This window comes from Brachymonas moutaii (nom. illeg.) (assembly GCF_049977365.1).
Taxonomy (GTDB): Bacteria; Pseudomonadota; Gammaproteobacteria; order Burkholderiales; family Burkholderiaceae_C; genus Brachymonas.
This window is the reverse complement of the sequence record NZ_JBNGEN010000008.1, coordinates 1-105,999: the sequence shown is the minus strand read 5'-3', so window position 1 is coordinate 105,999 and position 105,999 is coordinate 1. Positions and strand designations below refer to the sequence as shown.

Sequence of the window (105,999 nt, the reverse complement as noted above, 5' to 3'; positions counted from 1 at the left end):
GATTGGAGACCGCCATCCTATTATTGGAGTTTGGTACATGGATTGCAGAATTCTTATGGACGAGCTGTGGTCACGGATAGCGGATGTGCAGTCAGGAAAGGCGACAGACAAGGGTCATACGGCAACGGATAACCTTCTGGTTCTGGTAGCATCAAAAAATAAGATAGAAAATTTCCATATATAGAAGTTTCCACCAATCTGCTCTGGACTTGGTTCCAATAAGAATCATGGATTCCATGAACTTTCCCTATATCGCATCGACCTCTTCTGCCGCCTCGTCAGTTGCCGCCAGTCCCGGTGCTTTCTGTCAGCCTGACATGCTTGATGACAATACCCTGAGCCAATGGCTCGAATGCTGCCTTACCGATGAGCGCACCGTTGTGCTTGTGCATGCAAGCCATCGCTGCAAAGTGTTCGATGGGACGATTGCTGATGCTCCGCTGCTGCCTGCCGACCCCGAAGCGGAATCGGCCAAGGTTCTGAAAAAATTAGCTCGTGCGAATTTGCTCAATCGGGTCGAACTCCCTCTGAATGAACTTGTGCAGGCAACCATTGCTGACACGGCTTGGTTGAAGCTGGATGCCACCCCGACCGATGTAGGGGAATGGCTGAAACGCAGGGCTGCTTTGTTCGGACAGGGGCGCGGCCAAGCCATATCCGAAAAAACCTCGAGGCTGGTCTGGCACGAGGCCGGTGGCCGCTGTATGTACCGCGGATGCAGCGAGGATTTGGGGCGGACCACACTGACCACAAAAGCGGCCAGGATTGGCTATCTAGCCCATATCATCGCATCTGACCCGGATGGACCCCGCGGGGATTCCGCTACTTCGCATGCTTTGTCCAACGATCCGGAAAACATCATGCTTATGTGCGATGCGCACCACCGGCTGATTGACCGGATCGATGAGGATGGTCACTCAGCAGAATTCTTGCGTGAAATGCGTCGGGAACGATCTCGCATGGTCCGCAATGCGCTCGATGGATTGGCCTATCCACGCGCCCAGGCCCTCGCATTGTTTGGAAATGTTGCAAATATTCCGACGGTCGCATCGGAGCGTTCTATGCGGGAGGCCATGCACGGACGGCGCCTTGCGCCGCTGCCGGACATTGCCCATGTTCTCTGTCGGACGCAGCGCGATGATCGATTGTCGCCGGATTTCTGGGACCAAGTGCTGCACGAGCACGAGCCTGATTTTAGGGAATTAGTGCGCCGTGTCGGCGGCCAGCTGGCCGGAAACGGTGGGATAACTCATGACACGCTTGCCGTGTTCCCGTTCCATACGGTACCCCTCCTAGTTCTATGCGGCCGGATTGTCGGCGAGGCCTGCCCCATCGAAGTTTTTCAATATCACCGCCACCGAAAAACCTGGCAGTGGGATCCATGCGCTACTCCCCTGCCGCCACTCGCCTTTCAAGTCAGCGACCATCCACCGACGCCAGCCGACGAAGTGCTGCTGTCGCTTGAATTGACAGCACTTATCGATGAACAAGCCATTCCGGACACTATTGTCGGCCGGGTTCGAAACGGTGAAATACCATGGGTGCGCATCACGGTGTCACAGCCGGATGACGGGTGTATTTCACACCCAGACGATCTCCAACAGTTCACCACGGTCGCACGCACCGCCCTTCGACTGATCCAGGATGGAATGCGCCCATCTCGGGTGCATTTGTTCGGCGTGTCGCCAGTCAGCACCCTGTTCAGGTTCGGCCAGTTGCTGCAGGCGGGGCATCATCCAGTCTATATCGTCTATGACCGCCCTGACCGCGGCCAGCCCTTTAAACCAGCGCTCTCCATCGGAGGACAGCAGGTTACGGCAGTGTTATCGTCCTGTAACGAAAACTCTAAAACTATCCCTCTACGCTAAAGGACAGCCCTATGGCTATGACCAAATACGGAGCGCTCGTTGAGTCCGCTCGCAAGAAGCGGCGAAAGGTGCTTGGAATGGCACTTGAACATAATTCTTTTGATCAACTGCGTGGTAGACGCTCTCTGGAGGCGTGGGCGCGAGAGCTCGACTTCGTCAATCAGCACATCACAATCCCCCAGGGACAGGTCGAAGAAGCGGCCAGTGCCTATGAAGAGATTGCGCAGCATCTGGTCGACAAACTGAATTGGCCGCGCAATGCGATCCGGATTCTGCCCCAAGGCTCGGCAAGGACCCAGACCCTCATCAGGCCGCCAGATGCGACAAAATTCGATATCGATGCGGTGTGTTCAGTCGATATTTCTCGCATTGCCGCCTACGACCCAATGGGTTTTTTTAAGGATGTAGGGATTGCTCTTGCCGATTGGGATCCCAGCGCCAAGAAGCGCTGCTGGCGCGTCGAGTTTTCAAATTGCCGCTTCTATCTTGAATTCACACCATCGGTTCCCTTGAGTACTGTGCCAGCTGCCACTCTGAACTCGGTACGTTTCAGAGCGTCCAGCCTGCACCAGGATACAGCGCTGGCGGTCGTTGATACACCCACCGAGCAGTGGAAGACCTCGAACCCGGAAGGCTTTGCCAACTGGGTCAAAGAACAGGCCGAAAAGTCGATTCTGCTGAACCTCGTTCTAGAGAATGCCGCCCTATCCATGGATGCCAGTATCGACCCTGTTCCGGAACAGGAAGTGCCTTTGGCAGACACGCTTCGGGTAGCCATCCGACTCTTTAAACGCCACAGGGACATGGCGGTGCGGCGAGGCAATCTGGATAGCGCGACCAAGCCCATCTCCGTCCTCATCGTGACCCTGCTGACGCAGTGCTACGAAGGACTTGTCGACACAGGATCCAGGTACACCCATCCAATCGAATTGCTGCTCGATCTTGCGGAGCTAATGCCTGGCATGGTTGAAGAGCGGGGTGGAGAATACTGGGTTGCCAATCCCACCGTTGAAGGGGAGAACTTTGCCGAGCGCTGGAATCAGGATCAGGGGGCGCGCAAAGCGGCGTTTGACATTTGGTGCGATCTATTGATCGACGACCTGCGCGGAATTTTGGATAAACACGATGAGGATGAAATAAAGCACCGTGTACGCGAGGTTTTCGGATGCACAGGGGGAACGGCATCTGGGCCGACGTCTGGCGGCGGGCTGGCACCTAGCGCCCCGACCCGGTTGTACTCTCCGCCACCAACCCGTGGCCTAGCCTAAGGCATGCTGGCTTTTTGCGCGTGAGTACCGAGGCATTTGTTCGATTTCTGGAGCAACACCCGTCGCTTCTACCCGAGGTAACGGGGCACCGCGATAAGGTGCGGTTGTTCCCGATCCGCCTGCCTGAGCTCCCGGATGGAAGGCAATTCCAGTCTGCGTGGCTGGTCCTGCCGTCCGATTTTCCTAACAATGACTCCGCCAGTATCCGGCTATCGAGCGATGCTGTGCTGCGTGTCCCCCATGTCGAATACAACGGTAACTTGTGCCTTGAAGGCGATCCGGGGCCTGGCAGCGGGAATACGGCTGAAGATCGGATCAATGCACTGCTGCGCCACTTTTATTTGAAGTTTCTCGACCCGTGGCTCATCGGCGAACTAGATGGGGACTTTGGCCAAGAGGCCCTTCATTACTGGACCATTCTGGTTAACCGGTCGGCTTCGTCAAAAAACGCCGTCACCCGAATCTACACAGTCGATAATCGCCATCCAGCGCCCCGGGTCTACCTGGCTCGCCTTTTGCTGCCCAGTCGCATCGTGGTCGCCGGCGACAATCCCGCGCTTTCCGACCGCTTTGTGGCATCTCTCGGGAATCGAGCGGCGCAAGTCTGCAACGTCTTGGTCGCTGATATCCCTATTGCCCACGCCTTGACGCCGCTCACTTGGCCGCGCACGGAATCGGCCCTCGAACGATTGGTCGCCGGTCGGCTCGGGGAATCCCTGGCTAACAAGTTTCAGCGGCAGCGTCGCCCACGGGGGAAGGCGATTCACCGAATCGTTCTGCTGCGCGCGCCGCACTGCAGCTTTGGTTTTCTGCTGACGGGGGGGCCACCGACCGTCGCGGGAAGAAGCATCATTAAGCGCGCCTACCCCACGACGCGGATGCTGCCCTTATTGGTGGACCGCATCGATCCGTTGTGGACGTGCGGTCGAGAACAACATCCCGAAATTGCGTGTCGTCAGCGACGGCATGTCCTGGTTCTGGGCGCAGGGGCTCTCGGAAGTCCCGTAATTGATCAGTTGGCTAAAGCCGGGGTCGGGTGTATTTCCGTGGTCGACCCGGATACACTATCTACAGCCAACATCGGCCGCCACCTGCTGGGGGCTGAAGCAATTGGTCATCGCAAGGCAGACTTGCTCGTCAAACGAGTCGCCTTGTCCAATCCTGCGGTATTGCTCAAGCCGTATTACGAATTCGCCCAGACCTGGATCGCGAAGCGCACGCTGGCGGAAATTGATGTGGTCATCGACCTGACGGGGGAGCCTGACGTGCGCTGGTGTCTTGAACAGGCACGACAGATGCATCCGCGTCCGCTGTTGATTGGGTGGATGGAACCCTATGTTGCTGCGGCCCATGCCTGCATTCTTCCCACAAACGAGCGCTGGATGCGCACCGCGGGCGACCCTTTGGAGTCACTACAGGCGGTGGATTGGCCTAAAGAGGTGATTCAGCGCGAGCCCGCCTGCAGCAGCGATTTCCAGAGCTATACGTCGGCGGCCGCGGCCCATGCCGTAGCCCTCATCTCCGAAGCGGCACTGGCGCTAATCGACGGCCTGATCGCCCAGCCTGTGGTGCGAAGCTGGGTACGCGGCAAGCGCTTCCTTGATGGCCATTATCCGGGCCTCGAACATCGGGCGTGGGCCAAGGATGCCGTACCCTACGACGGAATTTCCCTGGAGCGGGCATGGCATGAGTAACCGAACGTTCCTGCTACCTGACAACCGTGGCTACGTCCTGTTTTCCAACCCGGTGCTGCGACATATGTACCGACATGCCCAGACCCATATCTGGCATCGTGAGGCCGGTGGTCAGCTATTCAGCCCAGCGCCGCATGAGTCAGCCGTAGTTGTATCCGTGGCCACCGGGCCACATCCCAGGGATGTCCGAGGGCACCATCTCTTCGTACCTGACCTGCATTCGGCGACCAGTGATCGACGAATGCAATTTGACCAAGGTCGGCATGCCGTCGGCCTATGGCATACCCATCCGGAGCTAAACCCATCTCCTTCAACGCAAGACTACGAAACCACGTTGGAATATCTTGAAGCGTTTCATGGTGCGATGAATGGCTTTCTGCTGGCTATTCTTGGAAATCATGGCAATCCACTCAACATGGCCGTTTGGGTCGCCACTACGGAACCAAATGGACTATGGACTCGCTTGAAGGAGGTCTAAATGGGATGGTGCGCTATAGCGCGGTATTAAATTCCGTGCAAGCTGTTGTTTTTATTGAAAAATTCTACGATGCGCACTTTTGTAAAAATGCATACAAGTGTTTGTTGCAAAAGAAAATTTTTCAGTGTTTGTAACGCGCTCTAGGCTAAGAATAGCGTACTTTATGAATCGAGCGCTAATGCAATTCCTTCATATCCGTTCTTCTCCATAAAAACCAGACAACTTCTCCGCCGCTAGCATGTTCTCTATTCGGGGGGCAGAGGCCTGACTTGCATAGACGGCGATAACAAGTCGTAGACGTCGGGAAGTAGGGCAGAAGTCCGCTATTAAGACAAATCCTCAATGACTGGTTTGGGTGTGCTGCGGGTATTTGCGCGGTGCGTATTGACAGACCGAAGTCGGGCGATACCTCAACGGTCACTGGCATTGCTACATGCAGGTCGCAGGGGCTCACCGCCCCGCGTGCATCCGGGCCAGCAGGTACAGCAGGATGAGCGTGCAGGCGAGGCCGACGAGGGCCAGGACTTTCCAGAACTGCACGGGGTCGCGTTCCACCCAGGGGGTGCGGTGGCGGCTGCGGTAGCCGGCGTGGGGGTGCCGCAGGTCGTGCAGGAATTCGGCCACGTCGGCCTGGCGGCGGTGGGGGTCGATGTCGAGTGCCTTGCGCAGCGCGTCGTCCACCCAGCCGGGGATGGCGGCGTGGGCAGGGGCGGCACCGTCGCGGCAGAGGGAGCGGTAGCCCTGTCCGATGCGGCGCTGGTCGGCCCGGGTGCGTGCCTGTGCCAGCCGCGCGCCATAGGGCAGTGCGCCGCAGAGCATCTGGTAGGCGATGACGGCGAGCGAGAACAGGTCCGAGGCGGGCGAGGGGGGCAGTCCGGCCACGTATTCGGGGGCCATGTACTGCAGGGTGCCGGGGGGTGTATCGTCGTCCGGGCGGGGGTCGAGGCCGGCCACGCGGACGGCGCCGAAGTCCACCAGCCGCACGGTGCCGGTGGTGTCGATCATGATGTTCTCGGGCCGCAGGTCCTGGTGCAGGATTTCGAGGCGGTGCAGGGCGCGCAGGCCCTGCCCGATCTGTTCGACGATGCGGCGCACGGTGTCCAGATCGGGGTGGGGGTGGTCGGTCATCCACTGAGTCAGGGTCTGGCCCTCGACGAATTCGAGCGCGGTGTATAGCGCGGTGCGCCGGCGCTCGGGAAAGGCGGCCCCGACCACATGGGGGTCGTGGATGCGGCGGGCCACCCATTCCTCCAGCTGCAGCCGTTCCAGAAAGGCGGCGTTCTCGCGCATCTCCACCGAGGGGGCCTTGATCGCCACGCGGCAGCCGGTGGCTTCGTCCTCCGCCAGAAACAGATGGCTGCGGCTGGTCACGTGCAGCGGGCGCACCAGCCGATAGCCGTCCAGGCGCAGGCCGGATTTGAGCTCCGGAACGGGCAGGGTCAGGCGCTGCTGCTGCCGGTCGGGGGCATCGGGGGCGGGCAGGGTATCCACCCGCACGAGCTGCAGGCTCAGGTTGTCGGTGCTGCCAGCGTCCAGTGCCTGCTGCACGAGGCGCTGGGCGGCTTCCTGCAGATCACCGGCACAGGCGGCCAGCGTCTGCCGGATGTCGGCTTCGCTCAGGTGGGCATAGGCACCGTCGGTGGCCAGCAGGTAGATGTCGCCCGCCGCCAGGGGCAGGGCCAGGTAGTCGATGCGCACCTGCGAGTCGGCCCCGAGAGCGCGGCCCAGGTAGCTTTCTTCGGCCGATACGGTGACGCGATGGTCCTGCGTGAGCTGCTCCAGGCCGTCGGCGCTCAGGCGGTAGATGCGGCTGTCGCCCACATGGAAGAGGTGGGCCGTGGCCGAGCGCAGCACCAGGGCGCTGAAGGTGCAGACATGGCCCTTGTCGCGTTCGTAGCGGAATTCCCCGGCGCGGCTCTGCGCATGGAGCCATGCGTTCAGGGCCACCAGCACCCGTTCGGCCGAGGTCTGGACGCTCCAGGTGTCGGGGGTGCTGTAGTAGTCGGCCAGAAATCCCGTGACGGCGGTCTCGCTGGCCAGGTGACTCACAGGGCTGCTGCTGATGCCGTCGGCCACCGCGCAGACCACGCCCTTGCGCTCCAGCAGGGCGCCCTGCGCGATGCGGGCGCCCACGCTGTCCTGGTTGAGCGGCTTGCGGCCTGCCTCGGTGCACTGGCCCACCGAGATGCGCAGCAGCGCGGGAGAGGCGGTGGCGGCAGTCATGTGTGAGGGCCTGTGGGAGCGGCCGCGCGGCAGCGAGGGGCTGGTTCGGTGCCCTGCCGCGCGGTCGGCATCCGTGGATCAGTCAGAGTCAGTCAGGCAGACGGCGGAGGCGGTTCAGGCCACGCGCTTGGGGGCCGTGCGCACATGGGTGGAGTACAGCGTCAGCCCCACAAAGGTGATGCCGCCCACCAGATTGCCCAGCGCGGTGGGGATTTCGTTCCAGATCATGTAGTCGGCCACCGAGAACTTGCCGCCCATCATCAGGCCGGACGGGAACAGGAACATGTTCACCACCGAGTGCTCGAAGCCCATGTAGAAGAACACCATGATCGGCATCCACATGGCGATGACCTTGCCCGACACATGGGTCGAGAGCATGGCGCCCACCACGCCGGTGGAGACCATCCAGTTGCACAGCACGGCGCGCAGGAACAGCGTCAGCATGCCGGCTGCGCCGTGGGCGGCGTAGCCCAGCGTGCGGCCTTCGCCGATGCCGCCGATCTTCTGGCCCACGATGGACGGGGGCGTGGTGAAGCCGTAGGTGAAGATGATGGCCATGATCAGCGCCACGAGCAGGGCGCCCGCGAAGTTGCCCACGAACACCAGCCCCCAGTTGCGCAGCACGCCGCCGAGCGTCACGCCGGGGCGGCGGTCGAGCAGCGCGAGCGGCGCCAGGGTGAACACGCCCGTGAGCAGGTCGAAGCCGAGCAGGTACAGGATGCAGAAGCCCACCGGGAACAGCACCGCGCCCAGCAGGGGTTGGCCGGTCTGGACGTTGATGGTCACGGCAAAGCAGGCGGCCAGGGCCAGGATGGCACCGGCCATGAAGGCACGGATCAGCGTGTCGCGCGTGGACATGAAGATCTTGGATTCGCCCGCGTCCACCATCTTGGTGACGAATTCGGTGGGTGACAGATACGACATCTTGGGGTTCTCCTCTGGATCGGAATGGGGCATCGCGCCGGATTCGATGCACCGGCGGTGCCCGCATGGGGGCGAATCCGGTGCGCCATGGCGGAAAAACAGGGCGTTTTTCCGCCCTGAGCCCACCGATGGGCCCAGGGTGAGGCCATACATGCAGATTGCATGCCAGTTTCGAGGGGAAACCCGCAGAGGCGCTGCGGGGGAGCGTTCAGGGTGAGCGTGGTGGCGAACGCGGGGCAAGCGCAAGCGCAAGCGCCGTTCAGGCGCGGGAGCGCAGCAGCCGCCCCAGATAGCGGCCGGTGTGGCTCTCGGGCACTGCGGCGACCTGCTCGGGCGTGCCCTGCGCCACCACGGTGCCGCCACCTGCCCCGCCTTCGGGGCCCATGTCGATGATCCAGTCGGCGGTCTTGATGACGTCGAGGTTGTGCTCGATGATCACGATGGTGTTGCCTGCATCGCGCAGCTGGTGCAGCACCCTGAGCAGCAGCGCAATGTCGGCGAAGTGCAGGCCCGTGGTGGGCTCGTCGAGGATGTAGAGCGTGTGGCCGGTGTCGCGGCGCGAGAGCTCGAAGGCGAGCTTGACGCGCTGGGCCTCGCCGCCCGAGAGGGTGGTGGCACTCTGCCCGAGCCGGATGTAGGACAGGCCCACGTCCAGCAGCGTCTGCAGCTTGCGCGCGATGGTGGGCACCGCGCCCAGGAAGGCATAGGCCTCCTCCACCGTCATGTCCAGAATGTCGGCGATGTTGCGGCCCTTGTACTGCACCTCCAGCGTCTCGCGGTTGTAGCGCTTGCCGTGGCAGACGTCGCAGGGCACGTACACGTCGGGCAGAAAGTGCATTTCCACCTTCACCATGCCGTCGCCCTGGCAGGCCTCGCAGCGGCCCCCGGCCACGTTGAACGAGAAGCGCCCCGGCCCGTAGCCGCGCTCGCGCGCCATGGGCACCTCGGCCATGAGCTCGCGGATGGCGGTGAACAGGCCGGTGTAGGTGGCCGGGTTGCTGCGCGGGGTGCGCCCGATGGGGCTCTGGTCGACGTTGATGACCTTGTCGAACTGCTCCAGCCCCTCGATGGCCTCGTGCGGGGCGGGCTCGGTGTGCGCGCGGTGGATGGTCTGGGCCGCTGCGGCATAGAGGGTGTCGTTGACCAGGGTGGACTTGCCCGAGCCGGACACGCCGGTCACGCAGGTCATGAGGCCGACCGGAATGTCCACCGTGACCTCGTGCAGGTTGTGTCCGTGCGCGCCGACGATGGTGATTTTCTGCAGGCCGGCATGGGGGCCCGCAGCGGGGGTGTTTGCGGTCTCGGCGGCACTGTCTATGTCCCTGTCGCTGCCGCCGGCAGGCCGGGCAGAGGCAAAGCGGGGCGTCTTCCGGGCCGGCACGGGCGCGCTGGCGGCCCGCTCCGGCAGCCAGGCCACCCGGTGCGCGGGCACTTCGATGCGCAGGGTGCCCGCCAGATAGCGGCCGGTGAGCGAGTCGGGCGAGGCGAGCAGGTCGTCCACGGTGCCCTGTGCCATCACGCGGCCGCCGTGCACGCCCGCCCCGGGGCCCATGTCCACCACCCAGTCGGCGGCGCGAATCATGTCCTCGTCGTGCTCCACCACGAGCACGCTGTTGCCCAGATCGCGCAGATGCTGCAGCGTGGCGATGAGGCGGTCGTTGTCGCGCTGGTGCAGGCCGATGCTGGGCTCGTCGAGCACATACATGACGCCCGTGAGCCCCGAGCCGATCTGCGAGGCGAGCCGGATGCGCTGGGCCTCGCCGCCCGAGAGCGTCTCCGCACTGCGGTCGAGGCTCAGGTAGTTGAGCCCCACGTCGTTGAGAAAGCCGAGCCGGTTGGCGATCTCGCGCACCACCTTGGCAGCGATCTCGGCCTTGGCGCCCTGCCACTGCAGGGTGCGGAAGTAGGCGAGCGCATCGCCCAGCGTGGCCCGGCTGATTTCGTAAATCGCGCGGCGCTGTTCGCCCTCGCCCACATACACGTGGCGCGCCTCGCGGCGCAGGCGCGTGCCGTGGCAGGCGGGACAGGGCTGGATCTGCCGGTAGCGGGCCAGATCTTCGCGCACCACGGCCGAATCGGTTTCGCGGAAGCGCCGCTCCATGTTCGGGATCACCCCCTCGAAGGGATGCTCCTTCACCACCTCGCGGGCCTTGCCGCCCCGGCCCTCGGCCTGGTAGGTGAAGGCGATGGCCTCCTCGCCAGAGCCGTAGAGCACCACCTGCCGAACCCGTTCCGGCAGCGACTCGAAGGGCGCCTCCACATCGGCGCCGTAGTGCCGGCACACGCTGTCGAGCAGCGGGAAGTAATGCGGATTGCGCCGGTCCCAGCCCCGGATGGCCCCGCTGGCCAGGCTCAGGCTCGGAAAGGCCACCACGCGCTCGGGGTCGAACACCTCCACCGAGCCGATGCCGTCGCAGGCCGGACAGGCCCCCACGGGCGAGTTGAACGAGAACAGGCGCGGTTCGAGCTCCGAGAGGCTGTAGTTGCACACCGGACAGGCATAGCGCGCGTGGTAGGCGTGCTCGCGGCCGCTGTCCATTTCCATGGCGATGGCGCGGCCATCCGCCAGGCGCAGCGCAGCCTCGAAGCTCTCGGCCAGCCGCTGGCGGGCGTCGGCCCGTACCTTGAGCCGGTCCACCACCACGTCGATGTCGTGCTTCTCGGTCTTGACCAGTGCGGGAATGCGCTCGCTGTCCACGATCTCGCCGTCGACGCGAAAGCGCACATAGCCCTGCGCCTGCATCTGCTCGAACAGATCGGCGAATTCGCCCTTGCGCTCGCGCGCCACCGGCGCGAGCACCATCACGCGCATGTCCTCGGGCAGGCCGAGCACGGCATCGACCATCTGGCTCACCGTCTGCGCCTGCAGCGGCAGGTGGTGATCCGGGCAGTAGGGCGTGCCCGCACGGGCAAACAGCAGCCGCAGGTAGTCATGGATCTCGGTGACCGTGCCCACGGTCGAGCGCGGGTTGTGGCTGGTCGCCTTCTGCTCGATGGAAATTGCGGGCGACAGCCCCTCGATCAGGTCCACGTCGGGCTTGTCCATGAGCTGCAGGAACTGCCGCGCATAGGTCGACAGGCTCTCCACATAGCGCCGCTGCCCTTCGGCATAGAGCGTGTCGAAGGCCAGGCTCGACTTGCCAGAGCCCGACAGCCCTGTGATCACCACCAGGGCGTGGCGCGGAATGTCGAGGTCGATGTCGCGCAGGTTGTGCGTGCGCGCCCCCCGCACACTGATGTGCGTGAGCGCATGCGGCGCACGCAGGGCTGCGGGCCGTGCGGTCCCCGAGTCGGTGGCGGCAGGGGCGGAAACGGAAGCAGACGGGGAAGAGGTTTTCTTGGCAGGCATGCGGCGGGGCCGGCGGGCTGAGTGCCGGAAAAAACAGAAGGCAACCGGCAATCATAGTCCGCCTGTCGCGTGGACGGAAACAGACGGATATCGCTACCCTCCGGCCACCGTGGCGCGCCTACGGCTGCGCTCCCCGCGCCGCCGCCTGGAAGAAGGCAATGCGGTCGATCGTGGCCGGATGGCTCGAAAACGCGATGCCCAGCCGCGACGGGCGCGAGGCCGCCCCCTTCTCGTGCGACAGGGCCTGCATGCGCTCGAAGAACCGCACCATGGCCTGCGGCGAAATGCCCGCTGCCCGCATGAAGCGCACGGAATACACATCGGCCTGGTGCTCGGCACCGCGCGAATATCCCATGTTGAGCAGCAGCACCGGCGCCATGGTCACAAAGCTCGCATAGTCCCCGAACGCGGCCGCTGCCACCACTCCCAGTGCGGAGGTCTGCACCAGCTGGCGCATGCCATCGCGGTGCACCACATGGCCCATTTCGTGGCCGAGCACGCCCAGCACCATGTCGTCGTCGTTGCCTGCCGTGGTCACCAGTTCGTCGAGCAGCACGATGGTGCCGCCGGGCAGCGCAAAGGCATTGGGGCCCATGCGCGGTGCGCTGCGAAACAGGAGCCGGTAAGTCGGCCGGGCCCCACTCGCAGGCGCCAGCGCAGCCATGCCCGCCTGCAGCCGCTGCGTCAGCGCTGCCTGCCGTGCCGCGGGCAGACGACTCGGGGCCAGCAGCTGTCCTTCGACGCTCTGCAGGGCCGAGTCGCCCACCATGGCGTCGATGCGTGGCGGAATCAGCGTCACCACGCCGCGGGCCATCAGGGGCAGCCCCCAGCGGTAGGCAGCCAGCAGCAGCACTCCCAGCACCAGCAGCGCCAGCAGGGTGCGTCGCCCGCTTTGCTGTGCGCGCACCACCAGCGACTCGGGACGCACGGCCTGCAGGTGGGTGGCAGCCCAGGCATCCCAGGCCGCGCGGTCGAGCGATTCGGCGCTGCTGCCGTCGGCCAGCGTGACCGTGCGGGTGCCGCCCTGCGTGCGCTCGGTCCACCGGGCCTGCCGCGCCGGGCAGGCGGTCAGCACACGGCCCGTCACGGCATCGAGCACCTGCACGCTCTCTCCTTCGAGCCGCAGCCGTGCGGGGCGGCCCTGCGCATGCTGGCCGTCGAACCAGAACACCCGCACGGTGTTTTCCATCCTGCCGGGAGCTGCATCGGGGGGTAAGGGGGCTGGAGCGGGCATGACCACGGCGTGCCCTTCTTCAGAGACCGAAGTCGAAGTTCACGAACTCCATGGCGGCGTCCCCCATGGCGTCGTTGTCGCCGTCGCGGCTGGACCCGTGCAGGCGTTCGAGCGGCATGCGGGCCCGCAGCACCGTGGATTCGAGCACCAGCCGGCGCGTGGCCATCACGGCATAGGGCCAGTACAGCCCGAGCGTCAGGCCGATCAGGAGGTAGTTCTTGAACTGCAGCAGCAGGTAGCGGCCCAGCGAGAGCGTGGTCCGCAGCCGCAGATGGCGGTTGCCCGTGCGCGACCACTGCAGGTTGTAGAGCCGCACCTTGAACCAGTGCCGCCCCACCAGCAGCGCAAGGAGAAAGCCGGCAATGCTCCCGAGCAGCGACAGGGCCAGCATCATGCCGAAGCTGGCATGGCCCGAGCCAAAGACCAGCCGCTTGAGGGCCGCACCCCCCGCCACCAGCAGCAGCCCTGCCAGAAACAGGGCCACGAAAACGCCCACTCCCGACGCCAGCAGGCGGTAGTAGTCGGCAGCCGTGGCGCGGTATTCCATTTCCTCCTGCCCGTAGCGGATGTGGCCCTGCTGGTAGCGCTTGTAGCGCCAGTAGAAATAGGGCAGCGCCAGCGAGAACAGCACCCCCGAGCCCAGCATCCAGGCCTGGTAGACCACAGCATGCGTGCCGGTGCGCAGCGTGCCGCGCCGGTCGAGCTGCGAGAGGTCGATGTCCAGGCCCCAGGCCAGCAGCGGCCCGGGCAGCAGCAGCCACAGCAGCGGTACCAGCAGGGCCCGGTAGGCCTCGCCCGTGGTGCCGGTGAAATGGAAGCGCAGGCCACGCCAGCTGGTGTTGGCAAGCCGGAAGCGCTGCGAGCCCCGGAACAGCGGCGGAAACAGCGCCACCATCAGCAGGGCAATGAGCACGGCGGACGCGCCGCCCGCCACGCGGTTGCCCATGCCGTACACCGCAAGCAGCACCCCCGCGAGCAGCGAGCCGCGCAGCATCGAGCGGGGATTGCCGTGAAAGTCGAAGGCATGCCCGTCCACCCACGTGCAGTGGTAGAGATACTGCAGCTTGCGCCGGCGCGCCCACGGCCAGTAGATCCCGAAGGTCACGATCACCAGCAGCAGATTCACGATCCAGATGCGGAAGTATTCGCTCCCCGTGCCGCTGAAGTGCACCGGATAGTCATGGATCGGGATATGCCTGCTCCTGCCCGTGGGCGATCTGTGCAGGCTCGGGCGCCTTTCGGGGGCGGCGTACAGGGTCTGGATGTCTGCGGGCATGGTGGGGGCAACGCGGTAAAAAGAAGGATTCCGGCGTCCTAGTGTAGTAGGCGAAACACCTCGTTCGCCGGGAACCCTGCGGACTCTTGCAGGACACGCCCCCTACGCCGGATTCCCCCATGGCAGCGGGGCATCCTGCCCCAGGCGTGCAGGCCGCGCGGGGGCGCCGCACAATGGGCCGTCGGACAGGCAGCCTTGTCTTCCCCTGAACCAGGATTCGTACAGGAGCGATCATCATCATGCAGAACTTCGATTTCCAGAACCCCACCCGCATCGTGTTCGGCGAGGGCACCATCGCGCAGCTCTCCACCCTCGTGCCGCCCGCCGCCCAGGTGCTGGTGCTCTACGGAGGCGGCAGCGTGACGCGCAACGGCACGCTCGACCAGGTCCGTGCCGCACTGGCCGAGGGCGGCACCCGTACCGTGCACGAGTTCGCCGGCATCGAGCCCAACCCGTCCTTCGAAACCCTGATGCGTGCCGTGGCCGAGGTGCGCGAGCGGCGCATCGACTTCCTGCTCGCGGTGGGCGGCGGGTCGGTCATCGACGGCACCAAGTTCGTCGCGGCCGCTGCCCTGCTGCCCCCCGAAGAGGATGCGTGGACCATCCTGCAGACGCATGGCCGCTCCATCACCCGCGCGCTGCCGCTGGGCACCGTGCTCACGCTGCCGGCCACCGGCTCCGAGATGAACTCCGGGGGCGTCATCACGCGGCGCGCCACCCACGACAAGCTCGGCTTCATGAGCCCGCACACCTTCCCCAGGTTCTCTGTGCTCGACCCCACCCGCACCTACACGCTGCCGCTGCGGCAGGTGGCCAACGGCATCGTGGATGCCTATGTGCACATCATGGAGCAGTACCTCACCTACCCGGCCGACGCCATGGTGCAGGACCGCCTGGCCGAGGGGCTGCTGCGCACCCTGGTCGACATCGGGCCCCGGGCCCTGAGCGAGCCGCAGAACTACGCCATTCGTGCCAACTTCATGTGGACTGCCACTCTGGCGCTCAATGGCCTCATCGGGGCTGGCGTGCCGCAGGACTGGGCCACCCACATGATTGGCCACGAGCTCACCGCCCTGCACGGCATCGACCATGGCCGCACGCTGGCCGTGGTGCTGCCGGCCCTCCTGCAGGTCCGTCGCGACGCCAAGCGCCTCAAGCTGCTGCAGTACGCCGAGCGGGTGTGGGATCTGCGCGAGGGCAGCGAAGAGGAGCGCATCGACGCCGCCATTGCGCGGACCCGGGCGTTCTTCGAGTCGCTGGAGGTGCCCACGCACCTGTCGGCCTACCAGCTCGACGCCTCCGCCATCGATCCGCTCGTGGCCCAGCTCGAAAAGCACGGCATGACCCGCCTGGGCGAACGCCGCGACATCACGCCCGCCATCAGCCGGAGCATTCTCGAAGCGGCCCTCTGAGCACGGTACCGGCTGCCATGCGCCCATGAAAAACGCCAACCGAAGGGTTGGCGTGCGCAGCCCGGCTCGTGCCGGAAAAGGGAAAAAGGGGTGGTGCGGCTGGCGGGGATCGAACCCACGACCCTTGGCTTCGGAGGCCAATACTCTATCCACTGAGCTACAGCCGCACGGACGACACACAGACACCCCACCGCGAGCGGTGCAGGGCTTTGTGGCGTGCAGCCGGCAATTGTAGGTGTTTTTACGGCCGCCCGTGTCTATAATCGCGACAGACCACTTGTTTCAGATTTTTTCAATTCCAAAAACAGAGGATCACCATGGGCGACAACGCTTCTGATTCGTACCAAGTTCCCGAGATCGTCAAGAACCGCCAGCTGGCGGTCGTGTCGGGGCTGACCTTCGCCGTCCTGGTGGGAGCCCTCGGTACCGCACTGTACTTCGCCAAGTATGCGGGGTCCGGTTACAACATGAATAGCCCTGCTGCCCAAATGGCCGCCAACCGTCGCCTCCAGAAGGTGGGTGACGTGAGCCTGCAGATCACCGACGCGGGCGGCGGCGCTCCCAAGACTGGCGAAGAGGCCTACAAGGCTGTCTGCGCCGCCTGTCACGGCACCGGCGCCGCAGGTGCTCCCAAGTTCGGCGACGCCGCCGAATGGGGTCCCCGCATCGCCCAGGGTGAGAGCGTGCTGCTCAAGCATGCCCTCGAAGGCTTCAAGGGCAGCAAGGGCGTGATGCCTCCCAAGGGCGGCAGCTCGCTGAGCGACGACGAAGTGCACCGCGCCATGGTCTACATGGCCAATGCAGGCGGCGCCAAGTTCGCAGAACCCAAGGCAGGTGCCGCAGCTGGTGCAGCCAGCGGTGCCGCTTCCGCTGCAGGTGGCGCATCTGCAGCCGCTGCTCCTGCCGCTTCCGGTGCCGCAGGCACCACCACTGCCGCGGCCGGCAATGCAGGCGAGGCACTGTTCAAGCAGACCTGCCAGGCCTGCCACGGCGCCGGTGTGGCCGGTGCGCCCAAGTTTGGCGACAAGGCCGCCTGGGCTCCCCGCATCGCCCAGGGCGAGGACACGCTCTTCAAGCACGCCATCGGTGGCTTCCAGGGCAAGAGTGGCGTCATGCCGCCCAAGGGGGGCTCCACCGCCTCCGACGACGACGTGAAGGCCGCCGTGCGCTACATGGTCGCAGCAGGCAAGTAAGCCCGCTCCTGCCGGGTGCGGCAGCGCTCCCTGCCGAGCTGCTGCCCCCCATCCTCTGCCGAGCCACCTCTGTGAGGTGGCTTTTTCGTGCCCGGAGCAGGGGTCGGTGCCCTGTGTCCCGTGGCTGAGACGGGGTTCAGGTTCAGGAGGGCAGGGCTTCTGTCAGATGCTGCGGGCTGACCACATAGCCGTAGCGTGCGGGCAGGGTGGCCGCTTCGACCTCCTCCAGCGGCCAGAGTCCCTGCTCCAGCGCATCGGCCATCTGCAGGGTATCGAGGCTGTGCACGAGCCCGAGCCCGAGGTCGGTCACCAGATAGGCGCGTCCCTGTTCGTCGCACAGGGCCTGACGGGCCTGTACCGCCAGGCCGGTGTGGGTGGTGACGGTGGGGCCGGTGTCGGTGCTGCCTGCGGACAGGCGCAGAATCCAGGGCGTGGCTTCCAGCTCCACGAAGACCCGCTGCGGCCCGTTCTGAAAGTACCAGCAGCCCTGCGCGTCGGCCAGATAATTGCGGCCGATGAAGGCGACGAGGGCCTCGTGCCGCAGCACGGCTCCCCGGCTTGCCGGGCAGCTGCCCGCGCCGGCAAAGGGGCCCGCCTGCTGCGTGCGGGCATCGCGCATGAACCACTCTCCGCGCGCACCCAGGCCCAGCCAGCCGTGACAGTGGGGCACATGGGGCCATTTGGCCATGGCCTGTTTGACGATGTCGTCCATGGATCGTATTCCTTCCCGGAACCCCCGGGTACTGGCGACGATCATCGCAGAAATGCACCGAAGAGGCGCATTTCCTGTCATCATCCCAGTCTTTCTCAAGGAGACCGCATGAAACGCCTGTTTGCGATAGTCCTGACCGTGCTGGCCGTGATAGGCCTGTCGGGATGTGGCTACAACCAGTTCCAGACGCTCGACGAGCAGACCAAGTCCGCCTGGAGCGAGGTGCTCAACCAGTATCAGCGTCGGGCCGATCTCGTGCCCAACATCGTGGCCACCGTCAAGGGGCAGGCCAACTTCGAGCAGGACACCCTGACCCGCGTGGTGGAGGCGCGTGCCAAGGCCACCGCCATTCAGGCTACGCCCGAGCTGGTCAACGATCCCGTGGCGTTCAAGAAATTCCAGGCCGCCCAGGGCGAGCTGGGCAGCGCGATTTCCCGGCTGCTGGTGGTGTCCGAGCAGTATCCGCAGCTGCAGGCCAATCAGGGCTTCCGAGATCTGCGCGTGACTCTCGAAGGCACGGAAAACCGCATCACCGTGGCCCGCAACCGCTACATCCAGTCCGTGCAGGCCTACAACATTCTGGCTCGCCAGTTTCCCACCAACCTGACCGCCATGGTCTTCGGCTACAAGCCCAAGCCGAATTTCACGGTGGACAACGAGGCTCAGCTGGCCACGCCGCCCAAGGTGGACTTCGGGACCGGGACGGCTGCGAGCGGCAGCCGCAACTGATGCAGGGACTCGCTGCATGACGCACGCAGTCCGCCTGACCGGAAGACGAATGCAGCCCGGGCTCCCGTGTCTGCGGAGCACGACCCTCGTCGGTCGGCTGCTGGCGGCGTGCGTCCTGCTGCTGGCAGTGCTGCTGGTCCCGATGGGGCAGGCCGCGGCGCAGAATGTGCTGCCCGTGCCTGCGCTCACCGACCGTGTGATCGACCAGACCGGCACGCTCAGCGCGGCCGATGTGGGACGGCTCGATGCACAGCTGGCCGCCATCGAACAGTCCCGTGGGTCCCAGATCGTGGTGCTCATGGTGCCGACCACGCAGCCTGAGGACATTGCGTCCTACGCCAACCGTGTGGCCAGCACCTGGAAGATCGGGCGCCGCGACGTGGGTGACGGGCTGCTCATCGTGGTGGCCAAGAACGACCACCGCATGCGCATCGAGGTGGCCAAGGCCCTGGAGGGGACCATCCCCGATCTGGCTGCCGCGCAGATTCTCGACGACGTGATGAAACCCGCCTTCCGCCGCAACGACTACGCCGGGGGGCTGGCTGCCGCCATCGACGCGCTGGGTGCGCGCATCGCGGGGGATGCCGCGCTGCCCTCGGCGGCCAGTGCACCCCGCAATGGCGCGGCGGCACAGCAGGGCATGGATCCGTTCGAGGTACTGGTGCTCGCGGCCATGCTCACCATGGTGGGCGGCGCTTTTCTGCGCATGTGGCTTGGGGTGGGCAAGGCGTCGGTGGCGACGGGGCTGCTCGTGGGCGTGGTGGTCTTTGGTCTCACCAGCCTGCTGCTGGCATCGCTGGGCGCCGGCGTGGTGGCTGCCCTGGTGGCGCTGGGCAGCGGCAGCGGACGTGGCGGCAGCAGTGGCGGGCCCTTCATCTTTCCGGGCGGCGGCGGTGGTGGCGGCTCGTGGGGAGGGGGATCCGGCGGAGGCTTCGGCTCCGGAGGTGGGGGCGATTTCGGAGGCGGTGGTGCCTCGGGAGACTGGTGATGGCGGGATGGCAATTCTGGAAGACTCTGTTCGGGGCCGATCCCCGTGCGGCCGATGCGCGAAGAGTGCATGCCGTGGTGCCTGCCGAGGCACTGCAGCGCCTGACCACCTGCGTGACCGCCAGCGAGGCACGCCACACGGGGCAGGTGCGGCTGTGCATCGAAGCCCGTCTGCCGCCCAGCTATGTGCGTCGCGAGGCCACTGCGCGTGAGCGGGCCATCACGCTTTTCGGCAAGCTGCGCGTGTGGGATACCGAGGACAACAACGGCGTGCTCATCTACCTGCTGCTGTCGCAGCACGCCATCGAGATCGTGGCCGACCGAGGCATCGACCGCCATGTGCCGACCACGGTGTGGCAGGACATGGTGGCCGGCCTGTCAGCGGATCTGCGTGCAGGCCGCTATGAGGAAGGACTCCGCCAGGCCATCGAGGCCGTCACGGCCGAGCTGGCACGCAGCTACCCCCGTGCGCCCGGCACGCCCCGGGACAACACCCTGCCGGATACCCCCGTGGTGCTCTGACGGGGCCATGCCGCCTGCAGGGGCGGCCGGCCAGTGGAGAGCGCCCTCAGGGAGCGGTGTCGTGCGGGACATGGCCACAGCCCTTGCAGCTGCTGCAGCTGCCGCAGCCGGGTGTGGTGCTGAGCTGCTGGCGGAGCTGCTCGGCCTTGTGGGCATCCACCAGCCCGGAACGCTGCGCGCCGCCTGCGAGCCGGCTGGCCAGCTGTGTGCGCCATGCCGCGGGCATGAGGCGCCATGCCGCGTACACGGCCGCAACCAGAACAATGGCATAGACGATGAATTGCTGCAGCATGAGAGTTCTCCTTTCGGCGCGGCAGGCCGGGTCAGGCCGCGAGCGCCAGCGTCATCCGATAGGCCACGAAACTGGCCAGGTAGGCCATGCCGAAGAGGTAGGCCGCCATGATCCACACGTAGCGCCAGCTGTGCGTCTCGCGGCGCACGGTGGCCAGCGTGGAGACGCACTGGGGCGCAAACACGAACCACACGAGCAGCGAGACGGCCGTGGCCAGTGACCACTGGTGGGCGATGAGCGGAGCGAGCTGTTCGGCCACGCCGTCCCCGCTGCTCGACAGGGCATACACGGTGCCCAGCGCGCCCACCACCACTTCCCGTGCGGCCATGCCGGGCACGAGCGCAATGGCGATCTGCCAGTTGAATCCGATGGGGGCAAAGAGGTGTTCGAGCAGGCGCCCCAGCATGCCGGCAAAGCTGTACTGGATGGCGGCACCCGTGGCACCCGCAGGCGGGGCCGGATAGCTGCTCAGGAACCACAGCACCACGGTCAGCGCGAGGATGATGGTGCCCACGCGGCGCACGAAGATCCAGCCGCGCTCATACAGGCCCAGCGCCAGATTGCGCGGGTTGGGCCAGCGGTAGGAAGGCAGCTCCATGAGCAGCGGCGAGAACGAGGCATGGCGGCGCCAGTGCTTCATCACCCACGCCACCAGCATGGCCGAGACGATGCCGAACAGGTAGAGCGAGAACAGCACCACCCCCTGCAGGTTGAACAGCCCCAGCACGGGGCGCGAGGGGATGAAGGCCGCGATCAGCAGGGCATACACCGGCAGGCGGGCCGAACAGGTCATGAGCGGCGCGATCATGATCGTGAGCAGCCGGTCGCGCCAGTTGCCGATGGTGCGCGTGGCCATGATGCCCGGCACGGCACAGGCAAAGCTCGACAGCAGCGGAATGAAGGACCGCCCGGAGAGCCCCACGGTGCCCATGATGCGATCCAGCAGGAAAGCGGCCCGCGGCAGGTAGCCCGAATCCTCCAGCGCCAGGATGAACAGGAACAGGATCAGGATCTGCGGCAGGAACACCAGCACTGCCCCGGCCCCGGCGATGGCACCATCCACGATCAGGCTGCGCAGCACGCCCGGAGGCATGACATGGCTCACCCACTGGCCAGCGGCTTCGGTGCCGGCCTTGATGGCGTCCATGGGGATGGAGGCCCAGCTGAACACGGCCTGGAACATCAGGAACAGGGTCACCGCCAGGATGGCGGGGCCCCACACCGGATGCAGCACCCAGCGGTCGATGTGGTCGCTGATTTCGAGCTTGCGTGTGGTCTGGTGCACGGCAGTGTGCACGATATGACGCACCTGCGCCTGAGTGGCCAGGATGTCGGCCAGCGAAGGCTTGCGCCACTCGCGGGCCTCTGCCTTGATGAGGTGCGGGCGCTGCAGGGGCTCGTCGAGCGCGGCCAGCAGATCGCGGGCGCCGTCGGCCTCGACCCCCACGGTCTCGACCACGGGCATGCCCAGTTCGTGCGACAGGGCGGCAAGATCGATCTCGATGCCGTTGTCGCGCGCCATGTCGCTCATGTTGAGCGCGAGCAGCATGGGCAGGCCGAGCTGACGGGCTTCCAGCACCAGCTGCAGGTTGAGCCGCAGGTTGGTCGCATCCACCACGCTCACCACCAGATCGGGCAGCGCCTCGCGGGAGTGTCCGGTGATGACGTCCCGTGTCACGGCCTCGTCGGCCGAGGCGGCATGCAGGCTGTAGGTGCCCGGAAGATCGAGCACGAACACATCACGCCCGGCGGGCGTGCGGGCCACGCCTTCCTTGCGCTCCACCGTCACGCCGGCGTAGTTGGCCACCTTCTGGCGGCTGCCCGTGAGCAGGTTGAACAGGGCCGTCTTGCCACAGTTCGGGTTGCCCAGCAGGGCAATGCGCTGCGGCGGACGCGGCTGGGTGGAGGCGGGCATCTGCACCGGCTGTTCAGTGGGCTTGCGCATGGCGTCCCTCCGGCTGTACCAGAATGCGTGCGGCCTCGTGCCGGCGCATGGCAAAGGTGGTGTGGCCAATGCGCACTGCCAGCGGATCGCGTCCAGCGAATCCGCGAGCCATGATGCGCACGCTTTCACCCGGCACGAAGCCGATTTCGGTGAGGCGCAGAGTCAGGTTGTCGTTCTTGCCGTCTGCATCGGGCAACACCTGGCTGACGACGGCCTGCTGACCGGTCGGCAGGGCATGCAGGGCAATCGGGCCTGCATCGGGAGAGATGGTTTTCACGGCATGGAGATGGCCAGAGGCCATTCGAGTGGCTGAATGATGCGGGCATCATAGCGCAAAACCCTAATGAATGAGAATTGTTTTCATTGACTGGCGTTGCGTTCCGTCTGCGCCATGATCCAGATCAGACATTCATATCCAGGCCACGACTGCCCGATGGCCGGGGGCAGCGCCTGCTGCGGCGGACAGGCGTGCTGCACAAAAAAGCCCCTGCGGGGCAGGGGCTGGACAGGACAGGGCGCCCGGCAGAGGCATCACGCCTCGTGGAGCAGCTTCTCGATCAGGGCGTGCAGCTCCTGGGGATTGGGTTCGCCCACGTAGCGCTTGACGATCTCGCCCTTCTTGTTGAGCAGGAACGAGGTCGGCGTGATGGAGATGTTGCCCCAGTTCCTGGCCGCGCTGCCGGTGCTGTCGAGGGCCACATCGAAGGGGAGCTGGCGGGTCTTGACGAAGTTCACCACGTAGGCCGGGGGGTCGTACTGCATGGCCACGGCCAGCGTGCGGTAGCCCTGGCTGCCGTATTTTTCCTGGGTGGCCTTGAGCATCGGCATTTCGCCCACGCAGGTGGTGCAGCTCGTGGCCCAGAAGTTCACCAGCGTGACCTTGCCCTTCCAGTCGTCGGTGGTGCGCTGGCTGCCGTCGAGCATCACGAAGCTGCTCTGCGGAGCCCGGTCATGGCTGGCAAAGGTGAAGTAGGCGGCAGCTGCCACGCCGAGGGCGGCCAGCAGGCCCATGAGGGAGAAGATGCGTTTCATGATGACAGATGCCTTGCGCGACGGCGGGCGGCGAGCCCGTTCCGTGTCGTTTCCATCGTGGGGAGATCGGTGCGCAAAGTGTAGTGGCTTTCCCCGGGGCGTGCAGGACCGGGGGCAAGTCCCCGTTTCCCGCTCCATGCCGATGCACTGTGGCAAAAGGACCTACAGCGCCCCGCCGGACCATGCCCTTGGCATGGCATGGAGTGTCGGCGCAGGGCGACGGAGCATGGCATGGGGGCGGGAGGGGGAGAGCGCCGAAGTATCATGCACGGATAGGTGCACCGCACCCTGCCTGCAAACAGGCGGGTGCAGTGTGTCCGACCATCCTCTTTTCCATGAACCATATCTTCCTCATTGCCCACGCCCCGCTGGCCCATGCACTGCGCCAGTGTGCCCTGCACGTCTTCCCGGACAGTGGCGAGCGCGTGCTGGCACTCGACGTGCAGCCCAATGAATCTCCCGAAGTGACGCTGGAATCGGCGCGCATCCTGCTTGAGCACGTGCACGGCAGCCGGGGGGTGCTGGTGCTCACCGATGTGTTCGGCGCCACGCCGAGCAACGTGGTGCAGACCCTGGTGCAGGAGCCTGGAGAGGATGGGCTGGAGCTGCGTGCACTTGCCGGGGTGAACCTGCCCATGCTGCTGCGCGCCGTGACCTATGCCGCACTGCCGCTGCCCGACATGCTCGAACGCGCCATGTCCGGCGGCAGCCAGGGCATCATGACCGTAGGCCGCGTACCGCGGCAGGACCAGAAACGAGAGCCTCCCGATGATTCAGCAATCCATCACCATCAGCAATAAGCTGGGCCTGCATGCGCGGGCCTCGGCCAAACTCACCAAGCTCGCTGGATCGTTCCCCTGCGAGGTCTGGATCAGCCGGGGCAGCCGCCGCGTCAACGCCAAGAGCATCATGGGCGTGATGATGCTGGCTGCCGGCATCGGCACCGAGGTCACGCTGGAAACCGACGGAGAGCGCGAGGCCGAGGCCATGCAGGCCCTGGTGGCCCTGTTCGAGGACAAGTTCGGCGAAGGGGAGTGATTTTCCGGCAGGGCCTGCGCACATCTGTGGGTATGATCGGGCAGTGCTCCCCCGATGGCCGATGCGGCCGGGGGAGGGCGTCCTTTGCCAGATCCTCCGGCGGCCTGTGCCTGCGGAGGCTCTGGCAAAAGACTTCGCCCTTCCTGTGCGCAGCCCCGCCTGACCGGAGCCGGCAGGAGGCGAGCGGGGCATCCACGGAGACACACCCATGACCATTTCCATCCATGGCATCGGCGTTGGGCGCGGCGTGGCCATCGGGCGCGCCGTGGTCATCGGTTCGAGCCGCGCAGACGTAGGCCACTATTTCATCGAGCCCGACCAGGTCGAGGCCGAAATGACCCGTGTGCGCGATGCCCGCGCCTCGGCCGTCCAGGAAATCCAGCTCCTGCTGGCCACCATGCCCAAGGACGTGCCCAGCGAGCTGTATTCCCTGCTCGAAGTGCACATGCTTCTGCTGCAGGACGACGAGATCTTCAGTGGCGTGCGCTACTGGATCGCCGACCGCCTCTACAACGCAGGCTGGGCGCTGTCCACCCAGTTCGAGAAGCTCGCACGCCAGTTCGACGAGATGGACGACCCCTATCTGCGCGAGCGCAAGGCCGACCTCGAACAGGTCATCGAGCGCATCATCAAGCGCATGCAGGGCGAGCAGTCGCTGCTCGCAGCCCAGCAGCAGGCCCGGCGGCAGGCCCGGGAGGCCGAGGCCAGCTTCCTGGACATCAACGCCCAAGACGTGCCCCTTGTGCTCGTCGCTCACGATCTGTCTCCGGCAGACATGCTCCAGTTCCGGCAGAGCATCTTCAAGGGCTTTGTGACCGACGTCGGCGGCAAGACCAGCCACACGGCCATCGTCGCACGCAGCATGGGCATTCCCGCCGTGGTGGGGGCGCGCAGTGCCAGCCAGCTCGTCCAGCAGGACGACTGGGTCATCATCGACGGCGATGCCGGGGTGCTGCTCATCAACCCGCCCCCCATCACGCTCGATGAATACAGCTTCCGGCGCCGGCAGGAAGAGCTGGACCGCACCCGCCTGCGTCGCCTGCTCAACACTCCCTGCGTCACGCTCGACGGACAGAAGGTCGAGCTGCTCGCCAATATCGAACTGCCCGAGGACACCGCAGCCGCCCTGGCGGCCGGGGCCGTGGGCGTGGGGCTGTTCCGCAGCGAGTTCCTGTTCATGGGACGCAAGGGCAACCTGCCCGACGAAGAGGAACAGTACCAGGCCTACTGCCGTGCCCTCGAAGGCATGAAGGGCCTGCCCCTGACCATCCGCACCATCGACGTCGGGGCCGACAAGCCCCTCAACGATGCCGTGCCCGACAACGCCCACCTCAACCCCGCGCTGGGGCTGCGCGCCATCCGCTGGAGTCTGGCCGAGCCCAGCATGTTCCTGACCCAGCTGCGCGCCATTCTGCGCACGGCGGCTCTGGGTCCGGTGCATCTGCTCATTCCCATGCTGGGACATGTCACCGAGATTCGGCAGACCATTGCGATGATCGCCATGGCCCGCGAGCAGCTGGACGCCAAGGGTGTGGCCTATGGCGAGGTGAAGCTCGGCGCCATGATCGAGGTGCCTGCGGCAGCACTCACCGCGCGCGAGTTCCTCAAGTACTTCGACTTCCTCTCCATCGGCACCAACGACCTGATCCAGTACACCCTGGCCATCGATCGTGCCGACGAGTCGGTCGCCTATCTGTACGATCCGCTCCATCCGGCCGTGCTGCAGCTCATCGCAGGCACCATTGCGGCCGCCCGTGCCGCCGGCAAGCCCGTGAGCGTCTGCGGCGAAATGGCCGGCGACACCACCTATACCCGGCTGCTGCTGGGGCTGGGGCTGCGCAGCTTCTCCATGCATCCCGCGCAGATTCTTGCCGTCAAGCAGGAAATCGTGCGCGCCCATGCGGCCAAGCTCGAATCCTGGGCGCAGTCCGTCATCCACAGCGATGACCCTGCCGTCATGCTGCAGCTGCCGCCAGAAGCCCTGCCCACAGGCTCTGCGGCGGCCTCGGCTTCTCCCGTGGCCGGACCGGCTCCGCTGCCTGCCGCCTCCTCCCTCAACCTGGCGGGCGCAACAGGGTCATGAACGTGGACACTGCTGGCCCCCGGGGGCGTCCCCGCAAGGTCAGCACATGCAATGCGCGCACCCAGCAGGTTCCGGCCGGTCGCTGCTGCCGCTGCACGGTCGGGGCTCTGCGGAGCATGGCTGCGGAAGGGGCCAGCACCTGCAGGGCCTGCAGCTGCAGCAGATCCGCCACCAGCACCTGAGGCAGCAGCGCCACACCATCGCCTGCCGCCGCCACACGGGCAATGGCCTCGTTGCTGCCCAGTTCGTCGCAGGCGGCGGGGGCAATGCCCATGGCAGCCCAGAAGGCCTCCATCTCCGTGCGCGTGCCCGATCCGGCCTCACGAGCGAGCCACCGGCATGACTGCAGCTGCCGTGGCGTGACGGTTCCGGCCCGCGCCAGAGGATGATCGGGGGCGGCCACCAGCGCCATCGCATCCTCGTGCCAGTCGGCCACTTCCAGAGTGGGGCCCGTCACTTCGCCCTCCACCAGCCCCACATCCGCCTCACAGCGCGCCACCCAGCCTGCCACTTCCTCGGTGTTGCCCACCCGCAGGGCGCAGTGCAGCCTCGGATAGTGCTGGCGCCACAGGGCCAGATAGCCCGGCAGCCAGTATCCGGCCACCGTCGTGCTGGCGGCCACCACCAGGGTACCCGACTGCAGTCCCACCCGCTGCCGCAAATCCTGCACGGCGGCATGCTCCAGCGCAAAGATGCCCTGCGCATGGGCCTGCAGCGCCTGACCGTCCGGGGTAAGGCGCACACCCCGGATGGCGCTGCGGTGCAGATCGCTGCCGCGTTCGATCAGTGGCAGTCCCACCTGCTCCTCCAGCTCCCGCACTGCGCGGGAGACGGCTGGCTGGCTCACATGCAGGGCTGTGGCCGCCTCCGAGAAACTGCCCAGCCGTGCCACGGCCTCGAACATGCGCAGCAGATGCAGATTGAGGCTCGACGCCATGCGTGTGTCCATGTCGGCAGCTCCTTCACTGTAAGGATTCGATGGCGGCATTCCATCAAGAAAGTGGATGAAAACAGAAAAACATTCTATTTCACTGATGGGTGCACACGCCCTATAGTGCACCCATCTTCCATGCTCTCTGCGGCGGACGGCCTTCCGTTTCGCTCCTTTCCCATGTCGCACGTTTCCCTTTCCCCGTCACGCTCCCGGCTGTTTCGCATCCGCACTCCCATGGCTCTGGGCCTCCTTCTGTCTGCACTGGTGGCCGCTGCGGGCATGGGGGCTGCCGATCTGCCCGCATTGCGCGACAGCGGCCTGGGGGCCCTCACACTCGCCATCGTGATCGGCATGGTCGTCGGCAATCTCGCCGGCCCGCGCTGGCTCCCCCATGTGGCCCCGGGCGTCGACTTTGCCCGTTCCAGCCTGCTGCGCGCCGGCATCGTTCTCTACGGGTTCCGAATCACCTTTGGCCAGATCCTGGCCGTGGGGTGGGTGGGGCTGCTGCTGGACATGGTCATGGTCGCCAGCACGCTCGGACTGGCCTGGGTGCTCGGGCGCCATGTGTTCCATCTGGATCGCGAAACCACGCTGCTCGTGGGCATGGGCTCGGCCATCTGCGGTGCAGCAGCCGTCATGGGGGCGGAGCCGGTGGTGCGTGCACCGGCACACAAGGTCTCCATTGCCGTGGCCACGGTGGTGGTGTTTGGCACTCTGTCCATGTTCGTCTATCCCCTGTTGTCGCACCTGCCGGGGCTCGATGCCCACGCCTACGGACTCTATGTCGGTTCCAGCATCCACGAGGTGGCCCAGGTGGTGGTGGCCGGTCATGCCGTCGGAGAACAGGCCGCCGCCACGGCCGTGATCGAGAAGATGCTGCGCGTCATGCTGCTCGCACCCGTGCTGCTCGTCATGGGAGCCTGGCTCGCTGGGCTGCGCAGGCAGGAAGCCGGGGAGGGCGTTGCAGAACCTGCCTCCCGGCGCGTGACCGTGCCCTGGTTTGTGCTGGCCTTCATGGGCGTGGCCGGGTTGCACACCCTGAATTGGCTGTCCCCACGGGAAGTGGCCCTGCTGGACGGGCTCGATACCTTCGTGCTTGCCATGGCCATGGCCGCGCTGGGTTTGCGCACCCATGTGTCGGCCATGCGGCAGACTGGCGTACGCCCACTCCTGCTGGCAGCCTCCCTGTGGATCTACCTCATGGCAGGCGGCTATGGCTGGAACCGCCTGCTGCTGGCGCTGGGCGCCTGAGGAACGCGCTCAGACGCCAGCGGCGTGCGCCTGCTGGTCGGCGTGGTAGCTGCTGCGCACCAGGGCGCCCACGGCCGCATGGCTGAAGCCCATTTCGCGTGCCTTCTCTTCGAACATCCGGAACGTGTCCGGATGCACGTAGCGGCGCACCGGCAGATGGCTGTTGCTCGGTGCCAGATACTGGCCGATCGTCAGCATGTCGATGCCGTGGGCACGCATGTCGCGCATGACCTCAAGGATCTCTTCATCCGTCTCGCCCAGTCCCACCATCAGTCCGCTCTTGGTCGGCACATCGGGAAACAGGGCCTTGAATTTCTTCAGCAGGCTCAGGCTGAACTGGTAGTCGGCGCCCGGTCGGGCCTGCCGGTACAGGCGCGGCACCGTTTCGAGGTTGTGGTTCATCACATCGGGCGGAGCCGCCTTCAGGATCTCCAGCGCCTTGTCGTCACGCCCCCGGAAATCCGGCACCAGCACCTCGATCTGTGTGTCGGGGGACAGCTCGCGCGTGCGCTGGATGCAGTCCACATAATGCTGTGCCCCCCCGTCGCGCAGATCGTCACGGTCCACGCTGGTGATGACCACATAGCGCAGCTTGAGGGCCGCAATCGTGCGCGCCAGGTTCAGTGGCTCGTCCGCATCGAGCGGATCGGGGCGGCCATGGCCCACGTCACAGAATGGGCAGCGTCGCGTGCACTTGTCTCCCATGATCATGAAGGTGGCCGTGCCATGCCCGAAGCACTCCCCGATATTGGGGCACGATGCTTCCTCGCAGACCGTCACGAGCTTGTTGCGCCGCAGAATGTCCTTGATTTCATAGAAGCGCGTGCTCGGGCTGCCCGCCTTCACGCGGATCCATTCGGGCTTGCGCAGAATCTCGTGCTGCTCGATCTTGACCGGGATGCGGCTGAGCTTGGCTGCCGCCTTCTGTTTGGCCAGAGGGTTGTAATCCTCCACGCTTTGCGCTTCGCGCACGACGGGATGGCTGCCGGAAACGGAGGAGTGATCGGTGCTCATGATGCAGGGAAAACGCCTGCAGCACGCAGGCACAAAAGAGACGCACACGCCCGGGACATGGCCCGTCACAGGGAGCGGGCGACACGCCGGGGACAGAAAGACGGAAGGGAAACTCGCCGCAGTGTAATCGACAGGCCCTGTCCCTGTCTCGCGTGTGTCCCGTCAGGGCGACAGCCGGGCCGCCAGCGCCTCACCCAGGCGGGACGCCGCTTCCTCCCAAGACGTGTGAACGCCGCAGAAGGCCAGATCTACCGTCTGCAGGCCCACATAGCCGCACGGGTTGATGCGGTGAAAGGGCTCCAGATCCATGTCCACGTTCAGGGCCACGCCGTGATAGCTGCAATGCCGACTCACCTTGATGCCCAGGGCCGAGATCTTGCCCAGACCGTCGAATTCCTGCCCCGGCGGACGGGGCCATGTCAGCGCACTGTGATCGAAGGGATCGGCCAGCCGCACATAGATGCCCGGAGCCCCCGGCACGCGGTGGCCGGTGACGCCGTAGCCTGCCAGCGTGCGCAGCACCGCCTCCTCGATCCGGAACACCAGCTCTTTCACGAAATATCCAGCACGCTGCAGGTCGATCAGCGGGTAGGCCACCACCTGCCCCGGCCCGTGATACGTCACCTGTCCGCCCCGGTTGCTCTGAACCACCGGAATTTCCCCGGCATGCAGCACATGCTCCGGCTTGCCAGCCAACCCCTGCGTGAACACCGCAGGGTGCTCGCACAGCCAGATCTGATCCGGGGACTCGGGCGTCCGGGTGGCGGTGTAGGCCCGCATTTCCTCGAAGGCCTCGGCATAGTCCATCCTGCCGCGCGGCACCACGGTGATGGTCATCAGAGCACCACCTTCACCATGGGGTGTCCGGTCAGTGCGCGGTACAGATCGTCGAGCTGTTCGCGGCTCGTGGCCGTCACCGTCAGGGTGACCCCCAGATATTTCCCACCCTTGCTCTCGCGGAGCTCGATGGTGGAGGCGTCGAAGCTGGGATCGAAGCGTTCGGCCACCTCCGTCATGGCATGCACGAAGCCATCGGCACACAGCCCCATCACCTTGATCGGAAATGCGCTGGGATATTCAATGAGCGATTTGCGGTCGTCGGCCAGATCGGCATCGCTCAGCGGAGAGGAGGAGGGGAGCGTCATGAAGGGCATCCTGGTGGAAAAGGCGGGGAAGCGGAGCGCCTGGGCCGGAGAGTGTCTCTGTCACGCCACGCCAAGCATCCTGTTTTCAGTGGAATTGAAGCACAAACCCTCGACATGGGGGTAGGCAGAGGGGATTCAACTGTGTCCATGCCCCAACCTGGGGCGTTCCGCACCAAATCCAGAGGCAATACAACGATTTGCGCACGCAAATAAAGCTTGCCTATGTATAATTCGCCGCACGAAGGCCCGTGCCCATTTGTACCCAGGAGTGGCGATTTGTAAAATGTCTGGTCCCGAGCACAAGTCCACGGCCCTCGTCGATGACGAACCCTCTCAGGAAACCTTCGTCCCCCTGTCCGCCGAAGAGGCGCAGGCGTGGCGTGCCGCACATCCCCAGCCTTCTCTGTGGCGCATCTGGCGCAGCCAGGTCGCGATGGGTATCTGTGCGTGTGTGCTGGCCTTGTTGCTGCGGCAGGCGCTCTCGTGGCCGTGGGCTGTGCCCGTGTCTGTCGCTTACGGAGTGCTGGCTGTGCTGGTGCCTGGGGGGCTGGCCACTGCAGGAATGTGGCGTGCCTCGCAGCGCATGCAAGGGGTGAGCAAGGTTGCAGGTGCAGGATTCGGCTTCGCGGTCATCCTGCTGTGGGAGGGCTTCAAGGTGCTGCTCACCATCGCCATGCTGGTCATGGCGCCCAGGGTGCTGCACGGATGGATAAACTGGCTGGCCCTGGTGGCTGGCTTCGTGGTGACGCTCAAGACGTACTGGTGGGCATGGATGCGCAGCCAGGCGAGGCGCCACCAGCGCTGATTTGTATTTGACGGATGGAGCAACATGTCTGGAAACGTTGAGCACGCGGCCACCCAGGGGCCGACCGCGGGTGAGTACATCACCCATCACCTGCAGCATCTGCAGCTGAATTTCCATCTCGAGCCGGTCAAGCAGGCCAAGCTGGTCGACTTCAGCCTGTTCAATGCGGATTCCATCTTCTGGGGAGTCCTGCTCGGGGCGCTGGCCTGCTTCATGCTGTGGCGCGGTGCGCGCAAGGCCACTTCCGGTGTGCCGGGGCGCTTCCAGGCTGCCGTCGAAATCCTCGCTGAAATGGTCGATAACCAGGCCAAGAGCGTGATCCACAATCCCCAGAGTCGCAAGGTCATCTCTCCCCTGGCCCTGATCGTGTTCGTGTGGATCTTCTTCATGAACGCCATGGACATGCTGCCCGTGGATCTGCTGCCGCGCATCTGGACCGGCATCTATGCCTCCACAGGTGGCGAGGCGCACCATGCCTACATGCGCGTCGTGCCGACTGCCGATCTGTCCACCACGCTGGGACTGTCCACGAGCGTGCTGCTGGTCTGTCTCTTCTACAACATCAAGATCAAGGGACTCGGTGGCTGGGCCCATGAGCTCATCGCTGCTCCCTTCGGAGACCACTGGGCGCTGTACCCCGTGAACTTCCTGATGCAGGTCATCGAATATGTCGCCAAGACCGTGTCCCACGGCATGCGACTCTTCGGCAACATGTTTGCCGGTGAACTCGTGTTCATGCTGATCGCCCTCATGGGCGGCGCCTGGGCCGTGACGGGAACCGGGATCGGTCTGGCCATTGGCCATCTGATCGCGGGCACCGTCTGGACGTTGTTCCACATCCTGGTGATCACGCTGCAGGCATTCATCTTCATGATGCTGACGCTGATCTACACCGGTCAGGCACACGACGCACACTGATTTTCCTTTTCAACCTTTTCACTTTTCCACCAACCTTTAGGAGCATTTCATGGAAAACATTCTCGGCCTCGTCGCACTGGCTTGTGGTCTGATCGTCGGTCTGGGCGCTATCGGCGCATCGATCGGTATTGCACTCATGGGCGGCAAGTTCCTGGAGTCCTCTGCACGTCAGCCTGAGCTGATCAACGAACTGCAGACCAAGATGTTCATTCTGGCCGGTCTGATCGACGCGGCCTTCCTGATCGGTGTTGCCATCGCCCTGCTGTTCGCCTTCGCCAACCCCTTCGTGCTGAAGTAATTCTGTTCACCTTTCATGACCGAAAGGGGATGACATGAATATCAATGCAACCTTGATCCTGCAAGGCCTGGTCTTCGCGATTCTTGTGTGGTTCACCATGACCTATGTGTGGCCTCCGATCGCCAAGGCTCTGGACGAGCGGGCCCAGAAAGTAGCCGAAGGGCTGGCAGCGGCCGACAAGGCCCGGTCCGAGCTCTCGGCCATGAACAAGAAGGTGGAGCAGGAGCTCGCCAGCTCCCGCAATGATGCTGCCACGCGCATGGCTGACGCCGAGCGCCGTGCACAGGGCATCATCGAGGAAGCCAAGGCCAAGGCCAACGAGGAAGGCAACCGCATCATCGCCGCTGCACAGGCCGAGGCCCAGCAGCAGGTGATCAAGGCACGTGATGCCCTGCGCGATGAGGTCGCCACGCTTGCCATGAAGGGCGCCGAGCAGATTCTCCGTCGCGAGATCGATGCCAGCGCACATGCCGAGCTGCTCAACCGCCTCAAGGCAGAGCTGTAATAAGGGACGACCATGGCAGAACTTGCAACCATTGCCCGTCCCTATGCACAGGCGCTGTACGAAGCCAGCCAAGGCAACCTGGCGGGCACGTCCCAATGGCTCCGGCAGCTTGCCGCCGTGGCCGGCAATGCCGAACTCGAACAGCTGGTGGGCAATCCCAAGATTGACGACAGCCAGCTGTTTGATCTGATTGCAGGTCTGCTGCCGGCTCCCCTGCCCCAGGCGGGTGTCAATTTTCTGCGTACCGTGCTGCAAAACGGCCGCCTTCAGGCGCTGCCCGAGATGGCACTCCAGTTCGAGTCCCTCAAGAACTCGGCTGATGGTGCTGCCGATGCCGTGATCTACAGCGCCTTCCCGCTCGAAGGCGCCGATCTGGCCGATCTGCAGGCGCGACTCGAGAAACACTTCCACACGCGTCTGCAGGTGAAAGTGGTCCTCGACAGCAGCCTCATCGGCGGCGTGCGCGTGGTGGTGGGCGACGAGGTGCTCGACACCTCCGTCAAGGCTCGTATCGAACAAATGAAACAGGCGCTGACTGCGTGAGCAGCAGGGTCTGAGTCTATATAGGAAAGAAGGAAAGAGTCATGCAGCTCAATCCCGCAGAGATTTCTGAGAACATCAAGAGCCGCATCGAAGGCCTCGTAGGCAAGGCCGATGTGCGCAATGAAGGCACCGTGATCTCGGTGGCCGACGGCATCTGCCGCATCTACGGTCTGTCCGATGTGATGCAGGGCGAAATGCTGGAATTCCCCGCAACCGCCGACGGTACTCCTACCTTCGGTCTGGCGCTGAACCTGGAGCGCGACTCCGTCGGTGCCGTGGTGCTGGGCGAGTACGAACACATTTCCGAAGGCGATACGGTCAAGTGCACCGGACGCATTCTGGAAGTGCCGGTCGGCCCCGAACTGATCGGGCGCGTGGTGGATGCGCTGGGTCAGCCGATCGACGGCAAGGGCCCCATCAACGCCAAGATGACCGATGTGATCGAGAAGGTTGCTCCGGGCGTGATCGCACGTCAGTCCGTGGATCAGCCGGTGCAGACCGGCCTGAAGTCCATCGACTCCATGGTGCCTATCGGCCGCGGTCAGCGCGAGCTGATCATTGGTGACCGTCAGACCGGCAAGACCGCCGTGGCCATCGACGCGATCATCAACCAGAAGGGTCAGAACATGACCTGTATCTACGTTGCCATCGGTCAGAAGGCATCGTCGATCAAGAACATCGTGCGTGCTCTCGAAGCCGCAGGCGCCATGGACTACACCATCGTCGTGGCTGCCACCGCGTCCGAGTCGGCCGCCATGCAGTACGTGTCTGCCTATGCAGGCTGCACCATGGGCGAATACTTCCGCGACCGTGGCCAGGACGCCCTGATCGTCTATGACGATCTGTCCAAGCAGGCCGTGGCCTACCGCCAGGTTTCCCTGCTGCTGCGTCGTCCGCCGGGACGTGAAGCCTACCCTGGCGACGTGTTCTATCTGCACAGCCGTCTGCTGGAGCGTGCTGCCCGCGTGAATGCCCACTACGTCGAGGAATTCACCAAGGGTGAAGTCAAGGGCCAGACTGGTTCCCTGACCGCACTGCCCATCATCGAAACGCAGGCAGGTGACGTGTCCGCCTTCGTGCCGACCAACGTGATTTCCATCACCGATGGCCAGATCTTCCTGGAAACCAGCCTGTTCAACGCCGGTATCCGTCCTGCCATCAATGCCGGTATCTCCGTGTCCCGCGTCGGTGGTGCAGCCCAGACCAAGCTCATCAAGGGCCTGTCCGGCGGTATCCGTACCGATCTGGCTCAGTACCGTGAGCTGGCAGCCTTTGCACAGTTCGCTTCCGATCTGGACGAAGCCACGCGCAAGCAGCTCGACCGCGGTGCCCGCGTGACCGAACTGCTCAAGCAGGCCCAGTACAGCCCGCTGTCCATCAGCCTGATGGCTGCCACCTTGTTTGCTGTGAACAAGGGCTTCCTGGACGACATCGAAGTCAAGCGCGTGCTTGATTTCGAATCCGGCCTGCATGCCTATCTGAAGGACAAGCACGCCGCACTGCTCGGACAGCTCGAAACCAGCAAGGCATTCGACAAGGAAGGCAAGGCCGAGAAGGAGCTGGCTGACGCCATCGCTGCCTTCAAGAAGTCCTTCGCTTGATCACGGGAGAGCAACGTGGCAGCAGGTAAGGAAATTCGCGGCAAGATCAAATCGGTGGAAAACACCAAGAAGATCACCAAAGCCATGGAAATGGTCGCCGCCTCCAAGATGCGCAAGGCACAGGATCGCATGTTCGCGGCTCGGCCCTACAGCGAGAAGGTCCGCGATATTGCTGCCAACCTTGGCAGGGCCAATCCCGAGTATGTTCATCCCTTCATGAAGGAACATGAGGATGCGAAGGATGTGGGCCTGATCGTGGTGACCACGGACAAGGGCCTGTGCGGTGGCATGAACACCAACGTGCTGCGTTGGGTCACCCACAAGATCCAGGAGCTCCAGACCAAGGGCAAGCATGTGCGCGCGGTCGCCATCGGCAACAAGGGTCTCGGTTTTCTGAACCGGGCCGGAGCGACGGTGGTGGCCAACAGCATCCAGCTGGGGGACACCCCCCACCTCGAGAAGATCATCGGCCCCGTGAAGGTGCTTCTCGATGCCTACGCCAAGGGTGAGCTGAGCGGGGTGTACATCAGCTACACCCAGTTCCACAACACCATGAAGCAGGAAGCTGTGGTGGAGGCGCTGCTGCCCCTGTCCAAGGCCAAGATGGAGGAAGAATCCATCGCCAGCGGCAAGGCCCATTCCTGGGACTACATCTATGAACCCGATGCCCAGTCGGTGATCGATGACCTGCTGGTGCGCTATGTGGAAGCCCTCGTCTACCAGGCCGTGGCTGAGAACATGGCGTCCGAGCAGTCTGCGCGCATGGTGGCCATGAAGGCCGCTTCCGACAATGCCGGCAACGTGATCAACGAGCTCAAGCTGGTCTACAACAAGACCCGCCAGGCTGCCATCACGACGGAGCTCTCGGAAATCGTGGCCGGCGCCGCCGCAGTGTAAATATTCAAATCATTGGAGCAAAAAATGGCTCAGGAAAACCTGGTAGAAGGCAAGATCGTGCAGTGTATCGGCGCCGTGGTGGACGTCGAATTCTCGCGCGGTCACCTGCCGAAAATTTTTGATGCCCTCAAGATGGAGGGTTCTCCGCTGACGCTGGAAGTCCAGCAGCAGCTGGGTGACGGCGTGGTGCGTACCATTGCCCTCGGTTCTTCCGATGGTCTGCGTCGCGGCATGACGGTGTATGACACGCAGGCTCCCATCACCGTGCCGGTGGGTCCTGCGACCCTCGGCCGCATCATGGACGTGCTGGGCAATCCGATCGACGAGCGCGGTCCCGTGGATCAGGCGCAGATGGCCTCGATCCACCGCAAGGCTCCGGCCTACGACGAACTGAGCCCCTCGCGCGAACTGCTCGAAACCGGCATCAAGGTGATCGACCTGGTCTGCCCGTTCGCCAAGGGCGGCAAGGTGGGTCTGTTCGGTGGTGCTGGCGTGGGCAAGACCGTGAACATGATGGAACTCATCAACAACATCGCCAAGGGCCACGGGGGCCTGTCGGTGTTCGCTGGTGTGGGCGAGCGCACCCGCGAAGGCAACGACTTCTATCACGAAATGTCGGACGCCGGCGTGGTCAAGCAGGACAACCTGTCCGAATCCAAGGTGGCCATGGTGTATGGCCAGATGAACGAGCCTCCGGGCAACCGTCTGCGCGTCGCCCTGACCGGTCTGACCATGGCCGAGTCCTTCCGTGACGAAGGCAAGGATGTGCTGTTCTTCGTGGACAACATCTACCGCTACACGCTGGCCGGTACCGAAGTGTCCGCTCTGCTGGGCCGCATGCCTTCCGCCGTGGGCTACCAGCCGACGCTGGCTGAGGAAATGGGCCGTCTGCAAGAGCGGATCACGTCGACCAAGGTCGGTTCCATCACGTCCATCCAGGCCGTCTACGTGCCTGCGGATGACTTGACCGACCCGTCTCCTGCCACGACCTTCGCCCACTTGGACTCCACCGTGGTGCTGAGCCGCGACATCGCGGCCCTGGGTATCTATCCGGCCGTCGATCCGCTCGATTCCACCAGCCGCCAGCTTGATCCGCAGGTGGTGGGTGAAGAGCACTATGGCGTGGCCCGTGCGGTGCAGGGAACGCTGCAGCGCTACAAGGAACTGCGTGACATCATCGCGATTCTGGGCATGGACGAACTGGCTCCTGAAGACAAGCTCACCGTGGCACGTGCACGGAAGATGCAGCGTTTCCTGTCGCAGCCGTTCCATGTGGCCGAAGTGTTCACGGGCTCTCCGGGCAAGTATGTGCCCCTGTCCGAAACGATCCGCGGCTTCAAGATGATCGTCAGCGGCGAGTGCGACCATCTGCCCGAACAGGCCTTCTACATGGTCGGTACCATCGACGAAGCCATCGAAAAAGCCAAGAAGCTGGGCTGAAAAGGGGACGCTGAATGAATACCCTGCACGTCAATGTCGTCAGCGCGGAGGAGTCGATCTTCTCGGGTCGGGCACGCTTTGTGGCACTCCCCGGCGAGAGCGGCGAGCTGGGCATTCTGCCCGGCCACACGCCGCTGATCACGCGCATCAAGCCGGGGTCGGTTCGCATCCAGAAGGAAGATGGCAACGAGGAATTCGTCTTTGTGGCCGGTGGCATTCTGGAAGTGCAGCCCAACGGCGTGACGGTTCTGTCCGACACGGCCATCCGTGGCAAGGATCTGGACGAGGAGAAGGCCAATCGGGCGCGTCAGGCGGCCGAGGAAGCCCTCAAGAACGCCAAGACCGACTTCGATGTGGCGACTGCACAGGCTGAACTGGCTGTCATGGCAGCACAGCTCGCTGCGCTGCGCCGCTTCCGCCAGAAGCACTGAGCACCTCCTCGCGTCCCTGCCTTTGGGCAGGATGCCGGGGGAGCCAGAGGCTCCCAGGTCCACACCTCCTTCGGGATGTGTGGACTTTTTTTTGAGACATCGGTATCAACCCGCTGCCTCCAGGGCTGCGCATGGCGATGTACTTCGGGAGGGCGATGGCCTTCTGGTTGTGCTGATGCTGCAGGATGCATCAGGAGGTGCGTGTTCCGTTTCTCTGTGGTCAAGGGAGTGGGCTCGCTACACTAGAACCAGAAAAAGGTCATGCCCGTTGTGGGCATCCTCTCTATGAGGCAAGCGTCTGTGTGCTCCGGGCGAGGAAGTCGGAGATGGATGCGGAGCCTCCTTTCCGATCACAAAGGAGAATCATGGAATTGCTGACTGCGGCCTGGTGGTCGTCGCTGATGGCCATTGTGCTGATCGATCTGCTGCTGGCGGGGGACAACGCCATCATGGTGGCGCTGGCTGCGCGTTCCCTGCCGCGCCACCTGCAGGGCAAGGCCATTGTGTGGGGGACTGTCGGAGCTGTAGTGGTGCGCACGCTGATGACCATCGGGGTGGTTTGGCTTTTGCGCATTCCGGGGCTGATGCTGATCGGCGGACTGGGTCTGGTCGTGATCGCCTATCGGCTGCTGGCGGATGTGGGGCACGGCGAGGAGGCCGGACCTTCGGCCACTACGTTCTGGGGGGCGCTGCGGACCATCATCGTGGCCGATGCCCTGATGGGAATCGACAATGTGCTGGGGGTGGCAGGCGCAGCGCATGGGCGCGTGGATCTGGTGGTGGCGGGGCTGCTCATCAGCGTGCCCATCATGGTGTTCGGCAGCAGCCTGGTGCTGAAGGTGGTGGACCGGTTTCCCATCATCACCTATCTGGGGGCAGGGGTGCTGGGCGTGACGGCCGGTAAGATGATCGTGAGCGAGCCGTGGGGGCTGAAAGCCTTCTTTGCGCAGCGTCCCGTGGCGTACTGGGGCGTGGTGGTCGCTGTGACGCTGCTGATTCTGGTGGCGGGGCACCTGGCGCATCGGCGCAATCGTCGGGCAGCCATCGAGGAGCTCAATGCCCGCCTGGGAGAAGCGGAAGCACCGGCGGTCTCGGAACCTTCGGAGCACTGAGTCTTCTCGGCCCGAGCCTGCTGCTGCAGACAGCCACCGCACCAAGGGGCCCTGCAGCCAGATGCAGATCAGCGGTCGTTCTGTGCGCGTGCTGAAGCCTGCTGTGCCAAAGGGGGTGGGGGCACGATGGATTGTTCGAGTTCGGCCATGCGCTGTGTTTCCTGACTCAGCAGGACAGGCAGCATGCCCTTGATGGCCTGCATGAGCAGCTGGGGACCTTCTGTGATCATGGCTTCTGCAGAGGCATGGCCGGGGCTGTGTCCGGTCTGCTGGGCAGAAAGGGCCGACAGCAGCAGACGGAGATAGCTGCGAACCACCAGCCGGAGTTCGCGGCTGATGGTGGCCTGAATCTCGAGTGCCTGCTCCAGGTGGATGCCCAGCTCGACCATGCGGTCGGCCACGGCCTCCACCTCGGGATTGTCGCGTTCGATGGTGCCGCCCGGAAGGATGCGCTGCAGGCCGCTCCTGTGCATGAGCTCGATCATGGCAGGGGTGAGGTTTTCCTGCCATTTGTCCTCGAAACTTTCCACCGAGATGCGCTGTGGTTCGGAGTCGGGCGGCAGGTGGCGCGTGAGGGTGCGTGCGAGGTTGCCGAGACGCAGCCAGGGCGTGAGACCGCTCTGGTCGCCGGATTCGGTGAAGACGGCCTTGATGCGTTCCAGACTGATGCCCTGTCCCCGCAGGGTGCGGATGACCTGGAGCTGCATGAGATGTTCGTCACCGTACAGACCAAGGCGTCCCTTGAGGGTGGGAGGGGACAGGAGCCCCGCGCTGTTGTAGGCGCGGACATTGCGCACGGTCATGCCGACCTGTGAGGCGAGCTCCTCGATGGTCATGGTGTGGGCCTGTTCCGGGAGAGGCGTCCGGGAAGCGGTGTGGCTGGACGTGTCCGGTGTCGGGGCGATCGGGGGCTGTGCCGGCGAGGAAGCCTGGCGCGCATCCCTGCGGGGCGGGAGGGGGTGTCTGTCTCGTGTGCGCATGATCCGGCGAAGAGCGGAGAATCTGGTGCGTCAATTATGTCGCGCGGCTGTCGGAAAGAGTGTTCCAGAGAAACCCTGCATTGCTCCAATTAGGCGCACATGCTTCAAAAGGGAGCGTATGCCGGCGTGTCTGTGGCCGGAGCATGCGCCTTGAACCCGACAGGCGGCTTACTTGAGCCACCCGCGTCGCCGGAAGTACCACATGGGCAGCAGCGCACTGGCAATCATGAGGACGATGGCCCAGGCATAGCCGAATTTCCATTCCAGTTCGGGCATGAACTTGAAGTTCATGCCGTAGAGACTGGCCACCAGCGTGGGGGGAAGCAGGGCCACGCTCGCAACCGAGAACAGCTTGATGATCTTGTTCTGGTTGATGTTGATGAAGCCGACGGTGGCGTCCATGAGGAAGTTGATCTTGTCGAACAGGAACGTGGTGTGGCTGTCGAGCGAGTCGATGTCGCGCATGATCTGGCGGGCTTCCTCGAACTGCTCGGCCGTGAGCATGCGGCTGCGCATCATGAAGCTCACGGCACGGCGGGTGTCGGTGGCGTTGCGGCGAATGCGGCCGTTCATGTCTTCCTGGCGGGCGATGGTGCCAAGCACTTCGCCGGCGACATCGTCGGTGACGTCGCCCTTGAGAACCTGATCGCTGGCCTTTTCGAGCGCGAGGTGGATTTCTTCGAGCGTGTCGGCGCTGTATTCGACATCGGCATCGAAGAGCTTGAGCAGCAGCTCCTTGGCATCGGTGATGAGCCCGGGCATGCGGCGGGCCCGCATGCGGATCAGCCGGAAGGCAGGCACCGTGTCGTCGTGGATGGAGAACAGGATGTTGAAGCTGCGCAGCTCGGGATTGTTCTGATTGAGGATGAAGGCCACGCGCTCGGTGCTGGGGTCGTCGAAGTCAGCCACCAGGAAGTCGGAGCGGATGTGCAGTTCGCCGTTGTCTTCCTCGTAGAAGCGGGCGGATTCCTCGATGTCCTCGTCCATCGCATCTTCGGGGATGGAGAGGCCGTAGTGCTGCTTGATCCAGCGCTTTTCTTCCATGGTCGGGTCTTCGAGGTCGACCCAGATGGGCTTGAAGCGGGTGAGCTCTTCGAGCGACTCGATTTCTTCCTGGAACAGGCGGCCGTTGGCCAGCGTGAAAATGTTCAGCATGGGGTCGTTTCATCCACGGTTCGGAGTCGCACCTCGGAAGGCGCGACCGGCAGGGCACGGAGGGGCGGGGTTGGCTTCCGTCGCGTGCGGCCAGTCCGGGAGAAGGACCGTCGTCAGTCGCGCGGAAGCCAGCAACTCGGGCTGGGTTCCATGAGGGGAGGGCAAATGCCGTTGAGGGAATGCACGGAATTATCGCACTGCAATATGCACCATGGCAGTGCGGAGTGGTGGTGCGAAACCTGCTGGGTGGTCGAATGGGGCATGGGGCCTTCTGCCTGTTGCGACGCGGCGACTGAGGGGGCCGAAGTGAGGTCAGCGGGCAGAACGTGGCAGCGTGATGGTGCGGAAGGTGAGGTTGATGCGCGGCTCCCGGATGCCTGTCATGGGAGGCAGGGCGTGCTGCCAGTGGCGCTGCAGGGTACCCGCCATGACGATGAGCTGTCCGTGATGCAGCAGCAGTTCGCATGTGTGCGGCATGCTGCGATGGCGGAAGCGGAATCGCCGGGTGGCTCCGAGGCTCAGGGAGGCGATGCAGGGCAGGGGGCCGAGTTCCGGTTCATCGTCGCTGTGCCAGCCCATGCCTTCGCGGCCGTCGTGGTAGAGGTTGAGCAGGCAGGAGTTGAAGGTGGAGCCGGTCAGAAGACTCACCTCGTCCCGTAGATGCTGCAGCGTCGGGGTCCAGGGGGCTGCGGCGTGTGGGCGTCCGGAATAGCGGTAGACCATGCCGGGATCGCCGTGCCAGGCGATTTCGCGGCGGGTGACGACGGTGCGGCCCTGCATGCGCAGGGTGTCATGCTCCCATGCTGCTTCAGCGTGCAGGGCCTGGAAGGCGGCGTCGGCTTCGCGGGCCGTGAGCATGGTGCCCAGATCATGCAGCACGCCATCCCGGGGGATCAGATTGATGGGGGGCAGGCCCGGAGTGGCGAACAGGTCGTCGGGCATGGCAGACCGGAGATGCGGGGGCGAGTCACATGGTGGCGGACGCCGCCGGTTGTGCGGGAGCTCCGTGGGCGGGAGCAGGGGCTGCTGCGGCGCCCAGCAGGGCTTCGGGCCGTCCGTCCGGGTAGACCTGGTAGACGGTCTCGAACAGGGCCGGGACGATGGGATCCTGCACGCAGTTGCCCTGGAGATGGAACTTCATGAGAACCTTCTGCTCGTCGGGCAGGGGGGCACGTCCCATGGCGGCCGAGAAGCTGTCGAGTACCTCATGGTGGCCGGTGGCCATGAGGTAGTCCCAGCGGTTGCATTGGCCATAGGTCTTGTGGTTGCCGGGGCCCATGCCGCTTGGGAACATGTGAGAGTTGAGTTCGGCCAGGCGTTCCAGAATGACCGCATTCGAGGCGCCTTCGTGGTGCCACTGCACGATCAGGGAGAAGGGCTCGACGACATGGGTGCCAAAATCCTCTCGGTTCTCGATGTGCAGCTCCAGGCGGGGCATGGGAGCATTGTCGGCGCGGGCGATGCACAGGAGGTATTCGTTGAGCCATGCATGGGCTTCACCCAGCTCGCGTGCATGGGCATAGGCATCGGCGGTGGCGAAGTCACCCGGAGGGCGCCACTGGTCGGGTTCCTGCAGGGCATGGCCCAGCTCGTGGGCGAGCGTCGCGTAGGTGGAGTGGATGCAGTCGGCGGGGTCTTCAGGGCGGTAGATGGTGATCTGGTCCGGAGCGCCGCTGGCTGCAGAAAAGCCGTCGCGGAGGGTGACCACGCGCCCTCCCTGCCGATAGAACAGGCTGACCTGTTCCCACATGCAGGAGGTGCTCTCCACGGCCATGCAGTCGGCTTCGGAGAAACCGGCCTCTTCCAGGTCGCTCAGGATGCGGTGGCGCAGCAGATGGTCAGAGATCCAGCCGGAGAGCGAGCGCATGGACGTGCCCTTCGGGGAGTCAGCCCAGCCGGGCCACGTCGGGGGTATCGACGTGCACATCGCCGCACTGGGCGCGCTGCCGCAGGGCGTGTTCCATGAGTACCAGCGCCAGCAGCGCTTCGGCGATGGGGGTGGCGCGAATGCCCACGCAGGGATCGTGCCGGCCCCTGGTCTGCACCACGGTGGCGTCTCCGGTCAGGGTGATGGAGTTGCGGGGCGTCATGATCGAGCTGGTGGGCTTGATGGCCAGGGACACCTCGATGTCCTGCCCGCTGCTGATGCCGCCCAGGATGCCGCCTGCATGGTTGCTGGCAAAGCCGTGGGGCGTGGGGGAGTCGCCGTGGACGCTGCCGCGCTGGGCGACGCTGGCGAAGCCGTCGCCGATCTCCACGCCCTTGACGGCATTGAGTCCCATCATGGCCTTGGCAATGTCGGCATCGAGCCGGTCATACAGCGGCTCGCCCCATCCGACCGGGACATGGCTGGCCACCACCCGCAGGCGGGCTCCGCAGCTGTCGCCGGCCTTGCGCAGGCTGTCCATGTAGGACTCCAGTGCGCTCACGTCGGCGCAGGGAGCAAAGAAGGCGTTGTGGGCCACGTGGTCCCAGCTCTCGAAGGGGATGGGAATCTCGCCCACCTGCGTCATGCAGCCGCGAATGACGACGCCATGGTGCTCGGCCAGCCACTTGCGCGCCACGGCCCCTGCGGCCACCGTGGGGGCTGTGAGCCGGGCCGAGGAGCGCCCGCCACCGCGTGGATCCCGGATGCCGTACTTGTGCCAGTAGGTGTAGTCGGCATGACCGGGGCGGAAGGTCTGGAGAATGTCGCCATAGTCCTTGCTGCGCTGGTCGGTGTTGCGGATCAGCAGGCAGATCGGTGTGCCGGTGGTGCGTCCTTCGTAGACGCCCGAGAGGATTTCGACCTGATCGGCCTCGTTGCGCTGGGTGACATGGCGGCTGGTGCCAGGGCGTCGTCGATCCAGGTCGGGCTGGATGTCGTCCGTGGACAGAGCCATGCCGGGCGGGCAGCCGTCGATGACGCAGCCGATGGCCGGGCCGTGGGATTCACCGAAGTTGGTGACAGCGAAAAGGGTGCCTAGGGTATTGCCACTCATCCCGCGATTATCGGGGATAAGTTATGCTGGCCGCTCGCCAGAGTCGAGTCCCTGCCTGCATCTGCATTTCCATCATGACCGAAGTCGTACTTGCCTATCTCCACCTGATCGCCATCCTGACCATGACCGTCTTCCTGAGCGCCGAAGTGGCGCTGTGCCGTCCGGCCTGGATGAATGCTGCCGTGGTGCAGCGGCTCGCGCGCGTGGATCTGATCTACATGGGCTCTGCGCTGACGGTGCTGGCCACGGGACTGGCACGGTTTGCCCTGGGGGCCAAGGGCTGGGAATGGTACGTGCACAACCCGCTCTTTCACGTCAAGGTCACGCTTTTCGTGGTGATGCTGGTGCTGTCGGTGCGTCCTTCCATCACTCTGGCACGCTGGCGCCGCATGCAGGCCGGCACCGGAGTGCTGCCGCCTGCACCCGAAGTGGATGCCACACGCCGGCGCATGTTCTGGACGGCGCATCTGATGCTGGTGCTGCCCCTGCTGGGTGTGCTGCTCGCACGAGGCTACTGAAGGGGCGAGTGAGGGTGCCGCCGGGTGCGTGATGGGCCGATCGGGGTTTGCCCGCAGGCGGCTGGTAAAAAAGTGCAGCGCGCTTGAACTTCGGCCTTTTGCGGTGGCATAGTAGAAGCAACGAACATGTTCGATGCGTGCGGTGGGTTGTGACGACGACCTCCGCCATCCGGATGCACCGCAGTGCGGTTTCCGGTCGTTGCCATTCCTGCCATGCCTACAGGAGGATCCATGAATCTCAATATCAGCGGACGCCATCTCGAAGTCACTCCCGCCCTGCGCGACTACGTGTCCACCAAGCTGGAGCGTATCCTGCGCCATTTCGATCAGGTGGTCGATGTGCGGGTGACCCTGTCGATCCTCAACGAAAAGGAAAAGGAACGCCGTCAGCATGCCGAGTGCAACATGCTGGTCAAGGGCGATGAGCTCCATGTCGAAAGCAGCCAGCACGACATGTATGCTGCCATCGACGACCTCATGGACAAGCTCGACCGCCAGGTGGGCCGATACAAGGAAAAACTGCAGGATTACCAGGCCCAGGCGCAGAAGCGCATGGAACACGTCTGATCGGATGCATGGACTGATGCCCTGCGCATAGAGGAGTGAGGCTGCGCGCTTCATCCCCTGACTGTGCAGGGACTCTTTCTCCGGGCAACCGCCGTGGTGGCGGTTGCCTTTTTTATGGGCATGGTGGCATCATGGACACCCTGAATGCCTCGGAGCCTGCATTCTGCGGGGTGCCGGCGCATGAAAGGCCTGCAGCAAGGGCTGCAGATGGGCAATAACCCTGTTGCAGGGTCGGAATGCCGGACAGGGAAATGTCAGGCGTTCGTTTTCAAAATGGAAGCCGCCGCCGGGATGGGGTACGCGATCACGGCTCCGCTGGAGGCATGTACGGGTTTTTCCGTAGGGCATGGCACACATTTGTGCATAATGCAGACGGTATTTTTTGGCTGTTTCTATGAATCGTCTAGCTTCCATCCTTCCGGCTGAGCAGGTGGTCGTCCATGTGGACGCCAGCAGCAAAAAGCGTGCATTTGAAGAAGTCGGCCTCCTGTTCGAGGAACTGCATCACCTCAATCGGGCCCTCATCACCGACAGTCTCTTTGCACGAGAGCGCCTGGGATCGACCAGCCTGGGGCACGGAGTGGCGATTCCGCATGGCCGCATCAAGGGGCTCAAGGCGCCGTTGGCTGCCCTGTTCCAGCTCGAACACCCGATCGGCTTCGATGCGCCCGACGATCAGCCTGTGAGCCTGCTGATCTTTCTGCTTGTGCCGGAGGCGGCCACGCAGAAGCATCTGGAAATTCTTTCCGAAATCGCCGAGATGCTCAGCGATGGCGAGCTGCGCGAACGCATGATGCACGCAGAGGATGCCGGCATGCTGCATCAGCTCGTGGTCGACTGGCAGTCGGTGCAGGCCGCCTGACGCGCAACCGGCGGGGCCTTCGCCCCCCGACAAAGTGGTGAGAGGCGGGTTGCTGCATTACCATCGGAGCACCTTTTTCCGATGATTGCCCGCCAGCCATGAAACATACCGCCATCAGCGCCGACGTACTGTTCGAGGATTTCCGCTCCACACTGGGCTGGCACTGGCTTGCCGGGCTGGGAGCTTCCGAGCGCCGCTTCGAGGAGGTGGCCGTGAGCGAGGCCTCCTCGGGGGCGGATCTGGTCGGGTATCTCAACTACATCCATCCCTACCGGGTGCAGGTGCTGGGCGCGCGGGAAATCAGCTACATCACCACGTCCTCGCGCGAGGATGTGGCGCGGCGCATTGCCCGCATCGTGACGCTGGAGCCGCCGGTGCTGATCGTGGCCGATGCGCAGACGCCGCCCGACGCACTGCTGCAGATGTGCGAGCGCGCCCAGATTCCGCTCTTTGCCACCGAGGAGCGCGCCGCGTATGTGATCGACCTGCTGCGCACCTACCTGTCCAAGCACTTTGCCAACCGGGACACCATGCATGGGGTGTTCATGGACATTCTGGGGCTGGGGGTGCTCATCACGGGAGAGTCCGGCCTGGGCAAGAGCGAACTGGGGCTGGAGCTGATTTCGCGCGGCAACGGACTGGTGGCCGATGATGCAGTCGATTTTTTCCGGGTCAACCAGACCACCATCGAGGGCCGCTGTCCCGAGCTGCTGCAGAACCTGATGGAGGTGCGGGGCATAGGTCTGCTCGACATCAAGCAGATCTTTGGCGAGATTGCCGTGCGCAGGCGCATGCGGCTGCGGCTCATCGTGCATCTGGTGCGCAAGGAAACCATGGAGCGCGACTACGAGCGCATGCCCACGGCACCCATCTACCAGGCGGTGCTGGGGGTGCCGATCCGCAAGGCCATCATCCAGGTGGTGGTGGGGCGCAACATTGCCGTGCTGGTGGAGGCGGCCGTGCGCAACATGATTCTGGAGCTGCGTGGCATCAACACCTACGAGGAGTTCGCAGCCCGGCAGCGTGCGGCCATCGAGAACGGTGGCGAAGACTGAACCGGGGGAGGCGGATGCCAGCCCGGCTGGCGGAGGGTTTCTGTCAGGCGCTGCCGATGCGCTGATACAGCCCGCCCGGCAGTCGGCCGACCCGGCCATCGAGTTCGAGCGTGAGCAGTTCGGCCTGCAGTGCGGCCATGTCCAGTCCGGTGCGGGCCAGCAGGGCGTCGAGATTCACCGGGTCATGCCCCATGGCTTCCAGCACGGGGTGGCCGGGCGCCGGGGCGGGACTGGCGGGCGCATCGGTGGCGGCAGCGGCAGGCAGCGGGGAGCGGGCCAGCAGGGGGCGCAGCTCTTCGAGCACATCCTCGGCACGTTCCACCAGCTTGGCCCCCTGCCGGATGAGGGCATGGCAGCCGCGCGACTGGGGCGAGTGAATGGAGCCGGGGATGGCGAACACTTCCTTGCCCTGTTCGCTGGCGAGGCGTGCGGTGATCAGCGAACCTGACTGCAGGGCGGCTTCGACCACGAGCACGCCATGGCTCAGGCCGGCAATGAGGCGGTTGCGCCGGGGGAAGTGGTGCGTGAGGGGAGGGGCGCCAAGCGGGTACTCGCTCAGCAGAAGACCGTGCCGCGCGATGCGGTGTGCCAGGTCGCGGTGCTGGCGCGGGTAGACCCGGTCCAGTCCGGTGCCCACGACGGCGATCGTGGCCAGGGGGCGCTGCGGGGCAGAGGCGGCTTCCGTGGCGCCCTGGAGAGCGCCTTCGTGCGCGGCACCATCGATGCCGAGTGCGAGTCCCGATACCACGGTCCAGCCCATCTGGGCAAAGCAGCGGGCGAACTGGCGGGCATTGTCGGCTCCCTGGGGCGTGGGGTTGCGGCTGCCCACCATGGCGATGCCGCACAGGTCCGGAAGGGCGTCGACCTGCCCCAGTGCATAGAGCAGCACCGGAGGATCGGCCATCTGCAGCAGGCTGGCCGGGTAATGGGAATGGCCCAGGGGAATGACCCGGCGTGGCACCTCGGGGGGGGCATCCTGCAGCCATTGCCAGGTGCGTGCGATCTGTGCGTCGACCTCCTCGGAGGAGGAGCGCAGGGCGTCGGCCTGTCGCGCCGAGACGATCTGTTCGAGCGCCAGACGGGACTGGGACAGGATCTGGGCAGGGAGCCCGAAGGCTGCGAGCAGCCGCCGTGCCGCATCTGGCCCGATGCCCGGTGCCAGGGTCAGGCGCAGCCATGCGCAGAGGTCATCGTGGGTCAGAGTGTCCATGGAAGAGGCAGCCGTCGGAGAGTATGGACATGAAAAGGCCGCCCTGGGGGCGGCCTGTGGCGAAAGCCGGGCTCAGGAGCGCGGCTCGGGACTGTCGGTGGCGGGTTCTTCGGCGGGGGCGAGAGGGTTCTCGGCCCGGTCGCCGATCTTCACCGGGTCGCGGATTTCGATCACCAGCGCGTAGGACGCGCGCTCGAACGGACGGAACACGTAGAGCAGGCCGTTGCGTTCGTCCGGGAGCTTGATGTCCTGATGGCGGTCTTCGGTCTTGTCCACGGTGCGGCGGCCCGAGCTGATGATGGCCAGCACGTCGCCCCGCGTGATGCCGTCCTGCGTGCCCTTGTTGATCGTGACGATCTGGTTCTGGCCCACGTTCTGCACGGCCAGGCCGTACACCGAGGCGATCAGGGCATGCACTTCGACGAAAGGCGCGTGCGGATTGTGGGTGAGGAGTTCGCGTTCGGGTTCGGGCAGCAGGCGGTCGCCGACGCGGACTTCTTCCTTGGCGCTCACGATGTCGAGCGATGCGGGCACGGGAACGCCAGCTGCCCCGCCATCGGCCGAGGTGCTGACACTCTCGCCCTGCACGAGCAGGGCGCGGCCGACGTAGTGGGCCTCGTAGCCCAGGATTTCCTTGGTGGCGGGGTCCTTGATGGGAACGGCCTCGCGGAAGATGCGGTACATGTTGGCTTCATCGCTGCCGCGGTCTTCGAGAGGGTGGCCGTCGGGGCCGCGCGCATAGGCACGGTCTCCCTTGCTCATGAGTTCGCGGTTTTCCTGCGGGGCGACGATGCGCGGGGCGTTGCGGAGCGTGTCTTCCTGCAGGATCAGCGGTTCCGACAGGAAGGGCTCGATGAGCTGCGGTGGCACGGTGGGGATGGCCGTGTCTCCCAGCGACTCGACCCGCACCTGCGGAGAGAGGCGACCATTGCTGCTGCCGCGGCTGAGCATGCGCCCGGTGCGCAGACGGGCGCGACCGTTGACGATTTCCAGCCAGAGGAGCTGGCCCGGATAGATGAGGTTGGGGTTGCGGATCTGGGCCAGATTCATGCCCCACAGCTCGGGCCAGCGCCATGCATGCCGGAGGAACTTGCCCGAGATGTCCCACAGCGTATCCCCGCGCTTGACGACGTATTCGGAGGGGGCATGGGGCGCCAGTTCGCTGATGGGAACTCCGCGCGCGGCAGTGGCCCGGGCCATCCGGCGCTGGTCGGGGGTGACGGGATAGGTGCGGGCCCAAGCCAGATGCCCGGCGCCGGCCGCCGCTCCCAGGCCGGCCACGGCGACCATCTTGCGCAGCATGGTGCGACGCGTTTGCCAGGAAGGGGAAGTGCTCATGATGTGCAGCCGATGGTTTGTAGGAGAAAAGACAACAAGCCTCCAAAGCATATCTCACAATACTTGCATCGGGTAACAGGGCCGGCGGATTGGCGGGTTCTGCCGGGACCTGCGCGTGCATTTGTTCTCTTCGCGCCACGACTTTGCCAAAACGGGGAAAATACGGGCATGGCCCCACCTGGGGCATGTGGTGGTGGCTGTCTCTGTCAGTTGCTGCCAGAGAGGCTACGCGCCCGCACCGTTGGCTGCCGTCTGCTGCAGCGCGACGGGTGTTTTCTTTTCAGTTTCTGCATTTTCATTCATGGCCAAGCTCCCCATTCTCGTCTATCCGGATTCCCGCCTGCACACGGTCGCCAAGCCGGTCACGGCGTTCGACGAACGCCTGCACCGCGTGATCGACGACATGTTCGAGACCATGTACGACGCCCGCGGGGTGGGCCTGGCGGCGACCCAGGTCGACCATCACGAGCAGCTTGTGGTGATCGATGTGTCCGAGGAGCGCAACCAGCCGCTCGTGGTCATCAACCCCGAAGTGGTCTGGATGAGCGAGGAGCGCCTCAAGGGCGAGGAAGGCTGCCTGTCCGTGCCGGGCGTGTACGACGGGGTCGAGCGGGCTGCGCAGGTGCATGTCAAGGCGCTGGACCGGCACGGCCAGAGCCGCGTGATCGAGGCCGAGGGTCTGCTGGCGGTGTGTCTGCAGCACGAGATGGATCACCTCAGGGGCAAGGTCTTCGTGGAATACCTCAGTCCACTCAAGCGCACCCGCATCAAGAGCAAGATGGTCAAGGCCCAGCGCGAGCTGGCCCGCGAACAGGCGCATGTGGCCACCGAGGCCCGCTGAGCGGCGCATCGACACGACAAGGAATCCCAAGATGAAGGTGGTGTTTGCCGGCACGCCGGAATTTGCCCAGGTGGCGCTCGATGCCATTCTGCAGGCCGGGCACGCCGTGCCTCTGGTGCTGACCCAGCCCGATCGGCCGGCCGGCCGTGGCATGAAGCTGCAGGCCTCGCCCGTCAAGCGCACCGCGCTGGCCCATGGCATTGAAGTCCTCCAGCCCCGCAGCCTGCGCCTCGATGGCCGCTGGCCCGACGAAGCGGCTGCGGCGCGGGATGCGCTGCAGGCGGTTCAGCCCGATGTGATGGTGGTGGCGGCCTATGGGCTCATCCTGCCGCAGTGGGTGCTCGACCTGCCGCGGCTGGGCTGCCTCAACATCCATGCCAGCCTGCTGCCGCGCTGGCGCGGCGCGGCGCCCATTCACCGTGCCATCGAGGCCGGGGATGCGGAGACGGGCATCACCCTCATGCAGATGGATGCGGGCCTGGATACCGGCGACATGCTGCGTGTGGCGCGCGTATCGATTGCGGACGATGACACGACGGCCAGTCTCCACGACCGGCTGGCTGTGCTGGGGGGGCAGGAGATCGTCGCCCTGCTGAAGCAGCTGGCCCGGGGCGAGGCTCTTGCACGAGTGCCCCAGCCGGAGGCCGGCGTGACCTATGCGCACAAGATCGAGAAGAGCGAGGCTCCGGTCGACTGGAATCTGCCGGCAGCTGCCCTTGGGCGCCGGGTGCGGGCGTTCTGCCCCTTTCCAGGCGCGTCGACCACGATGCCGCTGGGACATGGGCATGCAGAGGAAATCGTCAAGATCTGGGGAGCCGAGCGCTCTGCCGTGCCGGTGCCGGCCGGTGTGCAGTGCGGCCAGGTGCTGGCCATCGATGCCCAGGGCATCCATGTGGCGTGCGGCGGGCAGGAGCCCCGCAGTGCCCTGTGCCTGACGCAGCTGCAGCGTGCCGGGGGCAAGCGGCTCCCGGCGGCGGACTGGCTGCGGGGGGTGGCCCTGCCGGTGGGCACGCTGCTGGGCGGCCATCGGGAACCGGCGCCGGCCCAGCCCGCCGGGCGGAGCTGAGTGCATCATGTCGGCCTCTGTGCCCTGCGTGGACCATGCCCGCGAGGCGATTCCCGCGCGGGACTGGCAGCTCGAACCCGTGGTGCTTTCGCCTGCCATGTGGCGGCAGGCCGCCTTTCGGCAGGGCGCACGTGACTATCTGCCCGTGTGGCTCGGCATTGCCGCCTGGGGGCTGATGACCGGGGTGGCCATGACCAATTCGGGACTGAGTCTCGTCGAGGGCGTGCTCATGACGCTGCTCGTGTTTGCGGGCACGGCACAGCTCGCGGCCCTGCCACTCATTGCCGCCGGGGCACCGGTGTGGGTGGTGCTGGCGGCGGCCTTCTGCGTCAATCTGCGCTTTGTGGTGTTCAGCGCCCATCTGCGCGACTACGCCATCCACCTGCCGTTTCGGGAGCGCATGCTGTTTGGCTACCTGTCGGGCGATGTGAATTATGTGCTCTTCGTGCAGCGCTACCCCCATGCCGTGTCCGACCCGGCCGGGCGTGGCGAGCGGGTGGCCTGGTACATGGGAAGCACGGTGAGCAACTATGTCAACTGGTGCGTGTCCTGCCTGACGGGCGTGCTGGCCGCGCAGTTCTTTCCGCTGTCGTGGGGGCTGGGATTTGCGGGCACGCTCGCTGTGCTGGGTGTGGCCTGCGCCATGCTCGACAGCCGCATGCGGGTGCTCGCAGCCGTGCTGGCTGCCGGCGTGGCGGTGCTCACGGCTGCGCTGCCGCTGCGGCTCAATCTGGTGGCCGGCATTCTGGTGGCTGTGGCCCTGTGCGTGGCGCTCGAATACACCGTGCTGCGGCAGGCCACCGAGGAGCGCGAAGCCCGCGAGGCCGCCCTGGAGCGCCAGCCATGACCGCTGCGCACCTGCTGCCCGTGCCCGGCCAGACCGACTGGCTCACGCTCGTCATCATTCTGGGCATGACGGTGATCACCGTGGTGTCGCGCAGCCTGTTCTTTCTCTCGTCGCGGCCTCTGCACCTGCCCCTGTGGTTCCGGCGGGGCCTGCGCTATGCGCCGGTGGCAGCGCTGGCCGCGGTGCTGGGCCCGGAGATTCTGCTGACCCACGGGCACTTCACGGTCTGGAACGATGCACGCATCTTTGGTGCCCTGGCGGGGGTGGCATGGTATCTGCACCGGCACAGCGTCATGGGCACCATCGTGGCCGGCATGGCCGTGTACCTGCCCCTGCATCTGGCACTGGGCTGGTAAGGGAGGCAAGAGGAAGCCGGCAGCCCGGCAGCCGGAGTGGGCAGGGAGGCTGCGGAAGGGTTCCCGGCACTGGTCAGGGCACAATCCTTGCATTACACTGACAGACTGATCCTGCTCCCTGCCTGCCACCCTGTGTTCGGAATGCCGAACTGCGGCGAAGCGCGGCAGAGGGCTTCGTCCCCGAACATCAAGGAAAAGGAGTCATTCATGCACAATCGTCGCACTCTGCGCTGGACACTCGGCGTCGTGGCCATGGCCGCTTTGGGAGCCCTGGCCGGCTGTTCCAAGGGCTCCGGTCCGCAAGGCGGCAGCTCTGCCGCAGCGGCAGGAGGCAATGAGGTGCTGTTCGGCACCGTTGGTCCGATCTCCGGCGGCATTGCCCACATCGGCAAGGATGTCGAAAACGGCGTTCGTCTGGCACTCGACGAGATCAATGCCGAGCATCCCGTGATCGGCGGCAAGCCTGTGCAGTTCAAGCTCATGGCCGAGGACGATGCCGGCGATCCCAAGCAGGCCACCGCCGTGGCTCAGAAGATGTGCGACGCCAAGGTCGTGGCCGTGGTGGGACACCTGCAGTCCGGCACCTCTATTCCCGCCTCCACTGTCTACAACAAGTGCGGAATTCCCATGGTGACGGCTTCCGCCACCAACCCCGACCTGACCAAGCCGGGCTACAGGAACGTGTTCCGCATGATCGCCAACGACAACCAGCTGGGTGCCAGCGTGGTGGACCATGCCGCCAAGAGCGGGGTCAAGACGGCCGTGATCGTCGACGACCGCACGGCGCTGGGGCAGGGCCTGGCTGCCGTGTTCAAGGAAACCGCTGCCAAGGACGGCATCCAGGTGCTGGATGCGCAGTTCACCAACGACAAGGCCACCGACTTCATGGCCATTCTCACTGCCATCAAGGCCAAGAACCCCGACGCCATCTTCTACGGCGGGCTCGACGCACAGGCCGGCCCCATGCTGCGCCAGATGGAGCAGCTCGGCATGACCAACGTCAAGCTCTTCGGGGGCGATGCCATCTGTACCGAGAAGCTGCCTACCCTGGCCGGCAATGCCAAGACCGTGGCCAACGTGACCTGCGCCACAGGCGGGGCTTCGGTGCAGAAGATGAACGGGGGTGCAGACTGGCTCAAGAAGTACAACGCCAAGTACAACGGCCAGTTCCAGATCTACAGCCCGTATGCCTACGATGCCACCCGCGTGCTGGTGCAGGCCATGAAGGATGCCAACTCCACCGATCCCAAGGTGTACCTGCCCAAGCTGGCGGCGATCCACTTCAAGGGACTGGTCGGAGACATCAGCTTCACCGACAAGGGCGAGCTCCAGAAGCCCGCCGTCACGCTCTACACCTACAAGGACGGCAAGCGCACCGAAATGTAAGGTATGGTACCCGCGGCACCTGGGGCGCGGCGGCACGCGCAGGGGGCGAGCAGTGCAGGGCGCATGGTGCCCCCTGCACAGGCTTCGACACCTCGCTGTGCAGCCTGCGCTGCCCCTTGCCGCATGCTGAACTGTATGCACGCATGAAAAAACCGGCGCACTGGCAGCCGGTTTTTTCATGTCCATGTCCATGGTCTGCCCCTGCATGACACCCGTGGTGCACCTCTGCAGAGGCCGCTGTCGGCCCGGAGCCGGGCGGCAGGAGGAAGGCGGAAAGTCAGGCCTCGTCGCGGATCGGGTCGGGCGCCTTGACGATGAGCACGGGCACCGTGGCGCCTTCGACCACCGAGCGCGACACCGAGCCTTCGATGGCGCTGCGCAGGGCTCCCAGCGCACGGGTTCCCATCACGATGAGGTCGCAGGCATGGATCTGGGCCAGTTCGATGATGGACGCAGCCGGATCGCCCGTGATGACCACCGACTCGTGCACCAGTCCGGCGTTGTTCACCAGCCGGCGTGCCGATTCGATCATGTCCTCGCCGGTTTCCTGGGTCATGTCGGCGAGCATGCGGGCGTCGTCGTGGCTGGTCAGGCGCTCGTAGAGCGAGGCCGGTTCCTGGGCATTGGCCAGGATGATGCGGGTCTTGAGCCCTTCCTGCGCCAGGCGCAGGGCAAAGCGGGTCACGTGCAGCGAGAGTTCGGTGCCATCGACGGGGATGAGGATGTTCACGGTGAAGTTCCTTGTGGCAGAGGGGCAGGCATGTCGCCGCAGACGAGGCGAGCGCGGTGCGCTCCGGGCCCTGTTTCGGCGCCGCCGCCAGAGACCTCCATGGTACCGTAAGGCTTCGCGTCCTCCGGCAGTCGCGGCAGCAGGGCCGCACACAGGGGCAGGGCGGCCGTGTGCAGGGCATGGCACCCGTTACCGGGCCGTCAGGGGCGGTTTCTATAATCGGGCCGTAATGGTTCCGTTTTCTTTTTTTCATCATCACCCATCAGACCATGACCGCCATGCAGCCATTCATCCGCTTCTCCGACCTGTGCGACAAGGGCCAGGCCAAGGGCAAACGCGTCTTCATCCGCGCCGACCTCAACGTGCCGCTGGATGACGCAGGCCACATCACCGAGGATACCCGCATCCGGGCCTCGCTGCCGGCCATCCGCATGGCGCTCGACGGCGGCGCAGCCGTCATGGTCACCAGCCACCTCGGCCGTCCCACCGAAGGCGCCTTCCAGCCGCAGGATTCGCTGGCGCCCGTGGCACAGCGCCTTTCGGAGCTGCTGGGGCGCGAGGTTCCCCTCGTGAGCGACTGGGTCGACGGCGTCGAGGTACAGCCCGGGCAGGTCGTGCTGCTCGAAAACTGCCGCCTGAATGTGGGCGAGAAGAAAAACAAGCCCGAGCTGGCCCACAAGCTGGCCCGTCTGTGCGACATCTTCGTGCATGACGCCTTCGGTACTTCCCACCGCGCCGAGGGGACGACCTACGGCATCGCCGAACACGCTCCCATCGCCTGTGCCGGTCCGCTGCTGGCGGCCGAAATGGATGCCATCAGCAAGGCACTGGCCAATCCCCGGCGCCCGCTCGTGGCCATTGTGGCCGGCAGCAAGGTCAGCACCAAGCTCACCATTCTGCAGAGCCTGGCCGAAAAGGTCGACGGCCTGATCGTGGGGGGCGGCATCGCCAACACGTTCATGCTCGCTGCGGGCCTGCCTATCGGCAAGTCGCTGGCCGAGCCCGATCTGGTGGAGGACGCCCGCAAGGTCATGGACAAGATGAAGGCCCGTGGCGCCGAAGTGCCGATCCCCGTCGACGTGGTGGTGGCCAAGGAATTCAAGGCCGACGCTCCCGCCCAGATCAAGGACGCCCACGACGTGGCCGAGGACGACCTGATCCTCGACATCGGTCCCCGCACCGCCCAGATGCTCGCAGAGCGGCTGCAGTCGGCCGGCACCATCGTCTGGAACGGCCCGGTCGGCGTGTTCGAGTTCGAGCCCTTCTCGCATGGTACCGAAACGCTGGCACGTGCCATTGCGGCCTCTCCGGCCTTCAGCATCGCAGGTGGGGGCGACACCCTGGCCGCGATCGCCAAGTACGGCATCGAGCAGCAGGTGGGCTACATCTCCACCGGCGGCGGCGCCTTCCTGGAAGTGCTCGAAGGCAAGACCCTGCCGGCCTTCGATATTCTGGGCAAGCGCGCCCAGGGCTGAGCGCGCACGGGACCCCGGGCGGGCGGTGCCTGCCCGGCGCAGTGCCCCTGATCGCAGTAGGATTTTGTGGAGGGAGCAGACGGGGAAAAACAGGGGCTGGCTACACTGGTTCCCATGAACACCTTTCTGCATTCCCCTCTCTACACCGCCACCCATCTGGGTGATCTGGCCCTGAGAAACCGCATCGTCATGGCTCCTCTCACGCGCTGCCGCGCGGCGCAGGGGGACATGCCCACGCCGCTCATGGCCACGTACTACCAGCAGCGCGCCACGGCCGGCCTCATCGTCAGCGAGGGGGTGCAGATCAGCCCCCGGGGCAAGGGTTACGTCGGCACCCCCGGCATCTATACCGAGGCGCAGTCCCGCGCCTGGCGGCGCATCACCTCGGCCGTGCATGCGCGCGGCGGTCTCATCGTGCTGCAGCTCTGGCATGTGGGGCGGGCCTCGCATTCGAGCCTCCAGCCTGGGGGGGGCCTGCCAGTCGCTCCCAGCGCCCTGGCGATTCCGGGGCTGGTGCATACGCCTCGGGGCAAGCTGCCCTTCGAGACTCCGCATGCGCTCACCGTGGAGGAAATCGACGGCGTGGTCGAGGAATACCGCCATGCCGCCCAGCTGGCCATGGATGCCGGTTTCGATGGCGTGGAAATCCACGGGGCCAACGGCTATCTGCTCGACCAGTTCCTGCGCGACGGGGCCAACCGCCGCACCGATGCCTATGGCGGCTCCGTGCAGAACCGGGCCCGCCTGCTGCTGCGCGTGGTCGATGCCGTGACTTCCGTATGGCCCGCTTCCCGCGTGGGGGTGCGCCTGTCGCCCAACAACCCCTTCAACGGCATGCGTGACAGCGATCCCTTCCGCACCTTCTCGTACGCCATGGCCCAGCTCGACACCCGGGGTCTGGCGTATCTGCACCTGGTCGAGCATCAGGCCGGGCTCGGTCAGCCCGAAGCCGGCATGCCCATGGTGGACGTGCAGCGCCTGCTGCCCTACTGGCATGGTGCCTATGTGGCCAATGACGGCTACACCGGCGATTCGGCGGCCGCTGCGGTGTCCAGCGGCCGCGCGCGGGCCGTGGCCTTTGGGGTGCCGTTCATCGGCAATCCCGATGTGGTGGCCCGTCTGGCCGAGGGCGCTGCCCTGCGCCGGCCTGATCCAGCCACGCTCTATGGCGGCGGCGCGCACGGCTACACCGACTACGCCCCGCTGGCCGCCTGAACCCGGAAAACGGCGGTAGAGCCCTGCTGCGGCTTTCGCACGGTGGTGCGATTGCTACAGCGGCACAGGTGGCACCGTGGTGTGTCCTGTGCCGCACGGCGGGCATCGGGTAGCATGCAGGCCCTTGCCTGTGGCCCCGTTCGCACAGCACTGCGCAATGCGATACAACTGTGACACAAGTCCTTGTTGCGGTTAATGATTTTGCTGGTGTTTCTCTTGCGCGGTTCATAGAATGAATGACGATGATGCCGGTTTCTGCTGGAGCCTTCCGCCCGCGGCGGAGGGGGTCTGCAGAACCCATCACATGAAAAGGCGCAGCATGGCAGTTCCTTGCGCCGACTCTTTGCGAGTGTTTGCACGTTGATGAACGATTCGATTCCCGCAGTTGATTCCGCTGCTCCTGCGCAGCAGCCCATTGCGCCCGACCAGCCCCTTCCCCACCGCAAGGTGATCCGGTCCTGGACGGCGCCCTTTGCCCAGCGAGACAGCTGGCATGCGTTTGCGCTCATGGCGCTTGACTATGTGCTCTTTGCCGCCTTTGTGGCTGGAGCCGTGCTGTTCGATGCCTGGTGGCTGCAGCTGTTGTGCGGCATGGCCGCAGGCTTTGTGACCGGGCGTCTGTTCATCATCGGGCACGACGCCTGCCACCAGAGCCTCACTCCCCACCGCACCCTCAACAAGTGGCTGGGACGCATCGCCTTCCTGCCTTCGCTCACCGCCTACAGCCTGTGGGATGTGGGACACAACGTCATCCACCACGGCTACACCTGCCTCAAGGGGGTGGACTTCGTGTGGGAACCGCTCACGCAGGAGGAATATGACGCCCTGTCTCCCATGGGACGCCTGCTGCAGCGGCTCTATCGCAGCGGCTGGGCTCCGGGGCTGTACTACATGATCGAGATCTGGTGGAAGCGTGAATTCTTCCCCAGCCGCAAGCACATGCCCACGCGCCGTTCCGTGTTCATCTGGGACAACGTGCTGGTGCTGGCCTTTGCCGTGCTGTGGCTGGCGGCCGTGGTGGCGCTGGCCTGGGGCTTCGGGCAGTCGGTGTGGCAGGCCGTGCTCTTCGGTGCCGTGATTCCCTTCCTGTTCTGGGTCACCATGATCGGTTTCGTGGTCTATGTGCACCACACCCACGAGAAGGTGAGCTGGCAGAAGGACAAAACCGCCTGGGGCAAGGCAGCGCCCTTTGTGTCCACCACCGTGCACCTGACCTTCCCCTTCCGCATCGGTGCGCTCATGCACCACATCATGGAGCACACCGCGCACCACGTGGACATGAGCATTCCGCTCTACCACCTCCAGCAGGCACAGCAGCGTCTCGAAGACCTGCTGCCCAGCCGCATCGTGGTGCAGCGCTTTTCGTGGAAGTGGTATTTCGACACGGCCCGCAAGTGCAAGCTCTACTGTTTCGAGAAGCGCTGCTGGACCGACTTTGCCGGCCAGGCCACCAGCACTCCGCGCCTTGACGCCACGGTGGTTCCCGCCTGATTCCGCTCCGCGCCCGACGCATTCCGAGCCGCCCCACATGGGGCGGCTTTTTCATGCGCGAGCGGGGGGAGTGGGGGCGTTCGCGGCAGTCCACAGCGAGCAGGGAGGGCCAGGTTCTAGGCGCGGGGGCCAACAGGCCCTAAAATCAGTAGGCTGTATCTGGACATACCCAATATTTTCACGTTCTATTTCCCGAAGGAATTTCCATGCCTCTCGTTTCCATGCGCGAACTGCTCGACCATGCCGCCGAAAACGGCTATGGCATCCCTGCCTTCAATGTCAACAACCTCGAGCAGGTGCAGGCCGTGATGGCGGCTGCCGACGAAGTCGGTGCGCCCGTGATCCTGCAGGCCAGTGCAGGGGCCCGCAAGTACGCAGGCGAGAGCTTCATCAAGCACCTGATTGCCGCCGCCTCCGAGGCCTATCCGCACATTCCGCTGGTGATGCACCAGGATCACGGCACGTCTCCGGCCGTGTGCGAGGGCGCCCTGCGCCTGGGCTTCGGCTCGGTCATGATGGACGGTTCGCTCAAGGAAGACGGCAAGACGCCTTCGAGCTTCGACTACAACGTGCAGGTGACCCGCGATGTCGTGGCCATGGCCCACAGGATCGGCGCCACCGTCGAAGGGGAGCTCGGCTGTCTGGGGTCGCTCGAAACCGGCGAGGCGGGTGAGGAAGACGGCATCGGCGCCGAAGGCAAGCTCGATCACAGCCAGATGCTGACCGATCCCGAAGAGGCAGCCCAGTTCGTCAAGGCCACCCAGCTCGATGCTCTGGCCATTGCCATCGGCACCAGCCACGGCGCCTACAAGTTCACCCGCAAGCCCACCGGGGACATTCTGGCGATTTCGCGCGTCAAGGAAATCCACGCCCGCATTCCCAACACCCACCTGGTGATGCACGGATCGTCGTCGGTGCCGCAGGACCTGCTGGCGATCATCAACCAGTACGGCGGTCAGATGAAGGAAACCTACGGCGTGCCCGTCGAGGAAATCCAGGAAGCCATCAAGTACGGCGTGCGCAAGATCAACATCGACACCGACATTCGCCTGGCCATGACCGGTGCCGTGCGCAAGTTCATGGCAGAGAATCCCTCCAAGTTCGACATGCGTGAATGGATGAAGCCTGCCCGCGAAGCCGCCAAGGCCGTCTGCAAGCAGCGCTACCTCGAATTCGGCTGCGAAGGGCAGGGTGGCAAGATCAAGGGCATTCCGCTGTCCGAGATGGCCGAGCTCTACGCCACCGGCGCGCTCGCGCAGGTCGTGCAGTAACGCAGCGTCGAGCTGGCTGTCCATTCGGCGTCTGCACGGCCGTGGGTCTGGTGCGGCACCAGATCCGGGGCCGGCAGGAAGGCTGCAGGGCGCATGGTGCCGTGGGAACGGGCCATGCGCTTTTTCTTTTGTGCGGCAGCAAAGGGGTGGTGGCAACGGCGCCATGGACGGCCGCGAGGTCGCGGGGCCGGGCATGCACGCGGCAACTGCGCAGCGCCCAGCAGGGGCGGCGGCATAAAATGGGCAGATCGTTTCTTTCTACCCTTCCGTCACAGGAACAGGATATTTCCATGTCTGCAGACACCCCCGCCGCCCTCCATACCTCCTCCATCCACTCCCTGCCGCTCCTTGCACGCGGCAAGGTGCGCGACAACTATGCCGTGGGCGACGACCGCATTCTCATGGTCGCGAGTGACCGCATCAGCGCGTTCGATGTCATCATGGGCCAGCCCATTCCCGGCAAGGGCGCGCTGCTCACGCGCATGGCCCTGTTCTGGTTCGAGCGCCTCAAGGGCATCGTGCCCAACCACCTGACCGGCGAAGCACCCGAGAGCGTGGTGCAGCCTGACGAAGTGGCCCAGGTGACGGGGCGCAGCATGCTGGTCAAGCGCCTCAAGCCCCTGCCCATCGAAGCCGTGGTGCGTGGCTATCTGGCCGGCAGCGGCTGGACCGAATACCAGGAAAGCCAGAGCGTGTGCGGTGTGCCCCTGCCCGCCGGGCTGCGCAATGCCTCCCCGCTGCCCGAGCCCATCTTCACCCCGGCTGCCAAGGCCGAAGTGGGCGAGCATGACGAGAACATCAGCTTCGAGAAGGTCGAGCAGACCATCGGCAAGGAGCTGGCCGCCCGCATGCGCGAGGTGAGCATCGAGCTCTACCGCACTGCCGCTGCCTTTGCACGCACCAAGGGCATCATCATTGCCGACACCAAGTTCGAGTTCGGCCTTGACGAGAACGGCACCCTCACCCTGATGGACGAGGTGCTTACCCCCGACAGCTCCCGCTACTGGCCCGAAGCCGGCTATCAGGCCGCCTTCGACGCCGGCCTCAATCCCCCGAGCTACGACAAGCAGTATCTGCGCGACTGGCTCCAGACCGCCACTGTCGACGGCAAGCCTTGGACCAAGCAGCCGCCCGCACCCACCCTGCCGCAGGAAGTCATCGACAACACTGCGGCCAAGTACCGCGAGGCACTCGAAGCGCTGACGCGCTGACCGACCCCTCCGCGGTTCGCATCGCAACGCTGCAGCAGGAGTCGGCATGGAGGCTTTCACCCCCGGCGATCTCAAGACCATCCTGCACTCCAAGCGGGCCAATCTCTATTACCTGGAGCATTGCCGCGTGCTGGTGAAGGGCGGGCGGGTCGAATACGTCACCGAGGACGGAGACCGCTCGCTGTACTGGAACATTCCCATTGCCAATACCACCACGGTGCTGTTGGGAACGGGGACTTCCATCACGCAGGCAGCCGTTCGCGAGCTGGCCAAGGCCGGCGTGATGATGGGGTTCTGCGGCGGGGGCGGTACGCCCCTGTTTGCGGGCAGCGACGGCGGGCTCGACATCGGCTGGCTGTCGCCGCAGAGCGAATACCGGCCGACCGAATACCTCCAGCAGTGGGTGGCGTTCTGGTTTGACGACCGCTGGCGGCTCGAAGCGGCCAAGGCGTTCCAGCGCGTTCGGCTTTCGCGCATTCTGCGCTGCTGGGAGCAGGACCGTGTGCTGCGCGAGCAGGGGTTTGCCCCTGACACGGCCGGGCTGGAGCACCTGCTGCACACGGCGCAGGCAGGCATGGGGCAGGCAGCCGATACCGTGCATCTGCTCACCGAAGAGGCCCGCATGACCCATCAGCTCTACCGGCTGGCGTGTGCCGCCACGGGCTATGGCAGCTTTACCCGTTCCGAGCGGGGCGAGGCCACGGATGCTGCCAACCGCTTTCTGGACCACGGCAACTATCTGGCCTATGGCCTGGCAGCCACGGCGACCTGGGTGCTGGGGCTGCCGCACGGGCTTGCGGTGCTGCATGGCAAGACCCGGCGCGGCGGGCTGGTGTTCGACGTGGCCGACCTGATGAAAGATGCCATCGTGCTGCCGCAAGCCTTTCTGTCGGCCATGCGGGGCCACAGCGAGCAGGAGTTCCGGCAGGCCTGCCTGGAGAACTTTGCGCGCACCGAGGCGCTCGACGTGATGATCGACACGCTCAAGGCCACGGCGCAGGAGGTGGCCCGCCAGGCCCGGGAGGCCGGTTCCACCACCGTGGCGTCCCCGGCGCGTCCCACTGATGGCGGGGAGCCGTTGCCATGAATGTGCTGCTGGTTTCGGAGTGCGACAAGCGTGCCCTGCGCGAGACGCGGCGCATTCTGGACCAGTTCGCCGAGCGGCGGGGCGAGCGCACCTGGCAGACGGTCATGACCCAGGCGGGGCTCGATACCCTGCGGCGCCTGCTGCGGCAGAGCGCCCGCAGGAACACGGCCGTGGCCTGCCACTGGATCCGGGGGCTGGACCACAGCGAGCTGCTCTGGATCGTGGGCGACCGCAGCCGATTCAACGCCCAGGGCGCCGTGCCCACCGATACCACCCGCCGCAATGTGCTGCGCACCGAGGATGAAAACGACTGGCAGACGGGCGAAGACATTGTGCTGCTGGCCCAGCTCGCCGCCCTGCTGCACGATCTGGGCAAGGCGAGCGAGGCGTTCCAGCAGCGGCTGCGAGGCAAATGGCATGAGCGCAACGCCTACCGGCACGAATGGGTGTCGCTGCGCCTGTTTCTGGCCTTTGTGGGGCAGGACGACGACGCAGGCTGGCTTGCCCGCATGGCCGACTTGCCGGCACAGGAGCCGGAGTCGGCGGCCGATGTCTGGCTGCAGCCCGGTCGCTATTGGCGCGATGGCCTTGATGACCTCAATGGCCAGGCGCAGTCGAATCCCTTCCGGAACCTGCCCCCGCTTGCCGCAGCGGTGGCCTGGCTGATCGTCACCCATCACCGGCTGCCGGTTGTGCCGTCGGTCAACGACGCGGGCCGGCCAGCGCGCATGGGCAGCCGGCTGCCGATCTATTCCGTCGAGCGGCTGGGCCATGGGCTGGATGACGTGACCGCGGGATGGAACGAATGGCCGCCTTCCGAGGCGCCCCCGAAGGATGTCGCGGCCTACTGGGCGTGCGCGGACCGCCTGCCGGTGCATCTGCCGCAGTGGCAGGCACGTGCCGCCCGGCTGGCGCGCAGGTTGCAGGCACTGCGCGCGCGCCCCGACAAGGGCGGCTGGCTCGACAACCCCTATGTCATGCATCTGGCCCGGCTGTCGCTCATGCTGGCAGACCATCACTATTCGAGTCTGCAGGGGCCGTCCCCCCAGCGGCTCAAGGGTGACGCAGGCTGCCGTGCCCATGCGAACACCGATGCACAGGGACGGCTCAACCAGCCCCTCGACGAGCACCTGCTGGGCGTGGCCCGTGATGCGGGACGCATCAGCCATGCGCTGCCGGACTTTGCCCGCTATTTGCGCCATTTGCGCAGCCCTCTGCTGCGTCGGCGCAGTGGGGCAGGGCGGTTCCACTGGCAGGATCTGGCCGCCGACAGGGCAGCGGGCCTGCGGGAGGCCGCTCGTCTGGGCGGGGGATTCTGCATCAACATGGCTTCCACCGGCTGCGGCAAAACGCTGGCCAATGCCCGCATCATGCATGCGCTCGCTGACCCTGAGAAAGGCATGCGCTGCTCCTTTGCCCTGGGGCTGCGCACCCTGACCCTGCAGACCGGGCGCAGCTACCGGCACGATCTGGGCCTGGGCGACGAAGACCTGGCCGTGCGCGTCGGCGGTGCAGCCAGCCGGGCCCTGTTCGAGTACTACGAACAGCAGGCCGAGCGCACCGGCTCGGTTTCCTCCCAGAGCCTGATCGATGCGGATGCCGAAGTCCTCTATGAGGGCCCCGACGAACTCGCGCGGCACCACGGGCTGCTGGGCATCGCCCTGCAGGACCGGCGCATTCGCGACCTGCTGGCCGCGCCCGTGCTGGTCTGCACCATCGATCACCTCATGCCGGCCACCGAGGCCCAGCGTGCGGGGCACCAGATCGCGCCCATGCTGCGCCTGCTCAGCAGCGACGTGGTGCTCGACGAACTCGACGATTTCGACCTGGACGACATGCCCGCCCTGACGCGGCTGGTGTACTGGATCGGGCTGCTGGGCGGACGCCTGCTGATCTCGTCGGCCACCCTGCCGCCGGCGCTGGTCGAAGGCATGTTCCAGGCCTACCGGCAGGGCCGGCAGCAATGGGCGCGCAACCATGGTACTGGGGATGCCGGTGAGGCCTGCGTGCAGGAGGTGGCCTGTCTGTGGGTCGATGAGTTCGGGGCGCAGGCGCAGTCCTGTGGCGACATGGCTGCCTTTGTGGAGCGGCACCGACAGTTTGTGGAGCACCGGGTGCAGGCGCTGCGGGACGTGCCGGCACGGCGCATGGGACGGCTGCTGCCACTGGAGCTTTCTCCACAGCCCGAAACCGAAGCCTTCCAGACCGCCTGGGCCATGCAGGTGCGTGACGCCATGCTCCAGGCCCATGCCGCGCATGCCGAAACCGTACCCGGCTCGGGTCAGCGGGTCAGCTTTGGCATGGTGCGCATGGCCCATATCGATCCCCTCGTCGATACGGCCCGGGCGCTGTACCGGCTGGGCGCGCCAGAGGGTTTTCGCATCCATCTCTGTGTGTACCATGCCGCCTTTCCGCTGGCCCTGCGTTCGGCCATCGAGCACCAGCTCGACCAGGCCTGCAATCGCCGCCAGCCGCAGGAGGTGTTTGCGCTGCCCCTTGTGCAGGAGCGGCTGGCTGCGCATCCGGAGCACGAACACCTCTTTGTGGTGCTCACCTCGCCGGTGAGCGAAGTCGGGCGTGACTGGGATCTCGACTGGGCCGTGGTCGAACCCTCGTCCATGCGCTCGCTCATCCAGCTCGCGGGACGTGTCCAGCGGCATCGCCAGCAGCCGTGCACCGAGCCCAACATCCTGATCTTCGACACCAACCTGCGCCATTTGCGGCAGCCGGAGAAGGCCGCGTTCTGTCGCCCGGGGTTCGAGGCCGAGCCCACCCTGCGCCGAGGGGCGTATACCCTCGCCAGCCACCGGCTCGAAGACCTGCTGCAGGTGTCCGAATACCAGCCGCTCGATGCTTGTCCGCGCATTCAGCCGCGTCCACGTGAGAGCTGGCAGCCCACCCGCAGTCTGGTCGATCTGGAACACGCCAGGCTGGTCGATACCCTGCTCCCCCATGCACGAACCACCCCCGTGGCTGCGGCGGCTGCAGCCCAGCCAACCTCCTCCCGCCGCAGGAGCAGGGGAGGCTCCCAGGCGGGGGACCACAACGTGGATGCCTGCAGCATCTGGGAAATTCCCCGTGCCAGCCTGACCTGGACATTGCCGCAGCAGCAGCCGTTCCGGGCGCCGGACGGGGCACCGGATGTCGATCTGGTGTTCCTCCCCGACGACGATACGGGAGCGCTGTATCTGCACCGGGTGGAGAATAAGAATGATTCACGCAAGGGCCTTGCCAGCCTCTACGTGCGGGAGGAAGACGCCAAGGGATCGGGCTGCATCGAACACATCGACCTCGCAGCCTCCATGGGCCCGGGCATTCAGCCCTGGGTGGTCCTCAGCCTGCCGGACATGCTCGCCGCCCTCGCGCAGCATCACGGACAGGATCTGCGCCAGACTGCCATCCGATTCGCCGGCGTGCAGGTACGGGCCAGCCCGCGCGGGTGGCGGTATCACCCGGTGCTGGGGTTCAGCCAGCGCCCATGACTCCGGTGCATTATTGGATAAAACTTTATTTGTATTTATTGATTAATAAGAAAATACAAAAAGGTCTTTGCATCTGATTTTCATTGAAATAAATCAAACCTTGTTCTGTCTGCGTGCCGAGTGTGGCAGACCATAATGCATCGGGTAGACCGACCGCAAACGGAGGCGCAGGGGGCTTGAGACTCCCATGCGTGCCCTCCATTGAGCAAGGAGATCCTTCATGAGCGAGCAAGCGCTTGCCGCACCGGCCCAGGCGGGCTGGCGCGATCTGATTCTGGCGTTCATTGCCGAACGGCGGGACGCCAAGGCCAAGAGCAAAACCAAGAGCCAGGGGGAGGACGAAGGTGGACAGGCCGAGAGGGCCGACCGCTTCGAGCCTTCGGTCTGGCTGGCCGATGCCGCACAGCGTGTGGGGCAGCTTCACGCCGTCACCCACGTGCTCAAGGCCACACACCCCAAGGCGGAGGGCAGCAGCCTGTACGTTCTGCCTGCCACCATGGTCGCCCAGCACGATGTGGGCACCCACAGCCTGCAGGGGCCTCAGCCTGGCGACATCGTCGGCAATGCCGCTGCCCTGGATGTCTACAAACTGCTCAAGCTCGAACGCCAGGGCGTGCAGCTCCTGGATGCGCTGCTGGAGGCAGAGCCTTCGGCTGTAGCCGCGCTCGACGCCGACCCTCAGGTGGCCCGCCGGCATGCAGAAGCCTTCACCGGGCTGGTGCGGCAGCAGGTGGGGGGCTGGGAGTCCCACACGCTGGCCAAGCAGGTGTACTGGTGTATGCCGGGCGCTGATCCTGCGGAAGATGCCAGCTTCCACCTGCTGCAGCCGCTGTTTTCCAGTGTGCTGGCCCATGCGGTGCATGCCGACATCAGCGACGCGCGCTTTGGCGAGGCCAACAAGGCCGCCCGCAAAGCCTTTCATGACGATCAGCCGCATGCAGAGCCCTACCGCGACTATCGCGGCCTCGTCATGCGCAAGCTCGGGGGCACCAAGCCCCAGAACATCAGCCAGCTCAACAGCGAAAGGGGCGGCGTCAACTATCTGCTCGCCTCGCTGCCTCCCCGCTGGCGTTCGACGCGCTGGAGTCGTCTGTCCAAGTGCAGCAGCGCGTTGGAGCTGTTTCTGTACTTCGAGGACGTGCAGGCGCAGATCGCCGAGCTGGTGGCAGGGCTCCTGCAGGCTCCCGGCTCGACGATGAAAGTGCGCGAGTGGCGCAAGGACTGCGTGAATCAGCTGGCGCTCACCCTGCTGGCTTTTGGCCGTGCCGTGGCAGCCGACCAGCCGGCGGGCTGGACGGGCCGCACGCCCTGTCGGCTGCCGCCGTGCGAGCAGATCTGGCTCGATCCCGACCGTGCAGCCGTGCCGCAGCCCGACGAATCGCCGGAGGATCAGGACTTTCGTGCCGCCCGCGAGCGCAGCGACTGGGCCGATGCGCTCGCCACGCAATTTGCCTGGTGGCTCAATGACCGGCTCAAGCGGGCAGGTTTGCCGCTGGGCGTTGTGGAGGCGCGCGAATGGGCGCGGGCCTTCTGGGTCGAAGTGGATTGGCCCACTCCCCAGCAGCGCCGACTGCGTGAAGAGGACAACATGACAGGAGGTTCCCATGACTGAAATACCCAACCCTCCCGATTTCACCCATCTGCTGGTGGTGCCTCATGTGCGCGTGCAGAACGCCAACGCGGTATCGAGCCCGCTCACGCATGGCTTTCCGTCGATCACGGCCTTTCTGGGCCAGATGGGGGCACTGGAGCGCAACGTTCGCTCTCAGGGCATCGACTGGGCGTTCAAGGCCGTGGGAGTGGTGTGCCACGACTATGCTGAACAGGTGGTCGAACCGGCCTATCCCGGCGCACCCACCACGTTCTGCCTGACCCGCAACCCCGTGGACAAGGACGGCGGCACGGCTGCCATTGTGGAAGAAGGGCGCATCCATCTCGACATCACCCTGATCTACGCCGTGTCTTCCGATGCCCTGCTGCATGCCAATGAGGCCACGCTGCAGACCGAGGCCGATGCCATGGGCGAACGCATTGCCTGCATGCGGCTGGCAGGGGGCAGCATCCTCCACCGTCCCTGGACGCGGCAGCATCGGCCCCGCCTTCTGCCCTGGAGCGACCAGGTCGACACCGCCTCCCAGTTCCGCAAGCTGCTGCTGCGACTGCTGCCGGGCCATGTGCTCGTTGGGCGGGATGACCTGCTCGCCCAGCGTCTGGCGCACCTGCGCACCACTCGGCCCCATGCCACCGCACTCGATGCGCTGCTGTCGCTGTCGCGCGTCAACTGGCACAGCGAGCTCACCGCCCCCGCCGAGCAGGAGGCCGACACCGCACCGGCGAGCGAAGCATCCCGGCGCACCCCCCGGCACTGGCAGAACGACCGCACCGGGCAGGGCTGGATCGTGCCCATTCCGGTGGGCTACGGGCGCCTCGGCGACCTGCTGCCGGCTGGCAGTGTGGCCCGAGCCCGGGATGCATCCACTCCCTTCCGCTTTGTCGAAAGCCTCTACTCCATCGGCGAATGGAGGGGGGCGCATCGCCTGCGTACGGTCGAGGAGTTGCTCTGGTGGGCCGACGGCGACCCCGATGCCGGCTATTACCGCTGCCGCAGCGGCTATGGCGTGAGCGCCATGCGGGGGAAATGACGTTTCCGTTCGTCGTCCTTCCTTTCTTCGTGACCGCGTATTTCCTTCTGTCTGTATTCCCTTCCCTCCCTTGGCCTCCTTGCGGGCCCTTCAGGAGTATTTCATGACCAAGACCCTCGACAACACCCTCTCCACCGCCTCTGTCCTCGCCTTCGAGCGCAAGCTTGATCCTTCCGACGCCATGCTCTACGCCGGTACCTGGGACGACCGTGCCCATCCCACCCTCTGGCACCCCGTGCCGCTGCACGAAAAATCCGTGCGCGGCACCATCTCCAACCGGTTCAAGACCAAGGACCAGGACCCTGCCAAGGTGGATGCGGCCATGGAGAACCCCAATCTCCAGACCGTGGACGTGGCCGCCCTCCCGCCCGATGCCGACACCCTCATGGTGCAGTTCACCCTGCGCGTGCTTCCCGGTGTCGGCACCCCTTCTGCCTGCAACAGTGCTCCCTACCAGAGCCGGCTCATGGACGTGGTGCGCCAGTATGTGGACGCCCATGGCTTTGCGGAACTCGCCCGGCGCTATGCCCTCAATCTGGCCAATGCCCGCTTCCTGTGGCGCAACCGCCTGGGCGCCGAAGCCGTGACCGTGGAAATCGCCCGGCTGGAGCAGGGACAGGCCGCCCAGACCTGGACATTCGATGCCCTGGCCCTCGACACCCGCTCCTTCAACACCCCGGTCCCTGACAACGTGGCCAAGCTGGCGGACGTGGTGGCTTCCGGCCTGCGTGGAAAATCCCATGTGCTGTTGCGCGTCACCGCCTGGGCGCGGCAGGGTAAGGGGCAGGAAGTGTTCCCCTCGCAGGAACTCATCCTTGACCGCACCACCGGACACAAGAGCAAGACCCTCTATCAGATCGACCAGCAGGCCGCCATCCACTCCCAGAAGATCGGCAACGCCCTGCGCACCATCGACACCTGGTACGAAGGCGCCGACGCCCTCGGCCCCATCGCCGCCGAGCCCTACGGTTCCGTCACCACCCAGGGCAAGGCCTACCGGCAGCCACGCCAGAAACTCGACTTCTACACCCTGCTCGACAACTGGGTCCTGCACGACAATGCCCCCGCCACCGAGCAGCAGCACTACGTCATGGCCATCCTCATCCGGGGCGGCGTGTTCGGAGAATCCAAGTGACCACGGGCCCCAGACCATGACGACCCACTACCTCGACTTCACCCTCCAGCCCGATCCGGAGTTCCCGCAGCCCCAGCTCATGAGTGCCCTCATGGCCAAGCTGCATCGCGCGCTCGTGCAGCGGGGATCTGGCGACATCGGCATCAGCTTTCCGCACTATGTGCAAACCTGCAAGCCGACGCTCGGAGCCACCCTGCGCTTGCATGGCACCGATGCCGCCCTGCGCGAGCTCATGGCGCAAGACTGGCTACGAGGCATGCGCGAGCTGGTTGAGCCGGCCCAGAACGGAGCGCCCCTGCCGGTGCCTCCGGGCGCCCGGGCCCTGTGCGTGCAGCGCAGGCAGTTCGACACCAGCATCGACCGCCTCCGCCGTCGCCGCATGCTGCGCAAGGGCGAAACGCCTGAACAAGCCGAGGCTGCACTCCCCCAGCCCCCTGCACCGCGCCCGACGCTGCCGCATGTCCACCTGCGCAGCACCAGCACCGGGCAGTCCTACTGCCTGCACATCGACCAGACCCCCGTTCCCGTCGCGTGCGACAGCGGCCAGTTCAACACCTACGGCCTCAGCCACGGCCGCACCGTCCCCTACGTCTGACCCTTTTTGCCAGGGCGCGCGCAACCGCGTTGTAAATCAACAGCTTGCACGCCCCCTCCGCAAAAGGGTCCTCCAGCCCCCAAGGCCGGAAAGCTCTTTAAAAACAAGCACCTCCTGGAGGTCAGCCTCCAGTTATCTGCCGCATAGGCAGCTCAGAAAATCGAGGTCGACCTGCTCGCCAACAGCCCCAGCGTTATCTGCCGCATAGGCAGCTCAGAAATTGGGCAAGGACGTTTCGGCCACCATCTACGCGTTATCTGCCGCATAGGCAGCTCAGAAACTGCACCGTAGGACATGCGATCTGCCCCAGAAGTTATCTGCCGCATAGGCAGCTCAGAAAACGCAAGCCGCCGCCATCGGCGAGTCTCAAGTGTTATCTGCCGCATAGGCAGCTCAGAAAACATCAATCACCTCAGCGAATATCGTCCTGACGTTATCTGCCGCATAGGCAGCTCAGAAATTCGGGGAGTGCCACAAAATTCTGCTGCCCACGTTATCTGCCGCATAGGCAGCTCAGAAATTCACCTTCACCTTCACCTTCGCTTGCAGGGTAGTTATCTGCCGCATAGGCAGCTCAGAAATGGTAGCGGAATGCGAGCGTGGTGCGCCCATTGTTATCTGCCGCATAGGCAGCTCAGAAATCACTTGTGAGTAAGCACCGTCCGCCCATCGCGTTATCTGCCGCATAGGCAGCTCAGAAACGGAGTTGCCACGAAATAGCTGGTCTCAGTGCGTTATCTGCCGCATAGGCAGCTCAGAAATTTCTGGGCTTGAACGTCGCTATGGCCTGTCCGTTATCTGCCGCATAGGCAGCTCAGAAAACTGTGTCGCCGTCCACTTGCTGCGCTGTTACGTTATCTGCCGCATAGGCAGCTCAGAAATGCGGCAGATACTGCCGTGGTGGGCCGCACGTGTTATCTGCCGCATAGGCAGCTCAGAAAAAAGATGATCAAGGAGCTTGAAACGCACCGCCGTTATCTGCCGCATAGGCAGCTCAGAAACTGATAGGTGGATGGTTCCCGCGCGCGGTCGAGGTTATCTGCCGCATAGGCAGCTCAGAAATCACCGACGTGGACAAGGAGCTGGCCGAGCAGGTTATCTGCCGCATAGGCAGCTCAGAAAGTTCGCCCACATTGCGAACGCCTTTTTCACGTCGTTATCTGCCGCATAGGCAGCTCAGAAAGTCGGCATCGTCACGATGGTCGGGGCCTGATCGTTATCTGCCGCATAGGCAGCTCAGAAATGCTGGCATCAAGGCTTGCAGAAGCGCAATAAGTTATCTGCCGCATAGGCAGCTCAGAAAGTTACGGCGTTTGCGATGACCTCGGGCTCTGCGGTTATCTGCCGCATAGGCAGCTCAGAAAGAAGAAAGGCACGACGGACTGCACGGAATTGGGTTATCTGCCGCATAGGCAGCTCAGAAAGCAAATGATGCCGATATCCGCAGGTACGCCTGGTTATCTGCCGCATAGGCAGCTCAGAAAAATATCGCCGGTGTCGGCAGGTGGTTGATTTTGTTATCTGCCGCATAGGCAGCTCAGAAAAGATCTGCGCTGTAGCCGGTCGTGATCGTCACGTTATCTGCCGCATAGGCAGCTCAGAAATACTGACGGCGCGTGCACAAGCGATGCAGGCAGTTATCTGCCGCATAGGCAGCTCAGAAAATTCAATAACGCAGGAGCCTGCACATGACCACGTTATCTGCCGCATAGGCAGCTCAGAAAGCATGACGGCATCGCGGATGGCGTCCGGCGTGGTTATCTGCCGCATAGGCAGCTCAGAAATCATCATGGGCATGGGCGGTGGGTCTCAGTCTGTTATCTGCCGCATAGGCAGCTCAGAAAATGATGGAATCTATCCGCCCCAGCGTTGCCGCGTTATCTGCCGCATAGGCAGCTCAGAAACGGTCATCCCGCAAGCGTCCAGCTTCGCTCAGGTTATCTGCCGCATAGGCAGCTCAGAAAACAAAGGCCGTGCACGCCTTGACTTGTCCGGCGTTATCTGCCGCATAGGCAGCTCAGAAAGAACTGGTAGCCAAGCATGCCGGGGGCACTCAGTTATCTGCCGCATAGGCAGCTCAGAAAAGTTCCTGTCCGTTCACCCCGGTGCCCGCAAAGTTATCTGCCGCATAGGCAGCTCAGAAACACGTCGCCGTCTGGCTCCCCAAGGGCATCACGTTATCTGCCGCATAGGCAGCTCAGAAAGATGACCGGGTGAGCACGCATGCGCTCGGTGAAGTTATCTGCCGCATAGGCAGCTCAGAAATTGACACCTACACCATCGTGACACCTGACGCGAGTTATCTGCCGCATAGGCAGCTCAGAAAAGATTCTCCATCCGACGCACACATCTGGGACAGTTATCTGCCGCATAGGCAGCTCAGAAAATCAAGTCCGTGAAGGACGCCAACCCAAAACCCGTTATCTGCCGCATAGGCAGCTCAGAAAAACATGGGAAGCATCTCCGGAGGCAGTATGAAGTTATCTGCCGCATAGGCAGCTCAGAAAACCTGGTAGCTGTAGGCCAGCGTGTTTCCCACAGTTATCTGCCGCATAGGCAGCTCAGAAATCGTTAAACCCAACTAGGCCCGTATTAGAGGCGTTATCTGCCGCATAGGCAGCTCAGAAATTATCGGTCTATTGGACTCGCCGCATTTGACAGTTATCTGCCGCATAGGCAGCTCAGAAAAAAGATGATCAAGGAACTGGAGACGCACCGTCGTTATCTGCCGCATAGGCAGCTCAGAAAATTCGTCGAGCGCAGCGCGTCGGCTGGTGTAGGTTATCTGCCGCATAGGCAGCTCAGAAAGTGAAGTTTGTCATCCGCGGCATCAGCGGCGCGTTATCTGCCGCATAGGCAGCTCAGAAATGCGTGCGGCCGGTGAGCATTGCGGCTGTGAGGGTTATCTGCCGCATAGGCAGCTCAGAAACAAGCGTGACAAGCAGGGCGTCGATGACAGTTGTTATCTGCCGCATAGGCAGCTCAGAAAAAGCGGCGGGCATCATGACCGCAGCAGAGCGCGTTATCTGCCGCATAGGCAGCTCAGAAAGGCACGGAGATGAACTCCATGTTCGGATACAGGTTATCTGCCGCATAGGCAGCTCAGAAAGTATTCGATCCGACGCTGCCGTCGTTCGAGTAGTTATCTGCCGCATAGGCAGCTCAGAAAATCATGCAAGCCGTCAAAGTCAATGCAGCATAGTTATCTGCCGCATAGGCAGCTCAGAAATTCCGAACGTCGCCCCTTCTCTTCTCTGCTGAGTTATCTGCCGCATAGGCAGCTCAGAAAAGATAAACGCCGCAAGCATTGAGTCTGTTTTTGTTATCTGCCGCATAGGCAGCTCAGAAAACATGGTGGAGCGTGCGACCATGGCGCCGCAAGTTATCTGCCGCATAGGCAGCTCAGAAACTTGGCGTAGATGGTCGCCGACACATCCTTGCCGTTATCTGCCGCATAGGCAGCTCAGAAATCAAGCGCAAGGGCATGCGCAATGCGCCGCGCGTTATCTGCCGCATAGGCAGCTCAGAAAATCGCCAGTAATGTGCGGGCAGTCTTTTCAGAAGTTATCTGCCGCATAGGCAGCTCAGAAAATCCTCCGGTGGCTGAATTGAGCTTCTGGAAGGTTATCTGCCGCATAGGCAGCTCAGAAAATCCTCCGGTGGCTGAATTGAGCTTCTGGAAGGTTATCTGCCGCATAGGCAGCTCAGAAAAATTGCCATCTTGATGCTGTTGTCAGATGCGCGTTATCTGCCGCATAGGCAGCTCAGAAAAGCGATGCCGAACAGATAGCTCTTGTTCTGGAGTTATCTGCCGCATAGGCAGCTCAGAAAGTTGAGGCAGGTACTTTCTCCAGCTACAACAAGTTATCTGCCGCATAGGCAGCTCAGAAATTTCTGGGCTTGAACGTCGCTATGGCCTGTCCTGTTATCTGCCGCATAGGCAGCTCAGAAAAGCTGATCGCCGACGATGTCAACGGCCAGAAGGTTATCTGCCGCATAGGCAGCTCAGAAATTCTGCTTGAGCAGGGCCTCTTTGTAGCCCCGGTTATCTGCCGCATAGGCAGCTCATAAAAAGAAAGCTTCCGACATTCTCGATGCCTCTGGGTTATCTGCCGCATAGGCCACCCAAATGCATAGATTCCTCCCAGAATCTGGCTGCATCAGGATGGCTGCCCTTTGCCGGTGGCGCCAAGTGTCTGAAGGGGGGGCTTGGGTGGCTGCTGCGCTGGGGCATGCAAAAGGCCGGAGAAACCGGCCTTGGGAGTGTGCGAGGGGGGAGGGCAGGAGCCGGGGCTGGATCAGCTCAGGACCACGCTGCTGAGGCGGCGGCGGTAGCTGGCCATGGTGGGGTCTTCGGGGGGGATCTGTCCTTCGGCGACGGCGGGCTTGGGGGGCTCCATGATGTCGAGGATGGCGATGTAGGTCTTGCGGGCGAGGTCTTCGTTCCAGTGCTTGTCGCGCATGAGGATGTCGAGGAGTTCGTCGAGGGCGTCGGTCCAGCGCTGGGCGGCCATGAGGGCCTGGGCGCGGGCGTAGCGGGCGTCGAAGTCGCGGCGGTTGGCGGCGATGGCGGCATCGAGTGCGGCCATGTCGGCGGGCACGGGGTGCTGGGCGTCGATGGCGTCCATCCAGCGCTGCAGGCTGTCGAGGCGGCGCACGGCGCTGGTTTTGGCGATGACGGGGGCGAAGGCGACCTTGGCGTCGTCGATCCGGCCTTCCTGCAGCAGGAGCTTGACGTAGTCGAAGCGGGCGTCGTCGTTGGCGGGGTCGGTGGCGACGGCATGCTGGAGCTGTTCGAGGGCCGAGGTGGTGTCGCCGCTGGCGAGGGCGTCCTGGGCGGCGGCTTCATCGGCTTCGGCGGCGAGGGCTTCGGGCAGGGGCAGGGGCAGGTGCTTGTCGAGGAATTCGCGGACCTGGCCTTCGGGCAGGGCGCCCATGAAGCCGTCGACAGGCTGGCCACCGACCATGAGGACGCAGGTGGGGATGCTGCGCACGCCGAACATGCCGGCAATCTGCTGCTGTTCGTCGGAGTTGATTTTGGCCAGGATGAAGCGGCCGGCGTATGCGGTTTCGAGTTTTTCGAGCACGGGGCCGAGGGACTTGCAGGGGCCGCACCAGGGGGCCCAGAAGTCGACCAGAACCGGGGTGGTGATGGAGGCCTGGAGGACGTCGGTTTCGAAGTTGTCGGCGGTGATGTCGATCATGATGTGCGCAAGAAGGGGGAGAGAAAAAGGGCGGCGTCAGAAGCCGAAAACGGGGTTCGACGGAGGGGAACGTGGCTGTGGGCAGGCCCTGCCACGCCGGGCATGCGGCCATCAGGGGCACAGGCAGGCTCTTACAATAGCAGACCGTATGGCCCGGAGAGGAGAGACTCCTTTCGACATGGGGCCGTGCGGCAATTTTTTCAAGGCAGACAGGGGTGGTGCGGGGTGTGTGGCGCAGCCCGGCCGGGGTGCTCCGCGCAAGCGGGGAGCCAGTGTCTGCCGCAGGTCACGCAAGCATGGAAGGGGAGTCAGCTATGGCAGAGGTGCAGGTCGGCGTCATCATGGGGTCGAGTTCCGATTGGGACACCATGCAGCACGCGGTGGCGGTGCTGCAGGAGTTTGGCGTGGCGTTCGAGGCGCGCGTGGTGTCGGCCCATCGCATGCCAGACGACATGTTCGCCTATGCCGAGAGCGCGGCGGACCGCGGTCTGCAGGCGATCATAGCCGGGGCGGGGGGCGCGGCGCACCTGCCGGGCATGGTGGCTGCCAAGACGGTGGTGCCGGTGCTGGGCGTGCCGGTGGCGAGCCGCCATCTGCAGGGTGTGGATTCGCTGCACAGCATCGTGCAGATGCCCAAGGGCGTGCCGGTGGCGACCTTTGCCATCGGGGCGGCGGGTGCAGCCAATGCCGCGCTGTTCGCGGTGGCCATGCTGGCGGTCCATGATCCGGATCTGCGCCGCCGGCTGCAGGAATTCAGGGCGCGTCAGACCGAGGTGGCCCGTGCCATGGAGCTGCCGGTGTCCGGCTCCGAGGGGGCCGCCCAATGACCACGGAACGCACAGCCGATGCCGGCGCAACGGTGACGGGAGTCCGGGCCACGCTGGGGGTGCTCGGCGGAGGGCAGCTCGGGCGCATGCTGGTGCATGCGGCGCAGAGCATGGGCTTTTCGACGGTGGTGCTCGATCCGGCGGCCGATGGGCCGGCCGGGCAGGTGAGCCAGGCACAGGTGGTGTCCGCCTACGACGACCCTGCAGGCTGGGATGCGCTGGCCGCCCAGTGTGACGGCATCACGACCGAATTCGAGAACGTGCCGGCGGCGGCGCTGGCCTATCTGGCGCAGCGCCGGCTGGTGTCGCCGCCCGCCGAGGCGGTGGCCATTGCGCAGGACCGCTCGCGCGAGAAGGCGCACTTCACCCACTGCGGGGTGCCCTGTGCCCCGTACCGCACCATCACCACGCCTGCCGATCTGGAGCGTGCGGCGGCGGCGGATCTGTTGCCCGGCATTCTCAAGACGGCGCGCATGGGCTATGACGGCAAGGGGCAGGCCGTGGTGTCCACCCCCGCCGAACTGCAGGCAGCATGGCAAGCCATGGGCCAGGTCGAGTGCGTGCTGGAGCGCCGGCTGGCGCTGGCGCTGGAGTGCTCGGTGGTGGTGGCGCGGGGGGCCGATGGGGCCATGGTGCATTTTGCGCCGCAGCGCAATGCCCATCGCAACGGCATTCTGGCCACGACCTATGCCTTCCGGGGCGCCGTGCCGGCCCATCTGGCCGACGAGCTGGTGCAGGCCACGCGGCGCATTGCCGAGGGGCTGCATTACGTGGGCGTGCTGTGCGTGGAGTATTTCGTGCTGGAGGACGGCTCCTGGGTGGTCAACGAGATGGCGCCGCGTCCGCACAACAGCGGGCACTACACCATCGATGCGTGCGAGCACAGCCAGTTCGATCTGCAGGTGCGCACCACCATGGGCCTGCCGCTGGTGGCGCCGCGCCACCACAGCCCGGCCATCATGCTCAACCTGCTCGGCGATGCCTGGATCGGCACGGACGGGCAGTGGCGCACGCCGGACTGGGCCCGCATTCAGGCACTGCCGGGGGTGCATCTGCATCTGTACGGCAAGCGCACGGTCAAGCGCGGGCGCAAGATGGGCCACATCACCCTTACCGCAGCCACCCCGCACGAGGTGCAGCGCCAGGCGGCCCAGGTGGCCGAGATGCTGGGTCTGCCCTTCCTGCCGCTGCCTGTGGCCGAGGACTGAGCCGGCACCTGGACGCGAGCCACGACTGGAGCCGGGGGCGGGCAGGGGTGCTCCTTTCTTCCGCTCCGGTGGCTTGGCCGGATCTTTCCGGCGGGTCCGGTGGCCCTTCTCGATTTTTCTTCTGTCCGTTTCTGGAATGCCCATGCTGCTCGATGCCACTTCTTCCGCTTCTGCTGCCGACCGCGAGGTGGCCATTGCCCGGGCGGCACAGATTCTGGCCGATGGCGGGCTGCTCGGGCTGCCGACCGAAACCGTGTACGGGCTGGCTGCCCGCGCCGACGACGATGTCGCCGTGGCCCAGATCTTTGCGGCCAAGGGGCGGCCCACGGGGCATCCGCTCATCGTGCATGTGGCCGCCACGGACGATCCGGTGGATGCGGCCCGGCCGTTCGCGGCTCCCGATTTTCTCGACACCCTGCCCGACCATGCCGCGAGCCTGATGCGGGCCTTCTGGCCGGGGCCGCTGACCGTCATCGTGCCCCGGCGCGAAGGCGTGGCCACTGCGGCGGCGGGGCACCATCCGAGCGTGGGGCTGCGCTGCCCCTCGCATCCGGTGGCGCAGGCCGTGCTGCGCGCGGCAGCAGCACGGGGGGTGCCTGGGGTGGCGGCGCCGAGTGCCAACCCCTTCGGGCGGGTGAGCCCCACCACGGCGCAGCATGTGCTGGCCGAGTTTGGCGATGCCCTGCCGGTGCTCGATGGCGGGGCATGTCAGGTGGGCATCGAGTCCACCATCATCGACTGCACGCGGGGCCAGCCGGTGCTGCTGCGCCCCGGCGCCATCACGCCAGACGATGTGTTCCGGCGCCTGCAGGTGCGTGTGCTGCTGCCCGAGGCGGCACAGGGGGCTGCTCCCCAGGCTTCTGGGACGCTCGTGTCGCACTATGCGCCCAGGGCGCGGGTGCGGCTCATGGGGGCCGCCGACATGCAGGCCGCGCTCGACCTGCTGGGCGACGAGGCGCCTGCCATCGGCATCTGGAGCCGGACGCCGCTGCGCACCACCGCGCGGCAGGTGCATCTGCATGCCATGCCGGCCGATGCCGCCGCCGCTGCCCACGCGCTGTTTGCCGAGCTGCGTGCGCTCGATGCGCTGGGAGTGGGGCTGATCTGGATCGAGGCCGTGCCGCCCACGGCCGAGTGGGCCGGCGTGGCCGACCGGCTGCGCCGCGCGGCCGCGTAAGGGATTCTGCGCTCAGGGGGCAGGGAGGCGCCGGGCTCGGACCGGACGCCGGGGCCTCGGGTGCGCCGTTGTGTCGGCGTTGAATCAGCTGCCGCCGAGCGCCGGAAAAATCTGCCGCAGTCCGTCTGCCATGACTTCCACGCCCATGGCGGCCAGAATCAGGCCCATGAGGCGTGTCATCACGTTGATGCCTGTTTGTCCCATGGCGCGGGCAATGCGCGGCGCCAGCAGGAAGCTCACGTACACGGCCAGCGCCACCAGCACGGCGTAGCCGATGAGCTGCACCATCTGCAGCCAGTTCTTGCTGCGGTTGGCAAAAATCACCATGGTGGACATGGTGGCCGGGCCCGTGAGCAGCGGAATGCCCAGAGGCACCACCCCGATGCTGGCCTGCCGGGCCGCGTAGGTGGTTTCCTCGGCGTTGGTGCGGGCCTCGGCGGGCTGGGCGTTGATCATCTGCAGGGCGCTGATGAGCAGCAGCATGCCGCCCCCCACCTGGAAGCTGGCCAGCGAGATGTTGAAGAAGCTCAGAATCTCCAGCCCCAGCAGCGCGCAGGAGGTCAGCACCACGAACACCGTCAGGGTGGTGGCCCGGATGGTGCGCAGCCGCTGCGAGGCGTTGAAGTCCTGCGTGTACGAGATGTAGAACGGCAGGATGGCGAGCGGGTTGACGATCGCCAGCAGCGTGATGAGCGGCTTGAGGCTGAGGAGCTGCAGGGAAGTGGACACAGTCGGAGGGAAATGCGACAGGGGCTGTGGGCAGACCGCAGGACATGGGCGGAAGGCAGCGGCGCACAGGGGGAAAACACCCATGCATCGCGCTTGCACGTGGCCCGATCGGTCTGGATGGCCCCATCGTAACGTGAAACCGCCTTGGCCCGGGAGCCTGTCCCGCAAATCCCTGCGGGGATTGCGGGCGAGAGACACCCTGCCTTTCTGCGGCGGTGCAGAGGGGCGGTTCAGGGTGCGCTGGCGGCCACGGCCGGGGTGGCGGTCACGGCAGGAGCTCCGGCAGTGGCGGTGGCCGGCCGGTGCACGGTCCAGTCCACCAGCGCCTCGAAGGCGGGGCGTGCCAGCAGGGCGCGTCCGCCGTTGGCGATGGCGACGAACACGTAGCGGCGGCCGTCCTTGGCAAGCACGTAGCCGGCCAGCGCGGAGGCATCGCGCAGGGTGCCTGTCTTGAGGTGGGCGGCGCCCCGGTCGGCAATGCGGCTGCGGCGCAGCGTGCCGTCCACGCCGATGATGGGCAGCGACTCCATGAATTCCGGCATGTTCGGCGAGCGCCAGACCGCCTGCAGCATGGCGCCGAGCGAGGAGGCGCTGATGCGGGCGCTGCGCGAGAGCCCCGCGCCGTTGTCCACATCGGGCATGGGGGTGGCTCCCAGCATGCCGCGCCACCAGTCCTGCACGGCGGCGGTCGAGGTGGACATGTTGCCCACGCCGGCGCGGCGCAAGCCCATGCTCAGGAACACCTGCTGGGCCATCACGTTGTTGCTGTGCTTGTTGAGCGAGCGGATCACCTCCGGCACCGTGGGAGAGACAGACTCCGCCAGCGGCGCCTTGCGCACGATGTCGGCGGGAACCTTGTCATAGCGCACCTGGCCCTGGATGCGGCCGCCGAGCGAGGTCCACATGCCAGCCACTGCACGCGCCGCGAACTCGTTGGGCGCGGGGTAGGCAAAGGCCCAGATCTGGTGGCCGCAGCCGTCGGCGTAATGGCCCGAGAAGGTGATGGCGTGCGGGTCCGACAGCCGTGCGCCCAGCCCGGATTGCCAGGTGTTTGCGCAGGCACCGTGCGTGAGCGGCACCGTGGCGGGCACCGATACGCCCTGCAGCGGCGGATCGATGCTCACATGGGCCACCTGCTGGGCCGGATCGGGCGTGAAGTTCAGCACCGCCGACTTGAAGTTCACCAGCAGCGCATCCGGGCGTGCGTTGTAGGGGCTGAAGGGCTTGCCGTCGAAGCTGCCGGGGTCCTGCTGCGGCACCTCGAAGGCCGTGTTGTCCAGCACCAGATCGCCGTCGATGGTCTCGATGCCGGCCTGCCGCACATTGCGCATGAGCATCCACAGCCGTTCCATGACCAGCAGCGGATCGCCGGAGCCCTTGACGTACAGATTGCCGTGCAGCACCCCGTTCTGCACCGGGCCGCCCGCCCACACGGGCGTCTTCCAGGTGTAGGTGGGGCCGAGCACGTCGAGCGCGGCTGCCGTGGTCACCAGCTTCATGACCGAGGCCGGGTTGCGCGGCACGCTGCTCGCATGGTTGACCAGCGGGGCGCCTCCGTCGGCCGGCACCACGAGCAGGGACACATCGTCGAGCGGGATCTTGGCCTGCGTGAGCAGGTCGAGCACGCCCGAAGGGATGCTCGTGGCCGCTGCCTGGGCGGCCAGTGCGGGCGTGCGGGCTTCCTCGTAGTGGCGGGTGAGGGTGGAGCCGTCGGCGGCGGCTTCGGGGTCGGCGGCAGAGGCCGGGGCATCGGGCGTCTCGGCCCGATGGCAGGCGGACAGGGTCAGCAGGGCAGCGACCGCACCGGCCACCAGGCTCGGACGGCATCGCAAGGGAGAGAAAAACTGCATGGGAATCAGGGGCAAACGGCTGCGCGCGAGACATGTCTCCATCACCTCCGCGACGGAAGGAATGGGAAAAACATGTCGGGACAGGGCGCGCCAGCAGCAATCCGGAGCACACCATCCGGCCGGGGGTCGGGTGGCACCGTGCCTCGCGCACCGGGAGCCCCGCAGAGTGTCCGCAGGACACGCGGAAACGGGGGCCGTTGCCTGTGCTCTGGACTGCATGGACTTCGCCCGTGCACGGGCGCTCGGAGTCTACTGCCAACCAGGGGGAGGATGTGTGACGGGAGGTACATTTCGGCGCCAGGTGCGCCGTAGCTGCAGACCGGCCAGAGCGGGCGTGCCGGTGTGCTGCAGCCATGGGGCGCCCGGCCCGCACAGGAGCCAGCCGGTCAGACACCGCACTGCATAGAGTGGTGCGCCTGTGCCAGAGCGGCCTCCGGGCAGGGAGTTGTGGAACAATGCGCTCCATGTACGAAGCCCTTCCTTCCCTGCCCGACGTGGAACCGGGCACCCCGCTTCCGCTGCGGAAGTGGTCGACCGAGGCACCCCTGAGCCTGCTCGCGCTCGACACCAGTACCGATCGCCTCTCGATCGCCGTGGGGCGCTGGCCCGCTGGCGCGGCCGCCCAGGGAGAAGCGCCCCGGACCTGGGCCTTCGAGGGGCCGGGCGCGGCCCACTCTTCCTCCACACTCCTGCCGTCGCTGCTTCGGCTGCTGGGCGAGGCAGGCTGCACCCTGCGCGAGCTCGATGCCGTGGCGTTCGGCGCCGGTCCGGGCTCTTTCACCGGCCTGCGCACCGCCTGTTCGGTGGCGCAGGGGCTGGCGCTGGGGGCGCATCTGCCGGTGCTGCCAGTCGATACGCTGCTGGCCGTGGCCGAGGACTGGCGCGTGCGGCAGACGCCCGTGCCCCCGGCGGGGCTGGAGGTGTGGAGCCTGCTTGATGCCCGCATGGACGAGATGTACGCCGCCCGCTGGCGCTGGCAGCCCGGCGCGCAGGGGCTGCCGGCCTGGAGCTGCGTGGCCGATGCCCTTCTGGTGCACCCCGAGGATCTGTCCGCCCTGCCGGGCTGGCAGCCCGGCGTGCCCTGTGTGGGCAATGTCGCGGCCGTCTATGGCCCGCGTCTGCCCGTGTCGGTCATGCCTGCCATGCCTACGGCCGAGGCCATGCTGCGGCTCGCGCCTGCTCTGCTCGCGCAGTCGGCAGCCGTCGATGCGGCGCTGGCCCTGCCCCGCTATGTGCGTGACAAGGTGGCACAGACCACCGCCGAGCGCGAGGCCGCCCGTGCAGCGGCGGCGGAGCACTGATCCCATGTTCCACCACACCACCACCGTGCCTCCCGTGGCACCGGAGCTGGCCGGAGTGCCGGGGGTGCGCGTGGTGCATGCCGCGTTTGCCGATCTGGATGCCATCATGGACGTCGAGCAGCGCGCCTACCCGATTCCGTGGACGCGGCTCAACTTTGCCGACATCCTGGCCCATCCAGCGCAGTACGCGATCCAGCTGCTCTGGGACGAGCGCCTGCCGGATGCACCGCCTTCCCTGATCGGCTACTTCGTGGTCATGCAGGGCGTGCAGGAGGCACATCTGCTCAACATCGCCGTGCATCCCGACTATCAGGGGCAGGGCTGGTCGGTCTTTCTGCTGCGGCAGCTCTGCTACTGGGCCCTGTGGCACCAGGCCCGCCAGGTCTGGCTGGAAGTGCGCACCAGCAATCCCCACGCCCACCGCGTGTACGAGCGGTTCGGCTTCCGGGCCGTGGGGCGGCGCAAGAACTATTACCCCGCCGTCGGCGGCGGGCGCGAGGATGCCATCGTCATGTGCTGCATGCTCGACGCACCCTCCGACTCCTCGTTCGACGGCTGCTGAGCACAGCCTCCTTGCTCGGCGGGGCAGGGCGCATGGCCTTTGCGCGACAATAGCCCCATCATGCCGTTTTCCCGTTCCTCCGCGCGTCGTCCGTGGCGCCTGTGTTGTCCATGAGCCTGCTTCTCGACGCCCGCCAGCGCGCCATGCTGGCCGAAATGGGCATCCGGGTGTGGCAGCCCCTGCCCGAGCCTCCCTCCGTCACGCGGCAGGCGGAGGCTGCCGCTGCCCGCACGGTGCCTGCCCAAGCGCCTGCACAGCCCGTGGTGCCGTCCACCGTCCGGCCGATGCCTGCGCCGGCGACTGCCCACTCTCCCGCAGCGGATGCCGCAGCACGCCCGTCCGCCCAGTCGATGGCTCCTGCGCTGCCCCCGTCCCAGCCGGAGCCTGCAGAACGCGCCACGGCCGTGGCACCTCCCGCTTCGTCCTCTGCCGCAGGGCCGGGCACCGGACACTGGCCTGCATGGGAGGCGCTCGATGCCGCACGGCTGCAGCAGGCTGTGGCGGACTGCGAAGCCTGTGCCCTGCACACCGGCCGGCACCATGCCGTGTGGGACGCGCGGGCCGCCGGGCTGCTTGCCCCCCCGGCGCCAGGAGCTGCCCGCTGGATGGTCGTGCTCGACGCCCCCGGAGAAGCCGAAGATGCCGCCGGGCTCGCGGCCGCAGGCGACCCCGGGCGGCTGCTCGACCACATGATCGCAGCCCTGCGGCTCGACCCCGCGCAGGTCTACCGCACCCATGTCACCAAGTGCGCCGTTCCGGCGGCGCGCAACGTCACGGGCGACGAGATCGCCTCCTGCGCGGGCTGCCTGCGCCGCGAGATCCTGCTGGTGCAGCCCACCGTGGTCGTGGCCCTCGGGCGCCATGCCGTGCAGGGGCTGCTGGGGCGCTCCGAGCCGCTGGGCACGCTCCGGGGGCAGGTCTACCACGTGGCTGTGCCGCCGCAGGAGGCGGTACCCGACTGGCTTGCAGAGCTGCCGGTCATCGTCAGCTACCCGCTGGCGCACCTCATGCGCCATGCCTCGGCCAAGGCGCAGGCGTGGCAGGACCTGTGCCTGGCCTATGCGGTGCAGCGCAGCGCCTGAACCGGGCGCGGCATCCGCATCGCATGCGCGGGGGCGAAAGGGAGTGCGGCCCGTCGTCCCTAGGTCACACCCACTTGCCGGCCCTGGACCGCAGGCCCCTAAAATAGCGGCCATGCTCCAAGTCAAACAAGAACTGCTCGCGGCCCTGTCCGCCGAGCTGGAAAAACTCAGTCCCGGCGCCGGCAGCAAGGCCGCGTTCGAATCCCCCAAGCAGGCGGCTCATGGCGATTGGGCCACTAACGCAGCCATGCAGCTTGCCAAGCCCCTGCGCCAGAATCCGCGCGCCCTGGGCGAACAGCTGCGTGAGGCACTGCTCGCCCAGCCGGCCTATGTGCGCTGGGTGGCCGCGATCGAGATCGCCGGCCCCGGCTTTCTCAACATCCGCCTGCGGCCCGAAGCCAAGCAGCAGGTCGTGCGCGAAGTGCTCGAAGCCGGCACCGCCTACGGCTGCCTCGCGCCCACCGGCCGGCCCGAGGACCGCGTGCTCGTCGAATTCGTGAGCGCCAACCCCACCGGGCCCCTGCACGTCGGCCACGGCCGGCAGGCTGCACTCGGCGACGCCATCTGCCACCTGCTCGCCACGCAGGGCAAGGACGTCACGCGCGAGTTCTACTACAACGACGCCGGCGTGCAGATCGCCACCCTGGCACGCTCGGTGCAGTGCCGCGCGCGTGGCCTGCGTCCCGGTGACACCGCATGGCCCGAGTCTGCCTACAACGGCGACTACATCCAGGACATCGCGGACGATTTCCTCGCCGGCCGCACCGTCCATGCCGACGACCGTGAATTCACCGCCAGCGGCGACGCCGAAGACCTCGACAACATCCGCCAGTTCGCCGTGGCCTACCTGCGCAACGAGCAGGACAAGGACCTCCAGGCCTTCCGCCTGCGCTTCGACAACTACTACCTCGAAAGCAGCCTGTACGCGAGCGGCCGCGTGGAGCGCACCGTGCAGCGCCTCATCGACAACGGCTACACCTACGAGCAGGATGGCGCCCTGTGGCTGCGCACCACCGACTTCGGTGACGACAAGGACCGGGTCATGCGCAAGACCGACGGCACCTACACCTACTTCGTGCCCGACGTGGCCTACCACATCGCCAAGTGGGAGCGCGGCTTCCACAAGGCCATCAACATCCAGGGCACCGACCACCACGGCACCATCGCCCGGGTGCGCGCCGGCCTGCAGGCGGCCCGCGTCGGCATTCCCGAGGGCTACCCCGACTACGTGCTGCACACCATGGTGCGCGTCGTGCGTGGCGGCGAGGAAGTCAAGATCAGCAAGCGTGCCGGCAGCTACGTCACCCTGCGCGATCTCATCGAATGGACCAGCGCCGATGCCGTGCGCTTCTTCCTGCTCTCGCGCAAGCCCGACACCGAATACACCTTCGACGTCGATCTCGCCGTGCAGAAAAACAACGAGAACCCGGTGTACTACGTCCAGTATGCCCACGCCCGCATCAGCTCCGTGCTGGCCCAGTGGCAGGAGCAGGGCGGCGACCCCGCCCGCCTGCGCGCGGCCGACCTGGCTCCGCTCGACACCCCGGCAGCCCAGGCGCTGCTGCTCAAGCTCTCGCAGTACCCCGACATGCTGCGCGCGGCGGCCCAGGACTTTGCACCGCACGATGTAACCTTTTATCTCCGCGAACTGGCCGCCAGCTACCACAGCTACTATGATGCCGAGCGCATTCTCGTGGACGACGAGCCCACGCGGCTTGCACGTCTCGCGCTGGTCGAGGCCGCCCGCCAGGTGCTGGCCAACGGCCTGGCCCTTCTGGGTGTTTCGGCACCCGCCAAAATGTGAGGCACCCCAAGGACATGAACCGCACCGTTCCCGCCCCCATCGCCCGCCGTACCCGCCAGCGTGGCATCGGCATCGTGGGCTTCATCATCGGGCTGGTCGTCGGACTGGCCATCGCGCTGGGCGTGGCGGTCTATGTCACCAAGGCACCCACGCCCTTCACCGACAAGCTCATGGGCAAGACCGCCGAGCAGAAGGCCTCCGAGGAAGCCCGGCTCAAGGCCTGGGATCCCAACGCCGGCCTGCAGGGCTACCGCGGGGGTGTGAGCGGGCAGGTCGAGCCCGCAGCCCAGCAGGGCGCCTCGGCCGATGCGCCGCCGCCCATCGTCAACGAGCTCGGCGACACCCCTGCCAAGGGCACGACCGCACCGGCCACTGCCCGCCATGCCCAGCAGCAGCCGGCAGCCACCAGCCAGAACCACAGCGGCAACTACCCTGAAGTCATGGGCGCGCAGGAGCAGGCCCAGGCTCAGGCCCGTGCCGAAGCCCAGGCCAGACACCGTGCCGACCTGAAGCAGCAGGAAGCCGAGCGTGCCAAGGCCCGTGCCGAGGCGCGCGCCCGGGCCCAGCAGGCCGAAGCCCGTGCCAACAAGGTCCAGACCGACCGGGCCAATGCCTCCGCCGATCCCATCGGCACCCTGGCGCAGGAGCGCGGAGCCGCCGCACCGGCGCGCCCCCATGCACCAGCCCAGCCGGCGGCCGCCAACGAGCCCTTCGTCTACTTCGTGCAGGCAGGCGCCTTCCGCGACCAGGGCGAGGCCGATGCCCAGAAGGCGCGTCTGTCGCTCATGGGCTTCGGTGCCCGCGTCACCGAGCGTGACCAGGCTGGCCGCACCGTCTACCGGGTACGGCTTGGCCCCTTCAACAGCAAGGCCGACGCCGACCATGCAAAATCGCGTCTCGACAGCAATGGCGTGGAGGCCGCACTGGTGCGGGTCCAGCGCTGATTCCCTGCTCAGGCGTGCCCGCGCGGCACGCCGTTTCCGGAGTGTGTTCCCATGAAGCGTCGTGAATTTTCCCTGAGCCTCCTGGTGGGCTCGGGCGCCATCGCCGGTCTGCTTGCCGGCTGCAAGCAGACCACCACCACCGGCCCCGCACCGGCCGGCTCGTCCACGGCAGGTGCCGAGGCTGTGCCGGCCCCCGGCGCCATCAGTTCGGCCAATGCCGCACCGGCCCAGCCGGCGGCCGCCGGCTCCTTCGTGGCCGGACAGGACTACATGGTGCTCAAGTCGCCCCTGCCCACCGAAGTGCCCAAGGGCAAGGCCGAGGTGGTCGAGTTCTTCGGCTACTGGTGCCCGCACTGCAACCACTTCGAGCCCGAGTTCGAGGCCTGGCGCAAATCCGCACCGGCCGAGCTGGTCGTCAACCTGGTGCCGGTCGCCTTCCGGCCCGAGATGGTGCCGCTGCAGCGCATGTACTACGCGCTCGTGGCATCCGGTAAGCTCGCGCAGATGCACGGCAAGGTGTTCGATGCCGTGCACAAGGAGCGCCAGCAGCTCTTTTCCGACGGAGCCGTGCTGGCCTGGGCGGCCAAGCAGCCCGAGCTGCAGGGCACGAACTTTGCAGAGGCCTACAAGTCCTTTGCCATGGATGCCAACCTGCGCCGCGCCAACCAGCTGGTGCAGGACTACGGCGTCGAGGGCGTACCCTCGTTCGGCGTGGCCGGCAAGTACTACATCGACGGCGAACACGCCCAGGGCATGACCCGCGCCCTGCAGATCGTCACCCAGCTCGGCAAGCAGGAAGCAGGCCACGCCTGAGGCCTGCGCCGTGCGCGCTGCGCGCAGGCGTCTTGCGCGGGCAGCCTCAGCGGCAGCGCATGGGCCTTCCCCATGAAAATGCCCGCCATGTGCGGGCATTTTCATGCTCCCGGCGATCGCCGTCCGGTGTGCCACGGGGCAGAGCGATTATTCTGCATGGAAGGCTGCGGGCTGGACGGGTACGGTGTGCTGCGTGTCCTGGTCCCTGTCTCTTTTCTCTTTTTCCGAGCAGGAGTGTGCCGCCATGACCGACCCATCCGTGCCTCTGTCTGTTTCCATCACCAGCATTGCTACGGCGCTCGGCATGGGCATTCTGGTGGGTGCGATCCGGGAGCGCCACAGCACCGGGCCGCTGGCCGGGTTGCGTACCCATGCCATCGTGGCGCTGCTGGGGGTGGTGACGTTCGGGCTGGGGCTGGGGCCCTACATCGCGGCGCTGGCTGCCGTGGGAGCGCTGGCCGTGGTGGGCTATGTGCGCAATGCCCCGACCGATCTCGGGCTGACCGGCGAGACGGCGCTGCTGCTCAACATGGCGCTGGCCGGGCTTGCGGTGCGTGACCCGCAGCTGGCGGCGGGGCTGGGGGTGGTGGCAGCCATGCTGCTGCAGGCCAAGGCCCAGCTGCAGAACATCAGCCGCAACATCGTCACCGAACAGGAGCTCAAGGACGCGCTGCTCATCCTGGCGGCGCTGCTGGTGGTCATGCCCCTGCTGCCGCACCATGCGGTCGATCCCTGGGGCGTGCTCGATCCGCGCACGGTCTGGATGATCGTGGTGCTCGTCATGGCCATGGGCATGCTGGGGCACGTCGCCATGCGCATGGCCGGGGTGCGCTGGGGGCTGGCCGTGACGGGGTTCTTTTCGGGCTTTGCCTCGTCCACAGCGGCCACCGCGAGCTTTGGGCAGCGGGTGAAGACCGAGCCCCGCCTGATGATGGCGGCCAGCTCGGCGGCGATTCTCTCCAATCTGGCCTCGCTGCTGCTGTTGCTGGCGGTGGTGTGGGCGGCGGCGCCCGGGCTCATGCAGGCGCTGGCATGGCCCATGGCGGCGGCCGTGGGGGTGCTGGTGCTCAACGCCGCGTTCGGCCTGCGGGCGGCGGCCCGCGCGCAGCAGTGGGTGGAGGAGCCCACTGCCAAGGCCTTCAAGCTCGCCCATGCCTTTCTGGTGGCTGCCGTCATTGCGGGGTTCTCGGTGCTGGCGGCCTGGTTGCGCAGCACCTTCGGGGATACGGTGGCCATTGCAGCCGCCATGCTGGCCGCACTCACGGAGCTGCAGGCGGCGGCCGTGGGCATTGCCCAGATGGGGACTTCGGGCAGCATGTCTCCCGTGTATGCGCAGTGGGGGGTGCTGTGCGTGCTGGCCAGCAGCGCGGTGTCGAAGTCGGTGCTGGCCTTTGTGAGCGGTGGCCGGCGCTATGGCATGCGTGTGGCCGTGGCTCTGGCCAGCATGGAGGCGGCAGCGCTGGTGGTGCATGGAGCCATGCTGGCCGGCAGGGGTGCTGCGGCCTGACTGGCACCTCAGTCAAAGACATTTGGCCCCTCGACAGAAAGCAGGGCCTGGCGGTGGGTCTGAGCTGCTGGTGAAGGGGCAGGCCGCCTGTCAGCAGGCCGCAGGGCGATCGGCAGGAGCGCCCGAGGGCGGCTGGGGCGTGTCGGCTTCGGAGGCTGCATCGGCCGGAGTGGTCTCGGATGCGGCAGGGTCCGCAGCCTGACCGGCCGCCAGCGCGGTCTGCAGGGCATCGGCCTCTTCGTGTCCGGACTGCTCGCCCAGAAAACCGCCACTCTGCCTTTGCCACAGGCGCGCATACAGCCCATGGCGGGCCAGCAGTTCGTGGTGCGTGCCTTCTTCGACGATGCGGCCCTGGTCGAGCACCACGAGCCGGTCGAGTGCCGCGATGGTCGAGAGCCGGTGCGCAATGGCAAGCACGGTCTTGCCTTCCATGAGCTTGGCGAGGCTGTCCTGAATGGCCGCCTCCACTTCGGAGTCGAGGGCGCTGGTGGCCTCATCGAGCACGAGGATGGGGGCGTTCTTGAGCATGACGCGCGCGATGGCCACGCGCTGCCGCTGGCCGCCGGAGAGCTTCACGCCCCGCTCGCCCACCTGGGCGTCGTAGCCGGTGTGGCCCTCGCGGTCTTCCAGCGCGGAGATGAATCCATCGGCTTCGGCACGCGCGGCAGCGGCATGCAGCTCGGCCTCGCTAGCGTCCGGCCGGCCGTAGAGGATGTTGTCGCGCATGCTGCGGTGCAGAAGCGAGGTGTCCTGCGTGACCACGCCGATGTGCGCGCGCAGGCTGTCCTGGGTGACGGCGCGGATGTCCTGCCCGTCGATGCGCACGCTGCCGGCCTGCACGTCCTGAAAGCGCAGCAGCAGGCTCACCAGGGTGGACTTGCCCGCGCCCGAGCGGCCGATCAGCCCCACTTTCTCGCCGGGACGGATCGTGAGCGTGAGGTCGTCGATCACCGGAGACAGGTCGGGCCGGTAGCCGAAGGTCACATGCTCGAACCTCACTTCCCCCTGCGTCACGCGCAGCGTGCCGGCTTCGGGCGCATCCACCACCGTCGGGGCCCGCGAGAGGGTATTGATGCCGTCCTGGATGGTGCCCACATGCTCGAACAGCGTGGTCAGCTCCCACATGACCCAGTGGCTCATGCCGTTGAGGCGCAGCGCCATGGCGGTGATGGCCGCCACCGCCCCGATGCCGATGCCCTGCTGGGCCCAGAGCCACAGCGCCAGGCCGCCCGAGCTGCCGATGAGCGCCACCATCATGACCTGGTTGGTGATCTCGAACTGGCTCACGAGCCGCATCTGCGCGTAGCCGGTGGAGCGGAAGCCGTCCATGGCCGCACGGGCAAAGGCCGCCTCGCTGCGGGTATGGGCAAAGAGCTTGACCGTGGCGATGTTGGTATAGGCATCGGTGATGCGTCCCGTCATGGCCGCGCGGGCATGGGCCTGCTCGCGGCTCACCTGCGCGAGCCGTGGCACGAAGTAGCGGCAGGCCGCCACATAGGCAGCCGCCCACAGGGCAAACGGCACCATCAGCCGCCAGTCGAAACCCGCTGCCAGCAGCAGGATCGTGAGCATGTAGGTGCCCATGCCGATGAGCACGTCGGCCGTGGTGAACAGCATGTCGCGCACGGCCAGGGCCGTCTGCATGATCTTGGTGGTGATGCGGCCCGCGAACTCGTCGGCATAGAACGCCATGCTCTGGCCGAGCATCAGGCGGTGGAAGTTCCAGCGCAGCCGCATCGGAAAATTGATGGCCAGCACCTGGTGCTTGACCGTGGTCTGCAGCGTCACCAGCGCGATCGAGGCCAGCATGATGCCGGCGAGCCAGGCAAGCGATGTCCCCCGTGCGGCCAGCAGCTCGTGCGGATGCAGCGCGCCGAGCCAGTCCACCACGCGCCCCAGCGTGGCGAACAGGAACACCTCGTACATCGAGATCAGTGCCGACAGCACAGCCAGCGCCACCAGGGAGCCACGCGCCCCGGCCGCCGCCTGCCACACAAAGGGCCAGAACGCCCGGGGCGGCAGGGCAGGATCAGGAGCGGGATAGGGCGCGAGACGATGCTCGCACCAGGAAAAGAACCGGGATAGACACATGGCTGCATGGTAGCGGAGAAGCCATGCCCGCATGGCAGCAGGTTTTGCGCTTCTGTGCGCCAGATCCGGTGCAGGCGTATCCCGTGCGTCCAGGGCCGCCCGAGAGCTGCGCCGGGACCTGGTTTCTGGCAAGATGCAGCGATTGTCCGAGCTGCCTGCCTGCGCTGCAGCAGACCCCCTCTATCCGGAGACCCCGTTTCATGCTTGCCCGTCATGCCCAGCCCATTGCCGCCATTGCCACCGCCCCCGGACGGGGAGCCGTGGGCATCGTGCGGGTGAGCGGGCAGGGGCTGGCCCCGCTCGTCGAAGCCCTGCTCGGACGCCCGCTCGTGGCCCGCATGGCCACCTACCTGCCGTTCCCGGATGCGCAGGGGGCCGCGCTCGACCATGGACTGGCCCTGTGGTTTCCTGCCCCGCACAGCTACACCGGAGAAGACGTGCTCGAACTCCAGGCCCACGGCGGCAGCGTGGTGCTGCGGCTGCTGCTGGCCCGCTGCCTGCAGGCCGGCACCTCCCTGGGGGTGCGGGTGGCCGAGCCGGGCGAATTCACCGAACGCGCCTTCCTCAACGGCAAACTCGATCTGGCCCAGGCTGAAGCCGTGGCCGACCTCATCGACGCCAGCACCGAAACCGCTGCCCGCAGCGCCAGCCGCTCGCTGAGTGGCGCCTTCAGCCACGAGGTGCAGACCCTGCGCGACGCCCTCGTGCACCTGCGCATGCTCGTCGAAGCCACGCTCGACTTCCCCGAGGAAGACATCGACTTTCTTCGCCAGGCCGACGCTTCGGGCCAGCTTGACCGCATCGCCGAACGCCTGGCCAGCATCCGCCGTCAGGCCCGGCAGGGCGCGCTCCTGCGCGAAGGCATCCGCGTCGTCATCGCCGGCCAGCCCAATGCCGGCAAGAGCTCCCTGCTCAATGCCCTGGCAGGGGCCGAACTGGCCATCGTCACTCCCATTGCCGGCACCACGCGCGACAAGGTCACCCAGACCATCCAGATCGAGGGCGTGCCCCTGCACGTCGTCGACACTGCTGGCCTGCGTGACACCTCCCTTGCCGAAGTCGACGCCGTAGAGGCCATCGGCATCGAACGCGCCTGGGGCGAAATCACCCAGGCCGATGCCGTCCTCTTCCTGCACGACCTCACCCGCCAGTCCGACCCTGCCTACCGCGAGGCCGACGCCCGCATCGCCGAGCGCCTTGCCGAGCAGCTCCCCGCAAGCGTGCCCGTACTGCATCTGGCCAACAAGGCCGACACCCTGACCGATGCGCCCCCTGACCTGTCAGCTCCCGTGGACGCCCATCGGCAGGAGGATGCCGATGTGCCCCTCCTGCTCAGCGCACGCACCGGTGCCGGACTCGAAACCCTGCGCCAGCGCCTGCTGCGCCTCGTCGGCTGGCAATCTGCCCCCGAAGGTGTCTTCATCGCCCGCGAGCGCCACCTCCACGCGCTCGAACACGTGGCCGTCCACGTCGAGGAAGCCCGCGCCCACCTCGCCAGACCCGCCCCCGCCCTGGACCTCCTCGCCGAGGAACTCCGCCTCGCCCAGAACGCCCTCAACACCATCACCGGCGAATTCACCCCCGACGACCTCCTGGGCGAAATCTTCGGCAAGTTCTGCATCGGTAAATAACCAACGTTCCGTTCAATATGCCCACAGCCAGAAAGACATTCGACAGTTCCATCAAGGACGCGGTGGAGTTGCTTGATCACTTCAATGCCATCAACACCCTCCCTCCGCCGCCGAATGCGGAGGTACTGAAGCGCGCAGGTCTCATCATGGCTTGCACTGCATGGGAGACTTATGTTGAAGACAGAGTGCAGGAAGCAGTTCGGCAACGACTGGGGGAAGGAAATGACAGTTTTCAGAATCGATTCGTGCTACGGCATCTTCAGATGACGCTCAAGCAATTCAACAATCCCAATGCCGAGAAGACTTGCAAGTTGTTCGCCGACTTTCTGGGTGTCGATGTGGCGGCAGGCTGGCACTGGAACAACTACGACAGCGCCCGTGCTCGCCTGGAACTCGACGCGTTGATCAAAAAACGTGGCGACGCTGTGCATCGATCAAAGGCCCCGAGTGCCGGGGTGCCAGCAGCCCACCTCATACGCAAGGACGAATTGGAGAAGGCCATCAGGTTTCTGAAATGCCTTGTAGAGGCAACTGAGGCAGCTACGAAAGCTTGACCGACGAGTCATGCACATCGGCGACGCCGGTTGTAGCAGCTTCCCTTCGCGTCACGCAGCAGGCGCTGAGTTGATCGACGCAGCGCCAAATCAGTCTTCAAAGGTCGCGAATGCCTGCGGCGACAGAAGCTGGATGAACAGCAGGGCGAGCCGAGTCTTGGGACTTGAGTAGACCACATAGAACAGGTTGCGATTGCGTTCGTGTAAGTGTCCTGTGGCCATGCACCGAACGGACACTTTGCGCAGACGGGCAAGCCGACTTCTTTGCCAAGAGGGAGCGCGTGGCATGGACTTGGATCAGGCTGTTGGTTTGTGTCAAAATATTAATTTGACACTTTAGATGTAACTCTGTGGCCTTGAATCGTAAAAAAAGTTCGGTAAAGTCTGTTCGCTTTCTGCCTGTGACGTATGCGGCAGGGCCGATGGCGTGTCTGCTGGGGCTGGGCATGGTGACAGTGCATGCGTCCATTTCTGCGCAGGAAGCTCCTCTGCAGATCCTGGAGCAGCGGCGTGCACAAGAACGCCAGGAGCAGTTGCAGCAGCGCATCGATACACAACAGCGACAGCTGCAGCAGCAAGCCGACACGGCAACCCGGGCCTTGCAGGTTCCCCAAACCGACCCTCATGCACGACTGCCTCAAGAAGAGCATCCCTGTTTTCCCATTCGCGAAGTCGTTTTCGCAGGGCCAGGCGGGGAGCCGGTGCCAGAGCCCCTGCTGCGGGCGCTGGATCAAGCGCTGGACTTTGTTTCTGATGCACAGGGTGGTCCCTGGGGGGCTGATCGCCCGGTGGGGCGCTGCTTGGGCGCGCAAGGGATCAATGTCCTGTTGCAGCGGACGCAGAACCGGCTGATCGATCGTGGCTACATCACGAGCCGGGTGCTGGCGCCTGCGCAGAATCTGGCTTCTGGCAAGCTGGTGCTTACCGTGGTTGCAGGGCGCATTGCGGCCATACGCATGGAGCCCGGCATTGCGCCGGAGCAGGCTGGACGTGCGGGGCTCACCACTGGCATCCCCACTGCGCCCGGCAGGATTCTGAACCTGCGTGACATCGAGCAAGGTCTGGAGAATCTGAAGCGGGTTCCCACGGCCGATGCAGACATCCAGATTGCTCCGGCACAGGAGGTGTCTTCGGCAGCGATGCCGTTTGGACAAAGCGATCTGCTGGTGCGCTATCAGCAAAGTCGCCCGGTGCGCTTGAACCTTGCGCTGAACGACAGCGGCACCGACAACACGGGCAAATACCAGGCCACCGCTACGTTGAGCATCGACAATCCGCTCGCACTCAACGATCTGTTTTACGTGTCGTATGGACAGGATCTCGGGGGTGGCAAACCAGATGCGTCCGGCAGCCGTGGCACCCGCAACGGAGCTGCCTACTACAGCATTCCTTTCGGGTACTGGACCTTGGGTGTCGACTGGAACCGCAGTGCCTACCATCAGACCGTAGCGGGCGCCACGCAGACATACAGCTACAGCGGGGATCAGGAAAACATCGAAGCTTTTGTCAGCAGGCTGCTTTATCGCGACTCCAGCCGGCGCACCAGTGTCACCCTCAAGGGCTGGGCTCGCAACAGTCACAACTCCATCGATGACACAGAAATCGATGTACAGCGCCGCCAGGTGGGCGGCTGGGCGGCGCAACTCAGCCATCGCGAGTATGTCGGCAAGGCGAGCCTGGATCTGACGCTGGGGTACAAGCGTGGCACAGGCGCCTTTCACTCCCTTCCGGCTCCGGAAGAGGCTTTTGGCGAAGGCAGCTCCCGCTTTGGGCTGATCACGGCCGAAGCTGTGCTCGATGTCCCATTCCACCTGGGAACGCAGAACCTGCGCTACAGCGGCAACTGGCGCTGGCAGCAGAACCGGACTCCCTTGACGCCACAAGACCGTTTCATGATCGGCGGCCGCTATACCGTGCGCGGATTCGATGGTTCCAGCGTTTTGTTGGGCGACCGCGGCTGGCTGCTGCGCAACGACTGGGGAGCAGCGTTGGGGCGCAGTGGACAGGAGCTTTATGTCGGGCTGGATTACGGCCATGTCGGTGGGCCCAGCACAGCCAACCTGATCGGCAATTCGCTCGCAGGCGCTGTGCTGGGTCTGCGTGGCAACGGGCGGGGCTGGGCGCGTGGCTTTGGCTACGACGTTTTTCTGGGCACCCCTCTGTACAAACCGGCCGGCTTCAAGGCCGACGCTGTCACCGGCGGCTTCAGCCTGAACTGGGCGTTCTGAACACACCCGCGGCGGCGGTGTCCAGTCTTTCGTGCAATTTTGAGTATTGACGCATCATGAATCAACAACGTTACCGGATTGTCTTCAGCAAAGTCCGTGGACAGTACATGGCGGTGGCGGAAACCGCCAGGGCGCATGGCAAGGATGCGGGCAATACATCCACTCCCGGTCGCAGCACCAGCCATGCAGTGCACAGACTGATGCTGGGGGGCCTGAGTCTCAATCTGGCGCTCAATCCGCTGCTGGGACAACTGGCCCATGCACAGATAGTGGCTGATCCAGGGGCGCCAGGCAGCCAGCGGCCAACCGTCCTGCAAGCGCCCAATGGGGTGCCAGTTGTCAATATCCAGACGCCGAGTACTGCCGGAGTCAGCCGCAACACCTACAGCCAGTTCGATGTCCAACAGCAGGGCGCCATTCTCAACAACAGCCGCAGCAATGTACAGAGTCAACAAGGCGGCTGGGTTCAGGGGAACCCGTGGCTGGCCACGGGGACAGCCAAAATCATCCTCAACGAAGTCAACAGCGCCAATCCCAGTCAGATCAATGGCTACCTTGAAATTGCCGGGCAAAAGGCCGAGCTCGTCATTGCCAACCCGGCGGGCATTCATGTGGACGGTGGCGGGTTCATCAATGCCAGCCGTGCTCTCCTTACCACCGGGGTGCCCCAGTTCGGCCAAGGCGGCAGTCTGGATGGCTATCGGGTGCAGCGCGGAACCATCGCCATCAATGGCCGGGGGCTGGATGCCAGCCTGACCGACTACACCGGCATCTTGGCGCGTGCCGCACAGATCAACGCCGGTGTCTGGGGCAACCATGTGGCTGTCATCACGGGGCAGAACACCGTCTCCGGGGCGGCGGGACAGAACGGCAGTGATGACATCCAGTCGCATACGGCGCAGCCGGTCTCCGATGCATCCAAACCGCAGTTCGCGCTCGACGTCAGCCAGCTCGGCGGCATGTATGCGGGCAAGATCACCCTGATTGGTACCGAAGCCGGGCTGGGAGTGCGCAACGCCGGTGCCATCGGCGCCAGCGCCGGTCAGGTTCTGCTCTCTGCCGATGGGCTGCTGACCAACAGCGGCACCATCGCAGCCAGTGGCACAGGGCAGGATGTACGCATCGATACCCAGGGCCGCGGGGTGGACAACAGTGGCACCGTGGTCAGCCAGCACGACGTGCATTGGGTCAATGCCGGTGCTGTCCGCAACAGCGGGACCGTGAGCGCTGCGCGGGAACTGCAGGTGCAGGCCGACAGTCTGGACAACAGCCAGGGCAAGTTGACGGCGGCGCGGCTGGACATCGACGCACACAGCGTGACCAATACCCTGGGCAAGATCAGCCAGACCGGTGCCCAGAATCTTGGCATCAGTGCCCAGGTCCTGAACAACAGCACGCTCAACGGACAAGCGGGAGCCATCGGCGCGATACCTGTCACGTCCATCGGAAATGCTGAATCCGGCATCGGCGCCGGGGCAATCGTGGACCTCCCCAGCACGGCAGGCAACGGAGGCCAAACCACCGTTGTCACAACCACGCCCGACATTCTGGCGGCAGGCCGGATCGCGGTGACCGGTCAGATCGACAATGCCGGCGGGCAGATCATTGCCAATGGGCAGACCGATCTCGACACCAGCCAGTCTCTGACCAACAGCGCCAGCATTCAGGTGCGCCAGCTCAGCGCGCAAGGGGGGCTCGACAACAGTGGGGGCAGCCTCAATGTGAGGACACTGCACAGCCAGCTCGATCAGCTCGGCAACCGGGGCGGCATGCTCTACAGCGTGGACAGCCTGAACCTGCAGGCGCTCGATATAGACAACACCCGGGGCCGAATCAGTACGGCTGGTGCACTGTTCAGCAGCGGCACCCGGCAAATCGACAATCGGAGCGGGACGCTGGTCGCGGAAGCAGACGTGCATCTGGCGAGCGAGACGCTTGCCAACGACCAGGGGCATATCAGCAGCCACAGTGGCAATGTCGCCATCCAGACGCAGCAGATGCTCAGCAACCGCGGCGGCAACATCCAAACCGTCAGTACGGCGACCGATGAAACCTTGCAACTCAGCGCCGGCACGCTTGACAACACGGGCGGCCATCTGATTCAGAGCGGGGGCGGCATCGCACGACTCGGCATCAGCGACACACTCGACAACAGCACTGGCGAAATCACCAGCGAAGGCGCCTTGAATCTGCTGGCCGGCAGCATCCACAATCAGCAGGGTGCCATCAGCAGCAGGGGCAGCGTCAGCATCCAGGGCCGAACAGGAGGTGCCGGGATGCTGCAAAACCAGAGCGGCACCATCGTCGCGGGCTCCGGGGAGGCGGCACCGGCCGATCTCAGCCTCTCTGGCCTGGACAGCATCAGCAACACCGCAGGTGGCAGCATCAGCGCCAGCGGCAACCTCATCCTCGCAGGCAACGTGCTCAACAATGCCAGTGGCAGCATGGGTGCTGCCGGCGCACTGCAGATCACTGCCACCACGCTCACCAATGATCAGGGCCAACTGCTGGGCAATCAAGGCGTCCTGCTGCAAACGGGCCTGCTCAGCAACCGGGATCAAGGGCAGATCGGCTCTGCCAACAGCAGCGTGCGCATCGACAGTGGCACCGTCACCAACCGTGGCGGCCGCATTGTGGCGCAGACCGCAGCAGCCCTCGACAGCCAGAGCCTGGACAACAGCGCAGGCCAGATCAGCGGCGACACGGTAGCCATCGACACCCACACGCAGCAACTCACCAACAACGCAGGCCGCATCGCCTCCACGGGAGGGGCCACCACGATCGCATCGGGAGCACTCGACAACCGGGGCGGAGCCATCCAGTCTGCCACCACCCTGACCCTCGACACCCGGGGCCAGAACCTCGACAACAGCCAGTCGGGCACCCTTGCAGGCGTGGGTCAGGTCACCGTCACCACTGCGGAACTCCACAACACCGGGGGGCTGATCCAGGCCGGAGGCACCCTCCAGGCCACAGCAGAAGCGGCAGCCCGCACCGTTGAATCCGACCTGCAGATCCATGCCAGCGGTGCCCTGCAGAACGAGCAAGGCACGGTACAGGCCTCACGCGACCTGACCGTCACGGCCCGCAGCCTGGACAACAGCCAGGGCGCCCTGCAGGCCGCACACACACTCAGCGCCACAGCAGCACAAGCCCTCACCAACACCGGCGGCCAGATCATCGCCAATGAAGCCGTACACCTGAGCAGCGACAGCCTGAGCAACGACGTGCAAGGGCAGATCGGCTCTGCCAACAGCAGCGTGCGCATCGACAGTGGCACCGTCACCAACCGTGGCGGCCGCATTGTGGCGCAGACCGCAGCAGCCCTCGACAGCCAGAGCCTGGACAACAGCGCAGGCCAGATCAGCGGCGACACGGTAGCCATCGACACCCACACGCAGCAACTCACCAACAACGCAGGCCGCATCGCCTCCACGGGAGGGGCCACCACGATCGCATCGGGAGCACTCGACAACCGGGGCGGAGCCATCCAGTCTGCCACCACCCTGACCCTCGACACCCGGGGCCAGAACCTCGACAACAGCCAGTCGGGCACCCTTGCAGGCGTGGGTCAGGTCACCGTCACCACTGCGGAACTCCACAACACCGGGGGGCTGATCCAGGCCGGAGGCACCCTCCAGGCCACAGCAGAAGCGGCAGCCCGCACCGTTGAATCCGACCTGCAGATCCATGCCAGCGGTGCCCTGCAGAACGAGCAAGGCACGGTACAGGCCTCACGCGACCTGACCGTCACGGCCCGCAGCCTGGACAACAGCCAGGGCGCCCTGCAGGCCGCACACACACTCAGCGCCACAGCAGCACAAGCCCTCACCAACACCGGCGGCCAGATCATCGCCAATGAAGCCGTACACCTGAGCAGCGACAGCCTGAGCAACGACGTGCAAGGGCAGATCGGCTCTGCCAACAGCAGCGTGCGCATCGACAGTGGCACCGTCACCAACCGTGGCGGCCGCATTGTGGCGCAGACCGCAGCAGCCCTCGACAGCCAGAGCCTGGACAACAGCGCAGGCCAGATCAGCGGCGACACGGTAGCCATCGACACCCACACGCAGCAACTCACCAACAACGCAGGCCGCATCGCCTCCACGGGAGGGGCCACCACGATCGCATCGGGAGCACTCGACAACCGGGGCGGAGCCATCCAGTCTGCCACCACCCTGACCCTCGACACCCGGGGCCAGAACCTCGACAACAGCCAGTCGGGCACCCTTGCAGGCGTGGGTCAGGTCACCATCACCACTGCGGAACTCCACAACACCGGGGGGCTGATCCAGGCCGGAGGCGATCTTGGTGTGCAGAGCACTGAACTGGACAATCGTTCCGGCGCCCTGGTTGCAGGCCAGACGCTGTTTTTCAGCAGCACAGGCGCTGCGCTGAATCAGGGAGGCCTGATTGCATCCAGGCAGGACCTGAGCCTGCAAAGTGCCAGCTTGGACAATGACGTTCAAGGGCAGATCGGTTCGCAAGGCGGCAATGCCATGCTGCATGCCGGAGTTCTGAGCAATCGCACCGGCACCATTGCCAGCGCAGCAAACACGTCGGTCATCAGCCAGTCTCTTGACAATACCGGGGGACTGATTTCTGGGCAGAACGTTGCCATCGATACTCAGGGGCAGTCGTTCGGCAACGACAGCGGCGTTATTTCTGCCACGGCTGGCAGTCTGGCGGTACGAGCTGGCAGTGCAAGCAATCAGGCCGGTGTGCTGTATGCAGCAGGGCCACTGCAATGGACTTCTGGGGCGCTGAACAACCATGCAGGGCAGATAGGCAGTCTGGGCAATGTCAGCCTCCATATGGCAGGAGACTTTGACAATCAGGGAGGCCTGGTTCAGGCGGGTCAAGGTGGCGCTGCCACCTTGCAGATCACGAGTGCCGGGAGCATGGACAACACTGCCGGGGGGCATGTCGTCAGCACGGGCGATGTGAGCGTCACTGCGCGCGGTGCACTCGACAATCAAGACGGTACCGTGTCCAGCCAGGCCGATGCCCAAGTCATCGCGGCCGGTGTCTACAACAATGGCGGGCGGATTGCCGCCGACACTCTGTCGGTACAAAGCCAGGATACGGCGGGCAATGCGCAAGTCCTGACCAATCAGGGGGGCGTCATTGCTGCCAACCGCAGCCTGAATATCGAGAGCGCAAGCCTCGACAACAGCCACGCCGGGACTTTGCTCACCGCACAGGCAGGCAGCACGCTGAATGTGCACAGCCATGGCCAGGACATCGTCAACAGTCAATCAGGCAGCACGGGAGGCATTCTCGCAGCCGGCAGCTTGCAGCTCCAGACCCAAGGGGGCATCCTCGACAATGCCAATGGCGGGTACGTAGGGGCGGCCTCTGCCATGGACATCCAGGCCGTTCGCATCGACAACCACGGCGGCGTGTTGGCGGCCAATGGAAACATGGCACTAATCACGACTGCAACCAGCGGCGTAGCGCTCGACAATAGTGCACAGGGGTTGATTCAGGCGCAGGGCAGTGACATTGGCATCCGTGCGGGCAGCGCCGATATCAGCAATCGCGGAGGCACCATCCTGGCCGACGGCAACCTGGAGGTACGCACCACAGGCACGGTGGACAACCAGGGGGGGCAGATGCAAGCCGGTCAGACCCTGCGCATCAGCAACAGCCAGAACCTGGGCAACAGCGGCGGCACGCTGCATGCCGGGCAACTGCTCGCACTTGACAACACCACGGTCAATGGTGGGGGTGCCTTGCTCTCCGACCGCGATGTGCGCATCAGCCAAACGGCGGGCTATACCCTGGCCGCGGGAGGGCAATTGAGCGCCAATGGTTCCCTCACCCTGTCCAGCCAGGGCGATGTGGTCAACCAAGGCGTCATTCAGGGCGGCAGCGCCGTCAGTGTCAGTGGTGCCAACATTGACAACCAGACAGGCGCCAGCATCACCTCGGGGGGGAGTACCACCGTCAGCACTGGCGGCAGCTTGACCAACCGGGGGCTCATCGATGGCAGTGACACCCGGATCGATGCGGGCAGCCTGAACAACACAGGCACTGGACGCATTTATGGCGACTATCTCTCGGTCCGCAGCGGCACGCTCACCAACCAGGCCGAAACCACACAGGGCATCACCAGCAGTGCCACCATGGCCGCGCGCCAGCAACTCGATCTGGGCGTGCAGACGCTCAACAATCTGGGCGGCTCGTCGCTGCTGAGCCTGGGCGACTTGCATCTCGCAGGTGGTCTCGATGCCAGCCGACAGGCCACGCAGGGCCAGGCCGACAGGGTTCAAAACAGCAGTTCGCTGATCGAGGCCAAGGGCAACATGACTCTGAATGCCCAGGACATCGTCAACAGCAACAGCCATCTGACCGTTACGCCACAGGTGCTGATTTCCAGCACCGCACAGCCCAGCCTGTACCAGGTGCCTGGAGCTCAACCCGAGCTCGCTTCGGATTTTGTGGAGCGCGGTGGCTCCATCGGTCTGGTCAAGAAGGTACACCCGGACAAATACGGCACTTATATTCCCCGCGCACAGTACTCGGTGGGTGATTGTCTGGCCAATACTTCCACGCTGTCATGGGGGTGTACCAGCTTTGCACAGACAAACTACACCGAACCTCGCAATTCACCCCGCTATGCCGAATATGGCATTACCCCTCCGCCGCAGGAGGAAGTGGCAAAACCCAACCTCGCGGCCTACGGAGGCTGGGAAATTACCGTTTCCAATTGTGGTGCTTCTGGCGACTGCAATCTCGAAACGCAAATCGTTTGGAAAACCGGCGCAGACCAGAAAGGGTACTACGCTGCTCTGGCTCCGTACAACGCAGACCAGCAGGCCTATCAGACAGCCGTTTCAGCACTGGACGCTGCCATTGTTGCCGCCAACACCGAAAACAACCGCACCACCGGCCAGTGGCGGCAATACACCTACCTCACCAACATTACCCAGACCGTCTACCAGGACCAGCTGGCAGCGAGCGATCCGGGACGCATCACCGCCGGGGGGCACATCGTCATCCAGGGCAACCTCGACAACCGCGACAGCCAGGTCACAGCCGGCGGCGCCATCGACATCCTGGGAGGATCTCTGACCCAGAGCACCACGCAGGGCAAGCAAACCACCATCATTGCCGGTTCGGCCGATTCCATCTACTGGAAATACCACGGTGGCTTCAGCGACTATCAAGAAAAAAATGAAAGCTGGAGCAATTACTACCAGCCATCCACCACCACCTTCAACTTGCCCACCACAGTCTTCCTGCCCAACGCCGCCACCGACCTTTCCAGTACCGTGGCTGCCAACGGCAACAGCGGCCAGAACGTGCAAGGAGGCACCACCTCCGCAAACGGACTGACCCGCACCACACAGACCCCCCTCGTCGGCAGCGCCACCCTCAATGGCGCTGATGCCGCAACCAGCATCCACGCCGACATGCAGACGCCTACACACACGGCCGTCACTGCTTCGGCGGTTTCCCAGGCCGCCGTCATTTCCCCCTTGCAGAATGACATTTCCGGAGTGACTGGCGGCGCCGGACAAACCCCGACAGCGTCTGGTCCCTCCGGGCTGGGCAGCCACACCGTATCTGCCACCCACAACACCGGCAGTGCATCCGTCGACGCAGCAGCAGCCCGCACAGACACAGCACTCCGTGCAGCCAGCGCGATCCAGGTCACGCTGGCCAGCAGCAGTGCCGACGGCGCCACAATAGCCCGCACCCTGCCAGCCGAAGCCCGCATTCCCCAAAGCAGCCTTTACCACGTCAACCCCGAGGCAGGCAGAAGCTACCTGATCGAAACCGACCCGGCCTTTGCCAGCTACCGGCAATGGCTGAGCTCGGACTACATGCTTCAGGCCCTTGGACTGGACCCGGCGCTCACGCAAAAACGCCTGGGGGACGGATACCACGAACAGCAAAGCATCGAGCAGCAAGTCGCCCAGCTCACCGGCCGGCGCTTTGCCGGCGACTACCGCAGTGACGACGAACAATACCAGGGCCTGATGGACGCCGGCGTGAGCTTTGCGCAAAGCCACCAGCTGCGCCCCGGAGTAGCCCTCACCCCGGCCCAAATGGCCCAGCTCACCAGCGACATCGTCTGGCTCGTGAGCCAAACCGTCACCCTGGCCGACGGCAGCCAGACCACCGTACTGGTTCCACAGGTCTACGTCGTCACCCGCAGCGACGACCTCAGCGGCAGCGGAGCCCTCATCAGCGGCAGCGACATGCGACTCCACCTCACCGGTGACCTGAGCAACCACGCAGGCACCATGGCCGCACGCCAGGTCGTCGACCTTGGTGCCGACAACATCCACAACGTGGGCGGACGCATCACCGGCCAGAACGTTGCCCTCACCGCCAGCCGGGACCTCACCATCGAGGGCGGCACCGTCGACGCCAGCCAGAACCTGCTCGTCAGCGCAGGACGCGACCTCGCCATCACCAGCACTACCGCTACCGAACAGGATCCCGCCAACACCTACCTCCACACCGGCATCGACCGCGTCGCTGGTCTATACCTCAGCGGCACCAGCGGCAGCGGCACCCTGCTCGCTCTCGCAGGACGCGACCTCACCCTCACCGCCGGCGTCCTCGACAACACCCACAGCGCAGCCACCGCCAGCACCACCGTACAGGCCGGTCGCGACCTCACCCTAGGCACCCTCACCACTGCCGAGCAGCAAAACATCCGCTTTGACGCCCAAAGGCACCTCAACTGGGGCATCACCCAGGACATAGGCAGCCGCCTCGACAGCCAGGGCGCCCTCACCCTGAGCGCCGGACGCGACCTCAGCGCCCGAGCAGCCAGCATACAAACCCAGGGAACACTTCACGCAGCCGCCGCAGGCAACCTTGCCCTCACAGCAGGGCAAGGCAGCACCAACGTCGACGATGCCTACTACTACAGCAGCCACGGCCTCCTGGGCAGCAGCAGTGACTCCATCAAGGACAGCGTTCGCACCACCCGCGCCATCGGAAGCGACATCGGAGGCCAGACCATCCGGATCGATGCGGGGCAGAACCTGCAAGTGCAGGGCAGCAGTGTCATTGCAGACAAGGGTACCGAGCTGAACGCAGGCGCGGACATGACCATCACCGCCGCCCAGAACACCACGCAGGAAAGCCACAGCCGAGAAAGCCACGACTCAGGCTTTCTTGCCAGCGGCACCTCCGTCAGCATAGGCCAGCAAAGCCTGCGCAGCACACAGACCGGCACCGCCACCACCGCCAGCGGCAGCACCATCGGCACCATCAGTGGCAATACCTCCATCCGTGCTGGCAACCAGTATCTGCAAAGCGCAAGCCTGGTCTCTTCGCCTCAGGGAAATGTCACCATTGCGGCACGCAACCTGGACATCACTGCAGGGCAGGACACCTATCGCAGCGAAAGCGCCTTCTCCTATGAAAGCAGTGGCCTGTCCATCGCGCTCGCTTCTCCCGTGATATCGGCAACGCAGCAGGCCATGGGAGCTCTTGATCGGTTCGGCCAAAGTAAAAACAGCCGCGTCAACGCCATGGCAGCAGCCAATGCAGGCTGGCAGGGCTACCAGGCCGCATCGGCCATGCAGGGGCTTGCAAGCGGAGCATCCGCAGCCCAAGGGCTCAACATCTCCATCACCTACGGCCAGCAAAAAAGCACGCAACACAGCCAGGGCAGTGGCACGCAGGCACTGGCCAGCGGCGTGCAGGCCGGAGGCAGCACCACCCTGTTGGCCCAGGAAGGGCCAGACAGCACCATCAGCGTGACTGGCTCGGACATTGCCGGCAAGCAAGGCACCGCACTGTATGCGGACAAGGGCATCACGCTGCAGGCGGCGCAGCAGGACAGCCAGCAAAACAGCAGCAACAGCTT

The 105,999-nt window shown here is 65.2% G+C and carries 85 protein-coding genes, 1 tRNA gene and 1 CRISPR repeat array; of the genes, 58 read left to right on the top strand and 28 right to left on the bottom strand.

The features are described from left to right. From ACP2WS_RS09805 to ACP2WS_RS09785, 5 genes are all read left to right on the top strand, one after another. On the top strand, positions 1-184 hold a 184-nt coding region (locus ACP2WS_RS09805), incomplete at its 5' end, for a hypothetical protein (protein ID WP_426460636.1). Positions 185-236: 52 nt separating this feature from the next. Next, positions 237-1,868 (top strand): SAVED domain-containing protein, encoded by a 1,632-nt coding sequence (locus ACP2WS_RS09800; RefSeq protein WP_426460635.1) that lies wholly within the window; start codon positions 237-239, stop codon positions 1,866-1,868. 11 nt (positions 1,869-1,879) lie between these two features. Then, a complete protein-coding gene (locus tag ACP2WS_RS09795; RefSeq protein WP_426460634.1) occupies positions 1,880-3,136 on the top strand; it encodes a nucleotidyltransferase domain-containing protein in 1,257 nt (418 codons plus the stop codon). Between the two features lie 20 nt (positions 3,137-3,156). Then, positions 3,157-4,830, top strand: a complete 1,674-nt coding sequence (locus tag ACP2WS_RS09790) for a HesA/MoeB/ThiF family protein (protein WP_426460633.1) — start codon at positions 3,157-3,159, stop codon at positions 4,828-4,830. After that, positions 4,739-5,308, top strand: coding sequence for a Mov34/MPN/PAD-1 family protein (locus ACP2WS_RS09785; protein ID WP_426460643.1), 570 nt, complete (start codon positions 4,739-4,741; stop codon positions 5,306-5,308). The genes ACP2WS_RS09790 and ACP2WS_RS09785 overlap by 92 nt, the downstream gene beginning before the upstream one ends. Before the next feature lie 450 nt (positions 5,309-5,758). Here the strand turns inward: ACP2WS_RS09785 and ACP2WS_RS09780 are convergent, their stop codons facing one another. The 5 genes from ACP2WS_RS09780 to ACP2WS_RS09760 form a co-directional block, all read right to left on the bottom strand. Continuing rightward, positions 5,759-7,531 carry a bifunctional protein-serine/threonine kinase/phosphatase gene (locus ACP2WS_RS09780; protein WP_426460632.1) on the bottom strand — a complete coding sequence of 591 codons (1,773 nt, stop codon included), beginning with the start codon at positions 7,529-7,531 and terminating at the stop codon, positions 5,759-5,761. Between the two features lie 114 nt (positions 7,532-7,645). Next, on the bottom strand, positions 7,646-8,455 hold the full coding sequence (locus ACP2WS_RS09775) for a formate/nitrite transporter family protein (protein WP_374491909.1): 810 nt from the start codon (positions 8,453-8,455) through the stop codon (positions 7,646-7,648). A 259-nt stretch (positions 8,456-8,714) separates the two neighbouring features. Then, a complete protein-coding gene (uvrA, locus tag ACP2WS_RS09770; RefSeq protein ID WP_426460631.1) occupies positions 8,715-11,804 on the bottom strand; it encodes an excinuclease ABC subunit UvrA in 3,090 nt (1,029 codons plus the stop codon). Positions 11,805-11,922: 118 nt separating this feature from the next. After that, positions 11,923-12,993 carry a M48 family metallopeptidase gene (locus ACP2WS_RS09765; protein WP_426460630.1) on the bottom strand — a complete coding sequence of 357 codons (1,071 nt, stop codon included), beginning with the start codon at positions 12,991-12,993 and terminating at the stop codon, positions 11,923-11,925. Positions 12,994-13,057: 64 nt separating this feature from the next. Then, positions 13,058-14,314 (bottom strand): YjgN family protein, encoded by a 1,257-nt coding sequence (locus ACP2WS_RS09760; protein ID WP_374491907.1) that lies wholly within the window; start codon positions 14,312-14,314, stop codon positions 13,058-13,060. 239 nt (positions 14,315-14,553) lie between these two features. Between ACP2WS_RS09760 and ACP2WS_RS09755 the strand changes: the two genes are divergently transcribed. Then, positions 14,554-15,726 carry an iron-containing alcohol dehydrogenase gene (locus ACP2WS_RS09755; RefSeq protein WP_426460627.1) on the top strand — a complete coding sequence of 391 codons (1,173 nt, stop codon included), beginning with the start codon at positions 14,554-14,556 and terminating at the stop codon, positions 15,724-15,726. Positions 15,727-15,817: 91 nt separating this feature from the next. On the opposite strand, the gene ACP2WS_RS09750 is transcribed toward ACP2WS_RS09755, so the two are convergent. After that, a tRNA-Arg gene (locus ACP2WS_RS09750) sits at positions 15,818-15,893 on the bottom strand. A 150-nt stretch (positions 15,894-16,043) separates the two neighbouring features. On the opposite strand from ACP2WS_RS09750, the gene ACP2WS_RS09745 reads away from it, so the two are divergent. Then, on the top strand, positions 16,044-16,919 hold the full coding sequence (locus ACP2WS_RS09745; protein WP_426460625.1) for a c-type cytochrome: 876 nt from the start codon (positions 16,044-16,046) through the stop codon (positions 16,917-16,919). Positions 16,920-17,061: 142 nt separating this feature from the next. Here the strand turns inward: ACP2WS_RS09745 and ACP2WS_RS09740 are convergent, their stop codons facing one another. Then, positions 17,062-17,631, bottom strand: coding sequence for a DUF2946 family protein (locus ACP2WS_RS09740; protein ID WP_426460623.1), 570 nt, complete (start codon positions 17,629-17,631; stop codon positions 17,062-17,064). 108 nt (positions 17,632-17,739) lie between these two features. Here ACP2WS_RS09740 and ACP2WS_RS09735 point away from each other — a divergent pair, with 108 nt between their 5' ends. From ACP2WS_RS09735 to ACP2WS_RS09725, 3 genes are read left to right on the top strand one after another with little or no spacing between them, the layout of a single operon-like run. Continuing rightward, positions 17,740-18,360, top strand: coding sequence for a LemA family protein (locus ACP2WS_RS09735; RefSeq protein WP_426460621.1), 621 nt, complete (start codon positions 17,740-17,742; stop codon positions 18,358-18,360). 49 nt (positions 18,361-18,409) lie between these two features. Beyond that, on the top strand, positions 18,410-19,348 hold the full coding sequence (locus tag ACP2WS_RS09730; protein ID WP_426460620.1) for a TPM domain-containing protein: 939 nt from the start codon (positions 18,410-18,412) through the stop codon (positions 19,346-19,348). Next, positions 19,348-19,869 (top strand): TPM domain-containing protein, encoded by a 522-nt coding sequence (locus ACP2WS_RS09725; RefSeq protein ID WP_426460618.1) that lies wholly within the window; start codon positions 19,348-19,350, stop codon positions 19,867-19,869. Before ACP2WS_RS09730 ends, ACP2WS_RS09725 begins: the two co-directional genes overlap by 1 nt. A 46-nt stretch (positions 19,870-19,915) precedes the next feature. Here the strand turns inward: ACP2WS_RS09725 and ACP2WS_RS09720 are convergent, their stop codons facing one another. From ACP2WS_RS09720 to ACP2WS_RS09705, 4 genes are all read right to left on the bottom strand, one after another. Next, positions 19,916-20,161 (bottom strand): DUF6587 family protein, encoded by a 246-nt coding sequence (locus ACP2WS_RS09720; RefSeq protein WP_426460617.1) that lies wholly within the window; start codon positions 20,159-20,161, stop codon positions 19,916-19,918. 31 nt (positions 20,162-20,192) lie between these two features. Further along, the gene (feoB, locus tag ACP2WS_RS09715) at positions 20,193-22,106 is read right to left on the bottom strand and encodes a ferrous iron transport protein B (RefSeq protein WP_426460615.1); all 1,914 of its coding nucleotides are present in this window, start codon (positions 22,104-22,106) and stop codon (positions 20,193-20,195) included. Further along, entirely contained in the window at positions 22,090-22,383 is a 294-nt protein-coding gene (locus ACP2WS_RS09710; protein ID WP_426460613.1) for a FeoA family protein, read from the bottom strand. The genes feoB and ACP2WS_RS09710 overlap by 17 nt, the downstream gene beginning before the upstream one ends. Before the next feature lie 254 nt (positions 22,384-22,637). Next, positions 22,638-23,138, bottom strand: coding sequence for a TlpA disulfide reductase family protein (locus ACP2WS_RS09705; protein WP_374491896.1), 501 nt, complete (start codon positions 23,136-23,138; stop codon positions 22,638-22,640). A 335-nt stretch (positions 23,139-23,473) separates the two neighbouring features. On the opposite strand from ACP2WS_RS09705, the gene ACP2WS_RS09700 reads away from it, so the two are divergent. The 3 genes from ACP2WS_RS09700 to ptsP all read left to right on the top strand — a co-directional run bounded on the left by ACP2WS_RS09700 (position 23,474) and on the right by ptsP (position 26,259). Then, the gene (locus ACP2WS_RS09700; RefSeq protein WP_374491895.1) at positions 23,474-23,938 is read left to right on the top strand and encodes a PTS sugar transporter subunit IIA; all 465 of its coding nucleotides are present in this window, start codon (positions 23,474-23,476) and stop codon (positions 23,936-23,938) included. Then, a complete protein-coding gene (locus ACP2WS_RS09695; RefSeq protein WP_374491894.1) occupies positions 23,907-24,176 on the top strand; it encodes an HPr family phosphocarrier protein in 270 nt (89 codons plus the stop codon). Before ACP2WS_RS09700 ends, ACP2WS_RS09695 begins: the two co-directional genes overlap by 32 nt. 208 nt (positions 24,177-24,384) lie before the next feature. Next, positions 24,385-26,259, top strand: coding sequence for a phosphoenolpyruvate--protein phosphotransferase (gene ptsP, locus ACP2WS_RS09690; RefSeq protein WP_426460610.1), 1,875 nt, complete (start codon positions 24,385-24,387; stop codon positions 26,257-26,259). On the opposite strand, the gene ACP2WS_RS09685 is transcribed toward ptsP, so the two are convergent. Next, complete coding sequence (locus ACP2WS_RS09685) at positions 26,231-27,208, bottom strand: LysR substrate-binding domain-containing protein (protein ID WP_426460608.1); 978 nt, start codon at positions 27,206-27,208, stop codon at positions 26,231-26,233. The genes ptsP and ACP2WS_RS09685 overlap by 29 nt on opposite strands. Positions 27,209-27,427: 219 nt before the next feature. Between ACP2WS_RS09685 and ACP2WS_RS09680 the strand changes: the two genes are divergently transcribed. Then, positions 27,428-28,444 carry a YeiH family protein gene (locus ACP2WS_RS09680; RefSeq protein WP_426460606.1) on the top strand — a complete coding sequence of 339 codons (1,017 nt, stop codon included), beginning with the start codon at positions 27,428-27,430 and terminating at the stop codon, positions 28,442-28,444. Positions 28,445-28,453: 9 nt separating this feature from the next. On the opposite strand, the gene lipA is transcribed toward ACP2WS_RS09680, so the two are convergent. The 3 genes from lipA to ACP2WS_RS09665 form a co-directional block, all read right to left on the bottom strand. Further along, positions 28,454-29,458: a lipoyl synthase gene (lipA, locus tag ACP2WS_RS09675; protein ID WP_426460605.1), complete on the bottom strand. Its 1,005-nt coding sequence runs from the start codon at positions 29,456-29,458 to the stop codon at positions 28,454-28,456. A gap of 162 nt (positions 29,459-29,620) precedes the next feature. Continuing rightward, entirely contained in the window at positions 29,621-30,295 is a 675-nt protein-coding gene (gene lipB, locus ACP2WS_RS09670) for a lipoyl(octanoyl) transferase LipB (protein ID WP_426460603.1), read from the bottom strand. Beyond that, positions 30,295-30,603, bottom strand: a complete 309-nt coding sequence (locus ACP2WS_RS09665; protein WP_374491888.1) for a YbeD family protein — start codon at positions 30,601-30,603, stop codon at positions 30,295-30,297. The genes lipB and ACP2WS_RS09665 overlap by 1 nt, the downstream gene beginning before the upstream one ends. A 283-nt stretch (positions 30,604-30,886) precedes the next feature. Between ACP2WS_RS09665 and ACP2WS_RS09660 the strand changes: the two genes are divergently transcribed. From ACP2WS_RS09660 to ACP2WS_RS09615, 10 genes are all read left to right on the top strand, one after another. Beyond that, a complete protein-coding gene (locus ACP2WS_RS09660; RefSeq protein ID WP_374491887.1) occupies positions 30,887-31,408 on the top strand; it encodes an ATP synthase subunit I in 522 nt (173 codons plus the stop codon). A 24-nt stretch (positions 31,409-31,432) separates the two neighbouring features. Beyond that, positions 31,433-32,326, top strand: a complete 894-nt coding sequence (gene atpB, locus ACP2WS_RS09655; RefSeq protein WP_426460600.1) for a F0F1 ATP synthase subunit A — start codon at positions 31,433-31,435, stop codon at positions 32,324-32,326. Between the two features lie 49 nt (positions 32,327-32,375). Next, the gene (atpE, locus tag ACP2WS_RS09650) at positions 32,376-32,624 is read left to right on the top strand and encodes a F0F1 ATP synthase subunit C (RefSeq protein WP_042429601.1); all 249 of its coding nucleotides are present in this window, start codon (positions 32,376-32,378) and stop codon (positions 32,622-32,624) included. A gap of 34 nt (positions 32,625-32,658) precedes the next feature. Further along, entirely contained in the window at positions 32,659-33,129 is a 471-nt protein-coding gene (locus ACP2WS_RS09645; protein ID WP_374491885.1) for a F0F1 ATP synthase subunit B, read from the top strand. Between the two features lie 12 nt (positions 33,130-33,141). After that, positions 33,142-33,672, top strand: a complete 531-nt coding sequence (locus tag ACP2WS_RS09640) for a F0F1 ATP synthase subunit delta (protein ID WP_374491884.1) — start codon at positions 33,142-33,144, stop codon at positions 33,670-33,672. 41 nt (positions 33,673-33,713) lie between these two features. Next, the gene (gene atpA, locus ACP2WS_RS09635; protein ID WP_374491883.1) at positions 33,714-35,273 is read left to right on the top strand and encodes a F0F1 ATP synthase subunit alpha; all 1,560 of its coding nucleotides are present in this window, start codon (positions 33,714-33,716) and stop codon (positions 35,271-35,273) included. A 15-nt stretch (positions 35,274-35,288) separates the two neighbouring features. Further along, complete coding sequence (gene atpG, locus ACP2WS_RS09630; RefSeq protein ID WP_374491882.1) at positions 35,289-36,170, top strand: F0F1 ATP synthase subunit gamma; 882 nt, start codon at positions 35,289-35,291, stop codon at positions 36,168-36,170. A gap of 24 nt (positions 36,171-36,194) precedes the next feature. Beyond that, positions 36,195-37,610 carry a F0F1 ATP synthase subunit beta gene (atpD, locus tag ACP2WS_RS09625; protein WP_374491881.1) on the top strand — a complete coding sequence of 472 codons (1,416 nt, stop codon included), beginning with the start codon at positions 36,195-36,197 and terminating at the stop codon, positions 37,608-37,610. Between the two features lie 14 nt (positions 37,611-37,624). Continuing rightward, positions 37,625-38,041, top strand: a complete 417-nt coding sequence (locus ACP2WS_RS09620) for a F0F1 ATP synthase subunit epsilon (protein ID WP_374491880.1) — start codon at positions 37,625-37,627, stop codon at positions 38,039-38,041. Positions 38,042-38,406: 365 nt separating this feature from the next. Then, on the top strand, positions 38,407-39,153 hold the full coding sequence (locus ACP2WS_RS09615) for a TerC family protein (RefSeq protein WP_374491879.1): 747 nt from the start codon (positions 38,407-38,409) through the stop codon (positions 39,151-39,153). 68 nt (positions 39,154-39,221) lie between these two features. Here ACP2WS_RS09615 and ACP2WS_RS09610 read toward each other — a convergent pair whose 3' ends face one another. From ACP2WS_RS09610 to aroC, 5 genes are all read right to left on the bottom strand, one after another. Further along, positions 39,222-39,989 carry a MerR family transcriptional regulator gene (locus ACP2WS_RS09610; protein WP_374491878.1) on the bottom strand — a complete coding sequence of 256 codons (768 nt, stop codon included), beginning with the start codon at positions 39,987-39,989 and terminating at the stop codon, positions 39,222-39,224. A gap of 312 nt (positions 39,990-40,301) precedes the next feature. Next, positions 40,302-41,288, bottom strand: a complete 987-nt coding sequence (corA, locus tag ACP2WS_RS09605; RefSeq protein WP_374491876.1) for a magnesium/cobalt transporter CorA — start codon at positions 41,286-41,288, stop codon at positions 40,302-40,304. 312 nt (positions 41,289-41,600) lie between these two features. After that, the gene (locus ACP2WS_RS09600) at positions 41,601-42,230 is read right to left on the bottom strand and encodes an alpha-ketoglutarate-dependent dioxygenase AlkB family protein (RefSeq protein ID WP_426460595.1); all 630 of its coding nucleotides are present in this window, start codon (positions 42,228-42,230) and stop codon (positions 41,601-41,603) included. 25 nt (positions 42,231-42,255) lie between these two features. Beyond that, positions 42,256-43,155, bottom strand: coding sequence for a hypothetical protein (locus tag ACP2WS_RS09595; RefSeq protein WP_426460593.1), 900 nt, complete (start codon positions 43,153-43,155; stop codon positions 42,256-42,258). A gap of 19 nt (positions 43,156-43,174) precedes the next feature. Beyond that, positions 43,175-44,269, bottom strand: a complete 1,095-nt coding sequence (gene aroC, locus ACP2WS_RS09590; protein WP_426460591.1) for a chorismate synthase — start codon at positions 44,267-44,269, stop codon at positions 43,175-43,177. Positions 44,270-44,340: 71 nt separating this feature from the next. On the opposite strand from aroC, the gene ACP2WS_RS09585 reads away from it, so the two are divergent. The 4 genes from ACP2WS_RS09585 to hprK all read left to right on the top strand — a co-directional run bounded on the left by ACP2WS_RS09585 (position 44,341) and on the right by hprK (position 47,271). Further along, complete coding sequence (locus ACP2WS_RS09585; RefSeq protein WP_426460642.1) at positions 44,341-44,787, top strand: DUF2214 family protein; 447 nt, start codon at positions 44,341-44,343, stop codon at positions 44,785-44,787. Between the two features lie 231 nt (positions 44,788-45,018). Then, complete coding sequence (hpf, locus tag ACP2WS_RS09580) at positions 45,019-45,354, top strand: ribosome hibernation-promoting factor, HPF/YfiA family (protein ID WP_374491871.1); 336 nt, start codon at positions 45,019-45,021, stop codon at positions 45,352-45,354. 394 nt (positions 45,355-45,748) lie between these two features. Next, positions 45,749-46,216: a PTS sugar transporter subunit IIA gene (locus ACP2WS_RS09575; protein ID WP_426460589.1), complete on the top strand. Its 468-nt coding sequence runs from the start codon at positions 45,749-45,751 to the stop codon at positions 46,214-46,216. Between the two features lie 98 nt (positions 46,217-46,314). Beyond that, positions 46,315-47,271, top strand: a complete 957-nt coding sequence (gene hprK / locus ACP2WS_RS09570; RefSeq protein WP_374491869.1) for an HPr(Ser) kinase/phosphatase — start codon at positions 46,315-46,317, stop codon at positions 47,269-47,271. 43 nt (positions 47,272-47,314) lie between these two features. Here the strand turns inward: hprK and dprA are convergent, their stop codons facing one another. After that, positions 47,315-48,472 carry a DNA-processing protein DprA gene (dprA, locus tag ACP2WS_RS09565; RefSeq protein WP_426460641.1) on the bottom strand — a complete coding sequence of 386 codons (1,158 nt, stop codon included), beginning with the start codon at positions 48,470-48,472 and terminating at the stop codon, positions 47,315-47,317. Positions 48,473-48,553: 81 nt separating this feature from the next. Beyond that, the gene (locus ACP2WS_RS09560; RefSeq protein WP_374491868.1) at positions 48,554-49,819 is read right to left on the bottom strand and encodes a LysM peptidoglycan-binding domain-containing protein; all 1,266 of its coding nucleotides are present in this window, start codon (positions 49,817-49,819) and stop codon (positions 48,554-48,556) included. A gap of 301 nt (positions 49,820-50,120) precedes the next feature. On the opposite strand from ACP2WS_RS09560, the gene def reads away from it, so the two are divergent. The 5 genes from def (at position 50,121) to ACP2WS_RS09535 (ending at position 54,315) form a co-directional block, all read left to right on the top strand. Continuing rightward, complete coding sequence (def, locus tag ACP2WS_RS09555; RefSeq protein ID WP_374491867.1) at positions 50,121-50,660, top strand: peptide deformylase; 540 nt, start codon at positions 50,121-50,123, stop codon at positions 50,658-50,660. Positions 50,661-50,691: 31 nt separating this feature from the next. Then, the gene (gene fmt / locus ACP2WS_RS09550; protein WP_426460586.1) at positions 50,692-51,726 is read left to right on the top strand and encodes a methionyl-tRNA formyltransferase; all 1,035 of its coding nucleotides are present in this window, start codon (positions 50,692-50,694) and stop codon (positions 51,724-51,726) included. 79 nt (positions 51,727-51,805) lie between these two features. Then, complete coding sequence (locus ACP2WS_RS09545; protein ID WP_426460640.1) at positions 51,806-52,573, top strand: AzlC family ABC transporter permease; 768 nt, start codon at positions 51,806-51,808, stop codon at positions 52,571-52,573. Further along, the gene (locus ACP2WS_RS09540) at positions 52,570-52,929 is read left to right on the top strand and encodes an AzlD domain-containing protein (RefSeq protein WP_374491864.1); all 360 of its coding nucleotides are present in this window, start codon (positions 52,570-52,572) and stop codon (positions 52,927-52,929) included. The genes ACP2WS_RS09545 and ACP2WS_RS09540 overlap by 4 nt, the downstream gene beginning before the upstream one ends. Before the next feature lie 225 nt (positions 52,930-53,154). Further along, entirely contained in the window at positions 53,155-54,315 is a 1,161-nt protein-coding gene (locus tag ACP2WS_RS09535; RefSeq protein ID WP_426460639.1) for a branched-chain amino acid ABC transporter substrate-binding protein, read from the top strand. 277 nt (positions 54,316-54,592) lie between these two features. On the opposite strand, the gene ACP2WS_RS09530 is transcribed toward ACP2WS_RS09535, so the two are convergent. Next, on the bottom strand, positions 54,593-55,045 hold the full coding sequence (locus tag ACP2WS_RS09530; RefSeq protein ID WP_374491862.1) for a universal stress protein: 453 nt from the start codon (positions 55,043-55,045) through the stop codon (positions 54,593-54,595). Positions 55,046-55,323: 278 nt separating this feature from the next. Here ACP2WS_RS09530 and ACP2WS_RS09525 point away from each other — a divergent pair, with 278 nt between their 5' ends. The 4 genes from ACP2WS_RS09525 to fba all read left to right on the top strand — a co-directional run bounded on the left by ACP2WS_RS09525 (position 55,324) and on the right by fba (position 60,497). Then, the gene (locus tag ACP2WS_RS09525; protein ID WP_426460583.1) at positions 55,324-56,520 is read left to right on the top strand and encodes a phosphoglycerate kinase; all 1,197 of its coding nucleotides are present in this window, start codon (positions 55,324-55,326) and stop codon (positions 56,518-56,520) included. Positions 56,521-56,634: 114 nt separating this feature from the next. Next, positions 56,635-57,735, top strand: a complete 1,101-nt coding sequence (locus tag ACP2WS_RS09520) for an alkene reductase (RefSeq protein WP_426460581.1) — start codon at positions 56,635-56,637, stop codon at positions 57,733-57,735. Between the two features lie 363 nt (positions 57,736-58,098). After that, positions 58,099-59,226 carry a fatty acid desaturase gene (locus ACP2WS_RS09515; RefSeq protein WP_426460579.1) on the top strand — a complete coding sequence of 376 codons (1,128 nt, stop codon included), beginning with the start codon at positions 58,099-58,101 and terminating at the stop codon, positions 59,224-59,226. Positions 59,227-59,432: 206 nt separating this feature from the next. Then, on the top strand, positions 59,433-60,497 hold the full coding sequence (gene fba / locus ACP2WS_RS09510) for a class II fructose-bisphosphate aldolase (RefSeq protein WP_374491858.1): 1,065 nt from the start codon (positions 59,433-59,435) through the stop codon (positions 60,495-60,497). Here the strand turns inward: fba and ACP2WS_RS09505 are convergent. Further along, the gene (locus ACP2WS_RS09505) at positions 60,461-60,613 is read right to left on the bottom strand and encodes a hypothetical protein (RefSeq protein ID WP_426460577.1); all 153 of its coding nucleotides are present in this window, start codon (positions 60,611-60,613) and stop codon (positions 60,461-60,463) included. The two genes, fba and ACP2WS_RS09505, sit on opposite strands and share 37 nt — an antisense overlap. 174 nt (positions 60,614-60,787) lie before the next feature. Here ACP2WS_RS09505 and ACP2WS_RS09500 point away from each other — a divergent pair, with 174 nt between their 5' ends. The 7 genes from ACP2WS_RS09500 to cas6f all read left to right on the top strand — a co-directional run bounded on the left by ACP2WS_RS09500 (position 60,788) and on the right by cas6f (position 70,649). Further along, positions 60,788-61,708 carry a phosphoribosylaminoimidazolesuccinocarboxamide synthase gene (locus ACP2WS_RS09500; protein WP_426460575.1) on the top strand — a complete coding sequence of 307 codons (921 nt, stop codon included), beginning with the start codon at positions 60,788-60,790 and terminating at the stop codon, positions 61,706-61,708. Between the two features lie 46 nt (positions 61,709-61,754). Next, positions 61,755-62,795, top strand: a complete 1,041-nt coding sequence (gene cas1f, locus ACP2WS_RS09495; RefSeq protein ID WP_426460573.1) for a type I-F CRISPR-associated endonuclease Cas1f — start codon at positions 61,755-61,757, stop codon at positions 62,793-62,795. Then, positions 62,792-66,277: a type I-F CRISPR-associated helicase Cas3f gene (gene cas3f / locus ACP2WS_RS09490; RefSeq protein WP_426460571.1), complete on the top strand. Its 3,486-nt coding sequence runs from the start codon at positions 62,792-62,794 to the stop codon at positions 66,275-66,277. The genes cas1f and cas3f overlap by 4 nt, the downstream gene beginning before the upstream one ends. A gap of 220 nt (positions 66,278-66,497) precedes the next feature. Then, complete coding sequence (gene csy1 / locus ACP2WS_RS09485) at positions 66,498-67,889, top strand: type I-F CRISPR-associated protein Csy1 (protein ID WP_426460569.1); 1,392 nt, start codon at positions 66,498-66,500, stop codon at positions 67,887-67,889. Then, positions 67,882-68,919: a type I-F CRISPR-associated protein Csy2 gene (gene csy2, locus ACP2WS_RS09480; RefSeq protein WP_426460568.1), complete on the top strand. Its 1,038-nt coding sequence runs from the start codon at positions 67,882-67,884 to the stop codon at positions 68,917-68,919. Before csy1 ends, csy2 begins: the two co-directional genes overlap by 8 nt. Positions 68,920-69,022: 103 nt before the next feature. Next, positions 69,023-70,054 carry a type I-F CRISPR-associated protein Csy3 gene (csy3, locus tag ACP2WS_RS09475; RefSeq protein ID WP_426460566.1) on the top strand — a complete coding sequence of 344 codons (1,032 nt, stop codon included), beginning with the start codon at positions 69,023-69,025 and terminating at the stop codon, positions 70,052-70,054. A 16-nt stretch (positions 70,055-70,070) separates the two neighbouring features. Then, on the top strand, positions 70,071-70,649 hold the full coding sequence (gene cas6f / locus ACP2WS_RS09470) for a type I-F CRISPR-associated endoribonuclease Cas6/Csy4 (protein ID WP_426460564.1): 579 nt from the start codon (positions 70,071-70,073) through the stop codon (positions 70,647-70,649). A gap of 131 nt (positions 70,650-70,780) precedes the next feature. Beyond that, positions 70,781-74,721: direct repeats of the CRISPR family, unit length 28 nt; unit sequence GTTATCTGCCGCATAGGCAGCTCAGAAA. A 226-nt stretch (positions 74,722-74,947) separates the two neighbouring features. Here cas6f and trxA read toward each other — a convergent pair. After that, entirely contained in the window at positions 74,948-75,853 is a 906-nt protein-coding gene (trxA, locus tag ACP2WS_RS09465) for a thioredoxin (RefSeq protein ID WP_426460562.1), read from the bottom strand. A 314-nt stretch (positions 75,854-76,167) separates the two neighbouring features. Between trxA and purE the strand changes: the two genes are divergently transcribed. The 3 genes from purE (at position 76,168) to ACP2WS_RS09450 (ending at position 79,065) form a co-directional block, all read left to right on the top strand. After that, entirely contained in the window at positions 76,168-76,680 is a 513-nt protein-coding gene (gene purE / locus ACP2WS_RS09460; RefSeq protein ID WP_374491852.1) for a 5-(carboxyamino)imidazole ribonucleotide mutase, read from the top strand. After that, complete coding sequence (locus ACP2WS_RS09455; protein ID WP_426460561.1) at positions 76,677-77,888, top strand: 5-(carboxyamino)imidazole ribonucleotide synthase; 1,212 nt, start codon at positions 76,677-76,679, stop codon at positions 77,886-77,888. Before purE ends, ACP2WS_RS09455 begins: the two co-directional genes overlap by 4 nt. Positions 77,889-78,030: 142 nt before the next feature. After that, positions 78,031-79,065: an L-threonylcarbamoyladenylate synthase gene (locus ACP2WS_RS09450; RefSeq protein ID WP_426460638.1), complete on the top strand. Its 1,035-nt coding sequence runs from the start codon at positions 78,031-78,033 to the stop codon at positions 79,063-79,065. Between the two features lie 84 nt (positions 79,066-79,149). On the opposite strand, the gene ACP2WS_RS09445 is transcribed toward ACP2WS_RS09450, so the two are convergent. Beyond that, a complete protein-coding gene (locus ACP2WS_RS09445; RefSeq protein WP_426460560.1) occupies positions 79,150-79,794 on the bottom strand; it encodes a MarC family protein in 645 nt (214 codons plus the stop codon). A 230-nt stretch (positions 79,795-80,024) separates the two neighbouring features. After that, entirely contained in the window at positions 80,025-81,644 is a 1,620-nt protein-coding gene (gene dacB, locus ACP2WS_RS09440; RefSeq protein ID WP_374491848.1) for a D-alanyl-D-alanine carboxypeptidase/D-alanyl-D-alanine endopeptidase, read from the bottom strand. 545 nt (positions 81,645-82,189) lie between these two features. Here dacB and tsaB point away from each other — a divergent pair. The 7 genes from tsaB (at position 82,190) to ACP2WS_RS09405 (ending at position 89,657) form a co-directional block, all read left to right on the top strand. Then, complete coding sequence (tsaB, locus tag ACP2WS_RS09435; RefSeq protein WP_426460637.1) at positions 82,190-82,945, top strand: tRNA (adenosine(37)-N6)-threonylcarbamoyltransferase complex dimerization subunit type 1 TsaB; 756 nt, start codon at positions 82,190-82,192, stop codon at positions 82,943-82,945. 4 nt (positions 82,946-82,949) lie between these two features. Next, on the top strand, positions 82,950-83,507 hold the full coding sequence (gene rimI / locus ACP2WS_RS09430) for a ribosomal protein S18-alanine N-acetyltransferase (protein WP_426460558.1): 558 nt from the start codon (positions 82,950-82,952) through the stop codon (positions 83,505-83,507). A 110-nt stretch (positions 83,508-83,617) separates the two neighbouring features. Then, entirely contained in the window at positions 83,618-84,589 is a 972-nt protein-coding gene (locus tag ACP2WS_RS09425) for a uracil-DNA glycosylase (RefSeq protein ID WP_426460557.1), read from the top strand. A gap of 112 nt (positions 84,590-84,701) precedes the next feature. Further along, positions 84,702-86,393, top strand: a complete 1,692-nt coding sequence (argS, locus tag ACP2WS_RS09420; protein ID WP_426460556.1) for an arginine--tRNA ligase — start codon at positions 84,702-84,704, stop codon at positions 86,391-86,393. A gap of 14 nt (positions 86,394-86,407) precedes the next feature. Beyond that, on the top strand, positions 86,408-87,337 hold the full coding sequence (locus tag ACP2WS_RS09415; protein ID WP_426460554.1) for an SPOR domain-containing protein: 930 nt from the start codon (positions 86,408-86,410) through the stop codon (positions 87,335-87,337). 51 nt (positions 87,338-87,388) lie between these two features. Next, a complete protein-coding gene (locus ACP2WS_RS09410; protein WP_374491843.1) occupies positions 87,389-88,150 on the top strand; it encodes a thiol:disulfide interchange protein DsbA/DsbL in 762 nt (253 codons plus the stop codon). Between the two features lie 244 nt (positions 88,151-88,394). Further along, a complete protein-coding gene (locus tag ACP2WS_RS09405; protein WP_426460553.1) occupies positions 88,395-89,657 on the top strand; it encodes an MgtC/SapB family protein in 1,263 nt (420 codons plus the stop codon). Between the two features lie 90 nt (positions 89,658-89,747). Here ACP2WS_RS09405 and ACP2WS_RS09400 read toward each other — a convergent pair whose 3' ends face one another. Beyond that, positions 89,748-91,748 carry an ABC transporter ATP-binding protein gene (locus tag ACP2WS_RS09400; RefSeq protein WP_426460552.1) on the bottom strand — a complete coding sequence of 667 codons (2,001 nt, stop codon included), beginning with the start codon at positions 91,746-91,748 and terminating at the stop codon, positions 89,748-89,750. A gap of 200 nt (positions 91,749-91,948) precedes the next feature. Here ACP2WS_RS09400 and mnmE point away from each other — a divergent pair, with 200 nt between their 5' ends. From mnmE to ACP2WS_RS09380, 4 genes are all read left to right on the top strand, one after another. Next, complete coding sequence (gene mnmE / locus ACP2WS_RS09395) at positions 91,949-93,379, top strand: tRNA uridine-5-carboxymethylaminomethyl(34) synthesis GTPase MnmE (protein ID WP_426460551.1); 1,431 nt, start codon at positions 91,949-91,951, stop codon at positions 93,377-93,379. Positions 93,380-93,396: 17 nt separating this feature from the next. Next, positions 93,397-93,933 carry a HEPN domain-containing protein gene (locus ACP2WS_RS09390; RefSeq protein WP_426460550.1) on the top strand — a complete coding sequence of 179 codons (537 nt, stop codon included), beginning with the start codon at positions 93,397-93,399 and terminating at the stop codon, positions 93,931-93,933. Positions 93,934-94,355: 422 nt separating this feature from the next. Next, positions 94,356-96,161, top strand: a complete 1,806-nt coding sequence (locus tag ACP2WS_RS09385) for a ShlB/FhaC/HecB family hemolysin secretion/activation protein (RefSeq protein WP_426460548.1) — start codon at positions 94,356-94,358, stop codon at positions 96,159-96,161. A 56-nt stretch (positions 96,162-96,217) separates the two neighbouring features. Then, a partial coding sequence (locus ACP2WS_RS09380) for a two-partner secretion domain-containing protein (RefSeq protein ID WP_426460546.1) occupies positions 96,218-105,999 on the top strand: 9,782 nt, incomplete at its 3' end.

Coding starts and splice junctions, on each gene's coding strand:
- ACP2WS_RS09800 (WP_426460635.1), top strand. CDS start 237: ATGAACTTTCCCTATATCGCATCGACCTCTTCTGCCGCCTCGTCAGTT.
- ACP2WS_RS09795 (WP_426460634.1), top strand. CDS start 1,880: ATGGCTATGACCAAATACGGAGCGCTCGTTGAGTCCGCTCGCAAGAAG.
- ACP2WS_RS09785 (WP_426460643.1), top strand. CDS start 4,739: ATGGCCATTATCCGGGCCTCGAACATCGGGCGTGGGCCAAGGATGCCG.
- ACP2WS_RS09780 (WP_426460632.1), bottom strand. CDS start 7,531: ATGACTGCCGCCACCGCCTCTCCCGCGCTGCTGCGCATCTCGGTGGGC.
- ACP2WS_RS09775 (WP_374491909.1), bottom strand. CDS start 8,455: ATGTCGTATCTGTCACCCACCGAATTCGTCACCAAGATGGTGGACGCG.
- uvrA (WP_426460631.1), bottom strand. CDS start 11,804: ATGCCTGCCAAGAAAACCTCTTCCCCGTCTGCTTCCGTTTCCGCCCCT.
- ACP2WS_RS09765 (WP_426460630.1), bottom strand. CDS start 12,993: ATGGAAAACACCGTGCGGGTGTTCTGGTTCGACGGCCAGCATGCGCAG.
- ACP2WS_RS09760 (WP_374491907.1), bottom strand. CDS start 14,314: ATGCCCGCAGACATCCAGACCCTGTACGCCGCCCCCGAAAGGCGCCCG.
- ACP2WS_RS09755 (WP_426460627.1), top strand. CDS start 14,554: ATGCAGAACTTCGATTTCCAGAACCCCACCCGCATCGTGTTCGGCGAG.
- ACP2WS_RS09745 (WP_426460625.1), top strand. CDS start 16,044: ATGGGCGACAACGCTTCTGATTCGTACCAAGTTCCCGAGATCGTCAAG.
- ACP2WS_RS09740 (WP_426460623.1), bottom strand. CDS start 17,631: ATGGACGACATCGTCAAACAGGCCATGGCCAAATGGCCCCATGTGCCC.
- ACP2WS_RS09735 (WP_426460621.1), top strand. CDS start 17,740: ATGAAACGCCTGTTTGCGATAGTCCTGACCGTGCTGGCCGTGATAGGC.
- ACP2WS_RS09730 (WP_426460620.1), top strand. CDS start 18,410: ATGCAGCCCGGGCTCCCGTGTCTGCGGAGCACGACCCTCGTCGGTCGG.
- ACP2WS_RS09725 (WP_426460618.1), top strand. CDS start 19,348: ATGGCGGGATGGCAATTCTGGAAGACTCTGTTCGGGGCCGATCCCCGT.
- ACP2WS_RS09720 (WP_426460617.1), bottom strand. CDS start 20,161: ATGCTGCAGCAATTCATCGTCTATGCCATTGTTCTGGTTGCGGCCGTG.
- feoB (WP_426460615.1), bottom strand. CDS start 22,106: ATGCGCAAGCCCACTGAACAGCCGGTGCAGATGCCCGCCTCCACCCAG.
- ACP2WS_RS09705 (WP_374491896.1), bottom strand. CDS start 23,138: ATGAAACGCATCTTCTCCCTCATGGGCCTGCTGGCCGCCCTCGGCGTG.
- ACP2WS_RS09700 (WP_374491895.1), top strand. CDS start 23,474: ATGAACCATATCTTCCTCATTGCCCACGCCCCGCTGGCCCATGCACTG.
- ACP2WS_RS09695 (WP_374491894.1), top strand. CDS start 23,907: ATGATTCAGCAATCCATCACCATCAGCAATAAGCTGGGCCTGCATGCG.
- ptsP (WP_426460610.1), top strand. CDS start 24,385: ATGACCATTTCCATCCATGGCATCGGCGTTGGGCGCGGCGTGGCCATC.
- ACP2WS_RS09685 (WP_426460608.1), bottom strand. CDS start 27,208: ATGGACACACGCATGGCGTCGAGCCTCAATCTGCATCTGCTGCGCATG.
- ACP2WS_RS09680 (WP_426460606.1), top strand. CDS start 27,428: ATGGCTCTGGGCCTCCTTCTGTCTGCACTGGTGGCCGCTGCGGGCATG.
- lipA (WP_426460605.1), bottom strand. CDS start 29,458: ATGAGCACCGATCACTCCTCCGTTTCCGGCAGCCATCCCGTCGTGCGC.
- lipB (WP_426460603.1), bottom strand. CDS start 30,295: ATGACCATCACCGTGGTGCCGCGCGGCAGGATGGACTATGCCGAGGCC.
- ACP2WS_RS09665 (WP_374491888.1), bottom strand. CDS start 30,603: ATGACGCTCCCCTCCTCCTCTCCGCTGAGCGATGCCGATCTGGCCGAC.
- ACP2WS_RS09660 (WP_374491887.1), top strand. CDS start 30,887: ATGTCTGGTCCCGAGCACAAGTCCACGGCCCTCGTCGATGACGAACCC.
- atpB (WP_426460600.1), top strand. CDS start 31,433: ATGTCTGGAAACGTTGAGCACGCGGCCACCCAGGGGCCGACCGCGGGT.
- atpE (WP_042429601.1), top strand. CDS start 32,376: ATGGAAAACATTCTCGGCCTCGTCGCACTGGCTTGTGGTCTGATCGTC.
- ACP2WS_RS09645 (WP_374491885.1), top strand. CDS start 32,659: ATGAATATCAATGCAACCTTGATCCTGCAAGGCCTGGTCTTCGCGATT.
- ACP2WS_RS09640 (WP_374491884.1), top strand. CDS start 33,142: ATGGCAGAACTTGCAACCATTGCCCGTCCCTATGCACAGGCGCTGTAC.
- atpA (WP_374491883.1), top strand. CDS start 33,714: ATGCAGCTCAATCCCGCAGAGATTTCTGAGAACATCAAGAGCCGCATC.
- atpD (WP_374491881.1), top strand. CDS start 36,195: ATGGCTCAGGAAAACCTGGTAGAAGGCAAGATCGTGCAGTGTATCGGC.
- ACP2WS_RS09620 (WP_374491880.1), top strand. CDS start 37,625: ATGAATACCCTGCACGTCAATGTCGTCAGCGCGGAGGAGTCGATCTTC.
- ACP2WS_RS09615 (WP_374491879.1), top strand. CDS start 38,407: ATGGAATTGCTGACTGCGGCCTGGTGGTCGTCGCTGATGGCCATTGTG.
- ACP2WS_RS09610 (WP_374491878.1), bottom strand. CDS start 39,989: ATGACCATCGAGGAGCTCGCCTCACAGGTCGGCATGACCGTGCGCAAT.
- corA (WP_374491876.1), bottom strand. CDS start 41,288: ATGCTGAACATTTTCACGCTGGCCAACGGCCGCCTGTTCCAGGAAGAA.
- ACP2WS_RS09600 (WP_426460595.1), bottom strand. CDS start 42,230: ATGCCCGACGACCTGTTCGCCACTCCGGGCCTGCCCCCCATCAATCTG.
- ACP2WS_RS09595 (WP_426460593.1), bottom strand. CDS start 43,155: ATGCGCTCGCTCTCCGGCTGGATCTCTGACCATCTGCTGCGCCACCGC.
- aroC (WP_426460591.1), bottom strand. CDS start 44,269: ATGAGTGGCAATACCCTAGGCACCCTTTTCGCTGTCACCAACTTCGGT.
- hpf (WP_374491871.1), top strand. CDS start 45,019: ATGAATCTCAATATCAGCGGACGCCATCTCGAAGTCACTCCCGCCCTG.
- ACP2WS_RS09575 (WP_426460589.1), top strand. CDS start 45,749: ATGAATCGTCTAGCTTCCATCCTTCCGGCTGAGCAGGTGGTCGTCCAT.
- hprK (WP_374491869.1), top strand. CDS start 46,315: ATGAAACATACCGCCATCAGCGCCGACGTACTGTTCGAGGATTTCCGC.
- ACP2WS_RS09560 (WP_374491868.1), bottom strand. CDS start 49,819: ATGAGCACTTCCCCTTCCTGGCAAACGCGTCGCACCATGCTGCGCAAG.
- def (WP_374491867.1), top strand. CDS start 50,121: ATGGCCAAGCTCCCCATTCTCGTCTATCCGGATTCCCGCCTGCACACG.
- fmt (WP_426460586.1), top strand. CDS start 50,692: ATGAAGGTGGTGTTTGCCGGCACGCCGGAATTTGCCCAGGTGGCGCTC.
- ACP2WS_RS09540 (WP_374491864.1), top strand. CDS start 52,570: ATGACCGCTGCGCACCTGCTGCCCGTGCCCGGCCAGACCGACTGGCTC.
- ACP2WS_RS09525 (WP_426460583.1), top strand. CDS start 55,324: ATGCAGCCATTCATCCGCTTCTCCGACCTGTGCGACAAGGGCCAGGCC.
- ACP2WS_RS09520 (WP_426460581.1), top strand. CDS start 56,635: ATGAACACCTTTCTGCATTCCCCTCTCTACACCGCCACCCATCTGGGT.
- ACP2WS_RS09515 (WP_426460579.1), top strand. CDS start 58,099: ATGAACGATTCGATTCCCGCAGTTGATTCCGCTGCTCCTGCGCAGCAG.
- fba (WP_374491858.1), top strand. CDS start 59,433: ATGCCTCTCGTTTCCATGCGCGAACTGCTCGACCATGCCGCCGAAAAC.
- ACP2WS_RS09505 (WP_426460577.1), bottom strand. CDS start 60,613: ATGGCCCGTTCCCACGGCACCATGCGCCCTGCAGCCTTCCTGCCGGCC.
- ACP2WS_RS09500 (WP_426460575.1), top strand. CDS start 60,788: ATGTCTGCAGACACCCCCGCCGCCCTCCATACCTCCTCCATCCACTCC.
- cas1f (WP_426460573.1), top strand. CDS start 61,755: ATGGAGGCTTTCACCCCCGGCGATCTCAAGACCATCCTGCACTCCAAG.
- cas3f (WP_426460571.1), top strand. CDS start 62,792: ATGAATGTGCTGCTGGTTTCGGAGTGCGACAAGCGTGCCCTGCGCGAG.
- csy1 (WP_426460569.1), top strand. CDS start 66,498: ATGAGCGAGCAAGCGCTTGCCGCACCGGCCCAGGCGGGCTGGCGCGAT.
- csy2 (WP_426460568.1), top strand. CDS start 67,882: ATGACTGAAATACCCAACCCTCCCGATTTCACCCATCTGCTGGTGGTG.
- csy3 (WP_426460566.1), top strand. CDS start 69,023: ATGACCAAGACCCTCGACAACACCCTCTCCACCGCCTCTGTCCTCGCC.
- cas6f (WP_426460564.1), top strand. CDS start 70,071: ATGACGACCCACTACCTCGACTTCACCCTCCAGCCCGATCCGGAGTTC.
- trxA (WP_426460562.1), bottom strand. CDS start 75,853: ATGATCGACATCACCGCCGACAACTTCGAAACCGACGTCCTCCAGGCC.
- purE (WP_374491852.1), top strand. CDS start 76,168: ATGGCAGAGGTGCAGGTCGGCGTCATCATGGGGTCGAGTTCCGATTGG.
- ACP2WS_RS09455 (WP_426460561.1), top strand. CDS start 76,677: ATGACCACGGAACGCACAGCCGATGCCGGCGCAACGGTGACGGGAGTC.
- ACP2WS_RS09450 (WP_426460638.1), top strand. CDS start 78,031: ATGCTGCTCGATGCCACTTCTTCCGCTTCTGCTGCCGACCGCGAGGTG.
- dacB (WP_374491848.1), bottom strand. CDS start 81,644: ATGCAGTTTTTCTCTCCCTTGCGATGCCGTCCGAGCCTGGTGGCCGGT.
- rimI (WP_426460558.1), top strand. CDS start 82,950: ATGTTCCACCACACCACCACCGTGCCTCCCGTGGCACCGGAGCTGGCC.
- ACP2WS_RS09425 (WP_426460557.1), top strand. CDS start 83,618: ATGAGCCTGCTTCTCGACGCCCGCCAGCGCGCCATGCTGGCCGAAATG.
- argS (WP_426460556.1), top strand. CDS start 84,702: ATGCTCCAAGTCAAACAAGAACTGCTCGCGGCCCTGTCCGCCGAGCTG.
- ACP2WS_RS09415 (WP_426460554.1), top strand. CDS start 86,408: ATGAACCGCACCGTTCCCGCCCCCATCGCCCGCCGTACCCGCCAGCGT.
- ACP2WS_RS09410 (WP_374491843.1), top strand. CDS start 87,389: ATGAAGCGTCGTGAATTTTCCCTGAGCCTCCTGGTGGGCTCGGGCGCC.
- ACP2WS_RS09405 (WP_426460553.1), top strand. CDS start 88,395: ATGACCGACCCATCCGTGCCTCTGTCTGTTTCCATCACCAGCATTGCT.
- ACP2WS_RS09400 (WP_426460552.1), bottom strand. CDS start 91,748: ATGTGTCTATCCCGGTTCTTTTCCTGGTGCGAGCATCGTCTCGCGCCC.
- mnmE (WP_426460551.1), top strand. CDS start 91,949: ATGCTTGCCCGTCATGCCCAGCCCATTGCCGCCATTGCCACCGCCCCC.
- ACP2WS_RS09390 (WP_426460550.1), top strand. CDS start 93,397: ATGCCCACAGCCAGAAAGACATTCGACAGTTCCATCAAGGACGCGGTG.
- ACP2WS_RS09385 (WP_426460548.1), top strand. CDS start 94,356: ATGGCGTGTCTGCTGGGGCTGGGCATGGTGACAGTGCATGCGTCCATT.